General features: G+C 40.4%; 103 protein-coding genes, 1 other RNA gene and 1 pseudogene (1 of these 105 running past the window's edge). 30 read left to right on the forward strand and 75 right to left on the reverse strand.

Annotated features, from left to right (window positions below):
- The 4 genes from RM553_RS10130 to RM553_RS10145 form a co-directional block, all read right to left on the reverse strand.
- On the reverse strand, nt 1-779 hold a 779-nt coding region (locus tag RM553_RS10130; RefSeq protein ID WP_311534808.1), incomplete at its 3' end, for an ATP-grasp domain-containing protein.
- A gap of 15 nt (nt 780-794) precedes the next feature.
- Complete coding sequence (locus RM553_RS10135) at nt 795-1,403, reverse strand: DJ-1/PfpI family protein (RefSeq protein WP_311534809.1); 609 nt, start codon at nt 1,401-1,403, stop codon at nt 795-797.
- A 6-nt stretch (nt 1,404-1,409) separates the two neighbouring features.
- The gene (locus tag RM553_RS10140; protein ID WP_311534810.1) at nt 1,410-1,847 is read right to left on the reverse strand and encodes a DinB family protein; all 438 of its coding nucleotides are present in this window, start codon (nt 1,845-1,847) and stop codon (nt 1,410-1,412) included.
- Nucleotides 1,848-1,921: 74 nt separating this feature from the next.
- Nucleotides 1,922-2,680: an HD domain-containing protein gene (locus RM553_RS10145; protein WP_311534811.1), complete on the reverse strand. Its 759-nt coding sequence runs from the start codon at nt 2,678-2,680 to the stop codon at nt 1,922-1,924.
- 213 nt (nt 2,681-2,893) lie between these two features.
- Here RM553_RS10145 and RM553_RS10150 point away from each other — a divergent pair.
- Nucleotides 2,894-3,267 (forward strand): annotated as a pseudogene (locus RM553_RS10150) (TRAP transporter large permease subunit); the annotation flags it as partial.
- 291 nt (nt 3,268-3,558) lie between these two features.
- On the opposite strand, the gene RM553_RS10155 reads toward RM553_RS10150, so the two are convergent.
- The 8 genes from RM553_RS10155 to RM553_RS10190 all read right to left on the reverse strand — a co-directional run bounded on the left by RM553_RS10155 (nt 3,559) and on the right by RM553_RS10190 (nt 11,241).
- Nucleotides 3,559-4,017, reverse strand: a complete 459-nt coding sequence (locus RM553_RS10155) for a GyrI-like domain-containing protein (RefSeq protein ID WP_311534812.1) — start codon at nt 4,015-4,017, stop codon at nt 3,559-3,561.
- Nucleotides 4,018-4,080: 63 nt separating this feature from the next.
- The gene (locus tag RM553_RS10160) at nt 4,081-7,200 is read right to left on the reverse strand and encodes a PAS domain S-box protein (RefSeq protein ID WP_311534813.1); all 3,120 of its coding nucleotides are present in this window, start codon (nt 7,198-7,200) and stop codon (nt 4,081-4,083) included.
- Nucleotides 7,201-7,655: 455 nt separating this feature from the next.
- Nucleotides 7,656-8,102: a hypothetical protein gene (locus RM553_RS10165; RefSeq protein ID WP_311534814.1), complete on the reverse strand. Its 447-nt coding sequence runs from the start codon at nt 8,100-8,102 to the stop codon at nt 7,656-7,658.
- A 22-nt stretch (nt 8,103-8,124) separates the two neighbouring features.
- Nucleotides 8,125-8,439: a nucleotidyltransferase domain-containing protein gene (locus RM553_RS10170; RefSeq protein ID WP_311534815.1), complete on the reverse strand. Its 315-nt coding sequence runs from the start codon at nt 8,437-8,439 to the stop codon at nt 8,125-8,127.
- 10 nt (nt 8,440-8,449) lie between these two features.
- Nucleotides 8,450-8,872, reverse strand: coding sequence for a nucleotidyltransferase substrate binding protein (locus RM553_RS10175; protein ID WP_311534816.1), 423 nt, complete (start codon nt 8,870-8,872; stop codon nt 8,450-8,452).
- A 310-nt stretch (nt 8,873-9,182) separates the two neighbouring features.
- On the reverse strand, nt 9,183-10,430 hold the full coding sequence (locus tag RM553_RS10180) for a site-specific integrase (RefSeq protein WP_311534817.1): 1,248 nt from the start codon (nt 10,428-10,430) through the stop codon (nt 9,183-9,185).
- A 257-nt stretch (nt 10,431-10,687) separates the two neighbouring features.
- Nucleotides 10,688-11,087: a transfer-messenger RNA gene (gene ssrA, locus RM553_RS10185) on the reverse strand.
- A gap of 1 nt (nt 11,088) precedes the next feature.
- On the reverse strand, nt 11,089-11,241 hold the full coding sequence (locus RM553_RS10190) for a hypothetical protein (RefSeq protein ID WP_311534818.1): 153 nt from the start codon (nt 11,239-11,241) through the stop codon (nt 11,089-11,091).
- Nucleotides 11,242-11,481: 240 nt separating this feature from the next.
- On the opposite strand from RM553_RS10190, the gene RM553_RS10195 reads away from it, so the two are divergent.
- Entirely contained in the window at nt 11,482-12,690 is a 1,209-nt protein-coding gene (locus tag RM553_RS10195; protein ID WP_311534819.1) for an NAD(P)-dependent oxidoreductase, read from the forward strand.
- A gap of 57 nt (nt 12,691-12,747) precedes the next feature.
- Here the strand turns inward: RM553_RS10195 and RM553_RS10200 are convergent, their stop codons facing one another.
- From RM553_RS10200 to RM553_RS10240, 9 genes are all read right to left on the reverse strand, one after another.
- Nucleotides 12,748-13,140: a ribosomal maturation YjgA family protein gene (locus RM553_RS10200; RefSeq protein ID WP_311534820.1), complete on the reverse strand. Its 393-nt coding sequence runs from the start codon at nt 13,138-13,140 to the stop codon at nt 12,748-12,750.
- A 12-nt stretch (nt 13,141-13,152) separates the two neighbouring features.
- Nucleotides 13,153-13,767 (reverse strand): DUF1361 domain-containing protein, encoded by a 615-nt coding sequence (locus RM553_RS10205; protein ID WP_311534821.1) that lies wholly within the window; start codon nt 13,765-13,767, stop codon nt 13,153-13,155.
- A 127-nt stretch (nt 13,768-13,894) separates the two neighbouring features.
- Nucleotides 13,895-14,617 carry a DoxX family protein gene (locus RM553_RS10210; protein WP_311534822.1) on the reverse strand — a complete coding sequence of 241 codons (723 nt, stop codon included), beginning with the start codon at nt 14,615-14,617 and terminating at the stop codon, nt 13,895-13,897.
- Nucleotides 14,618-14,623: 6 nt separating this feature from the next.
- Nucleotides 14,624-16,003, reverse strand: coding sequence for a cell envelope integrity protein CreD (gene creD / locus RM553_RS10215; protein WP_311534823.1), 1,380 nt, complete (start codon nt 16,001-16,003; stop codon nt 14,624-14,626).
- A gap of 30 nt (nt 16,004-16,033) precedes the next feature.
- A complete protein-coding gene (locus tag RM553_RS10220; RefSeq protein ID WP_311534824.1) occupies nt 16,034-16,798 on the reverse strand; it encodes an oxygenase MpaB family protein in 765 nt (254 codons plus the stop codon).
- 20 nt (nt 16,799-16,818) lie between these two features.
- A complete protein-coding gene (locus RM553_RS10225; RefSeq protein WP_311534825.1) occupies nt 16,819-17,103 on the reverse strand; it encodes a hypothetical protein in 285 nt (94 codons plus the stop codon).
- Nucleotides 17,104-17,125: 22 nt separating this feature from the next.
- Entirely contained in the window at nt 17,126-17,449 is a 324-nt protein-coding gene (locus RM553_RS10230; protein WP_311534826.1) for a hypothetical protein, read from the reverse strand.
- Between the two features lie 77 nt (nt 17,450-17,526).
- Entirely contained in the window at nt 17,527-17,853 is a 327-nt protein-coding gene (locus tag RM553_RS10235; protein WP_311534827.1) for a winged helix-turn-helix domain-containing protein, read from the reverse strand.
- Nucleotides 17,854-18,495, reverse strand: coding sequence for a hypothetical protein (locus RM553_RS10240; protein ID WP_311534828.1), 642 nt, complete (start codon nt 18,493-18,495; stop codon nt 17,854-17,856). It abuts the gene before it with no gap.
- 167 nt (nt 18,496-18,662) lie between these two features.
- On the opposite strand from RM553_RS10240, the gene RM553_RS10245 reads away from it, so the two are divergent.
- Nucleotides 18,663-19,436 carry an endonuclease/exonuclease/phosphatase family protein gene (locus RM553_RS10245; RefSeq protein ID WP_311534829.1) on the forward strand — a complete coding sequence of 258 codons (774 nt, stop codon included), beginning with the start codon at nt 18,663-18,665 and terminating at the stop codon, nt 19,434-19,436.
- 36 nt (nt 19,437-19,472) lie between these two features.
- A complete protein-coding gene (locus RM553_RS10250; protein ID WP_311534830.1) occupies nt 19,473-20,303 on the forward strand; it encodes an endonuclease/exonuclease/phosphatase family protein in 831 nt (276 codons plus the stop codon).
- A 73-nt stretch (nt 20,304-20,376) separates the two neighbouring features.
- On the opposite strand, the gene kdsA is transcribed toward RM553_RS10250, so the two are convergent.
- The gene (kdsA, locus tag RM553_RS10255) at nt 20,377-21,195 is read right to left on the reverse strand and encodes a 3-deoxy-8-phosphooctulonate synthase (RefSeq protein ID WP_311534831.1); all 819 of its coding nucleotides are present in this window, start codon (nt 21,193-21,195) and stop codon (nt 20,377-20,379) included.
- Between the two features lie 211 nt (nt 21,196-21,406).
- On the opposite strand from kdsA, the gene RM553_RS10260 reads away from it, so the two are divergent.
- From RM553_RS10260 to RM553_RS10285, 5 genes are all read left to right on the forward strand, one after another.
- Nucleotides 21,407-21,892 (forward strand): DinB family protein, encoded by a 486-nt coding sequence (locus RM553_RS10260; protein ID WP_311534832.1) that lies wholly within the window; start codon nt 21,407-21,409, stop codon nt 21,890-21,892.
- Nucleotides 21,893-21,925: 33 nt separating this feature from the next.
- On the forward strand, nt 21,926-22,123 hold the full coding sequence (locus RM553_RS10265) for a hypothetical protein (protein WP_311534833.1): 198 nt from the start codon (nt 21,926-21,928) through the stop codon (nt 22,121-22,123).
- Nucleotides 22,124-22,248: 125 nt separating this feature from the next.
- Complete coding sequence (gene typA / locus RM553_RS10270) at nt 22,249-24,051, forward strand: translational GTPase TypA (RefSeq protein WP_311534834.1); 1,803 nt, start codon at nt 22,249-22,251, stop codon at nt 24,049-24,051.
- A gap of 861 nt (nt 24,052-24,912) precedes the next feature.
- On the forward strand, nt 24,913-25,713 hold the full coding sequence (locus RM553_RS10280) for a TIGR00266 family protein (RefSeq protein ID WP_311534835.1): 801 nt from the start codon (nt 24,913-24,915) through the stop codon (nt 25,711-25,713).
- Nucleotides 25,714-25,844: 131 nt separating this feature from the next.
- Nucleotides 25,845-26,042, forward strand: coding sequence for a hypothetical protein (locus RM553_RS10285; RefSeq protein ID WP_311534836.1), 198 nt, complete (start codon nt 25,845-25,847; stop codon nt 26,040-26,042).
- Between the two features lie 38 nt (nt 26,043-26,080).
- On the opposite strand, the gene RM553_RS10290 is transcribed toward RM553_RS10285, so the two are convergent.
- The 8 genes from RM553_RS10290 to RM553_RS10325 form a co-directional block, all read right to left on the reverse strand.
- Nucleotides 26,081-27,022 carry a LysR family transcriptional regulator gene (locus tag RM553_RS10290; RefSeq protein WP_311534837.1) on the reverse strand — a complete coding sequence of 314 codons (942 nt, stop codon included), beginning with the start codon at nt 27,020-27,022 and terminating at the stop codon, nt 26,081-26,083.
- Between the two features lie 206 nt (nt 27,023-27,228).
- Nucleotides 27,229-27,651, reverse strand: coding sequence for a DUF2141 domain-containing protein (locus RM553_RS10295; protein WP_311534838.1), 423 nt, complete (start codon nt 27,649-27,651; stop codon nt 27,229-27,231).
- Nucleotides 27,652-27,751: 100 nt separating this feature from the next.
- Nucleotides 27,752-29,080, reverse strand: coding sequence for a DUF58 domain-containing protein (locus tag RM553_RS10300; protein WP_432271458.1), 1,329 nt, complete (start codon nt 29,078-29,080; stop codon nt 27,752-27,754).
- A gap of 3 nt (nt 29,081-29,083) precedes the next feature.
- Nucleotides 29,084-30,100 carry an AAA family ATPase gene (locus RM553_RS10305; protein ID WP_311534840.1) on the reverse strand — a complete coding sequence of 339 codons (1,017 nt, stop codon included), beginning with the start codon at nt 30,098-30,100 and terminating at the stop codon, nt 29,084-29,086.
- Nucleotides 30,075-31,304, reverse strand: coding sequence for a DUF4350 domain-containing protein (locus RM553_RS10310; RefSeq protein ID WP_311534841.1), 1,230 nt, complete (start codon nt 31,302-31,304; stop codon nt 30,075-30,077). The genes RM553_RS10305 and RM553_RS10310 overlap by 26 nt, the downstream gene beginning before the upstream one ends.
- A complete protein-coding gene (locus tag RM553_RS10315) occupies nt 31,297-32,061 on the reverse strand; it encodes a DUF4129 domain-containing protein (protein WP_311534842.1) in 765 nt (254 codons plus the stop codon). Before RM553_RS10315 ends, RM553_RS10310 begins: the two co-directional genes overlap by 8 nt.
- A complete protein-coding gene (locus RM553_RS10320) occupies nt 32,061-32,921 on the reverse strand; it encodes a YciC family protein (RefSeq protein ID WP_311534843.1) in 861 nt (286 codons plus the stop codon). Before RM553_RS10320 ends, RM553_RS10315 begins: the two co-directional genes overlap by 1 nt.
- Complete coding sequence (locus tag RM553_RS10325) at nt 32,896-33,879, reverse strand: stage II sporulation protein M (RefSeq protein ID WP_311534844.1); 984 nt, start codon at nt 33,877-33,879, stop codon at nt 32,896-32,898. Before RM553_RS10325 ends, RM553_RS10320 begins: the two co-directional genes overlap by 26 nt.
- 34 nt (nt 33,880-33,913) lie before the next feature.
- On the opposite strand from RM553_RS10325, the gene RM553_RS10330 reads away from it, so the two are divergent.
- Nucleotides 33,914-34,627: an RDD family protein gene (locus tag RM553_RS10330; protein ID WP_311534845.1), complete on the forward strand. Its 714-nt coding sequence runs from the start codon at nt 33,914-33,916 to the stop codon at nt 34,625-34,627.
- Nucleotides 34,628-34,713: 86 nt separating this feature from the next.
- Here the strand turns inward: RM553_RS10330 and RM553_RS10335 are convergent, their stop codons facing one another.
- Nucleotides 34,714-35,457 (reverse strand): peptidylprolyl isomerase, encoded by a 744-nt coding sequence (locus tag RM553_RS10335; RefSeq protein WP_311534846.1) that lies wholly within the window; start codon nt 35,455-35,457, stop codon nt 34,714-34,716.
- Here RM553_RS10335 and RM553_RS10340 point away from each other — a divergent pair.
- Together RM553_RS10340 and RM553_RS10345 are read left to right on the forward strand one after the other, a co-directional pair.
- Nucleotides 35,456-36,097, forward strand: a complete 642-nt coding sequence (locus RM553_RS10340; protein ID WP_311534847.1) for an NUDIX hydrolase — start codon at nt 35,456-35,458, stop codon at nt 36,095-36,097. The two genes, RM553_RS10335 and RM553_RS10340, sit on opposite strands and share 2 nt — an antisense overlap.
- A 50-nt stretch (nt 36,098-36,147) precedes the next feature.
- Complete coding sequence (locus RM553_RS10345) at nt 36,148-36,951, forward strand: lysophospholipid acyltransferase family protein (RefSeq protein ID WP_311534848.1); 804 nt, start codon at nt 36,148-36,150, stop codon at nt 36,949-36,951.
- An 815-nt stretch (nt 36,952-37,766) separates the two neighbouring features.
- On the opposite strand, the gene RM553_RS10350 is transcribed toward RM553_RS10345, so the two are convergent.
- A complete protein-coding gene (locus RM553_RS10350) occupies nt 37,767-38,405 on the reverse strand; it encodes a DUF8845 family protein (RefSeq protein WP_311534849.1) in 639 nt (212 codons plus the stop codon).
- Between the two features lie 7 nt (nt 38,406-38,412).
- Complete coding sequence (locus RM553_RS10355; RefSeq protein WP_311534850.1) at nt 38,413-38,907, reverse strand: RNA polymerase sigma factor; 495 nt, start codon at nt 38,905-38,907, stop codon at nt 38,413-38,415.
- Between the two features lie 132 nt (nt 38,908-39,039).
- Here RM553_RS10355 and RM553_RS10360 point away from each other — a divergent pair, with 132 nt between their 5' ends.
- From RM553_RS10360 to RM553_RS10375, 4 genes are all read left to right on the forward strand, one after another.
- Entirely contained in the window at nt 39,040-40,344 is a 1,305-nt protein-coding gene (locus tag RM553_RS10360; protein ID WP_311534851.1) for an NAD(P)/FAD-dependent oxidoreductase, read from the forward strand.
- Between the two features lie 459 nt (nt 40,345-40,803).
- Nucleotides 40,804-42,123, forward strand: coding sequence for a 2TM domain-containing protein (locus RM553_RS10365; protein ID WP_311534852.1), 1,320 nt, complete (start codon nt 40,804-40,806; stop codon nt 42,121-42,123).
- Nucleotides 42,120-42,434 (forward strand): 2TM domain-containing protein, encoded by a 315-nt coding sequence (locus RM553_RS10370; protein WP_311534853.1) that lies wholly within the window; start codon nt 42,120-42,122, stop codon nt 42,432-42,434. Before RM553_RS10365 ends, RM553_RS10370 begins: the two co-directional genes overlap by 4 nt.
- Before the next feature lie 22 nt (nt 42,435-42,456).
- A complete protein-coding gene (locus RM553_RS10375; protein WP_311534933.1) occupies nt 42,457-43,206 on the forward strand; it encodes a LytR/AlgR family response regulator transcription factor in 750 nt (249 codons plus the stop codon).
- Between the two features lie 185 nt (nt 43,207-43,391).
- On the opposite strand, the gene RM553_RS10380 is transcribed toward RM553_RS10375, so the two are convergent.
- From RM553_RS10380 to RM553_RS10420, 9 genes are all read right to left on the reverse strand, one after another.
- Nucleotides 43,392-44,192 carry an anti-sigma factor gene (locus RM553_RS10380; RefSeq protein ID WP_311534854.1) on the reverse strand — a complete coding sequence of 267 codons (801 nt, stop codon included), beginning with the start codon at nt 44,190-44,192 and terminating at the stop codon, nt 43,392-43,394.
- A gap of 1 nt (nt 44,193) precedes the next feature.
- Nucleotides 44,194-44,724 (reverse strand): RNA polymerase sigma factor, encoded by a 531-nt coding sequence (locus tag RM553_RS10385; RefSeq protein ID WP_311534855.1) that lies wholly within the window; start codon nt 44,722-44,724, stop codon nt 44,194-44,196.
- Between the two features lie 106 nt (nt 44,725-44,830).
- Complete coding sequence (locus RM553_RS10390) at nt 44,831-45,430, reverse strand: superoxide dismutase family protein (RefSeq protein WP_311534856.1); 600 nt, start codon at nt 45,428-45,430, stop codon at nt 44,831-44,833.
- Nucleotides 45,431-45,563: 133 nt separating this feature from the next.
- On the reverse strand, nt 45,564-46,778 hold the full coding sequence (locus tag RM553_RS10395; protein WP_311534857.1) for a bifunctional alpha/beta hydrolase/OsmC family protein: 1,215 nt from the start codon (nt 46,776-46,778) through the stop codon (nt 45,564-45,566).
- Nucleotides 46,779-46,894: 116 nt separating this feature from the next.
- A complete protein-coding gene (locus RM553_RS10400) occupies nt 46,895-47,650 on the reverse strand; it encodes a DUF1080 domain-containing protein (RefSeq protein WP_311534858.1) in 756 nt (251 codons plus the stop codon).
- A gap of 10 nt (nt 47,651-47,660) precedes the next feature.
- Nucleotides 47,661-48,716 (reverse strand): sugar phosphate isomerase/epimerase family protein, encoded by a 1,056-nt coding sequence (locus RM553_RS10405; RefSeq protein WP_311534859.1) that lies wholly within the window; start codon nt 48,714-48,716, stop codon nt 47,661-47,663.
- Nucleotides 48,717-48,718: 2 nt separating this feature from the next.
- On the reverse strand, nt 48,719-49,858 hold the full coding sequence (locus RM553_RS10410) for a Gfo/Idh/MocA family protein (RefSeq protein ID WP_311534860.1): 1,140 nt from the start codon (nt 49,856-49,858) through the stop codon (nt 48,719-48,721).
- A gap of 3 nt (nt 49,859-49,861) precedes the next feature.
- Entirely contained in the window at nt 49,862-51,100 is a 1,239-nt protein-coding gene (locus tag RM553_RS10415; RefSeq protein WP_311534861.1) for a nucleoside permease, read from the reverse strand.
- A 13-nt stretch (nt 51,101-51,113) separates the two neighbouring features.
- The gene (locus tag RM553_RS10420) at nt 51,114-52,115 is read right to left on the reverse strand and encodes a sugar phosphate isomerase/epimerase family protein (protein ID WP_311534862.1); all 1,002 of its coding nucleotides are present in this window, start codon (nt 52,113-52,115) and stop codon (nt 51,114-51,116) included.
- 142 nt (nt 52,116-52,257) lie between these two features.
- Between RM553_RS10420 and RM553_RS10425 the strand changes: the two genes are divergently transcribed.
- Nucleotides 52,258-53,958: a GMC oxidoreductase gene (locus RM553_RS10425; protein WP_311534863.1), complete on the forward strand. Its 1,701-nt coding sequence runs from the start codon at nt 52,258-52,260 to the stop codon at nt 53,956-53,958.
- A gap of 12 nt (nt 53,959-53,970) precedes the next feature.
- The gene (locus RM553_RS10430; protein ID WP_311534864.1) at nt 53,971-54,645 is read left to right on the forward strand and encodes a gluconate 2-dehydrogenase subunit 3 family protein; all 675 of its coding nucleotides are present in this window, start codon (nt 53,971-53,973) and stop codon (nt 54,643-54,645) included.
- A 131-nt stretch (nt 54,646-54,776) separates the two neighbouring features.
- On the opposite strand, the gene RM553_RS10435 is transcribed toward RM553_RS10430, so the two are convergent.
- From RM553_RS10435 to RM553_RS10465, 7 genes are all read right to left on the reverse strand, one after another.
- Nucleotides 54,777-55,640, reverse strand: a complete 864-nt coding sequence (locus tag RM553_RS10435) for a GyrI-like domain-containing protein (RefSeq protein WP_311534865.1) — start codon at nt 55,638-55,640, stop codon at nt 54,777-54,779.
- Between the two features lie 10 nt (nt 55,641-55,650).
- Nucleotides 55,651-56,976, reverse strand: coding sequence for a vanadium-dependent haloperoxidase (locus RM553_RS10440; protein WP_311534866.1), 1,326 nt, complete (start codon nt 56,974-56,976; stop codon nt 55,651-55,653).
- Nucleotide 56,977: 1 nt separating this feature from the next.
- Complete coding sequence (locus RM553_RS10445) at nt 56,978-60,247, reverse strand: VCBS repeat-containing protein (protein ID WP_311534867.1); 3,270 nt, start codon at nt 60,245-60,247, stop codon at nt 56,978-56,980.
- The gene (locus RM553_RS10450; protein ID WP_311534868.1) at nt 60,244-63,609 is read right to left on the reverse strand and encodes a VCBS repeat-containing protein; all 3,366 of its coding nucleotides are present in this window, start codon (nt 63,607-63,609) and stop codon (nt 60,244-60,246) included. Before RM553_RS10450 ends, RM553_RS10445 begins: the two co-directional genes overlap by 4 nt.
- A 121-nt stretch (nt 63,610-63,730) precedes the next feature.
- On the reverse strand, nt 63,731-65,332 hold the full coding sequence (locus tag RM553_RS10455; protein ID WP_311534869.1) for a RagB/SusD family nutrient uptake outer membrane protein: 1,602 nt from the start codon (nt 65,330-65,332) through the stop codon (nt 63,731-63,733).
- Nucleotides 65,333-65,341: 9 nt separating this feature from the next.
- On the reverse strand, nt 65,342-68,422 hold the full coding sequence (locus RM553_RS10460; RefSeq protein WP_311534870.1) for a SusC/RagA family TonB-linked outer membrane protein: 3,081 nt from the start codon (nt 68,420-68,422) through the stop codon (nt 65,342-65,344).
- A gap of 270 nt (nt 68,423-68,692) precedes the next feature.
- On the reverse strand, nt 68,693-69,571 hold the full coding sequence (locus RM553_RS10465; RefSeq protein ID WP_311534871.1) for a diacylglycerol/lipid kinase family protein: 879 nt from the start codon (nt 69,569-69,571) through the stop codon (nt 68,693-68,695).
- 68 nt (nt 69,572-69,639) lie between these two features.
- On the opposite strand from RM553_RS10465, the gene RM553_RS10470 reads away from it, so the two are divergent.
- Nucleotides 69,640-70,605, forward strand: a complete 966-nt coding sequence (locus RM553_RS10470) for an App1 family protein phosphatidate phosphatase (RefSeq protein WP_311534872.1) — start codon at nt 69,640-69,642, stop codon at nt 70,603-70,605.
- Nucleotides 70,606-70,700: 95 nt separating this feature from the next.
- Complete coding sequence (locus RM553_RS10475) at nt 70,701-72,827, forward strand: Tex family protein (protein ID WP_311534873.1); 2,127 nt, start codon at nt 70,701-70,703, stop codon at nt 72,825-72,827.
- Nucleotides 72,828-73,033: 206 nt separating this feature from the next.
- Here the strand turns inward: RM553_RS10475 and RM553_RS10480 are convergent, their stop codons facing one another.
- From RM553_RS10480 to RM553_RS10500, 5 genes are all read right to left on the reverse strand, one after another.
- Nucleotides 73,034-74,041, reverse strand: coding sequence for a YlmC/YmxH family sporulation protein (locus tag RM553_RS10480; protein WP_311534874.1), 1,008 nt, complete (start codon nt 74,039-74,041; stop codon nt 73,034-73,036).
- Between the two features lie 47 nt (nt 74,042-74,088).
- Nucleotides 74,089-74,325 (reverse strand): hypothetical protein, encoded by a 237-nt coding sequence (locus RM553_RS10485; protein ID WP_311534875.1) that lies wholly within the window; start codon nt 74,323-74,325, stop codon nt 74,089-74,091.
- 184 nt (nt 74,326-74,509) lie between these two features.
- Complete coding sequence (locus RM553_RS10490; protein ID WP_311534876.1) at nt 74,510-75,868, reverse strand: M28 family metallopeptidase; 1,359 nt, start codon at nt 75,866-75,868, stop codon at nt 74,510-74,512.
- A 125-nt stretch (nt 75,869-75,993) separates the two neighbouring features.
- A complete protein-coding gene (locus RM553_RS10495; protein ID WP_311534877.1) occupies nt 75,994-76,281 on the reverse strand; it encodes a YtxH domain-containing protein in 288 nt (95 codons plus the stop codon).
- Nucleotides 76,282-76,420: 139 nt separating this feature from the next.
- A complete protein-coding gene (locus tag RM553_RS10500) occupies nt 76,421-78,634 on the reverse strand; it encodes a bifunctional alpha,alpha-trehalose-phosphate synthase (UDP-forming)/trehalose-phosphatase (RefSeq protein WP_311534878.1) in 2,214 nt (737 codons plus the stop codon).
- A 95-nt stretch (nt 78,635-78,729) separates the two neighbouring features.
- Between RM553_RS10500 and RM553_RS10505 the strand changes: the two genes are divergently transcribed.
- On the forward strand, nt 78,730-80,529 hold the full coding sequence (locus tag RM553_RS10505) for a glycoside hydrolase family 15 protein (protein ID WP_311534879.1): 1,800 nt from the start codon (nt 78,730-78,732) through the stop codon (nt 80,527-80,529).
- Here the strand turns inward: RM553_RS10505 and RM553_RS10510 are convergent.
- Nucleotides 80,515-81,582 carry a mechanosensitive ion channel family protein gene (locus RM553_RS10510; RefSeq protein ID WP_311534880.1) on the reverse strand — a complete coding sequence of 356 codons (1,068 nt, stop codon included), beginning with the start codon at nt 81,580-81,582 and terminating at the stop codon, nt 80,515-80,517. The genes RM553_RS10505 and RM553_RS10510 overlap by 15 nt on opposite strands.
- 132 nt (nt 81,583-81,714) lie before the next feature.
- Here RM553_RS10510 and RM553_RS10515 point away from each other — a divergent pair, with 132 nt between their 5' ends.
- Entirely contained in the window at nt 81,715-82,617 is a 903-nt protein-coding gene (locus tag RM553_RS10515) for an SMP-30/gluconolactonase/LRE family protein (protein ID WP_311534881.1), read from the forward strand.
- Between the two features lie 64 nt (nt 82,618-82,681).
- On the opposite strand, the gene RM553_RS10520 is transcribed toward RM553_RS10515, so the two are convergent.
- From RM553_RS10520 to RM553_RS10550, 7 genes are all read right to left on the reverse strand, one after another.
- Entirely contained in the window at nt 82,682-84,487 is a 1,806-nt protein-coding gene (locus RM553_RS10520) for an acyl-CoA dehydrogenase FadE (RefSeq protein ID WP_311534882.1), read from the reverse strand.
- 56 nt (nt 84,488-84,543) lie between these two features.
- On the reverse strand, nt 84,544-84,903 hold the full coding sequence (locus RM553_RS10525; RefSeq protein ID WP_311534883.1) for a four helix bundle protein: 360 nt from the start codon (nt 84,901-84,903) through the stop codon (nt 84,544-84,546).
- 52 nt (nt 84,904-84,955) lie between these two features.
- Complete coding sequence (locus RM553_RS10530) at nt 84,956-86,149, reverse strand: acetyl-CoA C-acyltransferase (protein ID WP_311534884.1); 1,194 nt, start codon at nt 86,147-86,149, stop codon at nt 84,956-84,958.
- 30 nt (nt 86,150-86,179) lie between these two features.
- Nucleotides 86,180-86,527 carry a four helix bundle protein gene (locus RM553_RS10535; RefSeq protein ID WP_311534885.1) on the reverse strand — a complete coding sequence of 116 codons (348 nt, stop codon included), beginning with the start codon at nt 86,525-86,527 and terminating at the stop codon, nt 86,180-86,182.
- 37 nt (nt 86,528-86,564) lie between these two features.
- Nucleotides 86,565-88,970: a 3-hydroxyacyl-CoA dehydrogenase/enoyl-CoA hydratase family protein gene (locus tag RM553_RS10540; RefSeq protein WP_311534886.1), complete on the reverse strand. Its 2,406-nt coding sequence runs from the start codon at nt 88,968-88,970 to the stop codon at nt 86,565-86,567.
- Nucleotides 88,971-89,004: 34 nt separating this feature from the next.
- Nucleotides 89,005-89,475, reverse strand: coding sequence for a MarR family winged helix-turn-helix transcriptional regulator (locus RM553_RS10545; RefSeq protein ID WP_311534887.1), 471 nt, complete (start codon nt 89,473-89,475; stop codon nt 89,005-89,007).
- A 268-nt stretch (nt 89,476-89,743) separates the two neighbouring features.
- A complete protein-coding gene (locus tag RM553_RS10550) occupies nt 89,744-91,525 on the reverse strand; it encodes an AMP-dependent synthetase/ligase (RefSeq protein WP_311534934.1) in 1,782 nt (593 codons plus the stop codon).
- Nucleotides 91,526-91,877: 352 nt separating this feature from the next.
- On the opposite strand from RM553_RS10550, the gene RM553_RS10555 reads away from it, so the two are divergent.
- Nucleotides 91,878-92,474: a DUF4136 domain-containing protein gene (locus RM553_RS10555; protein WP_311534888.1), complete on the forward strand. Its 597-nt coding sequence runs from the start codon at nt 91,878-91,880 to the stop codon at nt 92,472-92,474.
- Nucleotides 92,475-92,554: 80 nt separating this feature from the next.
- Nucleotides 92,555-93,310 (forward strand): OBAP family protein, encoded by a 756-nt coding sequence (locus tag RM553_RS10560; protein WP_311534889.1) that lies wholly within the window; start codon nt 92,555-92,557, stop codon nt 93,308-93,310.
- Between the two features lie 190 nt (nt 93,311-93,500).
- Here the strand turns inward: RM553_RS10560 and purL are convergent, their stop codons facing one another.
- The 3 genes from purL to RM553_RS10575 all read right to left on the reverse strand — a co-directional run bounded on the left by purL (nt 93,501) and on the right by RM553_RS10575 (nt 99,967).
- Entirely contained in the window at nt 93,501-97,181 is a 3,681-nt protein-coding gene (gene purL, locus RM553_RS10565) for a phosphoribosylformylglycinamidine synthase (protein ID WP_311534890.1), read from the reverse strand.
- Between the two features lie 119 nt (nt 97,182-97,300).
- Nucleotides 97,301-98,722: an endonuclease gene (locus tag RM553_RS10570; protein ID WP_311534891.1), complete on the reverse strand. Its 1,422-nt coding sequence runs from the start codon at nt 98,720-98,722 to the stop codon at nt 97,301-97,303.
- Nucleotides 98,723-98,752: 30 nt separating this feature from the next.
- Nucleotides 98,753-99,967, reverse strand: a complete 1,215-nt coding sequence (locus RM553_RS10575; RefSeq protein WP_311534892.1) for an RsmB/NOP family class I SAM-dependent RNA methyltransferase — start codon at nt 99,965-99,967, stop codon at nt 98,753-98,755.
- 101 nt (nt 99,968-100,068) lie between these two features.
- Here RM553_RS10575 and RM553_RS10580 point away from each other — a divergent pair, with 101 nt between their 5' ends.
- A complete protein-coding gene (locus RM553_RS10580; protein WP_311534893.1) occupies nt 100,069-101,130 on the forward strand; it encodes a WD40/YVTN/BNR-like repeat-containing protein in 1,062 nt (353 codons plus the stop codon).
- 92 nt (nt 101,131-101,222) lie between these two features.
- Here the strand turns inward: RM553_RS10580 and RM553_RS10585 are convergent, their stop codons facing one another.
- The 7 genes from RM553_RS10585 to RM553_RS10615 all read right to left on the reverse strand — a co-directional run bounded on the left by RM553_RS10585 (nt 101,223) and on the right by RM553_RS10615 (nt 108,236).
- Nucleotides 101,223-101,663, reverse strand: a complete 441-nt coding sequence (locus RM553_RS10585) for a hypothetical protein (protein ID WP_311534894.1) — start codon at nt 101,661-101,663, stop codon at nt 101,223-101,225.
- On the reverse strand, nt 101,663-102,181 hold the full coding sequence (locus RM553_RS10590) for a hypothetical protein (protein WP_311534895.1): 519 nt from the start codon (nt 102,179-102,181) through the stop codon (nt 101,663-101,665). Before RM553_RS10590 ends, RM553_RS10585 begins: the two co-directional genes overlap by 1 nt.
- Before the next feature lie 32 nt (nt 102,182-102,213).
- Nucleotides 102,214-102,759 carry an RNA polymerase sigma factor gene (locus RM553_RS10595; RefSeq protein WP_311534935.1) on the reverse strand — a complete coding sequence of 182 codons (546 nt, stop codon included), beginning with the start codon at nt 102,757-102,759 and terminating at the stop codon, nt 102,214-102,216.
- A 375-nt stretch (nt 102,760-103,134) separates the two neighbouring features.
- A complete protein-coding gene (locus RM553_RS10600; RefSeq protein WP_311534896.1) occupies nt 103,135-104,964 on the reverse strand; it encodes an ABC transporter ATP-binding protein in 1,830 nt (609 codons plus the stop codon).
- 13 nt (nt 104,965-104,977) lie between these two features.
- A complete protein-coding gene (locus RM553_RS10605; RefSeq protein WP_311534897.1) occupies nt 104,978-106,708 on the reverse strand; it encodes a phospho-sugar mutase in 1,731 nt (576 codons plus the stop codon).
- Between the two features lie 36 nt (nt 106,709-106,744).
- Nucleotides 106,745-107,704, reverse strand: coding sequence for a glycosyltransferase family 2 protein (locus tag RM553_RS10610; RefSeq protein ID WP_311534898.1), 960 nt, complete (start codon nt 107,702-107,704; stop codon nt 106,745-106,747).
- A 4-nt stretch (nt 107,705-107,708) separates the two neighbouring features.
- Nucleotides 107,709-108,236, reverse strand: coding sequence for a DUF4199 domain-containing protein (locus RM553_RS10615; RefSeq protein ID WP_311534899.1), 528 nt, complete (start codon nt 108,234-108,236; stop codon nt 107,709-107,711).
- Nucleotides 108,237-108,386: 150 nt separating this feature from the next.
- On the opposite strand from RM553_RS10615, the gene RM553_RS10620 reads away from it, so the two are divergent.
- The 3 genes from RM553_RS10620 (at nt 108,387) to mtaB (ending at nt 111,719) form a co-directional block, all read left to right on the forward strand.
- Nucleotides 108,387-108,641, forward strand: a complete 255-nt coding sequence (locus tag RM553_RS10620; protein WP_311534900.1) for a type B 50S ribosomal protein L31 — start codon at nt 108,387-108,389, stop codon at nt 108,639-108,641.
- Between the two features lie 105 nt (nt 108,642-108,746).
- A complete protein-coding gene (locus RM553_RS10625; RefSeq protein WP_311534901.1) occupies nt 108,747-109,919 on the forward strand; it encodes a GlmU family protein in 1,173 nt (390 codons plus the stop codon).
- Between the two features lie 462 nt (nt 109,920-110,381).
- A complete protein-coding gene (gene mtaB / locus RM553_RS10630) occupies nt 110,382-111,719 on the forward strand; it encodes a tRNA (N(6)-L-threonylcarbamoyladenosine(37)-C(2))-methylthiotransferase MtaB (RefSeq protein WP_311534902.1) in 1,338 nt (445 codons plus the stop codon).
- Here mtaB and RM553_RS10635 read toward each other — a convergent pair whose 3' ends face one another.
- Nucleotides 111,720-112,019 carry an N-acetyltransferase gene (locus tag RM553_RS10635; protein ID WP_311534903.1) on the reverse strand — a complete coding sequence of 100 codons (300 nt, stop codon included), beginning with the start codon at nt 112,017-112,019 and terminating at the stop codon, nt 111,720-111,722.
- A gap of 384 nt (nt 112,020-112,403) precedes the next feature.
- On the opposite strand from RM553_RS10635, the gene RM553_RS10640 reads away from it, so the two are divergent.
- Nucleotides 112,404-113,096 (forward strand): alpha/beta hydrolase, encoded by a 693-nt coding sequence (locus tag RM553_RS10640; protein ID WP_311534904.1) that lies wholly within the window; start codon nt 112,404-112,406, stop codon nt 113,094-113,096.
- Between the two features lie 13 nt (nt 113,097-113,109).
- Complete coding sequence (locus RM553_RS10645; RefSeq protein WP_311534905.1) at nt 113,110-114,063, forward strand: lytic transglycosylase domain-containing protein; 954 nt, start codon at nt 113,110-113,112, stop codon at nt 114,061-114,063.
- A 3-nt stretch (nt 114,064-114,066) separates the two neighbouring features.
- On the opposite strand, the gene RM553_RS10650 is transcribed toward RM553_RS10645, so the two are convergent.
- Nucleotides 114,067-114,777: a TlpA family protein disulfide reductase gene (locus tag RM553_RS10650; RefSeq protein WP_311534906.1), complete on the reverse strand. Its 711-nt coding sequence runs from the start codon at nt 114,775-114,777 to the stop codon at nt 114,067-114,069.
- 127 nt (nt 114,778-114,904) lie between these two features.
- Nucleotides 114,905-115,343, reverse strand: partial view of a DUF2892 domain-containing protein gene (locus RM553_RS10655; protein ID WP_311534907.1) — the 3' portion only. 77 nt of this gene lie beyond the right edge of the window; 439 of the gene's 516 nt are visible here — the last part of the coding sequence; its start codon lies beyond the right edge, outside the window; the stop codon is at nt 114,905-114,907.

The following is a 115,343-nucleotide window of genomic DNA, read 5'->3' on the forward strand; positions in this document are numbered from 1 at the left end:
AGTTCAATAAGGACAAATGTATTTTCCACAATAAACCCGTCCACCCGTGCATAAAGAAGAGGTCCGGTTACTTCTTCCAAATAAATTTCAGCCTGTCGCTTAACGCTTGTTGAAGGATCGAAAGGCTGGACTTTTCCGCCATATTCGGACTGGACTCTAAAGTCCCCGGGTGCCGGTTTTTTGACTACGGCATGTGAGAACTGGCGATTAATAAATATCATGGATATTTCTCCTTTTGATTCTACTTCTTTAATAAAAGGCTGGATGATCAAATCCTGCCGGGCGACCAGATTATCAAAAGTCTTCTGAAAATCTTTAGCTTCATTTCTACTGATTTTGTAGGTATGATGTGAGTTCAGTGAAATAGCCGGTTTAATAACTATTTCACTTTGATAGTTGTTGCCCGACCAGAGGCCACTGAGATTATGGAACTGGTTTTTTCTTATTAATTTGGTGGGGATGACCGGAAGATCCATGTCCTGATAGTCTAGTAAGTACTCCTTGTGCAGGTTACCGCGCATGGTTTTTACTGGATTAAGTACTTTAATGTTATTACTCACCAGTACTTCAAGCCATTCCATGAATCTTTCCGGATTCAAATGATAATCCCATACGGACCTAATGACCAGTATATTGAAATCATCCCATTTGATCAGATGATCATCCCAAACCACCGGTTCCACTTTATTACCTTTATTTTCTAAAAACCGCACTACCGGGATATCATCCGGGAATAGGCCCGGATATTTTTTGCAGGTAACAAATCCTATTTCTGACATGCTCAAATACGATTCCTAATAAACATTTTCTTCAAGACAATATTCCATATAATCGGCGGTCGTTTGTTTGATCTTATTACCGAGTAATTTTTCTATTATAAAAAACGAGAGATCGATACCTGCGGAGATTCCTCCTGAAGTTAAAATTTTCCCATTGTCCAGATATCTTTTGTCCGGTCTTGGCCTTGCAAGTGGTGCTACTTCTTTCATATGATCGTATACGCCGTGATGGGTGGTGAATTCCTGGTTATCCAGGTACCCGAGTTTTCCCAATATTCTTGCTCCTGAACATATACTCAGGGCAAATTCTGATTTCTGGATTAATTCGTTCAATTTTGTCATTACTTCTGTATCTTCGATCAGTGTTCTGGTTCCTGCTCCTCCGGCAATAATTAAAATATCTATTTTGGGGCCACTATCTAATGAATATTTTGGATTTACGGAAAGACCGTTAACGGTATCAACGGGTTGAAGATCTCTGGCAAGCGTAAACACATTAAAAAATTCTTCATTATGTAGTTCCGAACACACAGAGAATACTTCAAAAGGTCCGGCAAAGTCGAGTACCTCGACCTGGTTGAAAATAAAAATTCCGACATTTCTTTTTTTAAAATGATCTTTCATGATAGTTTATTTTGGTGTTCTTTTAAAACCTATGTAGTCAGTATATGGCGGTTCCTTTTCCAAAGCTCTAATAAGGAGAGCCAGTTGACCGCGATGATAAGCGGAATGATTCAAAATATGGAACAGGATTTCCTCCACGGTGTTTTCAAACATTTCACCTTTTGAATTCGAATAGTTTATCCTGGTCTGCATATCCTTACCGTTGATTATTTCGAGGGATATCTGGAAATTTTTTTCGTTGATTACTTCCCAGTCTCCCGGTTCAATATTTTTCCAGGGATCTATTTTTTTTGGAAAAATACCGTTGATCCTTTCATTCCATATCTGGTGGGCCTGTAATACATGACCAAAAATAGAATTAGTCTTACTACTATTCAGGCGGGATAGGGTAGAAATATAAATCTCGTTGGCTTTATAATTTTGTTCAAAGAAATCCTTGTTCATATATAATGATTTATGATACCAGGGCCATATGGAATATTTGGGGAAATTATCCATTGATAGGCCATGGCATCTATTTATAAAAGTTCCAGAGTCATTTGTTTACGGTCGAGTTTATTATTAAGAGCTTTTTTTACGAAACCCATTTTTAAAAGGATATGAGCTCTTGATGATTCCACATGGTCGAAGTGTTCCATGGTATGGGTGATTTCTTCTTTAAAACCCTCCCGTGGATAAGTTCTGTGAATATCGATTATGAAAGGATGTGGAAGTTTATGATAGCCGTGTCCGGCCACATCAAGGACAGCCCCTTTGGCAAGCAAATAAGCTTCGGGACCTATTTTTTCTTTATCTACACTAGGGTTGAGATGATGGAGGACAGCATTTTTAAGTATTTCAGCTTCCTGTCCTGATAGCTTATTTTTAATTGCAAAAGAGTGAATATAATCTGCTCCGTGTAGTGCAAAACATTTTTGGCTGCATATATGATTATGGTTTTCAGAAAGTGCGATATCATGAAGGATGGAGGAGATAAAAAGTAACTCGGGATCGAATTTTAAATTTTCAACAAGGCCCAGCCCGGAACTCCAGTAAAATGTACGATAGCAATGTTTAAGAAGTCTTTCCGAATAATTGGATTCCGCTTCTTCCAACGCCTGAAACACTATTCGGGAATCTGGTATTGATATATTCTGAACTCTAAAATGTTTCTTCTCTTTTAATCCTGACCCGTAAAGAATTCTGGAAAAAGAATTCTGTATTTCAGCTTGGATTAAACCCAGGATATATTTCTTTTTTTCCCTCCGGTTCAGGCTTCCATTTTCTAAATAATTCATAACGATATGATTATATTCATGATTTAACCCAAATTTGAGTAGAAATTAGATGTTTTTGCTTGATTTCGATCAAGAAAGAGTTTCTACTTATTGAAATTAAAAACTGTTTATATATTATTTCAATATACCGGAAAGATATCCTTAAAAATGAAAAACCCCATAAATCCTGGGATTTCGGGTTTTTTGTTTGCTACTCAAAAAGTGGAGTCGGTAAGCGCGGCGCTGCTTGGCCTTAGTGAAACAAGTACGTGATTTTGCTCATTATCAACCTGCTGTTGCTGTTTGTAGGGACCTTTATGGATATGACGCCCGCGGTACTCATCTTCACCCCGATTTTCTTACCGGTAATGGTAAATCTGGGGGTAGACCCTGTGCACTTTGGGATTATCATGGTAATGAATTTATGTGTGGGATTATGTACCCCGCCTGTGGGCGCGGTGCTCTTTATTGGTGTGGGGGTAGCCAAAACTACCATACAAAAGGTGATGAAACCCCTGTTGCCGCTGTACGTGGTCATGGCAATCGTACTGCTGCTGGTCACTTTTATCCCCGCCATCAGCCTATGGCTGCCAAGTTTATTTGAATAAAAATGTAACATATTTCCGCTAAGGGCTCTTATCAAACTTTGAAAAATGCTTGAAGCGGGATTAAGGATTTATGTTCAACCTAAAACGGACCTGGGAACTGTAATAAATGTAGCAGATAAAAGATCAAAGTTTTTATAGGGGATTATTAATTTGTATCGATTACCCTTTTTAAGCCTTCCGCAACAAGGTAGTGGAATATAGCTTAACCTTGACAGATTATGACGAGATTCATAATTTACCTGAGGAAAGACCCAAGGTTGTTTTAGAATGGGTAAAAATAATGTAAGCGAATCAATCAGTAACTGAGATATATACATCTACTTCAGCATCACTCCAGTCTTGACTTCTTTCATCATACACCTCATAATCAAATCCATATGTGCGATTCAAATCGGAATTCCATATTTCCTTCCATGTTTCAGTTATACAACCAGTCATTACACCTTTGGCAGTATACTTACTATACTTCTGCTCTGGGATAATGAGCTCTTGAAGATTTTGAGGTGTTTTTGAGGTTATATCTACCTTGCATCCTATAAAATAAGAAAAAGAATATTTTTCTTTTTCGTAGTTAAAATAGACTGCATAAATCTCATTCGAAATTTTTTCAGGAATTCGGTCGAAAATTTTATGAACCTCAAATTTCTGCCATAAGTAACCACAATCTTTCTGAGATTGTTGGTGTTCATTTGTGGTTTTACCTTGTAGTTGCAATCCCACTAATTTGAATTTTTTTTTCTTTTCTCTCATTAGCTATACATTTTTCTTGAGTTTATAAAACTGAAGTTATCATCATCCATCAATAAAATCTCGCTATTCTTGATTTTTAATCATTTTAGTGCTGTCATTAATTTCACGAATTACATCATCCAATTCATTAGCCGACTCAGTTATCATTTCCATAATTTCTTTCGTAGGTTCGCCCTCTCTATTAATTTCATTGGCCAAATATACCAATCCCATAATTCTTGTTAATGGTTCGCGTACCACATGGGATTGAAGCCAGGCAATATCCCGAAGTTTTTCATTTTGCTTTTTGATGCGTTCCAAATGCTGCCGGGAAGTTGTTACATCTAGAGCAGATCCTACTGAACGAAGAGGATTTCCCTTTACATCTCTAAGAATATGGCACCGGTCAATAAAATAGCTGATAAACCCATCTTTAGATTGGATTCTGTACTCACTTCTCCAGAAAGTTTCCTCCTTATTGTTTAAAGTGTTGTTTAAAGTTGTCCATACCTCATCTCGATCTTCAGGGTGAATTCTTTCAAACCAGTAATTATTTTTAGAAAAAACCTCTTTTTTTTCATAGTGGAAATTTAGCTCATAATTCTTTCCTCTGAAAATTATTTGATTAAGGTGATCAATTTCCCATATTAGTTCATTACTGGCTTGCATGGCTAACCTGAACCTTTCATTGCTTAGGTATAATTGCTCTTCATATTCCTTTCTTTGCGTGATATCCTGTACCGTTCCTTCTATGCGGAATGGGACACCATGATCATCTGTTAAAAGCCTTATTTCCTGGTGCACCCATTTTGTCTTCCCCTTTCCTGTTAAAATCCGATGTTCAAAACTTTGTACTTTACCGGCTTCCAAATGCTCTCCGGGATCACTTTCTATTAAATAGCGATCATCTGGATGAAATGTTTTAGTAACATTTTCCATCGTTGGGATGAAATTCTGAGGGGAGTATTCATAGATGCTATAAGTCTCATCATTCCACACCGAAACATCCGAACCGAAATCTCTAACCCAATATCCTAGCTTAGCAATTTTTTGAGCCGTTTCTAAGCGCTCATATGCAACTTGTAATTCTTCTTTAGCTAATCGTTGGTCCGTAATATCTTTGGCAACTGCGACAATTATTTTAGATTCTGAAACCAGTGTCCCATTCCATATGAGCCATTTTATAGCACCTTTGCAAGTTATAAATCGGGCTTCAAATGGTTCGGTGGAATTACTCTGGATCGATAACTTAAGCCGATTTTGTGATTCTTGCTTATCTTGACTATGAATAAATTGAAATATAGGTGTAGTGAGTAAAACAGTTTCGTCATAACCCAACAAACTTTGAAAAGCGTGATTAAACTTTTTAATGTATCCATCAAAGCCAATTATACAGTGGGGGTCTGGTGAAATGTTGAAGAAATTTCGGTATTCGTTTTCAGTAATCTTTTGTTTTATAACTGGACCGAGTTGTTGGGTGACCTCAGTCAATAGGTGTAATTCCTCTGAAAGTTCATCTCCATGATATGTTGAAAAACATATTATACAGCCTATGAACTTATTATTATATATAATAGGAAAGCCTATACCTGTATTAAGATTAGAGACCTTTGCACCTTCTGATCGATAAAAAAGTTTGTTATTGGAAATATCCTTCCACATTAACGGACTATTCTCATTCCAAATATGGCCAGGAAGGCCTATGCCCTTAGAAAAGGAAGTAAACTCTTTAGATCTTTGATTAAATGCATTAAATTGTTTATTGTGTGAGGAAAATGCAATCAAATCTAATCGGATGTTGTCTTCAGAAATTAACCAAATTTCACTAACATTAATTTTATCTAATTTACCAATTTTATTGAGTCCCTCCTTTAAGCTGGAAATTAACGTCCCTGGTTGCCCAATAGACAAGATTAATGCAGCTGAGAGTTCATCAATCTGCTTTTTTTTAACTTCTGTGGTAACATCATGGCTGTTAGCCACTATGCCATTTATATTTGGAGTATTAAGATGATTTGATAATTCAGTTCTAACCCATCGCCAGTTCCCATCTGCATGTTTAAAGCGATAGGGCTCGATTGAAATCTGCATTGATTCCAGTATCTCCTCAAATTTTATCTTTAAGCGGGAAATATCTAATTCGTGGATATAATCAAAGGCATTTTTACCTATAAATTTCTCAGGAGAACTTCCCAGAATTGAACTACTTGTAGGAGCAACATACTTATATATCCCTTCTTTGTCAACAATGGCAATTAGATCCTTGCCATTTTTTATCAAGGACTTAAAGCGTGCTTCACTATAGGTAAGTTTCAGATATACTTCCTGTTGTTTTATTACATGGCCTAAATTCGCGGTTAGAGTATTTAAGAATTGAACTTCATCTTCTGAGAATTTTCTTGTTTTACTGCAGTCACCAAAACCAATAAAGCCCCAAAAAATGTCATGAACCCATAATGGCATTGCGATAAAAGATTTTATCTTATGTTGCAATAAGAAGTCCTTGATTTTCGAAATTGGAAGCTCAGCAACTATAGCTTCAGAAAATCTTTTTTGTTTAAGAGGTTCCATTAAGGATTGAAACTGGGAAAATGCGATATTTTGAATTTTGGGGTATTCTATTGGTGAGTTAATACGGCTCCATTCTAACCTTTGGGAGGACGTTTTATCATTTAAATTATTTTGGAATAAATAAATACGGTCAATATCAACTGTTTCACCTACAATTTTAAAGCATGCTTTAAGAGACTGGATCCATTCATCAGATTTAAGTAATAATTGATTTATAGAGCTAAGTCCTATAAGATAATTCTTTTGAGTTTTAATTTTTTGCTCCTTTTCATAACGATCGGTTAAATCAATAGAAGTTACTATTTCGCACTTTTTTCCCTGGAAATCTATTAACTTACTTTTTATTTGAACATGCATAAGTTGTCCATTTCGCTTCTGATGCCTAAAAATACTTTCTTTATAAAGATTGGTTCGTGTTTTAGCTTCTTTTACTGCTTTTTCAAGTTTTGAGATTTCTTCCTTAGGACGGATATCTTTGATAGTCATATTAAGAAATTCCTTTTCACTATAGCCATAGTGATTAATTGCTTCTTTATTTACAGCTAAAAAACGGAAATCTTCGAAGTTATAGATCCACATGGGAAAAGGTGCGAGATCAAAAATCGATTGGTAATCTGATTTATATTTTAACATTGTAGGTTAAACATTAATTTGTTTAGGATGTGGTGCATTATTATAAACTTCAAATTTAACAAAAATTTAAATCCTTGATCCTTCTAATTTAATGGTGCCTCTTTTTAAAAGAGTTTAGTTTTATCTAAGGAGGCCGGGTGAAAATAAAGGAGATGGATTTTTGGGAATTCAAAAGCATTCAACTTTAGTAGTTGAGCTGGACGTTGATTGGAAAATAATGGTTTTAAAAAATATAAGAATGACAAAAAAGGCAGTTTGTTTTGGAGAAGTTCTGGTCCCTTACCAATTTGGAACTGGTATTATACTAGTCCAGTTTTTGGATTAGTGTCTAAAGTTTAGTGTTGAATTTTTAAATTCCCACTTTTCAGCTATTTTGGAATTTTGTGACGCCCATGGATACTTGCTTCGGTAGATATTTTTCCACCTTGCTTTAAAAAGGACAAGAATGTTAGGCATCATCCTTTTCTTAATAATTCCTTTGCCCTGTCTATAGCCATACAGCATATATTCCCGTAAGAATCTTCTCCCTGCTCCACAAGCTGATAGGAATTTACAAATTGATAATAAGCAATAATGGCACGGGGATGCTTTTTTGCTTCCAGCAAGGTACGATATGAAGAATTTCGAAGATCTTCTCTTATGATATCATCAACATACCTTTTAAGCTCCTCATCAGAAATGAGTATTTCTTTATTGATTTTTCGCCTAAATGCTAATTGCCGCTGCCTTGAACCATGCTTATCAATGAGATTTCTCAACACTCCTTTTTTATAGGCTTTAAAATCATTAATATCACGAGAAGGTGATGCAGAGAGAGAACCTCCATTTTCATCGGGAGGATAAAACCAAAATCCTTTTTTTAGTTCTTTTTTTAATTTTCTGGGTATTTTAAATTTTTTCATTTTTAAAATGATGAGCTCTCAGCTATTTTGCTATGGGTTCCTTTACATACAATTGCTTTCCAAATGTATCAATGTGTGTGACCAACTCTGGATTAGAGAGTTTTTGATATATGGATAAGTCCATCGTATAGGGCAACATTAGGTCATCGAGTTTTCTCTCAACCTCAATTAATTCATTAAAATTGAAATCTGCTTTTAAGGTAATATCAATGTCAGATCCTTCCCGGTAAGTTCCCAAAGCCCTGGAGCCATAAATAACTGCCTCTTCAATTCCTGGAAAAGAATTGAATACCTTTATTAGTTTCAGAAGTACATGATCTTTTAATCCAAATTCCATAATAAACTTACTATTCAGCAGACTTTTGGATGTTCAGCATCTTTTCTTTAAAGTTATTAAAGAGAGCTACATATTCCTTTAAAATGGCATTTACTATTTCTATCGCAGTTTTTTCATCATAGGTGTGAGTAGTCATGTTGCGACTAATGATCATATTCATCCAGGCTTCTCCGTTATTGATTAACCCAAATTTAAAAGCCTCACGGGTGGCATCCCTGCTCCCTCTAATTTCAGGATTGCCTTGATAAGCAAAATAATCTTTCATTACATTCCAGGCCAGCTCGTGGGTAAATTCAAAGGACTGAATTAGACCTTGTCTTTCAAGTTCTGAGAGATCTCGTTCTTTGCTTAATTCTGTTGCCTTATTTAATTGGATTAAGGCTTTTTCATAATTCCTAAGGCGTTGATGCCACCTGATATCTTCTCGGGCCATTCTGGAAGGTTTCTTTTACAAATGTAATTATTAAGAACACATTCTGAAAGTTCTGGTGCTGAAAGCAAAATTCTAAATTAGAAAAAATTTCCCTTAAATCAGTATTCAGAAATGAAGACCAAAGAGCACACAACCCGCCAAATTTATTGTAGTGTTCCAGAGCTGGTTCACTACTGATCTGCTACCAATTAATGAAGTTGTATGTTCTAATATCTCATTGGATTTATACTTATCGAAATTTTCAACCATTTATAATTTATTTTTAATATTCCTGTATCGTAAATAATAAGTTGGGCTATTTCGATAATACTCATTTGATTTCTTTAGAAGGATTTTTCTCTTTAGCATCCAATTTTTCTCTTAGTGCTTTCATATCATCACTAATTTTCCGATCCACAATCTTCGCATAATGCTGGGTAGTTCTTAAATCCTGGTGCCCCAACATTTTACTTACGGATTCTATGGGCACGCCATTGGTTAAGGTAATAGTAGTAGCAAAAGTATGACGGGCCAGGTGAGTGGTGAGTGGTTTGGTAATTCCGCACAAGGCCGCAATCTCTTTTAGAAATGCGTTGGACTTCTGGTTACTTAACACAGGTAGAACATACTTGCTATTTTTTACTTCAGGGTGATCTTTATAACGGTCTAAAATTTCTTCGGCAACGGGTAGCAGAGGGATGCTGCTCAAAGATTTTGTCTTGGTTCTCTTAATGCGAATCCACTTCCCTCCATCAATCCCTTTAGTGATATCGGTACTGCTCAGTTTTTTCACGTCAGAATATGCCAGACCGGTATAACAGCTAAACACAAACATATCCCTCACCAGTTTTAGTCGATCCAGGTGAAGATCTTTTTCGATCAGCTTCTGCACTTCCTCTTCATTTAAAAATTCTCGTTCCACTGTTTCAAACTGGACTTTGTAATTATAGAACGGGTCACGGTCCATCCACTGGTTGGCCAAAGCGATTCGAATGATCTTTTTAAAATTGTTTACGTACTTCAAAGCGGAGTTATGATTACACTCCCGCTTAGTCTTCAAAAAGTACTCGAATTTAATGATGAACTGGTGGTTGATATCATTCATCGGGTAATCATCAGTCTTATATTCTTCTTTGAGAAACTGCTCAACATGATTATAACATGTCCAGTAACGCTTTGCGGTGCTTTTAGAGATGCTTTTGCCTGAAAGGCGATCCATTTGCTCATTATGTTCTTTAAATACCTCCAGGGTCATTTTAGGCTGTGGTTTGTTGTCGCCTTTTAATTCTGCGATCATTATTTCAGCCGTAATAGGTTGATCGTTATCTGATAATATCTGGTGAATCTTATTAAGCTTATGGCGAAGGTTATTGATATGAGTGTTGATTTCTTTCTCGTTTGGATTATTCCCCATTACCTTTTGTAGTTTGGTACTCCAGTATTCCGGTTGTATCCTACGGGATATACTGTATTCCGTTCTTTTCCTGTCAACCGTAAGTCTCAAGTAAATAGGTGCAAGCCCTCGTTTATTTTTCTTTTTTGCGAGGAGGTGAAAATGGACGTGGAAATCAGTTCTCATAAGCTTTAAAATTTTAGGTCTCGATTGGTCTCCCAAAGTACCTAAAAAGGGCTTACGATTTTAAACTTTAACTTTACGTAAAGAATTGAAAAACAGTATTTTGATGGCTTAGCGAGACCCCTTTTTTGGTTTCTCAATAGGTCACCGTATTGGTCTCGTTTCAGGTGCAATTATTTGCCATCAAATGACTTCATTAAAAATGAAAAACCCTGTAAATCATACATTTACAGGGTTTTTGTTGTTAGCTGGTAGCCAAAAAGTGGAGTCGGAGGGGTTCGAACCCTCGTCCAAACAAGCAATTCAGCTGCTTTCTACACGCTTAGTCTTCGTTTGGTTGTCGATGCAAAGCCGGCCGAAAACCACCAACTTTACACGTATCCTCGCTTAAATTTCGGAATCTCATCAAGGCCCTGAAATTCCTATATTTACTTTACCGGTGCCCCTAATGCGAATGCCGTAAATCAAGGCCTTCGCGGGACATCTTGGCTCCCTGCCTTGCAGGGACTAAGAGTAACCTACTATCATTCGGTTACGCAGCCAAGGCGTAGTTATTCTCGCCGTTTAAAAAAGTCTGAAATATGAGATTTACGAGCTATATCCCAGCGCTCGACGTGCTTACAACTCAATTAGACTCGCTGTCAAAACCAAGTCGACCCCATTATGTAAAGAACATCTCGAAGTACGAATTAAGAAGTGTGAAGTTAGAACTTTCAACAATTCGTACTTCGTCCATCATACTTCTAATTTCAATCATGGCGTTTCCCCGCTCAGGCGGGGCCGGGCTTTCCGCTTCAATCTTTTTGCGCGTCATGCTGAGCATGTCGAAGCGCGCAAAAAGGATTTCCGCTTCAATCCCTAACGCATGTGAGTTTCAATTCAATAATCCGTCATTCTTGAGTTATTTCAGAATCTCATCCAATGCTGAAAAATCAAATTTCAACTCTCTTATTTCAAAGAAACCCCCACCATAGTTTCCGGTGGAGCCTGCAAAGATACAGAATTTAATTAATATCTTTGAGACACTTCAAAATTGTGCAAAACCCATACCAAAATGATAAAATTCGGAATCATCAAAGAAAGCAAGACCCCGCCAGACCGCCGCGTGGTTTTTTCACCTTCAAAATTAAAAGAAGCGGCAGAGAAATTTCCGGAGGCAGGTTTCAAAGTTGAATCCTCTGATATTCGTATTTTCAGCGATCAGCAGTACCGGGATGTCGGATTTGAAGTTTCCGAAGATATTGCAGATTGCGATGTGATGCTGGGCGTAAAAGAAGTTCCCATCCCGGCGCTAATTCCGAATAAAAAATATTTTTTCTTTTCTCATACCATAAAAAAACAACCCTATAATCGCGATCTTTTACGGGAAATTCTAAATAAAAATATCGAGCTTTACGATCATGAAGTAATCATAAATGAAACAGGAGCAAGACTCATTGGTTTCGGCAGGTATGCCGGTTTGGTGGGTACGTACAATATTTTTCGCGCAATCGGATTAAAAGAAAACAACTTTAGCATTCCCAAGGCTGAAACTTTGCCCGACCTTAATGCCATGCTGTCAGAACTTGAGAAGATCAGAATCCCGGTGTATAAATTTGTGCTTACCGGCAGCGGGAAAGTGGCCTATGGGGCAAAGGAAATCCTGGATCATCTTCAGATTAAAGAAGTAGGGGCAGGGGAATACCTGGGGCAGGATTTTAATGAGCCGGTTTACTGCCATATCGATGTGCTGGATTACAATAAAAGAAAAGATGGTTCTACAGGAACTATTGAAGAATTCTTTCAGCATCCCGAAAAGTATGAATCCGATTTCTGGAGGTTTGCCGTAGCCAGTGATGTTTTTATTGCCGGGCATTTCTATGGCCAGGGGGCTCCCGTATTTTTTACAAAAGAAGAGGCGAAAATGGCCGATTTCCGTATCAAATATATTGCCGATATTTCCTGCGATATAGCCGGACCAATTGCCAGCACCCTCCGCCCATCAACCATCGCCGAACCTCTTTACGGCTACAATCCCGAAACCGAAGCTGAAGTTGATTTCCGCGAAAAGAATTCCATCTGCGTAATGGCGGTAGATAATCTGCCCTGCGAATTGCCCAAAGACGCCAGCGAAGGCTTTGGCGAAATGTTCCTTCAGCATGTAATCCCGGCTTTTTTTAATGGTGATAAAGACGGAATTCTGGAGCGCGCCCGAATGACGAAAAACGGCAAATTGACAGAACGCTTTAAATATCTTCAGGATTATGTGAAAGATGAAAAGTAGTAACATTCCCGCGGCATTGCGAGGCGATAGCCAAAGTAGTCTTTTGTCAAGAACGAATTATGTTTTACTCGTTGCTGAGCTTCGATAAATTTCAATTCCTGCCGTAAATAGAATCCCCAAAGTATAAGCCAGCAGATCCAAAACCGAAAAGCTGCTTCCCAGGACGATCATCACCACTTTTGGCGGCTGGTACTGCAATACTTTTACAATATTGATTAGCTGAAAAAACTCCACCGCAAAAGAAAAAAGAAGTACTGCAATTAAAGCTTTATGAACAGAAAGATTACTTACTGTCATCAGGAAGCAATAAATCAGGATCACCACCAGGAAATCGCCGAGATAAGGCCTGATAAAATCATCTTTTATCCAGGTCGCGATAGATATTTCAATTAACAGCAGGATTAAAAAAGAGATGAAATAGGCATTTTTTGCACTTCTGTTAATATTCATCTTTTTGAAATTTCAGTTTTTGGAAAATAAAATAAAAGCCATCAGCAAGATCCCAAAACCAAAGGTGAAGAACCACACATGAAAATGCTCTACCGGGAAGCGTACAAAATTAAAGCAATCTTGAGCAAGATTAAATGGATTCTTCAGGATGTCCCAGGAATTATAACGGAGAAACCTTCCCAGGTAAATTCCGAAGGAGCAGAGGAATAAGATCAAAATGTCCAGGAATAGTTTGCTGATATTTTGAAATTTTAAAGATAAAACTCTGCCTGTTTTCTGCATGGAAGAAAATCCGAGGTATAAACACAGCAGCGCAAAAAGAGAAATCATTATAGCATCGTAAACAGGTAATTGCGAAGTTTTTACATGAATAAGATCTGTAATCACATAGAAGGAATTCGGTAAAAACAGAAGCCAGAGCCCGAAAAAAGTATAGAAAAATCTATTATTCCTGGTTTCCAGATACTGAGATATCAAAAATGGAACGCCCGCCAAAAATAAATTCCAGATGAGGAAAAAATAATAGTAGTCTAACGTAAGGCACCACCGCAAGACCACCAGCGAGCAGCAAAAGCCACCGGCGCCAACTAATTCCTTATTGTTTATTATATGTTGGGATATTTTCATTTAAAAATTTTAATACGAACAAGAGCCAGGAATCAGGAACCCACGAAATCCTGAATCCTGAACCTTGGATTTTAAATCTTGAACCAGGAGCAAAAAACTGCGAACCTGGAACTACAAACTTTAACTTCTATTTACTAAAATCCTCACCATATCTTTTTAAACAATCGTCCAGCGAATTCCCCTCGTTATGAATGCACTCACAAAAAGCGATACAGGCTTCCGGATTACTACTATCCGGGCACTGGTCTTCACAATCTGAGATCATATTCCGGGGCATGATAGCTTTAAAATTCATGGTAACAACCATGGCTACCACAATTGCCATGACTATAAACACACCAGTTAAGAATCTAAAAGGAAATTTGTTGCTGCGGGTGCTGAAATCTGGCAAAACTCCCTTAAAGGCCGATTTTTTAAATGGTAAAATGAACTTTATCCGATGCCAGTCCCAGCAAATTAAATAGAGGTTGGCCAGCACCATTAAAGGGGAAGTTAAGATCGAACCATCAAAACGCACCGCAAATGAAAGTACCGCAATATTTAGAATAACTGGAAAATAAATTAAGGCTCCCAACAAAGCGGTGCGGGGAATAAGCAATAAAACCCCGGCAAGCATCTGCAAAACTCCAATAAAAGTATAATAATAACCGGTATGGAAAAGCGCTTCCAGGTAATGCCCCATGGGATGGTTGTTGGATAGGGAGGTAAAACGTTCGCCGTTTACCTTTATAAATCCGGCGAAAATAAAAGCGTAGGCAAGTGCGATCCTGACCAAAATGGTGAAATGACCAAGCCATTTGTTGCTGCGGACTTCAGCATGAAAACGGTCAAATTTTGAAATTGGTTTCATATCGGATTAATTTTCCCAGTCAATTTTTCTTGAGGTATACATCACTCCGGCAAGGATCAGAAACAGGCCTATGCTGCCTACCAGAAGCGCATAACTTTCCAGTTGAATAATGATATAAATAAAAGCGTATAGGGAGGAAAGGGACGTTCCTGTAAAAATGGGAAATTTCCAGCCTTTTAAAATACTTTTGGAGTACAACGTGATCATCAGGATTACGGCAGTTCCGGCAATCAGGTAAGCTTTAAGAAAACTGCTGTGTTCAGAAATGGAAATCAGCAAAGTATAAAACATCACAAGACCAAGTCCTATCATTACATACTGAAAGGGATGAATGGGAATTTTGCTGAGTGTCTGGATCAGGAAAAACAGCAGGAAAGTTAATCCAATAACAAGAAATCCATATTTAGCGGCACGTTCACTTTTTTGATATTCATCCACCGGGATCATAAAATTAACTCCAAAGGCATATTCTGTAAGGTTTGGCAGCGAGTTCATAAAAACCTGCGAAAAAGGCCTGTTGATGTCAAGAATTTTCCACTTCGCCTTAAAACCTTTCCCCGTGAGCTTGTCTTCATTATACGGAAGAAAATTACCGGTGAAATTATTGGTTTTCCAGTTGGAACTAATCTTAGCTTCGGTTATTTTTCCTACCGGAACAAAATTGATTTGAGAACTGCCGTTAACTGAAAGTTTCATATTGAAGGAAACCGGCTTCGTTCTTGGCAACGCCTCTTGCTTCAACAATTCACTTTCCATAGAAAACAATTGTCTTTCAGGTCCCGGAAGGGGATTTTGTTCCCGGTATTTAGAAGTAAAATTGTAATTGGCATCTGCAATATTGATATTTACCTGTTCACTCACTCCCTTTAGATTGGAGATCTGAAAGATAATCCTGGATTTTTCCCAGAGAATATTTTCTTCTGCCACATTTTCTTCATTAAAATCTGGAACCGGAAAAATGCCTGTTAAGACTGTTTGACTTTTATAAACTGCGGTTTTATAGATCCCGCGTTTCTTGATTTTGGGATCTACAAGCGCTTCTATATTTAAATTCTTCGGAAGGAAATAAGCGTATTTTACTTCTTCGATGCTTTCCGTAGTCACTTCTTTGGTCTGGGAATTGGAAATAGATTTTTCGCGGAAGCTGCGGTACGGGATTTTTAGTATTGGTCCCGAAAACAGGACTTCGCCACCCCACTTATCATTAATTTCTGATATAACATTTTCCTGCCTTACAGCCCTTTCCCTTATAAGATCCTGGACAAAAAGCAGCGGGATAAGCAGGATAAGGATAAGGGCGCCCACCATAAACATTCTCGCGGTAATGGAGTTTTTGAGCCAGTCGATTATTTTGTTGCCGGTGTTCTGTGAAGATTGATCGTTCATTTTTTGATTGATTTTAAGTGATGAATTATTTTATGCCGGTAAATTGTCCAGCGCCCGGATTTCTTTTTTATAGGCAGATGGAAGGATGAGTTCTTTAAGAAGCCAGTCCAGTTTGATGTTCCTGCTGAATTTGTAAATAAAGATTACCGGCTTTAATAAAGAGATTCGCCAAAAGCCCAGAAAATGCCGAACTTTTTTTGGGCAAATCAGGTTTTGTGTTTCCAGGAGCAGCCTGTAGCGTACAAAGCCCAGATGTTTCCGATATTGTTTAAAGAGATCCCGGGAAAAATCGCCCCTGTAAAGATGCTGTTGCAGGTGAGTATTTCGCATTTTTTCGTATGCTTCAAATGATTGCGGCAAATCCTTCAATTTCATGTTTTTGCCAACCCGGTAAAAAACATCAAAAACTTCCTGCTTTTCGGCTAGTGTGAGTTGGCGTTCCAGCAATTCAAAAGACCTTATAGAATAATCTATAAGCATAAAAAGTACATCGCGATAAGCCCAATCCGGTATTTTTGCCCCACGGTTTTTTTCTACGGCAGCATGAGCAGAATTTATTCTTCCAATCGCTTCCAGGGCGGAATTTTTTTCAGAAAAAACGATGTCCCGTGCATAAGAAACCGTGGAAAATAGCCTTCCCAATGGATCCTGCGGAAGCCTGCCTGTATAATACAGCCAGTCCACCGCTTTGTTCAGCGCAAATTCGGCAGAGGCGCCGGCGAAAATGAAAAGAATAGTATCTCCATTTCCCCAAATCTTACGAACTATTGAATCTTTATCTACAAAATATTCCATTATTGTTGAATTTATTGAAATTAACTTCCGGCAAAGGGAGTCCCAAAAATACCCACGGCCAGTTCTGCCCAGGTTAAGAATAAGGCTGCCAGAATCATTCCACAGGCAATTATCCTGTTTTTTGTAGTAGAAAATTTTCGTAAAGCGAATTCAATAGCCACCCCCGAACCAAAAAGCAGAATCCCAATGATCACAAAATCCCGTAAATCCCAATCTACTCCGCTGTCGAACTGCATGGCGATGAGGGGAAGAAGTAAAATTCCCGCTGCAATCCCTAAAATGATAAAAAGTCTTGTGTTTTTCATGATATAAAGTTTTAGTTAAGATTTAATCCCAAAGCCCAACCTGGGCAAGCGCAAAAACAAGGCTTAGCCAGAAAGAAACGAGGAACAAAACAGCACTGAATATTTTCGGAATAATCCGTTGAGTTCCCTGTGGTTCTAACAAATCGCAGCACAAATAATAAGCGGCACCTGCACCGGCGCCGCCAATGGAAATGGAGCTTGCGGCAATCCAAAAAAAGTATTCCACTTTACCAAACATCATCAGGAAAACTGCCAGTAATAATAGAGCCAAGCCGGCGCCGGTCAATGCCCGTTTCAGAAAAATTTTAAGATCCAGGCGGTACTTTAATTGATTTTGTAGTGTCATATTAAGGTTTTTAGAGGTTTGATTAATTTTATTTAAGTACTTTGAATTTCAAAGTAAATTGATAAATTTTTTTGTGATCATTCTATCCCTTTATTTTTGTTGATCTCCTTGCCTGAAGTCAGCAGTTTTTCCAGGGCATCCAGGTGTTCCTGGAAAGCCTTCCGACCCTTGTCTGTAGCCAGGTAGCGGGTATTTGGTTTACGATTTATGAATGATTTCTCCACTTTTATATAATTTTGTTTTTCCAGTGCCTTTGTATGGCTGGCGATATTCCCGTCTGTCGCGCCTAATAGTTCTTTAAGTGTCGTAAAATCAGCAAACTCATTCACCATGAGAACACTCATAATCCCCAGCCTGATACGATGATCGAAGGCTTTATTTATGTTGCCGATTATATTCTTCATCTAAGCTTGTTTTCGCTCGTATTTGTTGTACATCACGACCCCGTAGATGATGTGAAAAACTCCAAATCCAAGTGCCCAGAAATACAGTCCGTAGCCAATAAACTGCGTGGCAATAAGCCCTATAATTACATTTGCATATCCCAGGGACCGCAAATCGTTAAAGGTATACTTGCTAGCATTTACAAGCGCCATTCCGTAAAAGAGCAGCATGGCCGGGGCGATGAGTCCTACAAGTTCGTACTGCAACAAAACCAGGCAAAAAAGCCCGCCGGCACTCAATGGGCCAAAAAAATTAGTAACCAGCCTTTTACTGGTGCTGTCCCATATCTTTTGATTGTTCTTTTTCGCTTTGCGGGTGGTGAGGAAAATGGCAGTGCTTATTGCCAGCACAAGAACCACAATGGCAATAAGGATGAGGTTAGTCCTTAGTTCAGTATCTTCTGTAGTAATATCAAACGAATTATAGACATTTTCATAATTACTGCCATAATCCGATAGAAGCATCTTTGCGATTACAGCACCTATAATTGCATAGATACCCGCAAAAACCCCGGCCAGTCCACTAAGGGAAATAAATCGCGAAGAGCGGCTCATCATTTCCCTGATCTCACTAAGATCATTCAGATACTTTTTATTCTCCATTATAAAGTACTTTTAAATACAAAGTAAGTAAGAATATTTTAAACTTTCCCACTTTTTCTGGATTTTTTATTCCTGCCAGGGCGATTAGTATCTTTATGAAAATTTAATATGCCGAATAAAATATTCCTCTTAATTTTCAAATCTGTTTCAAACTTTAAACCGGACACATGAAAGTAATGACCTATAATATTAAGTATGCCAATGAAGATGATGGCGAAAACAGCTGGTCTTTCAGAAAAGAGGCACTTACAGGGCTTCTAAAGTTTTTTGAGCCCGATATTATAGGTTTACAGGAGGCTCTGCAGGAGCAACTGGCATATTTTCAGGATAACTTAAAGCGGTACGAATATGTAGGTGTGGCTAGAAAGGACGGCAAAACTGAAGGGGAATTTAGTCCGGTTTTGTATCGTTCAGATAAATTTGAAGTGTTGCATAGCGATACCTTCTGGCTTTCTGAAACCCCTGAAAAGCCTTCAAAAGGGTGGGATGCCGCCTATCCGCGAATATGTACTTATGCCATTTTTAAACATAAGGAAACAGGGAAAAAGTTCTGTTTCTTTAATACGCATTTTGACCACAGGGGAGATGAAGCCAGAAAGAAAAGCGCCAGATTGATCTATAAGAAAACTGAGGAATTAAATAAAGAGAACCTGCCTGTTATCCTCACAGGGGATTTAAACCTGGAACCACAGGCGGAAGGAGTCCAGTATCTTGCTGAAAAGTTCCTGGATAGCAGGGAAGCTTGTAAAACCGAAAGCTTTGGGCCGGAAAAAACTTTTAATGCCTATCATTTAGATGATGCGCCTATCAGTCGCATAGATTACATTTTTATCAGCAGGGAAGGAGTTGAAATTGAAAAATATGGCGTTCTTAATAATTCTTACGATCAAAAATATCCTTCAGATCATTTTCCGGTAATGGTAGAACTTCAGCTAAAATAATTTTCCTAAGCCTTGTATATTTAAATTTTGAAACAAATGAAAAAATCTAAACTCTTCGCTCTAATTGCCATTTTATTTGCTTTATCCTCCTCTGCGCAGGTGAGGTTAATGACCTATAATATTAAGTATGCCAACGAAAATGATGGGGAAAACAGCTGGTCCAACCGGAAAGAATTTATTACTAATCAACTTAAGTTTTATGAGCCCGATATTTTAGGAGTCCAGGAGGCTTTGCTTTCCCAGTTGCAACATTTTACCAGTGAACTGGACGGTTATTCTTTTGTTGGAGTAGGCAGGGAAGATGGAGAGGAAAAAGGAGAATTCAGCGCAATTCTATATAAAGATGAAAAATATGAGGTACTGGAAAATAATACTTTCTGGCTTTCAGAAACACCAGGAAAAGTTTCTACCGGCTGGGATGCGGCGTTGCCAAGGGTTTGTACCTACGTCTTATTTCAGGATAAGGAAACAGGAAAAAAATTCTGGTCTTTTAATACCCATTTCGACCATATAGGGGAAAAGGCAAGACAGGAAAGTGCAAAACTTATTTTTTCCAGAATAGAAGAAATTAATACTGAAAACCTGCCGGTAATTTTGACAGGGGATTTTAATCTTGAACCGGGTACGGAGGGCATTCAATATCTTTCTGAAGAGTTGAACGACAGTAAAAAGATTGCAGAAAATGTTTTTGGCTCTGAAGGAACTTTCAATGGCTACAAATTTGAAGAGCCGGTTACCCGCCGCATAGATTATGTTTTTGTAAATGACCAGGTGGAAGTGGAAAAATATGCCGTGCTTACAGATTCTAAAGAGATGAGGTATCCATCAGACCATTTTCCGGTTTTTGTTATTCTAAATCTAAAATAGATTTTCCATATTGAAGAAAAAACCCCAGAGGTTTCGAAAACCTATGGAGTGTAGTTTTTTATCTTGAAAGAAGCTAAAAACTATTAACCGCCTTCCTGATGGCGACGAGGTTGGTCAGCAATTTTTCAAGATGATCCAGGTGCAGCATATTTGCGCCGTCACTTTTGGCATTTGCAGGATCAAAATGAGTTTCCATAAAAAGCCCGTCCACACCTGCGGCAATTCCTGCGCGGGCAATAGTCCCAATCATTTCTGGCCTGCCGCCGGTAACACCGCTGCTCTGGTTGGGCTGTTGGAGGGAGTGGGTTACATCTAAAACCGTAGTAGCAAATTCTTTCATGGTGGGAATGCCTCGAAAATCCACAATCATATCACTGTAACCAAACATGGTTCCACGGTCAGTCGCCATCACATTAGGATTACCTGTTTCTTCCACTTTTGTTACTGCATGTTTCATACTTTCCGGGCTCATAAACTGTCCTTTTTTAAGGTTTACTGTTTTACCTGTATCAGCAGCAGCCACTACAAGATCTGTCTGTCTCACCAGGAAAGCGGGAATCTGTAAAATGTCTACATATTCCGCAGCCATGGCGGCATCGCTATTTTCGTGGATATCGGTAATTGTAGGCACGTCAAAAGTTTCTGAAACTTTTCTCAGAATTTTCAGTGCTTTTTCATTACCAATTCCGGTAAAACTATCGATCCTGCTGCGGTTTGCTTTTTTAAAGGAGCCTTTAAAAACATACGGAATCTCAAGTTTATCGGTGATTTTTACCACCTTTTCAGCAATTCTTAAGGCCATTTCTTCACCTTCAATAGCACAGGGGCCGCAAAGCAGGAAGAAATTATTGGATTCGGTATTCTTTATTCTTGGGATATTCTTCAGGTTCATCTTTAAAATATTATCGTATTAATTCCTCCACTTTTAGTCGTGCAATTTACCTGGCCTTCCTTAACAGGGAGAATTCTGTTACAAAGATAAGGGAAATAAGAAAGCCTGATAGTTTTCTAAACCGGAAGCACTTTAAAATTATTTACGCGGAAAAAAGGGACACGAGCTTTTTTGTTGTAAATTTCATTGTTATCTTTTAATCTGTTCAATAATGAAAATTCAGGAATTTTTGATCCCGGAACTTCAGTATGAAGTTACAATAACCGAGAAGTTCATAAAGCGCCTTCCGGAAGATAAAATGGATTGGAGGCCCCACCAGAAATCTATGACTTTAGGAGAACTCGCCAATCATCTGGCTGAAATTCCCAGCTGGATTACTGCTACCATGGAAATGGATGAAATGGACCTGGAAGGATTTAAATCTTCCAGCTTTAAGAAGGTGCCAAAAATTATTGAAGCGCTTAAACTGAATACTACCCAGGCTGAAATTGCCCTGCGAAAACCAGATACTGAGTATGAAAAGACATGGAAAATAATAAAAGGAGGTAAAGTTGTGCTTGAAATGCCTAAATTTAATGTGTTGCGTACCGTGGTCATGAATCAACTTCCTCATCATAGGGCGCAACTGGGGGTGTATTTTCGGTTGCTGGATATACCAGTGCCTTCCACTTATGGACCTTCTGCAGATGAAGTTTAATAAAAGCCTTATCTTACGGGAAAATTTTTCCGTATGAAAGTTAAAAAACTGATCGCAGAATATTTTACAAGAAAAAGACTCCTTACCAACGCTATCTTTTTGTTGCTGCTTTCCACCGCGCTTTTTGTTTTTAAGTCTGAAAAAGAGATTTTAGGAGCTTCTTTTATGGTGGCCAGTTTCATCTATTTTGCGCTATACCTGTATTTTTGGCTCAAAGCGAAAAAATCGTAAAGGTTTGAAATACAAAATGTTATTAAATTTCCTTCCTGATGTTAAGTTGCTGTAATTATCTGATATAATTATAGTTATTTCCTGAAAAATAACTGTACATTTGCAGCCTTTTAAAACAGGCTTGTATGACAGCTATCAGAAATATCGCGATTATCGCACACGTTGACCACGGGAAAACCACCCTGGTTGATAAAATTATGTATCATTGCCGCCTTTTTCGCGACAATGAAAATACCGGAGACCTTATCCTGGATAATAATGATCTTGAGCGGGAGCGCGGGATTACTATTACTTCCAAGAACGTTTCGGTAACCTACAAAGACACAAAAATCAATATTATAGATACTCCCGGTCACGCCGACTTTGGGGGAGAAGTAGAACGGGTGCTGAATATGGCAGACGGAGTATTGCTATTGGTAGATGCTTTTGAAGGGCCAATGCCACAAACACGTTTTGTACTTCAAAAAGCTATTGACCTTGGATTAAAACCATGCGTGGTGATCAATAAGGTTGATAAGGAAAACTGTACTCCGGATGAGGTTCATGAAAAGGTTTTTGACCTTATGTTTGAACTGGGTGCAGAAGAATGGCAGTTAGATTTTCCTACCGTTTATGGTTCAGCCAAGAACAACTGGATGAGCGAGGACTGGAAAAATGAAACCGATAATATCGAGCCGCTTCTGGATATGGTAATTGAGCATATTCCCGAGCCTAAAGTAGATCTTGAAGGTTCTCCTCAAATGTTGATCACTTCCCTGGATTTTTCTTCATTTACCGGAAGAATAGCTATTGGTCGCCTTCAGAGAGGAACTTTAAAAGAAAATCAGCAGGTTTCTTTAGTAAAGAGGGACGGCAGCATTAAAAAGACAAAAATTAAGGAACTTCACACTTTTGAAGGTCTGGGCCGAAGGAAAATTGAAGAAGTTCAGGCAGGAGATATTTGTGCGATTGTTGGGCTGGAAGGTTTTGAGATAGGCGATACCGTTGCCGATGCTGAAAATCCTGAAGGATTAAAAACCATCGCTATAGATGAGCCTACCATGAGTATGCTTTTCACTATTAATGATTCTCCTTTCTTCGGAAAAGATGGGAAATTTGTTACTTCAAGACACATCAAGGAGCGCCTTACCAAGGAGCTGGAGAAAAACCTGGCTTTGCGTGTTGAAGAAACAGACAGTGCAGATAAGTTTATGGTTTACGGCCGTGGTGTACTTCACTTATCGGTGCTTATTGAAACCATGCGCCGTGAAGGTTACGAACTTCAAATTGGTCAGCCACAGGTAATCGTTAAGGAAATTGATGGTGTTAAGTGTGAACCGGTAGAAGAATTGACTATTGATTTACCTGAAAATGTTTCAGGTAAAGCCGTGGAAATGGTAACGCTTCGAAAAGGTGAAATGTTAAGCATGGAAGGAAAAGGAGACCGTATGGTAATCCAGTTTATTATCCCTTCCCGTGGTATTATTGGCCTTAGAAACCAATTGCTTACCGCAACTGCTGGTGAAGCCATTATGGCCCACCGTTTTAAAGAATACCAGCCGCTAAAAGGTGGCATTCCTGAAAGACAAAACGGTTCTCTGGTTTCTATGGAAAAAGGAAAGTCTATTCCTTATTCTATCGATAAACTTCAGGATCGTGGAAAATTCTTTGTAGACCCGGGAGAAGATATTTATGAAGGACAGGTAATTGGTGAGAATTCACGCCAGGACGATATGGTGGTGAACATCACTAAAACCAAGAAACTTTCTAACGTTCGTTCTTCAGGAGCCGATGATAAGGCCAAAATTGTTCCGGCAATCAAATTTTCCCTGGAGGAAGCACTGGAATATATTCAGAAAGACGAGTACGTTGAGGTAACCCCAAATCATCTTCGGCTAAGAAAGATCTATCTTACTGAAAATGATCGCAAGCGTAACAAAATAATATAATTCTTTACATTGCAACCAGGCTGTAAGGAGGTTCAAAACCTTCTCACAGCCTTTTTTATGCTTTTCTCTGAAATGGAAATTTTTGGAATATCGCTAACAGAATGGAGCGGATATCTGGCTTCTTTTTTTGTTCTTCTCGCCTTTTTTATGAAAAATATTAAGACGCTCCGTTACGTTAATTCTATCGGATGTATCTTTTTTGTGGTTTATGGGGTTCTTCTACATTCATGGCCTCTGGTGATTACCAATGGAGCAATTATTTGTGTAAACATTTACTATCTTTTTATTAATAAGAAAAAGCCGGTAAAAGCTGATGAGGTAAGGAGCTAGAAGCTAACCGGGATGATTTTTTTGGATATTACCGAATTATTTACGCCATTCCCGGTGGACTTGTAATTGGATTTCTCAAATTATCAGTACTATGAGAATCGCTACATTGCAATCGACTTTGCATCAGTTATAGCAGGAGGAATATTAGGAACTATTTACGGTGCGACTTTATTCCCGAGCTATCTTAAACCAAATGAAGAGAAACTTCAGGATGGCCCACCTTTTCCAGTCCACAAAGAGTAGCCAAAAAGTCAGTTTATTGGCATCTTTAATTTTGTACTTTTAAGGAAAAGCTAAAGAAAATTCTGTTTCGGCTGTTTTGAACAGTAAAAAACCTGAAACACGATCAATAAAGGAGCCCGAATCTACTTTAGTGTTTCCATAGTATATGCCGGATAGGAAAGTGGATATTCTCTTCAACTACAATTAATTTCCGATCTTACAGTTCAAATTTGTAATTTAACTTGCCAAAGCTGATTTAATTTTATTCAGTCAACAGTTTTATCTCAGAATACTTTAAACCTTTAGATTATGAATGCACATGAAATAGATTACCAGATTTTTGGAGAAGAAATGCAATATGTAGAACTGGAACTGGACCCACAGGAAGCTGTAATAGCCGAAGCCGGGAATTTTATGATGATGGATAATGGGATTAGAATGAATACCATTTTTGGGGATGGCTCGGCGAAAGATGAAGGTTTTTTGGGTAAAGTACTGGGTGCCGGGAAACGCCTGCTCACCGGGGAAAGCCTTTTTATGACCATTTTCAGCAACGAGATACAGGGTAAAAAGAAAATTAGTTTTGCTTCTCCCTATCCAGGAAAAATTTTGCCTATAGACCTTACCCGGTTTAATGGAAAATTTATCTGTCAGAAAGATGCTTTTTTATGTGCTGCGAAAGGGGTTTCTATCGGAATAGAATTTAGCCGGAAACTTGGCCGGGGTTTATTTGGAGGTGAAGGTTTTATTATGCAAAAAGTTGAAGGAGATGGGATGGCCTTTGTTCATGCGGGGGGAACAATGGCCACCAAAGAGCTGCAACCCGGAGAGAAATTAAAGGTGGATACCGGCTGTATAATCGGTTTTACCCAGGATGTGGATTATGATATTGAGTTTGTGGGTGGGATCAAAAACACATTTTTTGGAGGCGAAGGTTTATTTTTCGCTACTTTAACCGGCCCTGGAACTGTTTACATCCAGTCACTGCCATTCAGCAGGCTCGCCAACAGAATTCTTCAGGCAGCTCCGCAGGGTGGTGGTAAAGATAAAGGAGAAGGTAGTATTTTGGGAGGTTTAGGGGACATTATGAGCGGCGATAACCGCTTTTGATTCTGTTAAAAAGTTGTTGAAGTAGAAGGTAAACGTATTTATTTCTTATATTTATTACAAATCTACTAATCTATAGAGCACAACTACCCGTTTTTTATCAACCTAATTTCTAACTAAACCAGTATCAAATTATGGCGAGAGCGATGTTTGATTACACCAAAACGGTACTTGATAAAGTAAGTTTTGATGCTAATTTGTTCTGTAAAGAGGTGAAGAAGGCTATCCAGAGATTGTTGCCTCACGAAATTGAGGAATTGAGGATTTGGATTATTTCCCTCATCAAGCAGAACCCCGAACTAAATGATTGTTTAATTTATTTAAATACCTAATAAAAGAGCGGCCCTAAAGCCGCTCTTTTACCTTGAGCCTATTTCTTATTGACCGGACTGATGATTTGAACATTCTGAAAGGTGATTGCTCCTTTTACCACCCCGGCTATGGTACTGCGCAAAGCTTCAATAATCTGCATTTTTAATTCGCTGCGGTTATAGATAAGGCTTACCTCCCGCGCCGGGACAGGGTCTTCAAACATCTTCAAATTCTCCTTTTCAGATTCTTTTGTTTCCAGGGTGTGCAGGTACGGTAGTAAAGTCATTCCCAGGCCTTCGTTGGCCAGTTTTATAAGGGTTTCAAAACTTCCGCTCTCCAGTTGAAAGTGGTCGTCACTAAATCCGCGGGAAACCTGGCAAAGGTTTATAATCCCGTCTTTAAAGCAATGCCCGTCCTGTAGTAGCAAAATATCATCCAGGTCCAGGTCGCTTACTGCAATTTTCTTCTTCTTGTGCAGCCGGTGTGAGGCCGGAATATATCCTACAAAAGGCTCATAATAAAGTACATTTTCTTTTATTCCTTCCTGTTCAAGAGGTGTGGCAGCAATAGCGGCATCCAAATGCCCTTCTTTCAGTTTTTCAATTATTGCCTGAGTGTTTAGCTCCTCTATCTTGAGTTTTACTTTTGGATACTTTTTTATAAAGTTATTGATGAATAGAGGCAGTAAAGTGGGCATAACTGTGGGAATCACCCCAAGCCTGAAAATCCCTCCCACATATCCTTTTTGCTGGTCTACAATATCCTGGATCCTGTCACTCTCATTAACAATATTACGTGCCTGATGAACAATTTTCTGCCCGGTTTCAGTAAGCTGGATTGGCTTTTTGGTCCTGTCAAAAATCTGGACATCCAGTTCTTCTTCCAACTTTTGTATCTGCATACTTAACGTAGGCTGGGTTACAAAAACCTTTTGGGCGGCTTTGGTAAAATTTTTATGTTCGGCAACGGCCAGTACATAATGGAGCTGAGTAATCGTCATAGAAGGTTAGATTTTTCAGGTACAAAGGTATTGGTTTTTTCTATAGTATCATTAAAAAATTTATGGAAGGAGATGTATAAGAAAGCTGCCGGTCCTTTTGGGCCGGCAGATTCTGCATTTTACTCAATAATGGAAATTTAGGACTTGCTTCCAGTTCTTTAAACTGTATAATGCTCTTGGGGCCTGCCCCGGGAGCTAACCAGATTCTAGAACCTGATTTCTATGTCCTGGTATTCTTCATTAAACCGGAATTTTGATTCCTGCCATTGTGGTGGTCCGTAAGACATGGAATTTCCGGATGTTCCATAACTTTCCATCGGCATTCCGCTGCTGTCAAAATCCATACGCCTGTTCCCGTTTTTGTCATGAAGGGCGATAATTGCATAAGTACCTTCAGGTATACCTTCAAAATTTGCTGTGGCTACCCCATCTTTAATTTCACTTAAAGCTCTAAAGTTTGGCTCTCCCTTCATAAAGGTGTCTTCGGTGTAGATCCCGAATAAAACTTCTCCCTCATCACTGGTTACATTGTTGATGGTGACGGTGATTTTTCCCTTTTCTTCCAGTTTTTCCTGGGCGGTTACAAAATTGAAGAATAAAACTGCTGCTAATACTGCTAATGTTTTCATAGTTGTTGGTTTTGATTAATACTTCAAAGCTATGCTGAAGTTTAAACCCAACAGAAAACTTCTTGCCGAACTGTGGAAATAAACTGCTGAATTGTTATACCTAAAGCAATCCCCTTGCTTTTATTTCCAGGTATTTATTAATGGTGTTGATACTAAGCTCTTCGGGTTTGGTTAAAACCGTCTGAATCCCGTTACGCTGAAGTTCTTTGGCCATTTTAATTTTGTCATAAGAAAATTGCTCCGCAATAGTTTGATGGGCATTGGCCGGGATAGATTCGGCTTCAGTATCAATGAGTTTTTGCACTTCTGTATTTTCAAAAAAGATTACCACCAAAACATGCTTTTTTGCCAATGCTTTTAAAAACGGCAGTTGCCTTTTTAGTCCCGAAATATGTTCAAAATTGGTGTACAACATCAGCAAACTCCTGTGGTTGATATGCTTTTTGACATTTGCGTACAACAGGCTGTAATCTGAATCCCTAAAACCGGTTTTAATGTTATAGAGACTTTTCAGGACCCGGTTTAGCTGGCTAAATTTTGAACTTGCTGCCAGGAGGTATTCAATTTTGCTGGAAAAACTTAGCAGTCCCACCTTGTCTTTTTTCTTTAGGGCAACATTGGAAAAAGCAAGGGCGCTGTTAATGGCGTAATCCAAAAGGCTTAAACCTTCAAAAGGCATTTTCATTACCCTGCCGGTATCAATAATGGAATACACAGGCTGGGCTTTTTCATCCTGAAACTGGTTCACCATCAGGTTTCCCTGTTTGGCGGTGGCTTTCCAGTTAATGGTGCGCACATCATCGCCGGCCACGTACTCTTTTATCTGCTCAAACTCCAAGGTATGCCCAATTCTTCGGATTTTCTTTATTCCGGGTTGGGAAATTTTATTGTCTATAGCCAGGAAATCCAGTTTTTTCATCTGGATGAAAGAAGGGTAAACCTTCACCATCTGGTCTTCATCAAAGACCTTTCGTTTTTTTACCAGTTTAAGCTGAGTGGAAGCGTAAATATTTAATTTTCCGAAGATGTATTCCCCACGATGCAATGGCCTTACCAGGTATTCAAAAGTATGGTTTCCTCTTGCGGGAATCTGAAACGTCTTTAAAAAATCCCTTTTTTGAAACTGAACGGGCAGCTCGTCTATCACCTCGCAGTAAACATTAAATTTATAGTTATTCTGAAGTTTTAGAACCACCGGATTTTCATCTGAATTTGAAAATTTTTCCGGCAGTATCCTCTCTGCTGTGATGCCTTTATTTTTGAATAAAGTAACCATGTCCAACAGGAGAAAAATGATAAGCAGGACGGCCAGGATCCAGCCTGTAACGTATAAGAATTCAAACCAATACGAAAAAAGAAAAATTGCGGCAATGCTGAAAAGCGCCACAAAAACCCTTTGGGTAAAGTATAAGGATTTGAAAAATTTAATCACTTATCGAGGAATTTCAACAGATTGGGTAATCATTTCAATAACATTTCTGGTGGTCATGCCTTCCATTTCCCTGTCGGGGGAAAGAATAATCCTGTGGCCTAATACGGGATTAAGAGCACGTTTAATATCTTCAGGAATCACAAAATCCCTTCCGTTTATGGCTGCAAAAGCTTTGGAGGCATTCATCACCGCGATGGAAGCCCTTGGGGAAGCGCCAAGGTACAAATGCGGGTGCTGCCTTGTTTTTCCCACCAGCTGGGCGATATAATTCAGCAGTTTCTCTTCGATAATGATCTCGTGGATCTGCGTTTTTAATTCGTTCAGTTTCTCCGGATTTAAAACCGCCTCAATATTGGCTTCAGGAAGTTTTCCTTTACGTTCGTGATGGGATTGTAAAATCTTTACTTCATCTTCCATAGAAGGATAACCCACCTCTATTTTAAATAAGAACCGGTCCAGCTGGGCTTCCGGCAGGGCATAAGTACCTTCCTGCTCTATGGGGTTTTGCGTGGCAAGCACCATAAAAGGGGCTTCCATGGTATGTTTTTTCCCGTCTATGGTTATTTGCCGTTCTTCCATAACTTCAAAAAGGGCGGCCTGTGTTTTGGCAGGGGCGCGGTTTATTTCGTCAATTAAAATCAGGTTGGAAAAAACCGGCCCGGCTTTAAATTCAAATTCTGAAGTTTTCATATTAAGCACCGAGGTTCCCAGAACATCGCTCGGCATAAGATCTGGCGTAAACTGAATTCTGCTAAAGCCCGTTTCCAAACTTTTAGCAAAAAGCTTCGCGGTTACCGTCTTGGCTACTCCAGGAACGCCTTCAATAAGTACATGGCCATTGGAAAGTAGTCCCACAATCAGCAATTCTACAAATTCATCCTGGCCCACGATTACCTTTGCCAGCTGTTCTTTCAGTTTTTCCACTGAAAGTTTAAGCTCCTCCAATGGTACTCGATTACTAAAATTAAGCTCTTCATTTTGTATTTCGCCTTCAGGCTGTATCTCTTCGTTGTCCATTTTTTAAGTCTTTAAAATTGTTGATCGAGCGGCTAAGCTGAAGAAATTCTTCCTTGCTTACCTTCTTATTATTTTTTAGGCGATCTATTTCTTTAAATAATATTTTGGCATCTTCCGGCTCTTTTTCTGCCCGGGAAGCAAGATCCTGGTAAAATTTTCCGTTTATTTCCTGTGTGCGGAGGCGATAATTTAACCGGATATATTCTAAAAATAATTCAATTTTCTTATCTGCGAGTTCTTTATACCGCTTTTGCTCAAGATACAGGTCTGCCACCGTTTGCGTGTATTCATAAGTTTGGTTTTTGGCAGGTTTTACCACCGGAATTGGGCGCTGTTTCCTTTTACCTTCAAAAATGATGAAAAGCACTCCCGCAATAATCACAAAATAGTAAGCCCATTTTAAAGAACGGCTGCTAAGCAGGATATAAAGTGGCGAAGAATAAAAGGCTTTGCCAGATTTGTAATAGGCATCCCACAGAATTTTCCCGCCGGGGTGGAGGTAAGACAAAACTTTTTCAGCATACTCATAATTATTGTCAGACAGCAGGAAGTAATTACTAAATGCCTGTGGATTGGTATGCAAAAGGATCTCTCCATCTCCGTAAGGCACTTTAATAAAATTGACCTTTTCTTCTTCGGAATCTGGATCGTCTTCAAGGCTCGCCACGCCTAAAACAACGTGATTCGCCGTGTCTATTTTGCTGAAGAAAATAGCATCTATATTATGATCTAATTTATAGGCTTTTTCGCTTTTAAGCTCAGAATTGACAAAATTAAAACCTGGCGCTGAAGTAAAATCTTTTTCACTCATAAATTCACTGGTTTCTATCTCCAGGGTGTCCAGTAAATTAAGGCTGAGGTAATTGGCCGAAAGAAAGGCCGAATTTCCTTTTTTTACCCATTCCAGCAAATCGTCCAGCTCGGCATCGTCTAAAGCGATGTAATGGTTGAGAAAAAAGTAGGTGCCATCCGGAATGCTGTCCTGCTGAAAAAATTCATAAGGCGGAATGTTGATTTTCTCAATTTCGGCGGACTTGCTGTTCTTCCAGCTTTCAAAGAAAACAAAACTTCCCAGTGGGATTTTATCTTTGGCGGTATAACTTGGCGTCCAGTTTACCGGTTCCGGCTCGGTGGCTTCCATATAGGTTAGCGCCAGAATGAGCAGCAAAAATGCAGCAAAGGTTATTTTGAAGGTTTTATTCATTCGCCTTTTTTTTCAGGAGGTTATCCATTTGAACAAATCCTTTTTCAGCAAGGCGAAATTCCGTTTCCGAAACTTTAAAATCTCCGTACCAGATAAAATCATAAAGCCGGGTTATTTTTCGAAATTGCTGTTTTACTGTTTCCGCATAAATTTCCCCGGAATAATCTTCATTGGTCTTTTGAAACTGGTAAGAAATAAACCCCATAGCGTCCAGTTTTTTTAAATTGTAGAGATAGTAATAGCGCACCGCCAGGCGATACTGGTGGTTTTCTATGGCTTCCTCTATAAGCTTGCTGATGTCTTTTGACTGGATAATTTCTTCTTCTTCAGATAAAAACACCTGGGATTCTGCAGGACTTTCCAGTAAAGAACTTCCCGGGTCCAGTTTGGTGATCAACCAGAAAATAAATCCCAAAACGGCAGCCAGGACCAGGTACGGAAGAACCGTGATTAAAAATTGCAGAATCCCGCCGGGAGTATAATCCCCAAAAAGCCATTCCAGCAACTGGTTATATTTTAGGTTAAGCCATTTTTTAAAACGGGTCCACCAGGAGTCTTCTTCGGTTTGGTTAAGATATTCAAACTCCGGCTGTTCCTTGTAATCTTCAATTTGTTCCTCATCAAAAGAGGTTTTTTGAAGCCCCGGGGTATGGTCATATTTGATTTCAGCGATAGAATCACCGGCAGATTCCTGCTGGGGAAGAGCTTTTCCGAAGCAAAAAAAGCTAAGTAAAATTGCTAAAATCAGTCGCTGCATTAGTCGTGTTTCCCCAGGTTTTCTATAGATTCAAAAGTGCCGGTAAAATTCTGCCTTTCATTTAGATTGAAATAAACAAAGGAAAGCCCCAGTGGGAGAATGGAATAAAGAATATACTGGAAGATGGAGGGGATTATAGAAAGCAGCATATACACCCAGTCAAATACTCCAGACATGTCCCCGGCGGAATTTTCCTGGAAAACCGTAAACATTTTAATGATGGTATAGATGAGCAGGGGAAGCTGAAATATAAAACTGATCACGTAGATAAGCAAAACTATCACGAAAATGGTAAAGAAGGTGATCCACCAGTTATTTTTTATCAGTTGAAAAGCTTCCGAAATACTGTCGGTAATGTTGGTCCTTCTGAATACCAACACCGCGGCGCTAAGGCTTAGTGGCACACTTACGTAAATTCCTGGAATAAGAAAGAGCATAAGGCCGGCAACGGTTAAAACCCAAACAATTACCTGCAGGCCAATGAGTTTTCCAAGATCCTGCTTTACTCCCTGGCCAACCTCTGCCTGTACTACATCTCCGTTATTGGCAATGTAAGATCTAACGTAATGCAAGACCGTTCCGTTTAATACCGCCGAATACAGCAGTACCGATACCGCTAAAACCATCACCGATACTATTACCTCTCCTTCGCTAAGGGCTCCTGTACTAAATACAGGGCTCCCAACTGTGGAATAAGTGTAGTAGCTTATGGCGGCAATAAGAAGAATAAAAGCCGGAGTAACAAACTTAAAGAAGCTGGTAAAAAAAGTTTTATAGTTTTCTCTTAGAAATTTAAAGAGTACGCTAAGGATATCCCCAAGTTCCCGCTGTTGTTTAAACCTGATGTAGTTGCTGTTCATCGTTGGATTTTTTGTTATGTAGATAGATTGGATAGAAAACGTAATAAAACAGGATCAGGCACAAAGAAAGCAATATAATGCATATTGCCAACCAGTCGGGCATTTGTGTGAGCCTGGTTACAAAGCCTTCCAGAAATCCTGCAATTATAAAAAACGGAATGGTGCTGATCACTATTTTCAAACCATTTTTTATCCCGAAAGTAAAAGACCTTAACCTGGAATAGGTGCCGGGAAACAGCAGGCTTTTTCCCACCACAAGGCCGGCACATCCCGCCACAATAATTACTGAAATTTCTATGGTACCGTGTATCCAGATGGTCCTGGCCGATTCCCAAAGCAGGACTTTGTCATAAAAGAAGTATTGAAAAGATCCCAGCATCACTGCATTCTGCATCAGGATAAAAGCTGTGCCAAGGCCGGCAAGGATGCCCAGCGTAAAGGCAAATAAACCTACCCTTATATTATTAATGGTGATCCCCAGGAACATATCGGTTTCTGCAGCCTGTTTATAAACCGCCATGGGATCGTTATTGGCAATATTTTCCAGGGTCATGTTTACATAAGCATCGCCAAGGATTCCACGTACAAAAGCGCCGTCACTTGCTGCGGAAAAAGCTCCGACTACGGCAAAAAGCGCGAAAATCAAAAAGGCGAGCAGTAACTGCTTTTGATGATGATAAAAGAAAAGCGGGAATTCTTCAGTGAAAAATCCGATAAACCTGTTTCTGGATTCTTTCTTGTTTTTGTACATTTTCTGGTGTGCGGCCGAAGCCATTTCATTTAGAAAAAGTACCGTATTGCTTTGTGGATAAAAAGTTTGGGCATAGCTCAAATCGTCGCTAACTTCTATATAAACGGCAGAAAGTTGCTCCGGGGGAATGGGATTTTTATTTTTAAGGAGGCTTTCAAACTTCAACCATTTATCCTTATTTTGCTTCACAAAGGCGGCCTCGCGCATGTTTTTTCAATTAGGACTCAAAGTAACATATTAAATGGATAATTTTCAAATAGAAACTGCTCAAAATATAAGTATAAAACAAAAAGTGGCAGGAGTGGGGGAGCGCATAGTGGCCTTTATAATAGATAGTTTTATACTGGTGCTTTACGGGATTTTTATGGGGCTGGTCATTGCAGGAACAGATCTTAACCGTGGTGGCGATATGATGTACTACCTGGTGCTGGGCCTGCCGGTTTTTCTCTATTATTTACTTTGGGAAACCTTCTGGAACGGGCAAACTCCGGGGAAGGCAGCTATGCAAATAAGAGTGGTTATGGAGGATGGTTCCCGCCCTTCTTTTGCCAATTACCTTATACGGTGGCTTTTAAGATTTGTGGATATTAGCCTTACCAGTGGCGCAGTGGCGGTGGTGGTGATTTTGCTGAATGGCAAGGGCCAGCGCCTGGGCGATATTGCAGCGAAAACAACGGTGATAACTGAAAAACGCAAGGTGGGGATTGCCAATACGCTGGCAGTAGACCTGCCGCAAAATTATACTCCAAAATACCCGCAGGTAACGGTTTTAAGGGACGCGGATGTGCAGGAAATAAAAGGCATTTACCGAAAGGCCAAAATCAACGGGAACCATAATATAATTTTGACACTGGCCAAAAAAGTGTCTGATTTACTTGATGTGGAATATGAAGAAAACCCTATGGATTTTCTGAACAGGGTTATCTCAGACTATAATTATTACACCCAACAGTAATTTTATATGTCCCTGCGAGGCGTTAGTCTGGTTGCCATTAAGATGCAATAGCCTAAGCAATCTGCAGCAATCATTGGCAGGTCGTTTCACTCAATTATCTCCACGTCCATATAAACATTATCGATAGGCCATTCTGATTGCCCGGTTTCCACCTGCGATATTTTTTCTGCAACGTCCATTCCGCTAATCACTTCCCCAAAAACAGTGTGTTCATTGTTAAGGTGTGGTGTCCCGCCTTTGTCCATCACTATAAAAAATTCATATGGGGAAGAAGCTTTGCTCACATTCTGTTCGCTGTATTTTGCTGCGGAAAAAGCGCCGTAAGTATGTTTATGGCCGGCATCAAATTCACTCGGGATGAGATAGCTCCCAATATTATGCCTCATTTTGTTCGTACTTATGTTATCTGAATTTCCTCCCTGTATCACAAATCCCGGCGCGACACGGTGAAAATAAGTATCGTCAAAATAGCCATTTTTTACCAGCATAATAAAGTTAGCGCGGTGCAGCGGAGTGTCCCGGAAAAGCCTGACCTCAATATCCCCATAGCTGGTTTTTATCCTCACCTTGTTTTCAGGGTTTTTCTTGCCGTATTCCGTTAAAAAAGGAATTAATTTCTCCTGCGGAATGGGATAAGCATCGCCTAATTCTTTACTGGTTTCTTCCTTTTCTTCGGAATTGTTCTGCGCAACGGCTGTTTCAGTAGAATCTGGTTCTTCCAGTTTATCGGCTACCGTTTCTGCTGCGCTTTTCTGGGAAGATTTCTTATCTTCACAACTTGCAAAAAAAAGAACGAGGAAAACTGCAATAATTGTAAGGCTGGGTCTCATGGAATTCGAAATCTTTAAATCTGAAATCTCAAAATTAAAAAAAATAGGACTACCGGGCGAAGCCTCACATCATAAATTGGCGCCTCAAATGAGAATTGAGGAATTGGCGAGTATAGATATTGCCAGCATGAAACCGAATGAGGCCGGGGTAATGGCCCTTTTTTATCCTGATGTTGAAGGCGAGGTTCATCTCGCGCTCATTTTGAGAAAAACTTACAAAGGAGTTCATTCCAACCAGATCGGTTTTCCAGGGGGCAGGGTGGAAGAAACCGACAAAGACCTGGAGGAAACAGCCCTAAGGGAAACCCAGGAAGAAATTGGGGTGCCGCAGCAGGATATTGTGGTAATAAAAAAACTGACAGAACTTTATATTCCGCCGAGTAATTTTTGGGTGCACCCTTTTGTTGGAATTCTTGAAAAAACACCGGTACTCATTCCGCAGGAGTCAGAAGTAGAAGCTATTGTAGAGGTAAGGCTGGAGGATTTTATGGATAAAAGAAATATGGTAAAACACCGGCTAAGCACGTCTTATGCTAAGAATATTGAAGTTCCCGCCTTTAGGTTAAATGGGCATATTGTATGGGGCGCTACCGGAATGATGCTGAGTGAACTGAAGGAGATGCTAGAACAAGTGCTGTAATGCAGGAATTACTATATTTGCTCCCGCTCAATAATATTACGGAATAATAAATGGGGCTTTTTAAGAAAAATCCTTTTGGACATATATTATTTCTGAAGAAGTGGCTTATCCGCATCTTTGGGGTGATGACCCATAGGAGGTACCGTGGGTTCAATGAATTAAAGATAGAAGGTTCTGAAATTATCAAAAACCTTCCCGATACCAATGTTCTGTTTGTTTCCAATCACCAAACTTATTTTGCAGATGTGGTGGCGATGTTCCATGTTTTTAATGCCAGCCTGAGCGGCAGGGTAGATTCCATTAAGAATATTGGGTATATCTGGCAGCCTAAGCTAAACATTTATTATGTGGCGGCTAAGGAAACCATGCGGGCGGGGCTTCTAACCCGTATTATGGCTTATGCCGGTGCCATAACTGTAGAACGCACCTGGCGTGAAAAAGGCAAAGAGATAAAACGCGAGGTAAACCCGCAGGATTCTGAAAATATAGGGGAGGCACTGCAGGACGGCTGGGTAATCACTTTTCCGCAGGGCACAACCAAGCCTTTTAAACCTATAAGAAAAGGAACTGCCCATATTATCAAAAATCATAAACCCATTGTAATTCCAATTGTTATTGATGGTTTCCGCAGGTCTTTTGACAAAAAAGGTTTGCGTATTAAAAAGCGCGGAATTTTGCAGTCTTTCCAGATCAAAGAACCCCTGGAGATAGATTATGAGAATGAATCTATTGAAGATATTGTGAAAAAACTGGAGTATGCTATAGAACAACATCCGTCTTTTTTAAAGGTTATTCCGGCTGAAGAAATTAAAGCCATGGAAGAGCTTAATAAAAGCCGTAAATGGGAGTATTAAGCTGAGAGTGCTTTCAAATGTTGAATGTTTAGTTTAATGCTGAATTTTGAATTGAAGCTGATAATTCTGTGCAAACTCCGAAATTTAAACTCTGAAACAACCATCGCGGCCTGCGGGCATCCTGTTCGGCGGGTCATTCAGGCTTTTCTTGGAAAGTAGGGGAGCGGTTTGAAGTTGTTTTAAATGTTGAATGTTTAATGCTGAATTATGAATTGAAGCTGTTAATTCTGCTAATTGTTCTTTGTCCTTTGTCAGTTTTCAACATTTTGTCCCTTTACTCCTCCAAACTCTGAACTCTGAAACAACCATCGCGGCCTGCGGGCACCCTGTTCGGCGGGTCATTCAGGCTTTCTTGGAAAGTAGGGGAGCGGTTTGAAGTTGTTTTAAATGTTGAATGTTTAATGCTGAATTTTGAATTGAAGCTGATAATTCTGCTAATTGTTCTTTGTCCTTTGCCAGTTTTCACCATTTTGTCCCTTTACTCCTTCAAACTTTGAACTCTGAAACAACCATCCCGGCCTGCGGGCACCCTGTTCGGCGGGTCATTCAGGCTTTCTTTAGAAAGTAGGGGAGCGGTTTGAAGTTGTTTTAAATGTTGAATGTTTAATGCTGAATTATGAATTGAAGCTGTTAATTCTGCTAATTGCTAATTGTTCATTGTCCATTGTGTATGTCCATTGTTCTTTGTCAGTTTCCACCCTTTTTTCCCTTAACTCCAAACTCCAAACCACGAACTCCGAGCCGCAAACGCCAATGTCAAACTCTGAACTCCTCCATCAAATCCAACGTCTAACCACTAAAGACTACCGTCTCTTTTACACATCCAGTTTCTTTAATTCCTGGTAATTACGATTTAACCTTTTTAATAAAATGCCGTAAATAAGCCGGTAAAAGAGCCAGATCAATCCCATTAAAACGGCAAGCCCAATTAAAACGATAAGGGAAAGTTTGATCCAGGCCAGCGTGTTGAAATCGTAATTTGCAGCAGTGGTAGCCTCTGCCGTAAGGCTGTGGTGTTCGATAATAAAGTACAACGAAACCAGGCCGGTAAACGCAGAGCCTATCAGTACAAAAGCGATGTAATATTTTACAGTTTTTCGGGTTTTTAGTATGTTTTTCATTAATCCGGCCGCACTGTCGGTGGCATTGATCCTTTTATAATTCCTGTAAAATTTAAATATAAAAAACAGCGTGATCAGGTAACCTACCACATTAGAGATAATGGTAAATTCAGTCAGGTCAAATTCTTCAATTTCTTTCCAGTAATTTTTATCAATAATAGCAATATCCAGCACGGCCCAGAATAAAAATTCCAGCACACTTATAATAAATATCCATTTAACGATAGAAGAAGATTTCTTCCATATCATTTTATAGATTTCATCATAAGAAAGGTGGGGCAGGCTTGCTTCCCTGCTTTTCCAGTCCTTTTTTAATAAATCCAATCCATCCATTCTACTTCTACGGATTTAGTATTGTTCTCAATTTTGTTTTCACCCTGTTCATCTTCACTCTTGCATTTACTTCTGAAATCCCCAGGGTCTCTGAAATTTCCTTGTAATTTTTATCTTCCAGGTATAAAAAAACCAGGGCTTTTTCAATGTCATTCAACTCCTTAATAGCATCATACATTAGTTTTATTTGCTGTTCCTCTTCATCGTCATACTCTTCAGCTTTAATTTTAAAATGAACACTTTCGTAGTCCTGAGTCTGTATTCCCCTCTTTTTCTTACGATAAAGGGTTATTGCCGTGTTAAGCGCCACCCTGTACATCCAGGTACTAAACTTTGCTTCGCCCCTAAATTTGGGATAAGCCTTCCACAGCTGGATAGTAATTTCCTGAAATAAATCGTTATGTGAAGCCTGATCGTTTGTGTAGATGCGGCATATTTTATGCGCAATATTCTGGTGCTTTTCCAGGTTTGTTACAAACTGATGTTCTAATTCCTTGTTCACAATATTCGGTTGGCACTTATTGGTAGCCGGAAGAGCAGCAATGTTACAAAAAAGTATAAAGTATAGTTAATGCCATATCATTTTTTCTTTCGGAGCCCCAGAAAAGTTAAATTTGGGTAAAACCAACCATATATGAATATTCCCCAGTCGGATTTACCCAGAGTAGTGATTATAGGAGGAGGTTTTGCCGGAATGGCGCTTGCCCGAAAACTGCTTAAGGAGGATGTACAAATGGTGCTGCTGGACAGGCATAATTACCATACCTTTCAGCCTTTGCTGTACCAGGTATCTACGGCAAGCCTGGAACCCGATTCTATTGCCTATCCTCTCAGGAAAATAACCCGGGACAGTAAAAAATGCTTTTTCCGCCTCACTGAAGTTTCTTCTATTTCTCCCGAAACAAATACAGTGCATACCAATATTGGCGATATAGTATATGATTACCTGGTGATCGCAACAGGTTCCAAAACCAATTTCTTCGGAAATAAAAGTATTGAAAAGAATGGGATGTGGATGAAAACTGTGCCGCAGGCGCTGAATATCCGGAGCCTTATTCTTGAAAATCTGGAACAGGCTGTAATAACTGATGATGTCGAAAAAAGAAAGGCATTGCTCAACTTTGTAATTGTTGGGGCAGGTCCTACTGGCGTGGAACTTAGTGGTGCCATAGCCGAGCTTCGGAATAATATCGTTCCAAAAGATTATCCTGATATTGATCCTAATGAGATGAATATTCACCTGCTGGAAGGTTTAAGCCGCGTATTGCCTCCTATGAGCGAGGAAGCCTCAAAAAAAGCCGATAAGTTTTTAAAAGAACTCGGCGTTCATATTCATCTGAATACGATGGTGGAGAATTATGATGGACACCTGGTAAAGACAAATACCGACCTTGCCCTGAAAACTGAAACCTTTATCTGGTCTGCAGGGGTTACCGGCGCGCCGGTAAAGGGATTAAACGCTTCGGCAATTGTAGAAAAGGCCAATCGCTACGAGGTGAATGCTTTTAACCAAATTAAAGGCTATGAGAATATTTTTGCAATTGGGGATATCGCCCTTATGCAAAGCGAAGATTTTCCCAAAGGGCATCCTATGGTAGCCCAGCCGGCTCTTCAGCAAGGAAAACACCTGGCGAAAAATTTAAAAAGGCTTATTAAAGGAGAAAAATTAGAACCCTTCGATTATTATGATAAAGGGACTATGGCCACGGTGGGTAGAAACCGTGCAGTCGTAGATTTGGGTAAATTTAAATTTGGTGGTTTCCTGGCATGGTTCGTCTGGATGTTTGTTCACCTCTGGTTCCTCATTGGCTTTAGAAACAGGCTGGTCACATTTTTTAACTGGGTGTACAATTATATCAATTTTGATAAAGCTGCAAGGCTTATTGTGAGGCCTTTTAAGGCAAATAAAGAAATAATGGAAGTAGATGAAGATGTATAGTCGCTTTCCATAAATATAAGTTCAATATTTTTATTTCTTAAACCATGATCTTCCAGATATAATATATTGCTGGAAGGCCATGGTTTTTCCTATTATTTCTACTGAATTTGCCAGATATTATCAGGAACTTCATTTTTAAGAGCTAGCGGCCTTCCTGAATAGTTTTCCTTATCCCTTCTGCTGAAAATCCCTAATTTAGGAGCTGAAACTTTAATTTTTTTAAAGAGTGCTGCTGAAAAACTTTCAGGTTTTGCTTTTAACATCAATTGCGCTGAAGGCATTCGTTTAAACGCTAATTTTCATCAAAGAATTTTTGGTACCTGCTGAAGGTAGCCTGGGTAGCCGATTTTTAAAATAATGTGGGTAACCTACAGTTCAGCATTAAAATTTGACATTTCAGGAAATCAATTTTTAAATACAGGTACAATAAGCAGAAATTAGCATCAGATAAAAAGAGAAATGAAAATCATCTTCAAAATATTACGGATTGCAGTCATCATCTCGGTAGCAGTGATGCTTCTGGATTCTGTTTTTAATGCCCGTGCCGAAAAACTGCTGGATTGGGAAATATGGGGCGTGATTTTTTTCTATTCGGTGGTCCTTACGGCCATCAACGCTACTTATTTTTCCTTTTTCAATCGCAAAATCGGCTGGGCCGGGGCAGGATTAAAAAGGGTATTTCTAGCCTCTGCCGGTTCAATTATACTTACGCTTATAGGTTTCTTTTTCTGCCGGATGATAGACCAAACCCTTTTCAGGGGAATGGAACTTACCCTCTTTCTCAAAAACGAAGAACTAAGGTATTATTATGCGCCCTTGTTGTTTACCATTATTGTCTCGCTGCTTTTTCACCTGATCTATTTTTACAAAGCCCTTCAGGAGCGAAAAGTGACCGAACAAAAGATCATTGCCGGTACGGCTTCAGCTAAATTCGAAAGTCTCAAGAACCAGATAGATCCGCATTTTTTATTTAACAGTCTGAACGTTCTTACCTCACTGATTGATGAAAATCCGGAACAGGCACAAAAATTTACTACTTCGCTATCTAAAATTTACCGCTATGTGCTGGAGCAAAAAGATAAGGAACTGGTAAGCCTGGAAGAGGAACTATCCTTTGCCGTTACTTATATGAAGCTGTTAACGATGCGGTTTGAAAACAGTATTTTTTATGAAGTGCAGGAAGATCTAAATATCCCCGATGCCAAAGTAGTGCCGCTGTCCCTTCAGCTTTTGCTGGAAAATACAATAAAACATAATGTGGTGAGCGAAAACAGGCCGTTGAAGATAAAAATTTATGCTGAAGAAGGGAATTTGATCATTCAGAATAACCTTCAGAAAAAAGAAGTAATGCAGCAGAGAAGAGGAGTGGGGCTGCAGAATATTGTAGATCGTTACGCATTGGTAACCCGGCGAAAAGTAATGATAGAAGAAAATCCAGAATTTTTTAAAGTAAAAATACCAATACTAACTAAACAAATTTTAAATATGGAAACTGTAAACACCAACGAAACTGATGCCTATTTCAGGGCAAAACAACGGGTAAAGGAAATTAAGGAGTTCTATGGAAACCTGCTCGCGTACTGCGTGGTTATCCCGTTCCTTATTTTTATTAACTATTACACCTTCTGGGGATTCCAGTGGTTCTGGTTTCCTTTATTTGGATGGGGGATAGGAGTGACCATTCATGGCTTTTCGGTTTTTGGATACGGCTCGGAATGGGAAGAACGTAAGATCAGGGAAATTATGGAAAAAGAAAACCAAACAACAACATGGAAATGATGAAAAAGACAACTGATAATATCCGTTACCATGCCGTCAGGAAAAGGGTGAGGGACATAAGAGGATTTTATCTTCATCTTATGGTATACCTGGCGGTGAATATTATGCTTTTTATCCTGGTGAATACGAGGGAAGGATTTTGGGGCAGCCTGGGTAATCTTACCAATTACAGCACCGCTTTTTTCTGGGGAATAGGATTATTTGCACATTGGTTTGGCGTGTTTGGTTCTGGCCTTGTTTTTGGCAAAAACTGGGAAGAGAAGAAGATACGGGAATTGATGCGCAAAGAAGAGAGAAAAACCTGGGAATAACTTTTTACCAAAATTAAAAATGATTAAAGCATTAATTATAGAAGATGAAAAGCCCTCGGCACGAAGGCTGCAGCGAATGCTGGAAAAAATAAATGTGGAAGTGATTTCCACCTTACACTCGGTAGAAGAAGCGACCTCTTGGTTTTTACAAAATGAGCAACCGGAGCTGATCTTCCTGGACATTCAGTTAAGCGATGGCCTCTCTTTTGAGATTTTTGATAATGTTGAGGTGAGCAGCGCCATTATTTTTACAACTGCTTATGATGAATACGCTCTAAAGGCTTTTAAACTGAACAGTATAGATTACCTGCTAAAACCTATTGATGATGAGGAGCTGGAAGCGGCGGTAAAAAAGTACGAATCCAACCAAAATTCCTCCAGTGGGAAGCTGGATATTAAAAACCTGAAATCCCTGCTTAACATTCCTGTTTCAGAATATAAGAAGCGTTTTACGGTCCAGGTGGGCCAGCACCTAAAGCTTATTAATGTGGAAGATATATGCTGTTTTTTCTCTGAAAATAAAACCACCTACATTAATACCTCAGATGGCAGAAACTATCCAATTGATAATTCCCTTGAAAATTTAGAACAACAGCTGAATCCTGAAAAGTTTTTCAGAATCAGCCGGCAGGCCCTTGTTAACGTTAAAGCAATTGATGATATTATTTCCTATACCAATTCCCGATTAAAGCTCAAAGTGCAGTCTTTCCAGGAGTTTCCGTTAATTGTTAGCAGGGAGAAGGTAAAAGATTTTAAAAACTGGCTTTCCTGAAAATGTTAAAGTTGATTTTTTGAAAACCGCCGGTTTAAATTATCCGTACATATAAGTGAAGCTCAAATAGATACTGGATTTAATTATGATTCTTTTTTGGCGAATTCAATAATTTGAGTTTTAATTTTTTTGGTTGGTTATAGGAAGGCTTGTTCGTTGGGGACAGGCCTTTCTTCTTTAGGAAATTATGGTGTACTAACGGTTCCCATCACATAAAGCTGATCCATAGTTGGTGTTTCACTACCTCCTTCGGGTTCCAGAGTAATACCAAAAGCTTCAGAATTGTTGGTATTACGCATCTGGAAAACCTTATTTTCGTCTGCGGTAAAATTACTTAGAAGCCCAATGCTGGTTGGTTTTAAAGGCTGCATGGTAAGCGACCATACCTGGTAAACCTTGCCTCGTGGTGGTTCAGGTAATCCCTGAGCATCTATAAAAGCCTGGTTTTCTTCTGTATTCCAATATACGGTAGCGTAAGAATCTGGTGCAACAGCTTGTCCTGCCAGGGGAATTCTTCTTGTATTTCTGTCCCTTATCATTGCCAGCAGCTCCCTGGCACTTTCTGCATTTGCGCGGGCATCTGCTATTTGTTGTTCCATTTGCGCATTTCTGGCCTGCTGGGTTCTTAAGGACTCCCGCAGGTCGTTATTCCGGTTAAACAAAAAGAATAAACCTATAAGGAGCAAAAAGCTTGCCGCCCATCCTAAATACGCAAATACCGTAGAAGTTTTACGGCGTACAGGGATAGTGGTTTCGCCATTCCTGTCTTCAATTTTGGATTTAAGGGAAGCCAACAAATGTTCAGGATTATATGGAGCCACACCAATAGCCAGCTGAGATAGTGCTTTTTCAATTTCTTCCACTTCCTCCCTTATTTCAGGATGCTGCTTTAATTCATGGGAAACTTCGCGACTTTCTTCTTCACTTAATGCCCCGCAAACGTAGAGTTCTAAAATTCCTGACGATATGTATTCCTGTAAATCCATATTATTCCAGTACAAGCTTTCTTAAACTTTTAATACAAGCCCTGTTTTTTGTTTTTACAGAACCCAATGGCATTTTTAATTCTTCAGCGGTTTCTTTTTGGGTGAAACCTTTAAAGAAAAGTAAATCAATAAGCTTTTTACAAATTGGCTCTAGAGCCCCGATAAACTTTTTAATACCAATAGCGTCTGTAGCGGCAGCATAATTGGTCCTGGTTTCTAAAATATCTACGAAATTATCTGATGGCAGGTTTTGTCTCTTATTTTTGAAATCCTTTGAGCGTAATTTGTCAATGGAGGCATTTCGGGCGATATTCAAAATCCAGGTAAAAAATCGGCCTTTATCAGAATCGTATGTTGAGGCGTTATCCCAAATTTTCATAAAAACATCCTGTAGTATTTCTTCAGCCACTTTTTCATCATTTACTATACTGAAGATTATGCCATAAGTACTCTCTGAGTATAATTCGTAAATGCGTTCAAAAGCACGTTGATTACCGTTTTGTAGCTCAAGGATAAGACCGTCTTGTTGCATGAGGAATGGTTAATGTACAGTAAATGTATAAAATATAAATATATATAAATAATAAAAGCAGCCGGTGGGCTGCTTTTGAATACTATTAAATTAAGTGAAGTAAAAGCTACATGGTTATTTCTCCACATCCAACTCTTGTTCCGGCATCTCCCGATGGCTGGGAAGTATAGTCATCTACACCGTCATGAACAACAACTGCTTTTCCAACGATGTTCTTCTGGGGATCGTCGCATCCTATACACCATTGATCTGTGGAAAAGGTTACAGTACCTTCTCCATCACTGTCTACTTCAAAATTTCCTATATCTCCACGATGGTATCCTTCTTCATCTCCCCATTCGCCGTGAGGCTCATTTGTTGGATTCCAGTGACCTCCGGCTGAAGTTCCATCTTCAGCAGAACAATCTGCTTTCTCATGAATATGGATAGCATGAGTACCTTCAGGTAATCCCGTAATGGTTCCTTCCATAGTGACTTCTCCGTCTTCTTCAGTAAAAGTAATAGTTCCGGAAAGGTCGCTACCACTCTTTGCATCCAGGTCCACGGTTATTTCCTGAGGCTCTTCAGATTCCATGTTATCTTGTTCCATTTCTGAAGTTTCCTCAGCATCCACTTGATTTACTGCGTCATTTTCTCCCTGGTTATTTTTACAACCAGTAATAAAAAAAGTAGCGCAAAATAATAATGATAAACTAATACGTTTCATAATTTCAGGTTTGGTTTAGTAATTAAACATAACTAAATTAAACGTATTGCAGGCATTCACCAAAGTTTTAAGTATAGCTTAACAGTGGAATGGCTTTGGTTTGGGTGGGTATTGGGATGATGCAGCGCTAAAATTAAATATGTGCCATTTCTGTTTTTACCTGGATTTTACCCATAAGGCTCCTGTGTACCGGACATTTATCTGCAATTTCAAGAAGCCTCTGTTTTTGCTTCTCATCCAGCTCCCCTTCAATTATAATTTCCCGTAGGAAGGTATCTATTTTTGAATCGTCTTTCTCACAATTTTCACAATCGCTGTTGTGTTGTCTGGTGTAATCCACATGTGTTTCCACATTTTTGAGATGCCATTTTTTACGACGCGCATACATTTGTAAAGTCATGGAAGTACAGGCGGCAAGGCCGGCAGAAAGCAGTTCGTAGGGGGTAGGGCCAAAATTATTGCCGCCAACCTTAACCGGTTCATCTGCAATGAAATTATGCCGGCCGGCTTTAATTTGAGTAGTGAATCCTTCTTCTCCCAGGTTCGCCACAACCTGATGGGCTGTTTTTAAATCAACTTCTTCTTCTGTGGTAATATAACGCTGGGCCCAGGCCGCAATAACTTTTCCTGTGTAGGAGGAATCTTCTTTTTCCCCGAGTAAATGGTCTGCCCCGTCCAGGGAAATAAAACTTTTGGGATGGCTTAGATTCCTGTATAATTCTTCGGCATTCCTTATTTCCACAATATTGTCCTGGGGAGAATGCATTATAAGAACAGCCTTGTCCAGGTTCGCAAGTTTTTGCTGAAGATCATGTTTCTGCAGGTCTTCAAGAAACTGCTTTTTGATTTTAAAGGACCTTCCTCCAATATTGACCATGGCATCGGCATCTTTCTGAAGCTTTTCCAGTTGTTCAGCCAATAATCCCTTAACATGGGAAACAGTGGAAGGCGCGGCGATGGTCGCGATTGCTTTTACAGAAGCTATTTTTTCTGAAGCCATTAATACCGCAGCTCCTCCAAGGGAGTGTCCTACCAAAACGGAGGGTGCATGATATTCCTGCTCTAGAAATTTTGCGGCGGCGATAAGATCATCAATATTCCCTGAAAAATTAGTTTCTGAAAAATCGCCTTCACTTTCCCCCAGTCCTGTAAAATCAAATCTTAGCACTCCAAAACCCTGTGCCGCCAGGTTTCTGCTTACGATCTTTGGAGCGAAGAAATTTTTATTACAGGTGAAGCAATGTGCAAAAAGCACAAAATTATGTGGTTTTTGATTTGTTGGCACTTCCAGGTAGCCCGAAAGTTTATCACCATTTTTATTTTCAAATTCAACTTTGGTCGTCCTCATAACTTCTGCTTTATTTGGATAAAGTAGAAAAATTTCTCCGGTCAAAAAAAATAAAAAAGGCATTCAGAAGAGAATTATTACCTCCGGAATGCCTCTTTCAATTCAGCTGGAAAAAATTATTCCAGTTCCTTTATTTTGATATTTCTATAGGAAACCTGGTCCCCGTGATCCTGCAGCGCGATATGCCCGCTTTCACTGTTTCCAAAGTCTTCCCATTCTGCAAACTTGGATTTACCAACCATTTCTTTCCATTCTTCCCCATGTACCGGAAATTCCGCCACTTTGGTGCCATTTAAAGTAACACTGCCTTTATTGGTTTCGTGGTTTATTATAATGGTTTCCTCATTCCATTCCCCGGCGGGTTTTGTTACATCTTCACTTGCCGGTACCATATCATATAATGCTCCTGCCTGGCGTATAGGCCCGTTCTTGGCATCCGGGTGCCTTTCGTTATCCAGTACCTGTATTTCAGGGCCCGTATAATAAGGCTCATTATATTTTTCCATTTCCTGTACCCCCCACATCACGCCACTATTGCCGCCTTCAGAAATTTTCCATTCAAAATTTAATTCAAAATTTTTGTATTGCTTTTTTGAAATCAGGTTTTCAGATCCTTCACGTTCTCCTTCAGCAGGTGTGAAAACAATCGTGTTCCCTTCTTTTTTCCATTGATCTGAAATCGAATCGGAGTTATAGGCTTTCCACTGCTCCAGGTTACTCCCGGCGGTAAGGTCTTCCCAATCGTTTTGTTCTTCATTCATAGCCTGTTCTTCATTTATGGGCTCTTCCATCTGTTCCTTTGTTTCACTGTTATTCTTGCAACCGGAAGCTATTAAAGCCAGGGCAAAAAGGCTTAACCTTAGTCTTTTCATAATGTAGAAATTAATTAGTTCCCAATAATTGTTTTAATCTTTCTTCATCTATCTCAGAACCGGCAAAGTCATCAAATTTTTTGTCGGTTGCCTGGATGATATTGCCTGCAATAAAAGGAGCACCTTCCTTAGCGCCCTGTTCGGGAGATTTAATGCAGCATTCCCATTCCATTACCGCCCAGACATCACAACCATATTCGGTTAATTTTGAAAAAATGGTTTTAAAATCTACCTGGCCGTCGCCGGGGCTTCTGTATCTACCAGCCCTGTTTACCCAATCTTCATAACCACCAAAAGTTCCTTTTTTTCCTGTAGGATTAAATTCGGCATCTTTTACATGAAACATTTTAATGTAATCGTGGTAAAAATCTATATACTGGATGTAATCCAGTTGCTGTAATACAAAATGGCTGGGATCATATAGTATATTTACCCGTTTATGATTGTTGGTGGCTTCAAGAAAACGTTCAAAAGTCACCCCGTCATGAAGGTCTTCCCCGGGATGTATCTCATAGCACACATCTACATCCTGTTCTTCAAATTCATTTAAAATAGGCAACCACCTTTCAGCCAACTCCTGGAAACCTAATTCCACAAGCCCGGGGGGACGCTGCGGCCAGGGGTGCATGGTATGCCAAAGCAGGGAGCCGCTAAATGTACCCATTACGTCCAGCCCCAGGTTACGGCTGGCTTTTGCGGCGCTTTTAAGCTGATCTATAGCCCACTCTGTACGTTCTTTTGGGTTGTTATGCAGTTCCTTAGGGGCAAAATTGTCAAACATCTTGTCGTATGCAGGATGCACCGCCACCAGCTGGCCCTGTAAATGTGTACAAAGCTCTGTAATCTCCAGCCCGTAAGATTGGATTTTGCCCTTTAGCTCATCGCAATAATCTTTGCTTTCAGCAGCCTTTTTAAGGTCAATAAGGCCTTTTTCCCAGGTAGGGATTTGTACTCCTTTATATCCCAATCCCGAAGCCCATTTGCAAAGGCCGTCCAGGGAATTAAAAGGTTCTTTTTCATCAATAAACTGTGCTAAAAATACAGCAGGTCCTTTAATTGTCTTCATACTTAATCATCAATTTTTACCCATACATTGCCCTGTTGGTGGGAATGTACGGTTTTTTCAATAAAATTCATTCCCCTAAGTCCATCTTCAAGAGTAGGGAATTCTCCATCATATATTTTTTCTCCGTTTATGGCTTTGGCAACTCCTTTGTAGATATTGCCCATAGAATCAAAGATACCTTCAGGGTGTCCTGGCGGCAATTTAGTGCCATCTAAAGAAAATGCACTGTTGTACTCATGCCCCGGCTTTAATGTCTGCATAGGTTCGCCTTCTTTTAATAGATAAAGATAATTGGGATTTTCCTGCTCCCATTTTAAGCCGCCATTTTTACCGTAAATTTTCACTGAAAAATTATTTTCTTCGCCCGTTGCAATCTGGCTGGAGCGCAAAACTCCTTTTACATATTCTGAAAATCGTAAAAGCACCGTTCCATCTATGTCCATAGCATTATCTTCATACATGTAATTAAGATCTGCCAAAATTTCTTTTACCTGAAGCCCAGAAACATATTCTATCATATCAAAAGCATGGGTTCCAATATCGCCAATACAACAGCTGATACCTGATTTTTCCGGATCAAGCCTCCAGATGCTTGAGCGCTCTTCTTTATTATGAATAATAGGGTTTATCCAGCCCTGGTAATATTGTACATCTATTTTTTGAATATCCCCAATAGCCCCGGAAGCAACCATTTCTTTCATTTGGCGTACCATGGGATAACCGGTATAAGTGTAGGTAACAGCAAATATACTTCCCGATTTTTCCTGGGTTTTCTTCAGGATTTTGGCTTCTTCATAAGTAGTGGTCATCGGTTTTTCACAAATAACATGGAAGCCGTTTTCCAGAAGCTTTTTAGCCATGGAAAAGTGCAGGAAATTAGGTGTTAAAACAGAGATCACCTGCATCCTTTCTCCTTCAGGCAAAGATTTTTCTTTGGCGATAAGAGTGTCAAGGTCTTTATAAATCCTCTCTGTTCCGATTCCTATTTCTTCAGCAAAGTCTATACTTTCCTGAAGTTCGATATTGAATGCTCCCCCTACCAGTTCATATTTGTCAAACATTGCAGAAGCCACCCGGTGAAGGATACCAATAAGGGAATCTCCGCCTCCGCCAAGAATTCCAAGTTTTATTTTTTTACCCATAATTTAAATTTCAATGTCTTTTTTCTCAATTTTTTCATTTCTAAAGAAGATAGCGAAAAGAATCATTACTACAAAGGCGAAAATTGCCGGAACGGTCCAGATTCCTGTCCAGTCCCTATTTCCGTCGCTCATAATATAAGCATCGCTAATTAATCCTGCTGCGTAAAACCCAATAAGCATACCCACGCCATAGGTAGCCAAAGTAATAAGTCCCTGGGCAGAACTTTTAAATTTCTCACCGGCTTTGGAATCGGTATAAATTTGTCCTGAGACAAAAAAGAAATCATAACATACGCCGTGCAAAGCTATTCCTATCATCAACATAAAGGAAAGTTCATCTGCATTACCGTAAGCAAAAAGCAGATAGCGTACGCCCCAGGCAATCATCCCCATTAGCAGGGTCATTTTTATTCCATACCGCTTCAGGAAAAATGGGATAAGCAACATAAACAGCACTTCAGAAGCCTGGCCTATAGCCGCCTTTGCTGTGGAATTGCCTACTTCAATATCCGTTAGAAACGGACTTAAGTGCTGATAGTAGAAAGCAAGCGGAATACTTATAAGAATAGAGGAAACAAAAAAGATTAGAAAGTTTTTACTCTTCAGAAGCTTTAAAGCATCCAGTCCCAGAATTTCAGAAATATTAGGTTTTTCCCCAGTATCTGCCTTAGGAGGAGCAGCTGGAAGGAAAAAGCTGAATATTCCCAGGAATGCAGAAGCCGCCGCAGTCATTAGAAAGGTGTTCTTAAGCATTCCGTTTTCGATTGCTTCGGCCGAGTCCCAGCTAAAAATAAGGCTTATTGCCAGTCCTGATACAATCCATCCAATGGTTCCAAATACCCTAATAAATGAAAATTCCTTGGCAGGATCTTCCATTTGATTGAAACTAACCGAATTTACAAGGGCAAGAGTGGGCATGTAGGCGATCATATACCCAAGGATATAGGGGTAGAAGGTGGTAAAATCTTCTGCATAAGCCATTTGATACATAAGAAAAGCACCAATAAGGTGCAAAACAGCAAGAATTTTTTCCGCATTAAAATACCTGTCGGCTATTAATCCAATAACAAAAGGGGCAATTATGGCCCCCCAGGACTGCGTGGAAAAGGCAGTGGAAATTTGTGCCTGGGTAGCCTGCAGGTTATTTCCCAGAAATGTACCAAGGGTTACAAACCAGCCACCCCAGATAAAGAATTCCAGAAACATCATTATGGAAAGCTGGATGCGTGTAATTTTTTTCATACTTCTGTTTATCTTAATTTAAATTAGTTCCTTTATCAATTAAAAGTTGTTTTGTGGCAAGAATTCCTTCTTCGGGAGGCAAGCCTGTGCCTTCGTATTCTATGCCAATGTAGCTGTTGTAGCCGGCTTCCTTTACAATTTCGAGCATACGCCCGTAATCGATGGTAGTTTCTTCACCTTCGTCATTAAAAGCAAAAGTTTTTGCGCTCACTGCCCTGGCGTAAGGCATCATTTCTTCCACACCTTCATATTTTGGATATTCCTTTACACACGGTGCATCCCATAGTTCACCACCTTCCCGTCTAAGGCAAAAATTGCCAAAATCTGGCAGTGTTCCACAATTTTCCATGTTTACCTCTTCCATTACTTCAACCAAAAGCTTGGCATCTGAAGATAAATATCCATGATTTTCCACCAGTACATTTATATTTTTATCAGCCGCATATTTAGAAATATCCTGAAGGCCGGCAACAGATGATTTTTTCCAAACATCCCTGTCTTCACTTCCAAAGAGATTTACCCTAATAGAATGGCAACCAAGTTTTTGTGCTGCATCCACCCATTTTTTATGGTTTTCAACAGCCTGTTTTCTTGCTTCTTCATCAGGGGAAGCCAGATCTCCCTCATTATCTACCATTATAAGGACATTCCTCACGTGATATTCTTCACTCTTCTGCTTCAATGTATCAATAAGAGCATTGAAAGCTGCTTCCGGATCGTCGGCATTTTGATATTTATCGGTATAAAGCTGGCTCACGTATTCTATGCCTTCAAATCCCAGCTCATTTGCTTTTTCAGCAAAATCCACAGCATCCATACTTCCTTCCATGATAGGTTCATGAAGAGACCATTCTGCCAGGGAAATTTTAAAGAAAGGTTCTTTGGAAGATGCTACGGCTTCTGCCTCAGGATGTTGTTCATTTTTTTTAGAGGAATCTTTGCATGCTGAAAATGCAAAAAGGAATAGCAGCATAAAGGCTGATATTCCTGTAACTCTTAGAAGAGAAAATTTCATATTTTAAGGAATGTGAAAAATTTAGTTAATTTTAATTTTGAAATTTAAATGTAGACTTTTTTTTAAAGATGTAAAATAATACACTTAATTTTTTATATTTGACACTATACCGAATAATTTACTATCAATTAACTGCTAAAGTGTGAATAATTTATATGAAAATGATAACTATGATGCCATAGTTGTCGGTACCGGAATAAGCGGTGGCTGGGCTGCAAAAGAATTATGTGAAAAGGGTTTTAAAACCCTGGTGCTGGAGAGAGGCCCAATGGTGGAGCATATTAAAGACTATCCAACCATGAACGATGATCCCTGGGACTATAAATACAAAGGACAACTTACCCGGGAAGAGAAAGAGAGACAATATAAGCAGTCCCGTACTGGTTATACCACTAATAAAGCCAGTGCGCATTGGTTTGTAGACGATGTTAAACATCCTTACAATGAGGTGAAAAGATTCGACTGGATGCGTGGTTACCACGTAGGAGGAAGGTCTATTATGTGGGGAAGGCATAGTTACCGGTTAAGCGATATAGATTTCACAGCAAATAAAAATGATGGGGTAGGAGTAGACTGGCCAATCCGTTATAAGGATATTGCTCCCTGGTACGATTATGTTGAGTCTTATATAGGTGTAAGCGGGGAGAAACTGGGATTGCCCCAGTTGCCTGACGGAAATTTTCTTCCGCCAATGGAACTTAACTGTGTGGAAGATCATTTGAGAAAAAGCATTGCCGATAATTTTGATGGCAGGGTAATGACTATGGGCCGGGTGGCGCATATCACAGGCGACAAGAAATTTGAAGGTCGTAATAAGTGCATGTTTAGGAATAGATGTATACGTGGCTGTCCTTACGGGGCATATTTTAGCAGCAATGCCTCCACACTTCCTGCGGCGGGCAGAACGGGAAATATGACGCTCAGGCCAAATTCGGTTGTGCATGAAGTAGTTTATGATCCCGATAGCGGGAAAGCTACAGGAGTTAAAATTATAGATGCGGAGACCAAAGAAAATATAGAATACAAAGCCAACGTTATTTTCCTGTGTGCATCGTCAATGGCATCCACCAGTATTTTGTTACAGTCAAAATCTGACCGCTTTCCCGACGGACTTGGAAATGACAGCGGAGAACTTGGCCATAATGTGATGGACCACCACTTTAAAGTTGGGGCATCTGCAACTTATGATGGTTTTGAAGATTCTTATTATAAAGGAAGGAAGCCCAACGGAATTTACTTACCGCGTTTCAGGAATCTTGAAGGTGGTGAAAAAATGCCATTTAAACGTGGATATGGATACCAGGGCGGAGCCAGCAGGACCAATTGGGAAGACAGTATTGCTGAAGCTTCTTATGGAAAAGAACTAAAAGAAGCCGTTTCAAAACCTGGAAAATGGACCATGGGCCTTGTAGGCTTTGGAGAAACTTTACCTTACCACGAAAACAGGATGTTCCTTAATTACGATAAGAAGGATGAATGGGGCTTGCCTACCGTAACTTTTGACGCAGAATTTAAAGAAAACGAAATGCTAATGCGTAAAGATATGCAGGAGCAGGCCGTGGCGATGCTGGAAAAAGGAGGTTTTAAGGACATACGGCCATATGATGATTTGGGAGCGCCAGGCTTGGGAATACATGAAATGGGAACCGCCCGGATGGGAAGAGACCCTGAAACTTCGGTTTTAAACGGTAATAACCAGGTACATGCCGTGCCGAACGTATATGTTACCGATGGTGCTTTTATGACTTCTTCGGGATGCCAAAATCCGTCTTTAACCTATATGGCTATGACCGCAAGGGCAGCAGAACATGCATCAAAGAACTTTAAAAAATCCAACGCTTAATTTTTTCATATTATGAACAGAAGAGAGGCATTAAGAAATATAGGGCTTGGAGCAGGAGTTATGGTAGTTGGGCCAACTACTTTAAGCCTGTTGCAGAGCTGTAAAAATGAACCTGATTACGAATGGCAGCCAGTTTTTTTAACAGCTGCCAACGGCCATGTTCTTAAAAGGGTGCTGGATGTAATACTCCCCACAACAGATACTCCCGGGGCGGCCGATTTAAATATAGCCCAGTTTCTGGATTCTTATATGGCTGAAGTAGCATCTCCCGAAAGGCAAAAGGAATTTCAGGAATCTGCAGATGCCTTTGTGCAGGCTTTTAAAGAGGAATTTGATAAAGAACCTCACGAAGCAAATCAGGAAGAGTTTGAAAAAATAGTTGAAAAATATCTTCGCGCAACTCCCGCCGAAAAAGAAAGGTATATGAAGCGAAATTCAGAAACTCAGGACCCGCAGGATAAAGATCCGGATGAAGACCCTGCAGAGGAAAAAAACAATGAAAGTTCCCTGGGGCCTGATGCCGGTGCCTATGCTTATCTCCAGGATGTGAGGGAAATGGGGATATGGGCATGGAAAACCAGTGAACAAATTGGTGAAAATGTATTGTGGTACGATCCTATCCCAGGGCAGTATATCGCATGTGCCCCTGTTGAGGATGTTGGAAATGGAAACGCTATGGCTCTGTAAAAATGAAGAAAAGTAATCAAAAAGAGGGAAGGTTGTATCACCTCGGCAGAGTCCAGGGTTTATTGAAATTCAATAATCCAAATGGTTTCAGGTATTCAATTTAACCAGATAATTTCTAAACAGCCTCTTTTTCACTTTAAAGGCATATAAATTTCTGCCTCCCATTCCATACCATTGCCACCGAGTTCAGGGTTATCTTTAAAAATTTCCAGAACCTGGTTCTTTACATCCAGGTTCTTTTTTTTGGCGTATGCCAGAAGAGAATACCAGGCTTGGTGAGAGAACATGTAATTTCCGTGGAAAATAGCCTTTATTGCTGTTTGTTCAGGAATTGTTCTAAAAAAAATAGGTCCTCTTTCCTGAATACCACTAAGATTTTTAATAGGGAAACAGAAATCGTAGTCCATATTAGCTTCTTTTATATTCCAATTTTTTACAAACACCCGGGGCCTGCCGCTCATCTCAAGATGGTTATAGAGTACGTAGTCAGAAAGAAAATTAATATTCTTCATCATATCATAAGCTTTTTGATCTACTTTATTATGTAAAGCAATACAGGCACAATTTGCAGCAGGCATTTTTTCTCTTCCGCTTATCTTAACCTTATAAAAGTTGTTATCTTCTTTAAGCTCTTCCATTATATTAAGCACAAGTTGTTTCATTTTCTCCCTGCTTTCAGATTTGCCAAAAAGAAGCGCGAACCTTTCTCCAAAGGAATTTTCTATATTCTTAAAGCTTGCCACTACCATGGTAATGGTGTCCTGAGCTGATAAAACCCATTGTATTTTTGTGCTGCCTGTTTCCTGAGTTATACTATGAAAAGGTCTTTCTTCAGAATGATCAAAGGGCATATTCTTGAGTTTTTCATAAACTGCCCCGGGCGGGGATGCTGTAGTAAAACTAATAGAATAATCATGTTCTTTGATGAAAAAATACCAGATGGAGGCAATGGCCAGGCTTATAAATGCTAAGCCAAAAAGAAAGCTTTTCTTCATAAAAATGAGGTTAATATAAAGATTTTACCTCCAGATCATCCACCACATAAGCACCAATAGCTTTTCCTTGTTCCAGGCCTTTTTCAATCGCCGACCTGAAGTGGATACCGCCGTATAGCCTGCTCATTGCAGCTTCTTCTGCCGCCTGGTTAAAGGATGCAAAGGATCTTACCGGCAGCCCGTATTTTACCTCTGTGTCATCATCAAAAGTTAAATCTCCAAAAAGCCTGGTAAGTATTGTGGCAGCCGCGCCTGAAACTACCGAATGCCCGCTGGGATATTCCGGAAAAGGAGGGGTTTGCAGCACCGGCTTCCAGTTTTCATCAATGTATTTATTAATAAGGGTTTCCGGCCTAATTAACTCGCTGCGGTACTTTTCGTCCCAAGTGCTAATAAAAGCATCTGCCATGGCAATAGAGGTGGTGGTGTAGGCATAAACTGTTTCTTCAAAATCCAGGTTGTTTTTTTGACAGGCAATTTTACAAATCCCAATCCAATGTCCCCCGGGAGTGATTTTTTTGGTAGCAAACATTAAATGTCCGCGGGTGGTGGAAACATAAGGATTGCAGTCCCAAAACCTGGCCATTTTCATTTCTTCGGATGCATCGCCCGTTTCGGCCATATTATTTTTAACATTATAGACTTCTATAAGTTCCTTATAAAAATTGGTGTCCTTCTGAAGTGAAAAATCGGGATGCGGGGCAGGTTTAAATTGAGAAGCACTATCCATTATAAAGGGTCTTATTTTTGCCCAATGTGGCTCAATACCATCCATGTATGCAGGGGGGGTGGGTTGCCAGCGGGAAGGATCTTCAGAATAAACTGAGAATTTTGGCATGGTGCGGGTTTCCTTGTAATTATCTTTATCCATCCATTCGCTTATTACAGCGGCAACCGCCTTTCCATATTCCTGGGAATCAAAAAATTCTTCCTCATTCTGCTTTTTCCACACTCCTGAAAGGCTGTCGTGAAATGTGGAAATACTTTCTTCAGAAAAGATAAGCTTTTTGCCTATTTCCATCTGGGCTACCACCGCTGCGAGCCTCAGATTTATTTGTTTAGTGGAATCTGCCTTTGGGATCTTTTTTAATTCCTCAAATTCTTCACTCAAAGATGTGAACCTTTCACTACCCTGGGCTATTACTTCGTAAGCGGCGATATTAGAATACGCGTACACGCGGCTGGCTACGGGTGGCGAGAAAATATCATGTACCATCACATCAGTAAGGCGTCCAACAGAAGAGTGATAATCTTCTGATGAGATTACTAAAGGTTTGTCTTTTGAGCAGCCTCCAGCCAAAACGGTTAAGAGTAAAATGAAAAAAATGTTCTTCATGTTATTCACTAATTGTGTAGAGCAAGGGTTTATCATTGTTCACAGTCACCATTAAATAATCTTTGCCGTTAAAGTTAATTACATCAAGGCTTCTAACCGATTTTTGCGTAAGGTCTACACCCAGATCTTTAGCTTCAATAGTATGCCCGGTTGAAGTTATGATATTGCCGGCCAAGCCATCAAACCTGCCGTGGTAAGGCGTAATTCCGAAGTAATTTCCGGCTGCAAAAATTTCTTCTTTTCCATCTCTGTTGAAATCTGCTTTCAGGAAGCACATCAACGGCGCAACCTGCAGAGGAGCCTCAAATTTTTCAAATTTAAACTTTCCCTGCTGATTTAGCAAATATCCGGAAGCCAGAGTGTTAACTGTTAATAATTCTGCCTTTTCCAGTTCTTTCCGGTCAAAAATTTCGTCAACGGTTTTACCTGCAAAATCCTTGTATGCGGGAAATTTCTTCCGAAGAAAAGATAGCTGTCCTACCAGCTCGTCCAGACCATTCAAGGTGTAATATTTGCCATTTTTGGAATAAGATAAAATTGTTTCGGTACTGCCATTGTTATCAAAATCATTGTAATATAACTTCAGCGGGAAATCGGCTGAAGCATTTAATTTGGTGTTCAAGCCCCAGTTTCCCAGGAGGTAATCCATTTTACCATCGTTGTTAATGTCGAATGGAATAATGCGCTGCCATAATCCGTTTAGCTTTTCAGAAATAAATCGTGCTGTCCTGTCTTTCAACCGCCCGTCTTCATTCCTGAAAAATTTGGGAGACATCCATTCGCCAACAAGAATTAAATCTTCCCGGCCATCGTTATCAAAATCATCCCAAATGGCATCGGTCACCATTCCTATATTTTGAAGTTCCTTATTATGAACAATAGAAAAATTTCCATCTTCATTTTTAAGAATATATGAATTCGGGATCTTACCAAAATCGCTGGAAACAGCATGTCCTCCTACAAATACATCGTTATCGCCATCCCCATCATAATCTGCAACGGCAACTACAGAACTGTTTTCAAAATAGGGGGGAAGTTCCTGTTTATTAAAATCTTTGCCTGTAGAAATGTATAGCCTATCCAGGAGAGCTTCATTTTTCCCGCTAAATTCCCCTCCTGAAGAGGCCACAAATAAATCCTGGAGCCCATCCCCGTTAAAATCGGCAACGGCAGCAGAAACATCTTCAGTAATGGAATCTTTAGCGATTGTTGGAAATACAGTTGCTTCATAGGAAGCATTCTTCTGAAGATAAACCCGGGCAGGTTGAAATTTAGAACTTCCGAAGAATATATCTTCTTTCCCATCCTGGTTAAAATCTTTTACGGCCACTGCCGGACCACGATCTGAAATTTGATAAGGAATAAGTTTCTGCCGGTCAAAATCGGTATATGGGTTCTCTTCATGAACATAATCCAAACCGGGCAGGGAATCTATCTTTTCAAACCACTTTTTTTTCCTGGGAAACAACTTTTGATAATTTATGGTATCACGATTTTCTGATGCAAATATTTCAAGTGCCTGGTTAGTTGCTACATCTTTTATTATTTGAAAAGTGTTATCTGGCCAAATGATTAGGAGGGAATCGATTTTTCTATTTTCGCCGTAACCAAAATGCAGTATTGGTTCTGAAGAAGATTGGAATCCACGTGAAGTGAATAATTGTTTTACCTGCTGCTTGCCATTATTATAAGAAATTACCTTTGTACCAATTCCATAGATGTTTGGCGCGTGAAACCTAAGTTTTAATTTTAGAAAATTTGCAAGACTGTCCGTTTTATTTTCATAAACTGAGACCGGCTCATTAATGTTGTTGGTGACAATATCCAAATCTCCGTCATTGTCCAAATCTCCATATGCTGCCCCGGTGGAAATAATAGAGTCTGTAGAAATCCAGTTTTCATATCTTTCAAAATGCAAATCTGGCGCTCCCTTGAAAATGTAATTTGGCACCGCGCCGGAAGGCATTTTATCGAGAGCTTTTTGATCTACCAGATTGGTGGCATTTATCTTCTTCTGAATTTGTTCGCTGGACACATATTTAATATAATCCAGATCGTTTGGCCGTTTAGGAATTCCGGTGGTAATAAATACGTCCTGGATGCCATCCTGATCATAATCCCCAAAAAGTGGCGACCAGCTCCAGTCTGTGGCCGCGAGTCCGCTGAACAATCCAATCTCCTGAAAATATTCCCCAGCCTGATTAAGTTGCAGCATATTTCGGCTATATTGATTGTGGTAATTAAGCCTGTTAACTTTCATCCTATCCAAATCGACAGGATCATCCCCAACTGAAGCTTTTAAAACCTTTTCATCTTCAGGAAGCATATCCAGGGTAAGAATATCCAAAAAACCATCCCGGTTTACATCGGCAACGTCATTTCCCATAGAAAACCGGCTCACGTGGCCAAATTTTCCCTTTAAGTCTTCCGTAAACGTACCGTCTCCATTGTTGATGTAATAATAATCATCTTCGTGAAAATCGTTACTCACATAAATATCTGTAAAACCGTCATTATTAAAATCTGCAGTAGCAAGGCCAAGGCCGTATCCATTTGCTCCCCCGTAAATCCCGGCTTCTTCGCTTACATCTGTAAATTTTCCGTTTTCATTTTTCAGCAATTTATCTCCGCTTTCTTCCGTGCGCTTATTACGAATATCGGCAGGGCCGTAAGTATTTATAGTATGTACGGCATGATTGAGCAAAAACATGTCCAGATCTCCATCATTATCATAATCAAAAAAAGCGGCAGAGGAGGAGTAGTTTTTGAAATCCAGGCCGTAATCTTCGGCCATTTCAATAAAAGTAGTGTTGCCGTTATTAATATATAATTCATTTTTTCCACGTAAGCCATTTACGCCAACCACGGCACAAACGTAAATGTCCAATAATCCGTCGCCATTCACATCTGCCATAACCACTCCTGTATTCCAGTCAGAATTGCCGCCAACTCCGGCATTTTCTGTGATATCTTCAAACTTCATACTTCCCTTGTTGAGAAAAAGTTTGTTTTTAACCTGGTTTCCGGTAAGGTAAATATCCGGGAGATCATCATTGTTAATATCTCCAATGGCTACGCCGCCACCATTATAGAAATAGAGATAATCCAGAATGTTCAGGGCATCGGTTTCGGTTAACTGGTTGGTGAAATTCAAGTTTGTAGCTTCAGGACCCAAGGTTGTGAAAAGTTTTTGTTGCTTTTCTTCTGGAATTTCTTCGGAACAACTGAAACAGCCCAAAATCAGTAAAAATAAGATGCTGAATTTTCTCATTTTTCTAACTTAAAAATTTTTGGTGCACTATTGTTAATCCCCAGAATAAGCATTTCCTGTCCGTTTCTATTGCGGAATTTTTCCATATTTCTTACCTGGCCGCGGGTGAAAAAACCAGTTTTATATGCGTCCATTACCGCGTAATTCCCATTATCATCCCCGGTGAGCACTAGGCCGTAATTAGCATCCAGGCGCGAAAACTGGGGTTTTAGATCATAGTCATTCCCCGCGAGAAAAATATCGGGAATTCCATCCTTATTTACATCGGCAACTTCAATGGCATGGATACTTGAAAATTGCGCTTTTGCAGGCATAGCCTTTAATTCAAAATTCCCATCACCTTTATTAATAGCAATCATGCTTTGAAAAGTTGAAATGTTCTTTACGATGGAGTTTGAGATGACTTCTTTAGGAAATAATTCATCTATAGATTTTGTGGCATATTCTGAAAATTTCAGGTTTTGCTTTTTAAGCGATGCAATCTGGCCGGAAAGTTCCCGGCGAAGATGAATAGGCACATCTTTTCCATTAATTGGCCTGGTGCAGATTTGTTCGATAGTACCATTATTGTCAAAATCGTTGATGTAAATTTTTACCGGCCCTTCATTTTCAACATTATAAAAACTGTTTGTCCCGCGATTGCCCAAAATCAGGTCTGGAATACTGTCATTATTAAGATCGGCCACTTTTACAATATTCCAGGCACCGGTGTATTTTTCAAGATTGCTTTTAAAAGGCCTAAGGCCATCGCCGGTATTTTTAAAAATTTTTGGAGCCATCCAGTCTCCGGAGATAATGAGGTCTGGTTTTTGGTCGTCATCAATATCTGCCCATTCGGCATCTGTCACCATTCCAATTTCCCTTAATTCGTATGCAAGAGCTTCGGTTACATCTTTAAAATTACCCTTTCCATCGTTTTCAAGGAGTTGGCTTTTGGCATTGATACCATAAATTCCTGGTACACTTCTTCCGCCTATAAAAAGATCGATATCCCCATCCAGATCATAATCTGTGGCTGCGATAACTGCAGAATTATGCCCTATATTTTCTATTTCTGAAGGGGAAGCTGAAAAATGACCATTCCCGCCATTTATATAAATTCTTGTTTGGTAAAGCTTTTTATCAGCATAAACATTATTCCCTCCTGAAGCGACCACAAGATCGGGTTTGCCATCGCCATTGATGTCGGCAAAAACAGCAGCGGTGTCTTCAAATGCGGAATGTTCTTCAAATATGGAATTAGCGGCCTCTCTAAAATTTCCATTATTGCCCTGAAGGTAAATTTTTCCCGGCTGATTTTTAGCACCCCCAATGTAAAGGTCATCGTTTCCATCAGCATTAATATCGGCAACAGCAATTGCAGGGCCTTCTCGGGAAAGCATTTTTGATACCAAACCTTCATAATCATAATCCACGTAATTATCTTCTTTGTGTGGCGTAATGTTTGTTTTGACTTCAGATAAAAGCATTTTCCGATTTGATTTTTCAGGATTAAATTCTCCCGAAGCATCTTGATATTCAAGAACGAGCCTCTTATTCACCTCAATATCCTTAAGAAGTTGTGTCTTTTTATCAGGCCAAAATACACGGATAGAATCAACCTTTTTGGTTTTTCCCAGGCCGATGGTGAATTCGTAATCTATAGAAGATTGAAACCCGCGCGTGGGGATTAATTCCTGGCTTACCAGCAAATCCCGGGCGTAAACCTTTACTTTGCTGCCAATCGCAAACCTGTTTTTTTCACTACCCTTCAGCTTAAGTTTTAAATAGGAATGCTCCAGCTTTTTATCTGAATTATTCCTGTAAACAAAAAGTTCCTGATTTACATTGTTCACAATTAGATCTGCATCCCCGTCATTATCTAAATCTCCATAAGCAGAACCATTGGAAAAACTTGGTTCGGAAAATCCCCAGTTTTCAGTAGCGTTACTAAAACTTAAATCGGCATTATTTTTAAAAGCATAATTGGGAATTGGAGTGCTGGGCATTTTATTGATAATGGAATCGAATTCTTTCTTTTTGCCGGTGAGCACCATCTCCTGCAGAATATCATTGGCGAAAAAATCCATAAAATCCTGGTTGGTGAGGTCTTTATAGATGCCGTTACTCACATAAATATCTTTAAAACCATCGTTGTCCATATCAAAAATCAACGCTCCCCAACTCCAGTCAGTTTGGGCCACGCCGCTAAAAAAGGCAATTTCTGAAAAGCTGTTATTTTGATTGTTCAACTGAAGGGAATTTTGCATGTACTGATGAAAAAAGTCTTTTTCCTCCTTAAGCTTATATATATCATAGCGCTCAAAATCGCTGGTATTTTTTAGCCTTTTGTCATCTTCGGGAAGCATATCGGTAACAAAAATTTCGGGATAGCCGTCGTTGTTGATATCGGCCATATCTGCCCCCATGGAGGAGAGGCTAAGGTGGGAAACCCAATTTTTAATTTCTTCGCTAAAGCTGCCGTCTCCCTGGTTGATGTATAAATAATCCCTTTCGTAAAAATCGTTGGAAACATAAATATCTGGCAATAAATCGTTGTTGACATCTCCCACTGTTACCCCCAGCCCAAAGCCAATAAGGCTGCCATAAATACCCGTTTTTTCGCTTACGTCCTGGAATTTTCCATTATTGTTTTGGAGCAGCTTATCCCCACCTCCTTTAAAAACTTCGGGTAAATCCCAGTCTTCACTCCTAAGGTTCCTTTTGTTGTTATAGCCCAGGCTGGATACAGGAATAAAACTATTATTCAATATATAAACATCCAGGTCTCCGTCCTGGTCGTAATCAAAAAAAGCAGCATGCGTGGTAAAGCCATTTTCGTCCAGGTTATATGCAGCGGCAGATTCGGTAAAGGTGAGGTTGCCATTATTGATGAAAAGCTCATTTTTCCTATCGCTACCTTCAATGTTTCCCGCGTTACAAACATAAATGTCCAGATAGCCGTCGTTATTAATATCTACGAGGCTAACTCCTGTGGACCATGCTTTCTTGCCGCCTGTTCCTGAAGAGGCCGTGATGTCTTTAAATTTGAAATCTCCTTCATTTAAATAAAGCTTATTTTCTCCCATGTTTGAGGTGAGGTAAACATCCGGAAGGCCGTCATTATTCAAATCTCCTATTCCTACTCCGGCACCGTTATAAAAATTGCGGTACCTGAAGATGTTGAATTCTTTTTCATTTTTTACGGTATTGGTAAAATCAATTCCTGTGGAATCTGGACTCATCCTGGTAAATAGAACATCCTTTTTTACTTCTTCTTTCTTGTTAGCTTCAACTATTTTTTCTTCATCTGAACAGGAGAGGCAAGTTATTAAAAGTAGGACTGAAAGCGCCAGGTACTGATTTTTGAAATTTTTGAACATCCTGTTTTTGGAATATTGGGGTTGGCAATCGGGAAAAAAATTTTCAAACAATCAATGACAAAAGAGGCTTAAAAGATAGTGAAAATTACCTTTTAAGCCTCTGGATACAGATTGATTAATGTTAGTAACCTTCGTTTTGGGTTAAATTAGGATTAGAGGTTAGCGCTGTTGTGGGAATGGGGAATAAGGTACGGAATTCGCCCGACTCCGGTTTATATGCCCACTCCTCAGTAAACTGGCCAAACCTGATGAGATCCTGCCTTCTCCACATCTCATTGTAAAGTTCTCTACCTCTTTCATCCAGCATATCCTGCTCTGCAAGGTTGGTAAGCGGTGAAGCCATTCTAAGTTCCCTAAGTTCATTTACAAGTTCCAGTGCGGTTTCGCTCGATGATCCTCCCCTCATAATGGCCTCGGCTTTCATTAGATGGGCATCTGCATACCTGAACAAGATCATATGTTCTGCGTAAGCCCCATTGGAGGGATGGTATTTAAGCACCCTTATACCACTATTTTCAGGATTTCCTACCAGGCCCGGAAGCTCTTTTGTATAAAAAAGCGGCGCACCACTTCGGGTTTCCGTCATAGAGCCGTCCAGGTTGTATTGCTGGCCAAATAGGAAACCAAGGCCAATATAAGAACCGTCAACAAATCCATCTCCATCGTCGTCTTTTCCTCCGGCAAAATAGCCATCTCCTTCACCAACACGGGTACCTTCCACTGGCACAAAGCCACGTCTTTCTTCCTGGCCAACATCAGGATGGTTGGAATCCTCTGGCCCTTCAAAAAGATCGTAGAATTCTGCAAGGGTGGCAAAGCCGTTCCAGCCACCTGCCTCCTGTCCCGGAACCCCCTGGTTATAGTGCAGGCCGTTCCAGATGCGGGATCCTACTCCTGTGTTGGTGTACCATATGGTTTCGCTATCTACCGCCGGTTTGAAGAGTTCAAAAAAACCACTTTGCAATCCAAACCCAAGTGCAGCAATCTCATCAACATGCTCTATAACCATATTCATATCTTCTGGTGCTGTCTGGGCGTTACTCAGGTAAATGTGTTTGTTTAAATAAAGCTTGGCCAGTAGGTAATGTGCTGCAGCTTTAGTAGCAAAGTTAGCTTCGGCGCCTGGGCCGGCACTTCTTAAATCTGGCAAGGCATCGGTAAGGTCGGTCATAATAAAATCGAAAGCTTCGCTTCTGGTCATCACCCCAGGGTCTACATCTGCCCCTTCATCTACTCCTCTAAAAGGAACCTGCCCAAAAAGGTCCATTACCCAAAACATGCTAAACGCGCGAAGGAATTTAGCCTCGGCGATTTGCTGTGGATTTGCATTGCTTTCGGGCGCGATAATTTCAGATAAATTAAAAACATTCCGGTTGTTATTGTTCCAGGAATTTAGGAGGAACTGGTGGTTTGGGTCCCAGGTGTGCTGGTGCAGGGACCGCCAAAGGCCATTATCCCCCCAGTCGGTACCGCGGGTGGGTACCAGCATTTCATCGGTTGTTACTTCCTGCAGGGCATAAAGGTTTTCCTGCGTGTTTAGCTGATCCCTTATGGCGTTATAATTATTGGCCAAAGCCGAGGGCACATCGCTTACACCTGAAAATCCGCCACCTGAATCTTCACGAAAAATAGAATCTGTTTCTTCCAGTTCCAGGTCTGTACAGGCGGTAAAATTCAACACTGCGCCCAATAAAAAAGCGGTTTTTATAAATTTATTTTTCATGCTGTTTTTTTAAAATGATACGTTTACTCCTAAAGTTACCGTTGTTGCCCTGGGATAAGAGGTGTACTCAATTCCTGCCGTAGGAATATTGTTCAGAGCTTTATCGGTATCTACTTCAGGATCAAGGCCACTGTAGCTGGTAATAAGGAACAGGTTTTGCCCTGTTAGGCTAATCCTTAACGAATTGAGAAAACTATCGTCTGCCACAGAAAAGTTATACCCTAAAGTGGCATTTTGCAACCTCAGAAAATCACCTTTTTCCAGGAATCGGGTAGAAACATCTGGCGCATTCCCGTAGCCTTCACCATTCCCCACTACATCCTGGATAACGTTAGAACCAGAATTTAAGGCCCCGGCAGTGAAAAATGCATTTTCGGTGTTGTTGTAAACCCAGAAGCCGAATTGCCCGTTAAGGAAAGCAGAGAGATCCCAGTTCCCATATTCTACGCGGGTTGAAATTCCCAGGTTGGTTGTAGGCAAGGCACTTTTTCCAACAAACTCCTGCACATCCCCATTAGGATAGATAGTTTGTCCGTTCTCATCAAAGCCACCAAATTCCCTCAGGTAATAAGAGAAAAGAGGCTGTCCTTCTGCAAGAAGCTGGGCGTAGGCATTGGTTAGGCCCTGGCCATTAATTCCTCCGGTTTGAATTCCCCCCTGAAAATCTTCAACCATATTGTCGTTATAGGAAAAGTTAAGCCCAAGGTTCCAGTAAAATTCTTCCTGCTGAATAATACTATAATTAATACTGAATTCCACTCCCTTATTGATCACGTTAGCATCCAGGTTTTCCCACACGAAATCCTGTGCAGCAGGTTGAGCTGAAAATGTCTGGAACAGGAGGTCTGTGGTCTTCTTATAGTAAAAATCCAGCGAGCCGTTCAGGCGGTCTGCCATAAAGCCATAATCTATCCCAATATTGGTTTGAGAGGTGGTTTCCCATTTAAGATCTTCGTTCCTGAAGGTCACCTGCCCGGTTCCCGGAATATTTACCAGGCCCGCATCGCTTATACCTATGTCCCCAAACCTGTCCCTCGGGGTGTAAAGGTTGTAAGGAATCTCCTGGTTCCCGGTAATTCCATATCCCAACCTGATTTTTAAAGTAGAAATGGCTTCAGGAATAAAATCTTCGTCGGCCATTTGCCACGCAAAAGCTCCTGAAGGGAAATACCCATACTTGTTATTGCCCCCAAATCTTGTTGAGCCGTCTGCCCTTAATGTTGCAGTTAAAATATATTTCTCAGCGAGCGTATAATTTACCCTGCCAAAAAAGGATTGTAGCTCATCAATGGTATGGAAAGTATCTCCGGAAACGGCGTTTACATTAATTCCTGAAGGAGAAGAAGGAGTATCTGTAGCTACTTCCGGAAAAAGCCGGTTTATAAAGAACCCGTTGGTATCGTAACCGTATTGCTGATAAGATCCCTGGATGCTACCTTCAATTACATCACGTGCATCCTGAAGATCATCTACCATTGCATTCATAGCCATATCAGGAAATCCCCAGCCGCTAACATTTATTCCTTCCCTGTCGAATTCCTGATAAGAATAGCCAATTAAAGCATCTATTTTGGAGTTATCGAACATTTTCTCATAGTTCAAGGTAGCTTCAAGCAAACTGTTGGTTCTCTCGATCTCATTAATCTGTGACCTTCCATTGCCCGGTACGGCACTCTGGATGCCCTGGATATCCCCAGATATAGCGAAGCCGCGATAAGATTCAGATTTGTCATAGCCCAGGTTCACTTTTGCAGACAAACCTTCAGTAATGTTATATTCTGTTGAAAAATTTATTAGAAACCTGTCGGTCTCTGTTTCATCCTGAGTGTATTTCAATAGCCCATTGGGATTAATACGGCCTTCATAAAAATCGGGATCTGCAGGTGTGGTGGGATTAATCCGGTAGGCGGCGCCGAGCAAATCCCCGGCAAAACCTGCATTATTCGAAATAGGAGCCCTTTCGTCATTCACTCGGGACAAAGTGGCCTGTAAATTCAAGTTCAGTTTATCATCAAGAAATCTATGATTAATATTTAACCTTCCGGCAAGCCTTTCCATTGAAGAATTTTCAATAATCCCCATAAGGTCTGAATATCCCACGGAGACCCTGTGGCTGCCATTGGTATAGGAATCTGAATACGACAGGTTATGTTCCTGAGTAAAGGCTGTACGCATAATCTCGTCCTGCCAGTTGGTATCTGCCCCGTAATCTACCGCGTCTACATCCTGTCCTGTTTCAGCATAAGCTTCCAGCCACTCTTCACGGTTTAAAAGATCATATTCATTGGCAGGGGTTGCAATTCCCAGGTTGGTGCTGTACTGTATCCTGGACTCGGCACCGCGGCCTGATTTTGTGGTGATTATTACCACCCCGTTTGCACCCCTCGAACCGTAAATAGCAGTGGCCGAAGCATCTTTTAGTACACTTATGCTTTCAATATCTTGTGGGTTAAGAAAGTTAAGAGGGTTTTTGGGAGAGCTGTCACCAAAGCCCGCGTTTGTACCGCCGGCAGAAACATCGTCGCCAGACAGTGGTACACCATCAACAACAAAGAGAGGATTGTTGCCCCCGCGTACAGAAGTTGTTCCCCGTATCCTTATATTCACTCCACCACCCGGTTCGCCACTAGAATTGGTTACCTGTAACCCGGCTGTTCTCCCCTGTATTAACTGTTCCGGAGAAGCAACCAGCCCGCGGTTAAATTCTTCGGCAGATACCGTTGCAACAGCGCCGGTGGCATCTCTTCTTGTGGTAGAGCCATAACCTATTACCACTACTTCACTAAGGGCGGCAGCATCTTCCTGCATGGTCACATTAATGGTTTCACGGCCATTAACAGATACCTGCTGCTGTGCAAAACCCACAAAACTAAATACAAGAACTGCATCATCGGGAACATTTTCCAGGGTATAGTTCCCGTCAAAATCGGTGGTGGTACCATTAGAAGTTCCCTGTACCAGAATATTCACCCCGGGAACAGGCATTGAGCCATCGGTAACTTTTCCAGAGACCGTTTGCTGAGCCTGAACAAAACCCACACTCATAGCAGCAATCAGGAAAAAAACCAGCCTAAGTAATTTTTTTTTCATAAAGTTAGTTTTAGTTGTTAATAAGGTCTGGAACCTGTAATAAAATTAATAAAAAATAGTACTCAGCAATAAGATATGTATGAAAAACACCCCTTATGGTTGTTAATATTATATTTATAACCGCTATAAATTAATAAAAATGGAATGTGAATGCCTGCAAATACTGGGGATGAAGGCGTATAAGGCTTTGGAAAGTAGAAGCTTAAAATTTATTAAGGACGAAATCCGGCAGTTTTTTCCGGCGAAAACGTTTGAAAATTTCAGTTTTGCCTATTCAGGAACCGCGATTTTCGCCTTTTCCGGGAGGATGTTTACGGAAACCTTTGTGGCTTCTCCACGATATTCCCCATCAATCTGAAAGGCCACGGGTTTGGGACAACTTACCACAGCATTTTTTACCGGGATAACCTTCACAAAATCCTGGCTGAGGTTGGTTTCATTGCGGAGGGTTTTTAGCATTTCAACAAAATCAAAATCCCTGAAAATAAGGATTTCCATAATACCGTCGTCCAATGCTCCGGAGGGATTTACATTGGCTCCCGTGCCATATTTTTTGGCGTTTGCAAAGGCGAGCAAAATGCCTTCTTCGGTAATCTTTTTACCTTCCGTTTCTATCGTAAAAGTGTAAGGATATTTGCTTTGTATAAGTGTAGGTATTGTTTGTAGAAGGTATCCAAATTTTCCGCGGAAAGAAGATTCTTCATAATTCCTGATCAATTCGGCATTGATTCCCAAGTCACTCATGTGCAGGCCAATTTCATCGTTCAGGAAGATAAGGTCGATGTCCAGAAAATTATTGCCTAAAGCAACTTCTATTTGTTCTTCAAGAGTTTCCGGGATATTGAGATTTAAGGCCATGGCATTTGCCGAGCCACTGGGGATTATTCCTATAGGAATATCATACTTTTTGGTAGCTTCTGCCACCATTTTAATAGTACCGTCCCCGCCTGCAGCGATAATCCTCCAGGGTTCTCTTTCCTCAACTATTTTTCTGATATTTTGGAGATCTTTTTCGCCTTTTGTATGATAGATAAACAATTCTGCGCCTGAATCCTGCAGTATCACTTTTAATTCATCTACCATGTTTTGTTTATCAATGTCTCCTGAAATAGGATTTACAATTAATAAAATTTCTTTAATGTCTCCCATAGATTTACCAATATGGCTAAAATTAAGTATTTTGTAAATGATTGTTAGTTAGAGAAAAATTAAAGCTTTTGAAACTAGATTTAAAATTGTACCGCGGATATGTTAATGACCAGGAGCTAATTGTTTTTGGTCATCTCTTTAAATCCTGGGCACCAGATAAATACCGTTTAGACCGCAAGGGAATCAGGCATGCGTTTTCAATTATCCATATGTTCAGGATAAAGCCGCTGCCTAACGTGAAAATACGACTGAAGTTCAAAAATATAGATGTTACCACAAAGACCCAGGAAGATGGCTATTTTCGGTTTTCCATTCCTTTTACTGAAGAATTGGAGAGTGGCTGGCATAAATATGAAGTGATTTGCGAACTAAATGAGTTTGGCATCATTGAAAAAGGCGAGTTGCTTAAACCTTATAAAAGTAAATTCGCCATTATTTCAGATATTGATGATACTTTTCTAATCTCCCACAGCAACAGTTTCTTTAAAAAACTTTACGTGATGCTTTCTAAGAACGTGAACAAGCGTAAGATTTTTAATGATGTGGTAAACCATTACCGGGCGCTAAGCATTGCAGGCCAGGACAGTGAAGAAGCTTCAAATTCCTTCTTTTATGTTTCCAGCAGTGAGTGGAATTTATATGAATTTATTGAAGAGTTCGCACGCATTCATAATCTTCCCAAAGCAGTTATCAAACTGAAGAAAATCAAGACCGGTATCCGGGATTTTCTTTCCAGCGGGAGGGGCAGCCATAATCACAAATATGATAAAATAAAGGATATAATTGCTTTTTATCCCAAATTGCAATATGTGTTGCTGGGGGACGATTCCCAAAAGGATCCCTACCTGTACGAAAGGATTTGTAAAACCTATCCCTTGAGCATTGGGGCAATTTATATTAGGCAAACCAGGAATTCCCAAAAAAAGGAAGTACAGGAAGTGCTAAAAAATATAGAAGATATGGGAGTTGCCACCTGTTATTTTAAAAACAGCGAAAAAGCTATCGAACATTCGCGGGAAGTGGAGATTATCTAAAACTTATATTTCCTAAGCCTTTCTGCGGAAGTGTTTCCGGTAAATCTATTTGTTTCAGATATATTTGTGACTTTCTAATTTTCAAAACTTCTCTCTTGGAACTATTAAAATTTGTTGCCTCTCAAACTGAAATCAATCAGAAGGGCCTGAAAAACACCCTGGACCTTTTGGAACAGGATGCCACTATTCCATTTATTGCCCGTTATAGAAAAGAAGCCACCGGAAATCTTTCCGAAGTTGAAATTGAAAAAATCGCTGACTTTGCCAATACCTGGAAAGAGCTTGAAAAAAGAAAAGCCAGTATCCTTAAATCTATTGAAGAACAGGGTGCTCTACCCGATGCCTTACGAAAGAAAATAGAAGATGCCTCAGCACTTATACAACTGGAGGATCTTTACCTGCCATTTAAGAAAAAAAGGAAAACAAAGGCAGATGCAGCCAGGGAACTTGGATTGGAACCCCTGGCGAAAATGATAATGGCGCAGAACAATGCTGAGGCTGAGGTAATGGCCCGGCGTTTCGTGAAAGGCAGCGTGAATACTGTTGCTGAAGCCCTTGAAGGCGCTAAAAATATTATCGCGGAATGGATCAATGAAAATAATCTTGTGCGTTCTCGTTTAAGACAACTTTATGGCAGAACGGCAGTAATTTCTTCCAAAGTTATTAAAGCGGAAGAAAAAAAGCCTGAAGCTCAAAAATATAAGCAATATTTTAACTGGTCTGAAAATTTAAGGCGGATTCCCTCTCACCGGTTCCTGGCGCTACATCGTGCACAGGCAGAAAAGTTTGTGAGAATCAAAATTGAAGTAGAACAGGAAGAGGCTCATAAAATTATTGCGCATATAATTATTAAAGGGAATTCTTCAAAATCGCCTGCAATACTTTCCGAAGCGATAGAAGATGCCTATAAGAGATTACTAAAGCCATTCTTTAGCACGGAATTTTTGAATGTAGCCAAAGAAAAAGCAGATGAAGAGGCTATTGCCGTATTCGCCTCAAACCTGGAACAATTGCTAATGGCACCCCCATTGGGCAGCAAAAGGATTCTTGCTATTGACCCCGGCTTTAAATCGGGATGCAAAGTTGTATGCCTGGATGAGAATGGCAGTTTGCTCTACAACGAAAATATTTATCCGCATCCGCCACAGAAGGAATTTTCCATGGCGATGAAGAAAATCAAGTCGCTGGTAAATGCCTATAAAATTGAAGCAATTTCTATAGGAAACGGAACGGCTTCCCGTGAAACAGAAAGGTTCATTAAAAAGATAAAGTTTGACAGGGAGGTAGCGGTTTTTATTGTGAATGAAGCCGGAGCATCGGTTTATTCCGCATCAAAACTTGCCAGGGAAGAGTTTCCAGATTATGATATTACGGTTCGCGGGGCGGTTTCCATTGGCCGGCGGCTGAGTGATCCTTTGGCCGAACTTGTAAAAATTGATCCTAAATCTATTGGAGTAGGGCAGTACCAGCATGAAGTAGACCAAGCAAAACTTAAAAATAAGCTGGATACTGTGGTGATGAGCTGCGTGAACCGGATTGGCGTAAATGTAAATACCGCCAGTAAGGAACTGCTGTCTTACGTATCTGGGATTGGAGCTGGTATCGCATCTAATATTTTAGAGTACAGAAGTGGAACTGCCGGATTTACAAAGCGTGCGGAACTGCTGAAGGTGGCCCGGCTGGGAGCCAAAGCCTATGAACAATCGGCGGGTTTTCTGCGGATAAAAAATGCTGAAAATCCCCTGGACAACACTGGTGTTCATCCTGAAAATTACTCCGTTGTAGAAAAAATAGCAGCGGATAAAAACCTGACGCTGGAACAGCTGGTTGGAAACAAGGAAGTGGTGAAAAATTTAAATTTAGCCGATTATATTTCTGCGGAAGTTGGGCTGCCTACTTTACAGGATATTGCCAAAGAATTGGAAAAACCCGGGCTGGATCCCCGCAGCAAAATCACCGAATTTGAATTTGATCCTTCCGTTAAAACTATTGAAGATTTAAAGGAGGGAATGAAGCTGCCGGGGCTGGTAAACAATATTACCAATTTTGGCTGTTTTGTGGATATTGGAATAAAAGAAAGCGGACTTGTACATATCTCCAAACTGGCAAAAAAGTTTGTTTCCGATGTAAATGAAGTCGTCAAGCTTAACCAGCAGCTGGAAGTTACCGTTACAGGGATAGATCTGGACCAAAAGAGGATCCAGTTGTCCCTTGTGGATTAAAATTTGCAGCAGATGCTGTGCTTGAAAATATCTCCCCATCATATTTAAAGACCTGGTTTTTATTGAATTCCGAGGGAAATTTTTTTGTTTCAACTTCCTAAGGCTTATTTAAAACGAATAAATGGGGGCCATTTTCCTTTTGTAAATTAAAAAGGGCTAACCAAAATGTCAGCCCCTGCGTACCACAACAAAACAGTAGGTGGTCCTTAAAGATCTCTGCGTCCCCTGTATTCCCTGTTCCGGAATTCTTCCCGGTCATAAAAAGGATCGTCTTCATCATATTTTCGCTCTCTTTCAGCTTCTTCCCGATCGGCAGCATAACTGCTCTTTTTCTTTCTTTCGTAATCGCCTTTTTCCTTGCTGAAAGACCTGTCATCTATATATTCGTCCTGAGGGCGTTCTGAAGATTGCTTACTGTTGAAATCCCTGTCGTAAGATGTGTTACCGCGCTGGTCAGATCCCGATTCCTTTTTCTTCCTGGCCTGTTCATTTACATTTTCAAAACGGGGATGTTCCTTCTCCGTTTCACTTTGGAATTCCCTGTCATAAGCAGTATCGGCGTGCCTGGTAGAATTTATGGCACCTGTACCTGGGCGATCTTCCGTACCACGATGGCGTGGGTGCTCTCTTTCTTCAATTTCCCGGCGCCTTATTTCTTCATCAGACAAAGAATTTAAGGAGGTTCCACGGTGCTTTCCGTCGTCCACCAGATCTTCTGTATCTCTGTTGCTATGCACCCTCTTCCTGTTGTCATCAATATAGCCTGAATCACGTTTGTAGGATTTTAATACATTGTCTTCATAATGCCGCTCTATATTTGTGCCGGAACGGTATCTTTTTGTTTCTGCAAATGTCTGATAGTCTATAGTATCAGTATACACATACTTCTGATCTTTATTGAAGCCCACCATTCCTATTGGAATAATAACATGGTTTTCACCTTCTTTGTTTATAAACTCATGCACATTCTCATTTGCAGGAGTTCCGTAAGGATCATGATTAGCTTCAATAATGGTAGAATCTACCTCTACATCCAGGTATACCACCCTTTCCAGGTCTTTGTTAACCAGAAGATTATCAACTTTTCCAATTACCCTGTTGTCCCTGTCTTTTACCGACCATCCACGGACATCGGGATCATGTTTGGAAATTTTGTAATCTGACAATTCGCTAAAATGGTATAAATGCTTATGCTTTTTTTCTGTTGTACTCATGATTATTGGATATTTAAAATGGTTGTTTCTGTAGTTAATTTCTGAATTTAAACCAGGGCTTCATTCTCATAATAAAATTGCACCGGTAAAGATTTTAAATACGATAAATTGGATTTTTTATGCAGGTCTCTGAAGTTCCTCGAAAGTGTGACCTCTTCCCTGACTCTTTTATTTGAAGGCTTAAACCTTACATCCTGCCATAAAAACACCAACAGGATTAATCCTAATATTTCCGATGGGAGACAGAGGAATTTTTTCCTGTGTGTGCTAATAATATTTGTCATCTTTATTTTTTTAACCTCATTTCTAAGGTAACAACATGAAATTCTAATTATAATTAAGCTTTACATAAAGTATTGTTAATTAAGGCTTAAGAATATATTGAAAATGAAAAGCATAAAAAAAGCCGGAAAAATTTTCCGGCTTAAACTGGTGAAAAAATATGCACAGCGGCACATTTAATATTTTCTAGAAGGTACCAGATGGGAAAACAACAAGGCTTTCATGGCCGTCTTTTCCAACTGCTGCCACTCCAAAGAAGTAATTGTCTATCACAATTCCCTCCAAAGTAAATTCATTTACATCCCCTACAAAACGGGAGTGGTCCCACGTGGGGGAAGTGGTATCTCTCCAGTAGATTTTATAACCTGCAATATCCTCATTCACTTTTTCCCAGCGTAGCTTTGCAGAAGGCTCTACAATTCCCCCTATTTCGACATTTTGAGGAGCTGGAGGCGCCCAGGCTAGGCTGGCCATATTAATTGCATTTACGGCGGTTAATTTTTTCGCATAGTTAAAGTTCACGCCTTCCACCACATCTCCATATTTTATTCCGTTTTCTGTTCTTAAGTCCTGGTGCTGGCGGTTGTAATTTTCATGGGCTTCCATTATCCTTACCCCGGCAAAACCCAGGTCGTTAAAAGAACGATGGTGCCCTCCACGGCCAAACCGGTCCAGCCTGTAAATCATAATGGGATTCATCTCAGGCATATAAGTTTCAGTAGTTTTATGGATATATCGGGCAAGTTGCCGGGAAATACCGTCTACTTCACCACCATAATATCTGCGCATCCTTCTTTCCTGTTCAGTTTCGGTAGGAGGTACAGGTTCAGAAAAAATCCTGAAATCACGATTGCTAATCACGCCGTCTACGCCTTCAATATTACCAATCATGTCATTATTAAGTACTCCAATAATATCCCAATTATTTTCTTTGGCATATTCTGCCAGGCCTTTACCACCAAAAAGGCCCTGTTCTTCGCCTGAGAGACCAACATAAACAATGCTGTTCTCAAATTCATATTGGGACAATACCCTTGCAGCTTCCATAGCGCCGGCCATTCCGCTCGCGTTATCATTAGCCCCGGGAGCATCGCCTTCATAGTCCATAGTGTCCGAATTCCTGGAATCAATATCCCCGCTCATAATAATATACCGGTTAGGGTATTTAGTACCTTTTTGTACAGCCACTACATTTACCACAAGTGCCTCATGCGGCACCCTCCGCCCATCTTCGGGTGTTACGAGGTTTTTCTGATAAAACACATTCAGGCAGTTATCACATTCTGCTGAAATCTGGTCAAACTGGGATTTGATCCAGCGTCTTGCCGCGCCTATTCCGCGGGTATTTGAAATTGTATCACTAAAGGTATTTCTTGTACCAAAACCTGCGAGCTTCCTTATATCGTTTTCAATTCTTTCTGCCGAAACACTTTCTATAATATCATATATTTTTGGATCGGTTTCCTGTGCAAAACCGGAGGTGGGAAACATTAGAAAAAAAAGCAACAGGTTCAGTAAAGAGAGGGGTTTTTTGAGCATTTTCATGTAAATTTTTATTTGATGGTAATTTAAGCAAACTTTCTGCTATGGTACAAATGGAAAGGATAATTAAGGACATAAAAAAATCCCGGAATGGCCGGGATTTAGAATCTTATAAATTACTTCAGGTTTTAACTGGCTTTCATTTCATGAACTTCAGCTTTGGCCTCATTTACCTTTTCTTTGGCTTTGGAATTGGTAAGATTGGCTTTGGATTTAGCTTTAAGAGCATCTACCTTGTGGCTTAAAGAATCGGTGAAATTATTGAATTTTCCTTTTGCGCCGGAAATATAATCATCTGAAGTTTGAGAGATCGCTTTACGGGTGTCTGCACCTTTCTTAGGAGCAAGTAGAAGTCCTGCGATCGCTCCTGCAGCTGCACCTGATATTAGTCCAAGCAACAATTTTCCTGATTTCATAATAGTTATATTTTAAATTTTAGTTCGTATTAGGTTAGCTGTAAATGTAAGGGAATCAAAAGTCGTTACCACAATTCTCTAGTTAACATTGCTATAAACTTTAGGCATAAGTGTCAAGAATTTTAACAATTTCGTTATCTTATTCTTTGCCTGCAAAAGCTCTTAAGAGGTTACGTACCTTTTTTGTATCTTCAACATAATACCTGGCACTGGTCTGTTTAATACCTACTTTAACAGTAATGGCTTTTTCAGGTAATTCTTTAAACATATACTCGTCTGTCCAGTCATCCCCAAGAGCGAAAATAAAGTCGAAATCCCTTCCTCCTATTTTTTTGCTTGCAGATTTACCTTTGTTGACCCCACTGCTTTTTATTTCCAGTACTTTGTTGCCTTCCAGTACACTTAACCCGCGATTGGAAATAAGTTCTTTCAAGACATTGGAGAGCTCATTGGCGCGTCTTTCCCCCAGTTGTGGATCGGCCTTTCTGAAATGCCAGGCAAGGGAATAATTTTTCTCTTCTATAAAAGTACCGGGTGTCCTGTCTACGAAATTTTCGATAACAGGCCTCACAGCTTCCATCCAGTCATTCTTTACATTTTCTGAAAGCTGCCATTCCCCATTTATCTTTCTTACCCAGGTTCCATGTTCAGATATAAGTTCCACCGGGGTTTCCTGCCACCAGTTTCCAAGGGTATCCTTATCCCTGCCACTAATCAAAACCACTTCTGTGTTTTCCTGATTTATTAATTCTGAAATGAGCACTTTCAACTCTTCGTCTGGGCTGGCATTTTCCGGTTTATCAGTAAAATTTACCAAAGTACCATCGTAGTCTAAGAAAAGAATCCTGCTTTTTGCTTTTTGATAGCTCTCTTTCAAGTCGTTTAGAACAGCAGGAGATATTCTTGAAGCTTCAAAAGCCTGCCGGTTGTCTTCGGTGTTTCGAAGCGCTTTCATAAAGTCCTGGGCCCATTTTTCCACGCTGTAGCGCTTCAGCCTTTTCTGAAGCATTTTGTTGCGTTCAATCTGCTCTTCCCTGGGCATCTCAAAAGCCTGTTTTAAGGCTTTGGCCATTTGGTCAAAATTATTGGGATTTATAAGGATTGCTTCATTCATTTCATGGGCAGCCCCGGCCATTTCACTTAATATCAATACTCCCGTATGGTCGGTCCTGGTAGCCACATATTCTTTAGCTACAAGATTCATCCCGTCCCGGATTGGCGTAAGAAGCGCAATATCACAGGAGGTATATAGGTCGATAAGGTTTTCAAAGGGCATAGAGCGATAGAAATACCAGATAGGGGTCCAGCTAACCGTAGAAAATTTCCCGTTAATCCTTCCCACCAGCTCATCAATTTCCCTTTTTAGCCGCTGATATTGTGGCACGTTAGAACGTGAAGGAACGGCGAGCATTACCAGGCGCACTTTTTCAATAAATTCCGGGTATTTGTCCAGGAAGAATTCAAAAGCCCTGAGCCTGTTGGCAATTCCTTTGGTATAGTCCAGCCTGTCCAGGCTTAATATAAGTTTCGCATCTGGTGTGGCTTTAAGATGGTGGTCCAGCCTTCTTTGTAATTCAGATTTATCTTCCGCGGTATTTTCGAAATGATTAAGCGCCGCTTTTTCGAATTTATCATAGTCAATTCCCATTGGGAAGGAATCAACTTTTACAATCCTGTCCGGCAGGGTAATTTCATTAAAATCTACCTGGTGCCTTAAAATCCTGCTCACCGAGCTTAAAAAATGCCTTTCATAATCATAGGTATGGAAGCCAATTAAATCTGCTCCCAGAACTCCCTCTAAAACTTCTTCCCGCCAGGGTAAAGTTCGGAACACTTCATAAGAAGGGAAAGGGATGTGGTTAAAAAAGCCAATTATAGCCTCCGGAGCATGCTCGCGAATCATATTAGGCACTAAAAGGAGCTGATAATCGTGTACCCAAATATGATCTCCTTCTTCATAATGTTTTAAAACTTCTTCGGCATATTTCTGGTTTACGCGTTTATAAGTTTCCCAATACCAGTCGTCAGACTCGGTATATTCCATAAAGTAGTGGAAAAGAGGCCAGACGGTCCTGTTACTAAAGCCATAGTAAAAACCATCAATTTCATCATTCGTTAAATTTACGGCCACGCAATCTTCTTCCCTGGCTTTAATTTTTACATCCTCTATAAGGTGCTCGGGAATTTCTTCCTCCGGCATTCCGCTCCATCCAATCCAAATACTGTCACCTTCTTTGTGAAAGGATTTAAGGCCAGTGGCCAATCCTCCAACACTGGGAGTAACCTCCAAATTATCGTTTTCTATGTTTATTTGTAAGGGTAATCGATTAGATATAATGATTGTTTTACTCATATTTTTGGTTGGTTCTGTTGCTGCCAAGTTGAATTTTCTTAAATTTCCGAAAATCATTTTAGAATACCATTCTTTTAAAAGAACTTTAAGAATATATGGAAAATTTAGATTACGGAATTATCGGAAACTGTAAGAGCGCCGCTTTGGTCTCCAAAACAGGATCCATGGATTGGTGTTGTCTCCCCAACTTTGATTCGGCAGGAATTTTTGCCAAACTTTTAGATGATGAAATAGGTGGTAGCTTTGAGGTTAATGTAAGCGATGACTATAAAATAACCCAGGAATATCTTTGGGAAACAAATATATTAAGCACAGTTTTTGAAAATGGAGAAGACGCTTTTCAGCTTATAGATTTTATGCCAAGATATCCGCGCGAAGATGGTTCATATTATGCCCCGCCAGATGTTATAAGGTTTTTCAGGTTATTAAAAGGCACCCCTAAACTCAGGGTGAAATACGATCCCCGGCTGGAATTTGCACGAGAGGAAACTTTTAATGAAAATAAAGGCGATTATATAAAAAGTTTTACCAGGCAGGGGAAATATGATGCTATTTTTCTTTATTCAAGTTTTGACCTGGATGATATCCTGGAATATCGGGAAATCACTTTAACAGGAAATGCTTATTGCCTTATAGGCTATCATGAAAAGCTGGTCACACAATCGCTGGACCGCTCTTATTTAAAATTCCAAAGAACCAAGACTTACTGGATGAACTGGAGTGAAAAAACCACCCGGTATTCCCACTACCAGGATGAAATAATGAGGAGCGCCCTTGTGCTGAAGGCTTTAAGTTATAAAAAATCTGGTGCTGTTTTGGCTGCAGCCACCACCTCACTGCCTGAAACTGTGGGAGAAGAGCGCAACTGGGACTATCGTTTTTGCTGGATAAGGGATGCTTCTATGGTTATTAAAGTAATGGCCGGCCTGGGGCATGTAAAATCTGCCAAGGATTTTCTTCAGTTTATAATAGATATTATCCCGAATAAAGATGAAAAAATCCAGATCATGTACGGGATTAATGGGGAAAAAGAGCTTACCGAGCATATCCTGGATCATCTAAAGGGATATAAAAATTCGTTTCCGGTTCGAACGGGCAACGCTGCCTATATCCAGAAACAGAATGATATCTACGGAATTTTAATGGAGGTAATTTACCAGCAGTTCCTTCAGTTTGAAACTTCTCTTGAGAACAGTGAGGAGTTATGGACCATTGTGCGCGGAATTGTGATGATTGTAGAAGAAAACTGGGAAAAACCAGATAAAGGTATTTGGGAACTGAGAACAGAAGACCGGCATTTTGTATTTTCAAAATTGCTGTGCTGGGTGGCAGTAGACCGTGCCATAAAAATTGGGGAAGTGCTTAGAATGGGAATTAATGACACAAAATGGAAGACACTTAGAGCCGATATTTATAATGATATTTATAAAAACGGCTGGAATGAGGAAATCCAGGCATACACCCAGTCTTATGGTTCCAAAGATCTTGACGCGTCTACTTTGCTTATGGAATCTTATGGTTTCATCGAGGCAAGGGACCCGCGTTTTATAAGTACCGTACAGGCTACAGAAAAGGAATTGTGCAGGGACGGCCTTATGTACCGGTATAAAAACAAGGATGATTTTGGGGAGCCGAGTTCTTCTTTTACTATTTGTACTTTCTGGCTAATTGACAGCCTTTACAAAATTGGGGAAAAAGAGAAGGCCAGAGATATGTTCGAGCGCCTTCTTTCTTACAGCAACCATCTTGGCTTATTTAGTGAAGATATAGATTTTGAAACCAAGCGCCTGCTGGGCAATTTCCCGCAGGCATACAGCCATCTTGCTTTAATTGAAACAGCCGCTAATTTTAGTAAAGGTTTGATTTCTGAAGAAAACTACTTAGGAGTCTTCTAAAGCCGGCTTTTCCTGAATGGGCCCCGGAATTTCAATCCTGGTGCGCGGCAGGCTTTCAGGGTAGTTCTTCTGAAGAAATACCAAAATTTTCTCCCTGAGAAGTACCCTGAGGTCCCATGCCGTAGGAGAATCTTTGGCACTTACCAGTAAACGGATCTGCACAGATTTTTCGGTGGCATCGGTTACCTGTACCACATTTACCTGTTGGTCCCATAATGGTGTACTTTCCAGAATCCGGGTTTGTTCAGCTCTCAATTCCTCAAAAGGAACATTGTAATCGGTGTAAATAAAAACCGTCCCTAAAATGTCGGCCGATTGCCGGGTCCAGTTCTGGAACGTATTTTCTATGAAATAAGTAGATGGCACTACCAGCCTGCGTTTATCCCATATTTTTACCACTACATAGGTTAAGGTGATTTCTTCAATTCGGCCCCATTCTCCTTCCACAATAACCACATCTTCAAGGCGCATGGGCTGAGTAATGGCTATTTGAATCCCTGCAAGCAAGGTTCCAATGGCTTTTTGCGCCGCAAGACCAATTATTATCCCGGCGATCCCTGCGGAAGTGAGCAGGCTGACACCAACTGAACGAATGCTTTCGAAACTCATAAGCGCAATGCCAAGCGCAAGGATAACTATTATGAAGATCACAATATTCTCCAAAATCATAAACTGTGTATAAACCTTCCTTGCTTTCAGGTTATCTTCAGAAGAAACATCGTATTTGCGCAGCATATGGGTCTTAAAAATTCTAAGCCCAATAATTAAAAACCAGGCAATACTAAGGATGAATCCTATAGTAGTGGCATGCCCAACCACTTTGTAAGTATAATCAAAATGAAAGATCCTGCTTACAATAGCCACCTTTCCCAACAGGCTTATTAAAAATATAAGAAGTGGGATTTTTATCCTGTGGGCAAGGTTTACCGGTAAAACATTGCGCGGATCCTTGCCTATTTTCTTTAGAATATAAAAAGTTATACCAAAAAGGGCAACGAGTACCACAATACCAATAATTCCGTACCTGACCCATTCCTGATCCATATTATCCATATAAAATTCTTTGGGGATTTTCCTAAATCTATTGAAAAATGACATATTTTTAAACTCAACATCCTAAAAATTATAGAGTTTTTAACCTAAAACATTTTCGCAGGCTTAAATTAAGTTCAAAAGACACCAAAAATGAAGAAATTTTATATCCTGAGTTTTTCATTTCTTGCCTGCTGCTTTTACGCAAAGGCACAGCAAAAATTAATTATCTCTGAAAATGCAAATTTGCAACTTGTATCCGATGAATTTGAATTTACCGAAGGACCTGCTGCAGACAGCCTTGGGAATGTCTTTTTTACGGATCAGCCAAACAACCGGATTTTAAAATGGGACGCCGAAACAGGAGAAATTTCGCTTTTTCTTGAGGATGCGCGAAGGGCCAATGGTCTTTTTGTTGATGACGAGGGAAATCTTCTCGCCTGTGCCGATGAAAATTTCCAGTTGATAAAGATCAGCCCCAAAAAACAAATAGAAGTCCTGGTGGGAAGCTTTAAAGGAAAGAATCTAAACGGTCCCAACGACCTGTGGCTGGATAAAAAAGGAGGCATTTATTTTACAGATCCCTATTACCAGAGGGAATACTGGGAAAGAGAGCAGCCGGATCTTCAAGGCCAGAATGTCTATTATTTAGCTCGCGGTGAAAAAGATCCCGTAATTGTGGCTAAAGACCTTAAAAAACCAAACGGTATTATTGGCACGGCAGATGGGAAAAAATTATATATCGCTGATATTGGCGATAATAAGACCTATTCTTATACCGTTTCTGCGGAAGGGAAACTTACTGATAAAACCCTTTTTGTTGAACAGGGTTCCGATGGAATGACCATAGACGAAAATGGAAATGTTTACCTAACCGGAGACGGAGTAACAGTATACAATAAGAATGGTGAAAAAATTGAGCATATTAAGGTGGGTGAAGAGTGGACCGCCAATGTCACTTTTGGCGGAAAAGATCAGCAAACGCTTTTTATAACCGCTATGGATGCCGTATATACCCTGAAGATGAAGCTAAGGGGAACCCGGTGGCAACCGTAACCACCAAAATACAAAAGCCACTCCCTAAAGAATGGCTTTTGCGCTCAATGTAACAAAACAATTTTTAGAAGCAATACTTGTTTTCTGCGGTCAATTTCTCTGCAATTATATTTCGAAGTTCCACCACATTAGGCTGATTTTGATATTTTGTAAACCTTTTTAAGCCCATTAGCATCATGCGCTGTTCGTCACCTTCAGCAAATGAAACTATACCTTCCTTGGCCTTTTGGCTTATGGTATCCACGGCATGGTAAAGATAGAGTTTGGCCATGGCAATCTGTTCTTTTTGCTCATTTTCGCCAAAACGTTTTGCGTTTTTTTCAGCTCTTAAAATGGTAGATTCAGCCATGTAAATTTCAATCAGGATATCTGCTGAAGCCAGTAAAAGCTGCTGATGTTCTTCCAGTTGCGGCCCAAATTTCTGCACAGCGCTTCCTGCAGTCATAAGAAAGACCTTTTTCAGCTTGGCGATCATTTCCTTTTCTTCAGCAAAAAGCTCAGCATAATCCGGTTTCTCCATAGATGGGATTCCCGTTAGCTCGTCTGCCACTGCCGTAGCCGGCCCTAAAAGGTCTACATGCCCTTTCATGGCTTTTTTTACAAGCATGCCAACTGTAAGCATCCTGTTAATCTCGTTGGTACCTTCATAAATCCTGGCAATACGGGCATCCCTCCACGCAGATTCCATAGGCGTATCTGCCGAAAATCCCATTCCACCGAAAATCTGAATTCCCTCATCGCTGCAATTCTGTATATCTTCTGAACAGGCCACCTTCAGGATAGAACATTCAATGGCATACTCTTCAACACCTTTTAATTCTGCTTCAGCATGGGAATTGCCATTTTCCAGCCTGATGTTAATTCGGTCCTCGATATTTTTGGCGGCACGATAAGAAGCCGATTCCCCTGCGTAGGCTGAAGTTGCCATTTCCGCAAGTTTGGATTTTATAGCTCCGAATTTGGCGATTGGGGTGTCAAACTGTACGCGCTCATTGGCGTATTTTACCGCAAGATCTGTTACCCTGCGCTGGGCATCAAGGGAAGCGGCGGCAAGTTTTATTCTTCCCACATTAAGGGCGTTCATAGCGATTTTAAACCCATTTCCTCTTTCCGAAAGCATATTTTCCACGGGCACCCTTGTTTCATTAAAGAATACCTGGCGGGTAGAGGAGGAGTGGATGCCCAGTTTCTTTTCTTCTTCGCCAAAACTGATGCCGTTATCTGGATCGTTCTCAACAATAAAACCGGTAATATTCTTATCGTTTTCAATACGCGCGAAAACAATAAAAACATTGGCGAAGCCAGCGTTGGAGATCCACATTTTTTGCCCGCTGATGCTGTAATACTTCCCGTCTTCCGAAAGTACCGCTTTGGTTTTTCCCGAATTAGCGTCACTACCTGCGCCTGGTTCAGTCAAACAATAAGCTCCAAACCACTCGCCGGTGGCAAGTTTTGGAACATACTTTTTCTTTTGCTCTTCGGTTCCGTAAAGGGTAATGGGCATTGTGCCAATTCCCGTATGCGCCCCAAAAGCAGTGGCGATAGATCCCGTTGCTCCCGAAATATAATCGCACACCAGCATGGTAGAGACAAAACCCATACCCAGGCCGTCATACTCCTCTGGCACGGCCACTCCAAGAAAACCGAGTTCCCCGGCCTTTTGCATTATTTCCTCGGTTAAGGCATAATTCTTTTTTTCGAATTCTTCCTTGTTGGGCCAGATTTCGCGCTCTACAAACTCCTTTACAGAATCGCGCATCATTTTTTGTTCGTCGTTAAAATCTTCAGGCGTGAAAATTTCTTCACAGCTGGTTTCCTTTACCAGGAATTGCCCGCCTCTTAATAAATGTTTATCTGTTTTAGTTTCCATCTATGTTATTTTGAATTTTTTTAGAAGAAAAGAGATAAAAGAGAAGAGAAAAAAGATTACAATTTGTTCTGAAAACCCATTGTCATCTTTTGAAATTCTACAATTTTAATTTCTAGTTTTTCTAATTGTTGTTGGCTTATATACTTTCTATGTTTGGCTATTAAAAGTTGGGTGCCCAGTTCAAAAGAAGAACCTAATGAGATGTCCAGGTAATAATTGAAGCTTTTTTCTGTTTTAGCAGAACCTTCGGCTATATTACTGGGCATTGAAATAGAACATCTGCTCATTTGAGAACTTAAATCATATTTTTCATGTTTGGGAAAAGTTATAATCAGGTCTGAAATTTCATTGGCTATTTCGAGACCTAACTTCCAAATCTTTAAATTTTTATAATTATGCCTCTTTCGGTTGTCCACTTTTTCTCTTTTCTCTCTATTCTATTTTCTTTCCTCTATTCTACAGTTTTACCTAGTTTAAGAACTCATAGACTCCCGCGGCTCCCTGGCCTGTTCCAACGCACATGGTTACCATGGCATATTTATTTTGAAGCTGGCGCTTGCGCATTTCGTCGAATATCTGAACGGAAAGCTTGGCCCCGGTACAACCCAAAGGATGCCCCATGGAAATCGCACCACCGTTTACATTTAGCCTTTCTTTATCCAGGCCAAGCTCCCTTATTACCGCCAAAGACTGGGAAGCAAAAGCCTCATTAAGCTCAATTAGTTCGATGTTGTCCTGTTTAAGGCCGGCCTGTTTCAGGGCTTTTGGAATAGCATGAACGGGCCCAATGCCCATTATTCTTGGTTCCACGCCCACAGCGGTATAACTTACCAGCCTGGCAATGGGTTCAATTTGGAGTTCTTTCACCATTTCTTCGCTCATTACCATGGTAAAAGCGGCACCATCGCTCATTTGAGATGAATTCCCCGCGGTTACGCTGCCGCCTTCGGCAAAAACCGGGCGCAGTTTGTTTAGAACTTCAATGGAAGTATCGGCACGCGGACCTTCATCCTTATTTACAGTATAAGACCTGGTTTGTTTTTTACCATTTTCATCCACATACGTCTGGTCGATTTCAATAGGCACAATCTGGTCCTGAAAACGATCTTCAGCCTGGGCTTTTAAGGCTTTTTGATGGGAATTAAATGCAAATTCATCCTGGTCTTCGCGGCTAACATTATATTTTTTTGCTACCGCTTCTGCAGTGAGCCCCATTCCCCAGTAATAATCTTCATGGCCTTCTTTTGCCAGTTTGTAATCTGGAACGGGTTTGTAACCACCCATGGGGATATAGCTCATGCTTTCAGCCCCGCCGGCAATAATGCAATCTGCCATGCCGCTCTGGATCTTGGCGGTAGCCATGGCTATGGTTTCAAGCCCCGAAGCGCAATAACGGTTTACCGTTACACCCGGAACATCTTCAATTTTAAGGCCCATCAGCGAAATTAAACGTCCCACATTCAATCCCTGTTCTGCTTCTGGCATGGCATTTCCAACAATCACATCATCAATGCGCTTTTTGTCGAATTCCGGCAGCTGTTCCATCATGTACTGAATTGTTTCCGCTGCCACTTCATCCGGCCGTTTGAACCTGAAAACGCCCCGGGGTGCTTTCCCCACGGCTGTTCGATAAGCTTTTACTATATATGCTGTTTTCTTCATTGTATATTGTATTTTGAATATTGTATAATGCTAAAGGGTTGAGTGTAACTTGATAATCATATTTTGAATATGCCGAATCTCTTTTTCAAATCCATCAAAGTCTTCTTTTTCTATGAAATTTTGATCCAAGGCAATAATTAATTGAGTCTCTAATTCAAAAGCAGACCCTAAAGCTATTCCAAGAAAATTTTTAAATTCTTTCTTTGATTCTCTGCCACAACCTTCAGCTATATTTGAGGGAATTGAAACAGCAGACCTTCTTATTTGAGATGTTAATCCATAAACTTCTTCTTTTGGAAATTTTTTTGTTGCAGCATAAATCAGTTTATTTAATTGAATAGATTTTTGCCATACTTTTAAATCTCTGAAGTAATTCATAGAGGCTTCAGTATACAGTTTACAGTTTTACAATCTACTAATTACGTAACGGTTTTCCTTTTTGTAACATATGCTGCAACCTTTCAAGAGTTTTTCGTTCCCCCGTAAGGGAAAGGAAAGCTTCCCGCTCAAGATCCAGCAGGTACTGCTCGCTTACATAAGAGGCTTCCGAAAGATCTCCCCCGGCCATAACATAGGCCAGTTTGTTGGCGATTTTTTTATCGTGTTCACTTATGTATTTTCCCGCGAACATTTGATCTGTTCCCACATAAAATGCCCCAAGGGCCTGTTTCCCTAAAACCTTGATGTCTTTCTTCGGAATGGGTTTAGTATAGCCGTTTTCAGCCATCAATAGCGCGTGCTTTTTCGCAATGGCCAGTTGCCTGTCTGGGTTCACCACTACAATGTCTTTACCCTTCTGAAGGATATTGGTATCGTAAGCTTCGTAAGCCGAAGTGGAAACCTTTGCCATTCCTATGGTGAGAAAATGTTCCCGAAGCCTGTTAAGTTCCACATCGTCTTTCTGAAAAGTCTCTGCCGCCCTTAGCGTCATTTCCTTGGAACCTCCGCCGCCGGGAATTACCCCAACCCCAAATTCCACCAGGCCAATGTAAGTTTCGGCTGCGGCAACCACTTTATCGGCATGGAGGGAAAGTTCGCATCCTCCACCAAGCGTCATCGCATGAGGTGCGGCAACAGTTGGAATAGCCGAGTAGCGCATGCGCATCATGGTATCCTGGAAGTATTTGATAGCCATATTCAGCTCGTCGTATTCCTGTTCCACAGCCATCATAAAGATCATCCCGATATTGGCACCTACAGAAAAGTTCTTGCCGTTATTGGCCACTACAAGTCCCTGGTAATCTTTTTCAGCAATATCAATCGCTTTGTTAATCCCATCCAGCACATCGCCTCCAATCGCATTCATTTTGCTGCGAAACTCCACGTTCAGGATGCCGTCGCCAAGATCTTCAACAACAACTCCACTGTTGCTGAAAACTTCTTTAGATTCCCTTATGTTATCAAGAATGATAAATGCATCCTGCCCGGGCACTTTTACCTGTTCTTTCTTCTCAAGATCGTAGTAATAGGAATTGCCGTTTTTAACGGTGTAAAAGCTTTTGCTGCCGCTTTCCAGCATTTCATTTACCCATGTGGCAGGCTCTTTACCTTCGGCTTTCATCATTTCTATCCCCTTTTCGACTCCGATGGCGTCCCAAATCTGGAAGGGGCCATGTTCCCAGCCAAACCCGGCTTTCATGGCATCATCTATTTTATAAAGCTGATCGGTAATCTCAGGGATCCTGTGTGAAGCGTAAGCAAAAAGGGCAGAAAAATTCTTGCGGTAAAATTCACCCGCCTTGTCTTTTCCATTAACCAGAACAGGAAAACGTTCGGCGACTTTGTCTATGGTCTTGGTTTGTTCCAGGGTGGCGAAATTTGCTTTTTTCTGGTCGCGGTATTCCAGCGTATTCAAGTCCAGCGACTTGATTTCACTAGAACCATTATCGCTTTTGATCTTCTTATAAAACCCCTGGCCACTTTTGCTGCCAAACCACTCATTTTCAACCATGGTGTTTATGTAATCTGGCATGGCAAAAAGGTGGTGCGCCTCATCCTGTGGAACCCCTTTGTGCAGCCCATTGGCCACATGAACCAGAGTGTCTAAACCCACAACATCAACCGTTCTAAAGGTAGCCGATTTCTGGCGGCCAATTACCGGCCCGGTAAGTTTATCTACCTCTTCAATGGTCATTCCCATATCTTTTACTGTGTGGAAAAGACTCATAATGCTGAAAATACCAACCCGGTTTCCAATAAAGGCCGGGGTATCTTTGGCGACTACCGAGGTTTTTCCCAGAAATTTTTCCCCATACTCATTCAAAAATTGCAGCACTTCTTCTGAAGTTTTCGGGCCGGGGATAATTTCGAATAATCGCAGATAGCGTGGAGGGTTAAAAAAATGGGTCCCGCAAAAATGCTTCTGGAAATCTTCACTCCGGCCTTCGCTCATTTGCTGGATGGGAATACCTGAAGTATTGGAAGTTATAATCGTGCCTTCTTTCCTATGTTTTTCAAGGTTTTCAAAAACCTGCTTTTTAATGTCCAGGCGTTCCACAACCACTTCAATAATCCAGTCGGCTTCAGAAACCTTCGAGATATGGTCTTCAAGGTTCCCGGTCCTGATGCGGTTCGCAAAATCTTTATGGTAAATAGGGGAAGGTTTCGATTTAAGCGCAGACTGCAGGGAATCGTTCACGATCCTGTTGCGCACCTGCCCGTCTTCAAGGCTTAGTCCCTTTTTCTTTTCCGTGGCGTTTAGTTCCCGCGGAACAATGTCCAGCAGCAAAACTTCCACACCAATATTGGCAAAATGGCAGGCTATCCCGCTTCCCATTATTCCGGAACCTATAACGGCAACTTTATTAATTCTTCTTTTCATTCGTTGGTTAATTTTATGAGTTACAATTAAGGAATCAATCTTCCTTATGTATAGAGTTTATGGCAATCTCCTCCTGGTGAATTTTCTTTTCTGAAATCAGGTCGGTTATGGTATTGGCCACCCTGGTAAAGGTTTTTAAGTCTTCTTCGGAAACATTTTCCTTTACCGCCTCGTCAAAACGCAATACCACCTTTTTTGAAAAATCGCGCATTTCTTTGCCAAAATTGGTTAGATGAAGCAGTACACTACGGCCGTCCTGTGGGTTGCGCCTGCGTACGATAAGTCCCTTTTCTTCCATAGATTTTAGGATTCTTGACAAACTGGTGGCTTCCATGCCCATTTTTGGCCCCAGGGAAGTTGAAGGTGTTCCTTTTTCGGGGTCTATACTAAGCAGGGCGAAACCTGTGGCCATGGTGCTTCCCGCTTTTCCAGCTTCTTCATTGTACATTTTTGACACAGCCATCCACGTGGCGCGCAATACATAATCTATGGTCTTTTCCTTCATTTTTTAAATGGCTGAATCCCAAAGTTAATAAAAACTTATTATGCATGCATAATAAATAGGAAAAATTTCAGGAGGATCTTTACGGGCAGGAGGTATCCCTTGTATAGAGGAAAAGCTTTAAAAATTAAAGGGTTCAGCTTTACCGGAATTTAACCACTCCAGAACATTTGTTATTTTCCGCTTGACTTTAATTGTTTCAACCTGGAGTGCCTAAAAGTGGCAGGATCAGTTCTCCAAATTTCAGCAGAAATCAATTCCAAACTAGTCTTTACTGATTGTTCCGGTATATTTTGCTGTACAGGTCTTTGTAGCGGTCTTTAATAACCCTTCTTTTAAGCTTCATGGTAGGGGTGAGCTGGTTATTCTCAACGCTCCACACTTCTGGGGTGAGTTCAAAGCGTTTTACCTGTTCCCAATGGCCAAATTTGGCATTGTAAAAATGCACCTCTTCCTGGATGCGTTTAATAACTTCATCGTTTGCCACCAGGTCTTCGTTGGTTTCCCCAAGGTCTATTTTCTTTAATTTTGCCCAATCCCTTATAAATTCAAAATTAGGCTGGATAAAAGCGGCCGGCATTTTCTCGCCTTCGCCCACCACCATAATCTGCTCGATAAACCGCGACTGCTTCATCGTGTTTTCGATAAGCTGGGGCGCCACATATTTTCCGCCGGAAGTCTTGAACATCTCCTTCTTCCTGTCGGTAATTTTCAGGAAGCCGTCCTTATCAATTTCGCCAATATCGCCGGTATGGAAAAATCCTTCAGAATTAATGGCTTCTTTGGTTTTTTCTTCATCCTTAAAATAGCCTATCATAAGGTTTGGGCCTTTGGTAAGGATTTCGCCGTCTTCGGCTATTTTTACTTCAACTTCTTCTATTACTTTCCCTACCGTACCTATTTTAAAACCTTTGTTGCGCTCGTCGTTAACCGCTATAACAGGAGAAGTTTCGGTTAGGCCGTAACCTTCCATTACAGGAATTTCTGCAGCGGCAAAAATTCGGGCCAGCCTGGGCTGTAAGGCAGCGCTTCCGGAAACGATTAGATCCAGATTGCCGCCAAGGCCTTCTTTCCACTTGGAGAAAATGAGTTTTCGTGCCAGGCGCAGTTTGGTTTCATACCACCAGCCATTTGCCCCGTAGGGTTCATATTCTAGTCCCAGCTCCACTGCCCAATAAAAAAGCTTTCGTTTAATGCCATCAAGCGAATTTCCTTTGGCAATAATTTTATCGTAAACCTTCTCCAGCAACCGGGGAACGGCGGTAATTACATGCGGCTGCACTTCTTTAAGGTTATCACTTATCTTTTCTATAGATTCAGCAAAGTAAATCGACACGCTGTAGTACTGGTAGAGGTACAGGATCATGCGTTCAAAAATATGGCACACCGGCAAAAAGCTTAACGCGGTGTACGTGCCAAATTCAAACGGTACCCGCAGGGAACTGTCCAGCACATCCCTAACGATATTGCGGTGGGAAAGCATTACGCCTTTTGGACGGCCTGTGGTACCCGAGGTATAGATTAGCGTTGCCAGGTCTTCTTCCTTAACCGATTTTTTTAGCTGCTCCACTTCAGCCTGGTTCCCCTTATCTTCACCACTCTCAAGAATTTCCTTCCAGTTTTTGCACCCGGGGATATCATCAAAGCTGTACACTTCTTTTATACCCGTTTTCTTTCTTATGGCATTAAGCTTTGCCAGGATCTCCTTATCAGAAACAAAACAATAGGTTGCTTCGCTATGGTTTAGCACATACTCATATTCATCTTCGGAAATTGTAGGGTAAACAGGAACATTTTGAGCGCCTATTTGCAGAATACCAATATCCAGCACATTCCATTCGGTGCGGTTTGAAGAAGAAATTACCGCAATTTTATCATTGGGTTTAATGCCCAGCCGCAACAGCCCCCTGCTCACGGTGTTAGCTTTATCTATATATTCCCGGGTAGAAAGAGATTGCCAGGAATTATTGAATTTTGTGCTTAAAGCGACCTCCAGGGGATGATTTTCCAGCTGATAATAGGGAAAATCGAAAAGTCTTTTTATCTCTGTCATGGGCTCTTGGGTGTGATATTCCATGCAAAATAGGAATTTTGGGAGCTATTTCAAATCATATTTTTAAAAAAAGATGGCACATTTTATAAACCTTTTAAAGACTTAAGATCTTCAAAACGCAATTACAGGAAGGAATTGAACCCTCTGTTAAGGGAAAATTTTACTGGAACCGGCAGCCTTTAATCCTTCCGAAATTTTTGTGAAAAGAGCTTCAGCTGTGAAAGTCCTATTGTGCTAAGGTTCTATTAAATTGGAGGTTAAGGCGTTAAACTGGTTCTAAAATTAAATTTCCGGGCAAGGAATAGCGTGGATAGCTGTAAATTAAATAGACAACTAAAAAATTGAAGAGATTATGAAAAATGTAAAATTTATTCTTTTATGTTCGCTGCTTGTGTTGGTATTCGCCTGTGGGCCGCGGGTGCAAACCGTTAACCCGCCCAGCGATGCCTTGAGCAGTTACGAAACTTTCGCTTATTTGCCGAACACAAATGCTGAAGTTCCCGGGAAGCAATACAACGATGAAGATGTTAACAGGATGATAGTGGAGACTGTAAATCAAAATATGAGGCAGGCAGGATATACATTGGATCGTGATAACCCAGATCTATTGGTATTAATAAGTACAAGAACGGAAATTGAAAGGGAAACAACCACAGACCCTGTTTATGCCACATATCCTTATACTGCCGGAGTAGGTTCTGTAAGTCCGTATTATGGTTCCTATTATTACCGCGGATATAACACTTTTGGTGGTGGAATAATGGGTTATGATACCGATACCTACGCTTATGAAGAAGGTACGGTAATAATTAACCTTGTAGACCGTGAAACAAAGGAAACCGTATGGAAGGGAATTACCTCAGACGCGCTTTATGACCAGGCGAATACAACAGCAATGCGGGATTTGGTAAATCAGATCTTTGATGAATATCCCCTGAGCAATAACTAATAGATTTAGATTACTTAGAAATAAAAAAACACCTTTTTCGGAATTCGAAAAGGGTGTTTTTAGTTAAAAACAATAGAGGTATGAAAAGAAGAGCAAGATTTTACCTGCTAATGCTGATAGTTTGTGCGGCATGCGGGGGAGAAAATTCAGAATCGAACATTACCGCCCCTGGGGATAAAAAGACAACCGAATCTAAAATACTGGGGGTAGGGGCAGATGTGCTTCAGGACAAGACGCCTTTAAGAAAGATGGATGTTTATCTTGATGGGTTTCATTTTTACAATGGTTATATGGAAGGGCAAATGGAAGCGCACCATTATGTAACCCAAATTAATGAAGATCTCTACCAAGCCATTATTTTTGACGGGAATAACGATGATGCCAAGATTATGGGAATTGAATACATCGTTACCGAAAACCTCTTTAAGACCTTACCTGCTGAAGAGAAGAAGCTTTGGCATTCCCACGATTACGAGGTGAAGTCGGGAACATTAATAGCTCCCGGTATTCCTGAAGATGTAGAGCATATCCTGATGGAGAACCTCGTTTCCACCTACGGGAAAACCATACATACCTGGCATACCGACAGGGATAAGAAACTCCCTTACGGCCCCCCGCTTATAATGATGGGCTTTACTGAAGATGGGCAGCTGCGCCGGGAACTTATTGATAAAAGGGATGAAAACTTTGGCATTTCCACGGCTGAGAGGAGGGAAGGACGACAGGATATTCCATGGCCAGAGGTGGATTCGCTTGCCAATGCCTGGGAAAGAGGAGAAATACGGCAGGTGCAAATCACCGATTCCATTCCTGGTTCTTTCATACATGAAAAATGAAGCTGCGCAGACCCAGTAGCTGGGCATGAAAATGGTAAAAATGAAGTACTGCCGTAAAGAGCATTATTCTAATATTATATCGATAAAGGTCCAACAGGTTCCGGAAGAACCTTCATCCAGCTAAAAACCCAAAAAGCCTCCCGTTTTAAAGTGGGAGGCTTTTTCTACTCTAAATTTTTACTTTTAGAGGCTATGCTTTTTCTTCCAGCCATTGCCTGGCATTTACAAAAGCTTCCAGCCATGGGGAAACTTCATCTTTCCTTCCCTTAGGATAATTCGCCCAGTTCCACTGAAAAGTGGAGCGCTCCAGGTGGGGCATCATTACCAGGTGTCTTCCGGTATCATCGGTAAGAATAGCCGTGTTATGGTTGGAGCCATTGGGATTGGAAGGATATTTATTGTAGCCATATTCCCCAATAATGTTATACTTCTCTTTTGGGTAAGGAAAACTGAATTTTCCCTCCCCGTGCGCTGCCCAGATTCCCAGGGTACTGCCCGAAAGGCTGGAAAGCATTACCGAATTGTTTTCTTTTATTTCTACTGAAGTAAATACGCACTCAAACTTTCCTGAAGCATTGTGCAGCATTTTTGGTTTTTGCTCATGATCTGGGTTTATCAAACCGAGTTCTATAAAAAGCTGGCAGCCGTTACAAACCCCAATAGACAAGGTGTCTTCCCTGCTGAAGAAATTTTCTAAAGCGGCTTTGGCCTTTTCGTTATATAGAAAAGCCCCGGCCCAGCCTTTCGCGCTGCCCAGAACGTCTGAATTTGAGAAGCCACCTACCGCTGCGATAAACCTGATGTCTTCCAACGTTTCCCGCCCGCTTATGAGGTCGGTCATGTGCACGTCTTTCACATCAAATCCCGCAAGATGCATGGCCCGCGCCATTTCCCTTTCAGAATTTGATCCTTTTTCACGGATTATCGCTGCTTTTATGCCTCCCCCTCTAAACTTCTCGACTGGGCTCGAAGTGACAGGAAGCTTGCCTGTAAAATGTGCCGGAAATTTAAATTCCAGCGGCTGGTTTTTATAATTGTTAAAGCGTTCTGTTGCTTTATCTTTTCCGCTTTGTTTCTGGTCGAGGAGGAACGAAGTTTCAAACCATTTATCCCTTAATGCTGAAATATTAAAACTGAAGTTTTCAGTGCCGTTCTTAATTTTCAGTTCGTTTGCTTCGGTTGCCCGGCCAATTTTGAAGAATTCGATATTATTATCAGTCAGCACCTGTTCAGCGGCATCATCTTTGGCCTGGAAAACAATTCCGCAGTTTTCATTAAACAATAGTTTAACTGAATCTTTTTCATTTAAAGCTGAAAGGTCAATTTCTGCTCCCAAATTCACATCGGCAAAGCACATTTCCAGCAAAGTGGTAATTAATCCGCCGGAAGCAACATCGTGCCCTGCCAAAATCAATTCAGTTTTAATAAGCCCCTGGATATTGTAAAAAATATCAGCGAATTTTTCATCATTTTTAATATTAGGAACTTCAGCGCCCACTTTGTTCAGGATTTGGGCGAAGGAAGAACCGCCAAGTTTAAACGCATCCTGGGACATGTTGATATAATAGATATCGCCACCATCTTTTTGCAGTACCGGCTCTACCACTTTGGTAATATCGTCACAATGCCCGGCAGCCGAAATAATAACGGTGCCCGGGGCAATCACCTCCTCGGTGTGGTATTTCTGCTTCATCGAAAGGGAATCTTTTCCGGTGGGAACATTTATTCCCAGAGCAATAGCAAAGTCTGATACACCCTGAACAGCTTCATAAAGCCGTGCATCTTCGCCTTCGTTATTGCACGGCCACATCCAGTTAGCCGACAGGGAAACCGATTTTAGCCCTTTTTCAAGCGGCGCCCAGATAATGTTGGAAAGGGCCTCGCCAATAGAATTTTTAGAACCGGCCACAGGATCTACAAGGGCCGAAACAGGGGAGTGCCCAATAGAAGTGGCCACACCTTCTTTGCCGTTGTAATCCAGCGCCATGACCCCGCAATTATTCAGCGGAAGCTGCAAAGGGCCGGCGGTTTGCTGTTTCGCCACCCGGCCGCTCACGCAGCGGTCCACCTTATTGATAAGCCAGTCTTTACAGGCCACAGCCTCCAGTTGCAGTACCTGCTCTACATATTCCTGTATTTTTTCTGAAGAATAATCAAGGTCGCTGTATTTTCTATCTAAAGTCTTATCGGTCATTACCGTTTTGGGAGAACTGCCAAACATATCGGCCATTTCAAGGTCCATGGGTTTTTCACCGGAAGTTTTTCTTTCAAAGGTAAAGCGATGGTCACCGGTAACATCTCCCACCTCGTACATGGGCGAACGCTCCCGGTCTGCAACTCTTCTTAAAATATCAAGTTTGCTTTCTCCAATTACCAGCCCCATACGTTCCTGGGACTCATTTCCTATAATTTCTTTTGCCGAGAGGGTAGGATCTCCAACAGGTAGTTTTTCCAGGTCTATTTTTCCGCCGGTTTCTTCAACCAATTCGCTAAGGCAGTTCAAATGGCCGCCGGCACCATGGTCGTGAATGGAAACGATAGGATTTTCATCGCTTTCCACCATTCCGCGTACGGCATTGGCCGCACGTTTTTGCATCTCGGGATTGGCACGTTGAATGGCGTTAAGCTCTATGCCGCTGCCAAATTCTCCCGTATCTGCGGAAGATACCGCCGCACCGCCCATTCCAATTCGATAATTTTCACCTCCCAGAACTACGATTTTATCTCCTTTCTTCGGAATATCTTTTTTCGCCTGGTTTGCTTTGCCGTAACCAATGCCCCCGGCCAGCATAATCACTTTGTCATAACCCAGTTTTCGCTGATGTTCTTCATGTTCAAAAGTGAGCACAGATCCTGAAATTAAGGGCTGCCCGAATTTATTCCCAAAATCTGACGCCCCGTTGGAAGCTTTTATCAAAATATCCATCGGCGTCTGGTACAGCCATTTTCTCTCCTGCATTGCGCTTTCCCATGCACGATCTTTTTCCAGCCTGGAATAAGAAGTCATGTAAACCGCGGTGCCCGCCAAAGGCAAAGAACCTTTCCCGCCGGCCAGGCGATCGCGTATTTCCCCACCACTTCCCGTAGCCGCTCCGTTAAAAGGCTCTACGGTAGTAGGAAAATTATGGGTTTCAGCCTTTAAAGAAATTACCGATTCAAAATCCTTATTTTCGTAATACTCAGGTACGTCTGGGGCCTTTGGCGCAAACTGCTGCACTTTGGGGCCTTTTATAAAAGCTACATTGTCTTTATATGCTGAAACAATTTCGTTGGGGTTTTCTTCGGAAGTTTTTCTTATCAGTTTAAATAATGAGGAAGGCTTTTCTTCTCCATCAATCACAAAAGTACCGTTGAAGATTTTGTGCCGGCAATGTTCAGAATTTACCTGAGAGAAACCAAATACTTCAGAATCGGTCAGCTTTCGGCCTAACTTGTCTGCTAAGCCCTGGAGGTAAGCCACTTCTTCAATATTTAGGGCCAAACCTTCTTTCTGGTTATAAGCTTCAATATCGTCAACTTCAATTATCGGCTCCGGATTTATATGAATATCGAAAATATCCTGGTCCAGCCCATTGTATTTTTGGGAAAGCATGGGATCGAAATCGTAAAAATGCTCATCTATCCTCAAAAATTCTTCAATCCTGATAATGCCATTGACTCCCATATTTTGGGTAATTTCAACAGCATTGGTACTCCAGGGGGTAATCATGGCGGCACGTGGGCCAACAAAAAAATCTGCCAAAGCAGATTTATGAATTTGAGTGGTGTCGCCAAAAAGCCAGTTTAATTTAGAAATATCTTGAGCTGAAAGGTTAGCGTGTGTTTCCACAGCAAAAACCTTAGTGGTTTGGTTTCCGAAGAAAAGGATCATTCCGGGTTATTTTTTGTTGTTGACAAATTTAGCTTTTTTGATGTGAATAAAGGGAAGGTAAAATAAAAAAACCGATGCTGGGCCGGCACCGGTTTTTTAATAATTTCGGGAATTAGGATTTAATAAGTTCCAATCCCATCCACCGTGTTCCTTTCAAAAGTTTCCCACTGTTCAGCATCGTAGGTAGTGACGGGTACGGTGATTTCTGCCTTGCGTCGAAGGGTGGTGTCTTTGGCATAATCGGCATCATCGTTAAAAACCCCGATAATATCTGTAAGCTCGTCGTTTTTGAATAAGCCCACGGCATCATTTCCATTAAAGTCTACCGGAGCACCATTCTGCCGGATATCGGCTTCATCTAATAATTTCTGCAACTCAGATTGGGAATTGATAATCACCAGTACATCTCCTGCTTCCAGGGTACCTGTTAAAGAAAGTTTATTGCCCCAGTCTCCGGAGCCGTTGGATTGTTTCATGATGCTGTAACCAGCCGCTTCCAGGTCTATGGCTTCTTCAGAAAGGTTAACAATTTCCAGGGCTTTGTTATTTCCGCTGCCCTCAACATATTCTGAAAAAAGGAGCACAGTGTCTTGGTTATCACCGCCTGTTTCTTCGCCATCTTCATCACCATCACCTTCCTCCGGGTTTTCGTTTTCGTCTTCATCATCATTGTCCTCACCGGTGGTATCTTCAGTATAATCTTCGCTAACCGGGCCGGCATAATCTTCGGTCCAGGTATTTACGGCATCTTCGCCGCCCCAAATTAAAGTAGCCAGGTAAGGATTGTCAATAAAAGGATTACGGTTGCCCTGTGCGCTTTCTATTGCATTGTTGCGCTGTACTTCTAAAACCGAAACAGGGTCCTGCCTGTTCCATTTTAGGAAAAGGTCCATGCTGCCCACATCACTAAAACTTTCGCCATAAGTAAGGTTCATGTACATGATGATGCGCGCAATATCACCTGTCCAGTTTTCCCCGGGATACCAGGCTGAATTGTTAACCAGGTGGTAACTTCCCTCCCCATCGGCAAACGGGTAGTTTTCACGGGAAGAATTTACATTCTGGTCCCCTGGCTCCAGGTTGTGCAGGTCGGCCTTTACATCATCACTGTTCAAATAGGACTGCGGGTAAATATGCTCGGTATTAAAAGTTTGTGGAGAGTAGGGATTGGCACTGGAGATGTATTCCCTTTTATCCCGACTTTCACTGCTGTATACCAGCACTACATTTGCGCTATTCTCAGGATCTTCATTGGCATTGTATAAATAGTCATGCCTATCGGTATAACTTAAAGTTATGGTATGCCTGGCATTGCTGAGTTCTGTAAGTTCCTGTTCCAGGTCTTCTGCGGCCAAACTGAAATCAACATCAGCATAGTATGCGGCAATGTCCTCCGGGATCAGAAATCCGGGATCTTCTCCCGGCCCTTCCTCTACAGGATCTGGATCGGTGGTATCTACTATATTATTGTCGTCATCAGAACTGCAGGCTGCAAAAACACACAGGCTGAAGAATATTAAAAATTTTGTCTTTGAAATCATTGAAATGTGGATTTATAAATTAAGATTAAGTTACTTTTTTAATTCCAGCAGGGCCATATAAAACCCGTCATAGCCGGTATCAGAAGAAAGAATTTTCTGATCTTTAACGAGCTTGAAATCTTTTCCTTCCTCACGATTCAGGAAATTTTCTACCTGCTCCTGGTTTTCAGAAGGCAAAACTGAACAGGTGGCGTAAACCATTTTTCCTCCCGGCTTAAGAATTTTAGAATACTGATTCAAAATATCGGCCTGCGTGTTTTTTATTTTGGCTATAAATTCTGGTTCCAGTTTCCATTTGGCATCAGGATTCCTGCTGAGCACTCCGAGGCCACTACAGGGAGCATCAATTAAAACCCGGTCGGCACTGTTATGGAGCTTTTTAATAACTTTGGTGGTATCAATTTCCCTGGTCTCAATATTATGCGCTCCGGCACGTTTTGCGCGGCGTTTAAGCTCTTTTAGTTTATTTCCGAAAATATCCAGCGCGATAATTTGTCCCTTATTTTCCATTAAAGCTGCCAGATGCAGCGTTTTACCGCCGGCTCCCGCACAGGTATCCACCACGCGCATCCCGGGTTCAACTTCAAGAAAATGAGCGACCAGTTGTGAAGAAGCGTCCTGCACTTCAAAGAATCCATCTTTAAAAGCCTTGGTTCTAAATACATTAGCTCTTTCTTTAAGTTCAAGCGCTTCAGGATAATTTTTTACCGGAAAGGCTTCAATTTCCTCCTTTAGAAGTTCCTGTTTCAGGTTTTCCTTATTGGTTCTAAGCGTATTTGTTCTTACAATTACCGGCGCCAGATTATTTAAAGCATGTATTTCTTTGGTCCAGGTGTCTTCACCCAGCTCTACGACTCCCAGTTCGTCCAGCCAGTCTGGAATGGATTCCCTGAACTTTCTGATTTTGCTCAACGCGTCAAACCTTCCTTTAATTCTACGGGTTGGAGTATCTTCAATTTGTTTCCAATCCGGCAGTTCAATTCCTCTCAAAGTCGCCCACACGGCGAAAAGGCGAAACAGGTTTTCCCTGGAAAAAGGCTCTTTAACTTCGGCAATTTCAGCATAAAGCCTTTTCCAGCGTACGATATCGTAAGTGGTTTCAGCAATAAAACTTCTGTCGCGGGAACCCCAGCGTTTATCCCTTTTCAGGGTGCCCTGTATCACCTTATCGGCATATTTTCCCTCGTTAAAAATTTCAGATAAAGAATCTATGGTCGCGAAAACCAGGTTTCTGTGTAAGCGCATAAAATAATTTTAAGGCTGCAAAGGTACGGTTTTTTGCTTCGGAAAAATTTATCTTTGGTTTATTGCCGAAAAAACTGGCGCCGGAATTAGAAGATCATTTTATGAAAAAATTGCTGTACCTCATTATTCTTGTTATTGTTTCCTGTAAGTCTGATCCAAAATCTGAAGATAAATCTGAAAATCCTTCAGAGACATTTTTTTCTGAAGTTGAAATCAAAAATATTCTTCAGGATGATTCTTTGAGCATTAGAGCTATAGAAGTTATTGGGAATAACCTTGTTTTTGCTGCCAATAACGGCACTTATGGCCTGTATAATTCCGCAAAAGGAACATGGAAAACAAATGTGCAGAAATATGATACGCTTACTCCGGAATTTCGGGCTGTGGCAAGCACTGCCAATGATTTTTTTATGCTTGGTGTGGGAAATCCCGCATTGCTCTATAAAACCGGTGAAAATGGTAAAATGGAGCTGGTGTATAAGGAAGAGGATGAAAATGTATTTTATGATGCCATGGCTTTTTGGAACGACGAGGAAGGCATAGCGATGGGCGATCCAACCGAAAATTGCCTTTCTATTATAATAACCCGCGATGGAGGCAATACCTGGAATAAAATTTCCTGTGAAAATTTACCTGAAGCTGCGCAGGGGGAAGCCGCGTTTGCCGCCAGCAATTCGAATATAACCATAGAAGGAGGAAAAACATGGATTCTTTCCGGCGGAATGAAATCAAGAATCTTCTTTTCTCCGGATAAAGGGAAAAACTGGGAAGTTTTTGAAACTCCGCTGCTCCAGGGAGAACCGACCAAAGGAGGATACAGCATGGATTTTTATGATGCTGAAAATGGAATAATTATAGGCGGAGATTATACCGCGCCGGGAGGGAATAATGGCAATAAAGCCGTTACCCGCGATGGAGGCAAAACATGGAAATTAATTGCAGAAGGGGAGGAGCCGGGTTATAAAAGCGGTGTGCGGTATGTGCCAAATTCTGGGGGGAAAGAGATTGTGACGGTAGGATTTACTGGTATTTCCTATAGTAAAAATAGCGGGGAAAGCTGGAGTGAAATTTCAGGGGAAGGTTTTTACACTTTAAGGTTTGTAAATGACTCTACGGCATACGCGGCAGGCCAGGGGAAGGTAGCCAGGCTTATCTTCAGATAATTCGTTAAGGGCCTAAAAAAGTATTCCGGACAACAAAAGCTATCCGGAATACAATTACTAACTAACTAACCAAAAAACTAAATCTAAAGTTTTTATTTTTTACTATTTTCCTGTTCGCGCTTTTTCCTTTCGCGATACTCTCTAATTAATTTTCGGTGGAATTCATCTTCCAGCCGGTGCAATTTTATAATTTCTTTTGTGGATAAAATTTCCTTAAGATCCTTAAAAAGTTGTTTTTTAATTACATATTCCTGCCTTTCAATATCCAGGTACTCGTCCAGTATTTTTTCTGCCTGCTCGTCATTTATACACTCCGTATCCAGCAGTTTGGTGTCCTCCTCTTCATGCAGCTGCCTTCTTTTATTCTCGTATTCTTCGTAAATAGGCCAGAATTTTTGAGCAACTTTATTGCTCATATTCAATTCCTGGGTAATAAAAGCCGTTTTCAGGGCTTTAATGCGTTCTCTCTCCTCCTGCGCATTAGAATGCCAAAAACAGATAAACATTAGAAAAACAAGTAAAGATTTTTTCATTATTGTTCAAATATATAAGTAGGGTCTTCCACATGCTCGTCAAGATAATCTACAACAGCATTTGAATCAACATTTTTGAAATCTGCATCTTCAACCACATAGCCATCTTCATATAGATAACTGGTTATTTCAGACTCCGGCATGTCCAGATATCCTTCTTGTATATAACTTTCTATCGCAGAAAGTTCTAAGCTGTCCCAGGAAGCCTTAGCGGTATTTTCAACAAACAGGCCACTAAACACGGCAATTAAAACAGCTGCGATCCCGGCAACATAATAAAGTGTTCTTCTGCTGAAAATAGAAACTACTCTGGAATCTTCCTGCGCAGGCAACTCTACATTAAAATTTTCAAAATAATTTTCTGGCGTTTTAAAGCCGCTGGAAATTTCCTGTTCAGGAACAGGTTCTTCTGATGCAGGGAATAAGCCATCCATAAGGCTCTCCTCGAGATCCTCAAAATACTTATCGGGAACTTTGAATCCCGATTTAGATTTGTGTGGTAGCTTGTTCGTTTTCATTTGTTTATTTGACTTCCGTTTTTACAGAAGGTTTAATTTGTTTTCAAAAATTCTTCAATTTTTTTAGCGGCAATATGATAACTGGCCTTAAGTGCCCCTTCGCTGGTCTCCAGAATTTCTGCCATTTCCCTGTATTTTAATTCCTCAAAATATTTCATATTAAAAACCTGTTGCTGTTTGGCGGGCAGGCTATTAATGGCTTTTTGCAGTTTCAGTTCAATCTCACCTCCGTCAAAATAGACATCGCTTTCCAGGTTGGAGATAATTTGTTCCTGTAAATCTTCTGAAGTGATCTGTAGCTTCCTTGCTTTTTTGTTCAAAAATGTGATCGCCTCGTTGGTTGCTATCCTGTACATCCAGGAAAAAAGCCTGCTTTCTCCTTTAAAGTTACGGATATTTTTAAAAATTTTAATGAAGGTATTCTGAAGAATGTCATCAGTGTCATCATGGTTTTTTACCATATTCCTGATGTGCCAGTAAAGTCTTTCCTTATGTATTGAAACAAGTTCCCGGAAAGCATCCTGCGCAGTAGCTTTGGTTTTCAGGCGTTCTATTAATTCATTTTCAGACTTATCCAACTGCTTTTCAATTTGCTGAACAATACTTGTTTTGCTTCCGGGCTTAAAGATATTTAAAAATTTGTAGTCACTCCAGCCTTTACAGATGGAAAATTGTAGGAAAATTAATTCAAAAATGGATGTATAACCAGATAAAGTGCTTTTTTTTCTGTTGAAATACACTTTTTTCTTGGCAAAATGGAATTTAGTTGTATATTTACAGCATCAGAAATGATTTAATCTTTTTTTGCCCCAAAGTTAAATCGAATCAAAGATGTTGTTTTCATTAGCCCCAATATGGAAATGACTTTTATAAAAATGGATGAAACCTACTTTCATCCATTTTTTATTTGTTCAAAGTTTAAATAAATTATCTTGTAAGAATTTACATCCAGATCAATCAAAAGATTGCATTTCGACTAATTTGCGATAATTGCCTTTTTGAGCCAGAAGTTCTTCATGCCGTCCGGCTTCCACAACTTCTCCTTTTTGCATCACCACAATTTTATCTGCATTTTGAATAGTGGAAAGACGGTGCGCAATAACAATAGAAGTACGGTTCTTCATCATGTTTTCCAGGGCTTTCTGAACCAATTTTTCACTCTCGGTATCCAAAGCCGAGGTCGCCTCATCCAAAATCATGATTGGAGAATTCTTAAGTACGGCCCGCGCGATAGAAAGCCTTTGTTTTTGTCCGCCACTAAGTTTATTTCCGCTGTCCCCAATATTGGTATCTAAAGCCTGCGGCAGGTCTTTTACGAATTCCCAGGCATTGGCAACTTTAAGAGCGTCTATAATCTCGGCTTCCGTGGCATCTTCTTTCCCCAGCCCCACATTGTTCCTGATGGTATCATTAAACAAAATGGAGTCCTGGGTAACAAGGCCCATAAGATTCCTTAAAGAAGCTTTGGAAATATCCCGAATATCGACACCATCCAATTTTATTCCGCCCTCATTCACATCGTAAAACCGGGTAATAAGGTTGGCAATGGTTGACTTTCCACTCCCGGACTGGCCTACCAGGGCCACAGTTTCCCCCACCTTTACCTGCAGGGAAAAGTTCTTCAGTACTTTCTCCTTTTCATACCTAAAGGAAATATTATCAATTTGTATATCTGAATCAAAAGAATGTTTCTCAATCGCATTTTCCCTGTCCTTAATATTGCTCTGTGTCTCAATAATTTCCAGGATCCTTTCGGCACTGGCATTACCTTTTTGAATGCTATAGGTGGCTTTTGAAATTGCTTTGGCAGGAGTCAGGATATTGTAAGTTAGTACGAGAAAACCAATAAAAGTAGAGGCATCCATAGTTTGGTCTATTAAAACCATATTGCCACCAAACCAAAGAATTACTGTTATCACCACAACTCCAAGAAATTCGCTCATAGGAGAAGCCAAATCCTGCCGGTGCAGGAGGGAATTCAGAATTCTGTTAAGCCTGCCGGTGCTGCTTCTGAATTTATGCCTGAACCTGTCTTCAGCATTAAAACCTTTAATAATCTTGAGGCTGGAAAGAGTTTCCTCTACCAGAGAGAGAAAAGTGGCATTTTCCTGCTGCGCACTGGTGGATTTTGCTTTCAGTTTTTTTCCTATTGAAGAAATAAGAAGGCCGGCAAGTGGTAAAAATATAAAGACAAATAAAGTTAATTTAGGGCTTATGGCGATCATCGCAATGAGCGTGAAAATAAGCGTAAGCGGCTCTTTGATGAACATTTCTAACATGCTTAGAAATGATGATTGGATTTCCTGTACATCACTGGTAATCCTGGAAATAAAATCCCCTTTTCGTTTTTCAGAAAAAAAAGAAACAGGTAATTCAATAATTTTATCGTAAATCTTGTTCCTGATATCCCTCAACATCCCATTCCTGAGATTTGCAATAAAATACATCGCAAGATAGTTAAACAGGTTTTTTAAAAGGAATAGGATAATTACCAGTACACAAATAGTGATTAAGGCTGAAATTTGCCCGTATTCCTCCACCCGCTGGTTAAGGAAATAATTAGCATAATCACTGGCATAATCCTTAAAGGTTCCAAAACTGCCGTTCCATTGCGGTTCTGCCAGGATGGGTTCCTCTTCCTGAAAAAGCACCTGGAGCATAGGGATAAAAGCCAGAAAAGCGAGGGTGCTAAAAATGGCGTAAAAAATATTGGAAATAATATTCAGTATCGCGAAACGCTTGTAAGGCTTCGCGAACTGAAGTACTTTTCTAAAATATGACATAGGCGTATAGGGATTAGCCCAATTGAAGTTCTTGTTTTATTCTTGAAACTTTGTCGGCTAATTCCTGGTTTACTTTCTTATGATTTTCAACTCTATCAAGGTCTGCATTTACACTAATGTAGAACTTGATCTTAGGTTCGGTCCCACTGGGGCGGGCAGCGATTTTTGTACCACTTTCAGTATAATAAATAAGTACATTGGATTTTGGAATATCTATTTTTTCTTCGGAATGATCCTGAAGGTTTCTTTTGGTGGAAGCCTGATAATCTTCAATTAAAACCACTTTTTCACCATCTATCTCTTCCCAGGGGTTTTCCCGCAGGTCAACCAGCATTTGCCTGATTTCCTTTTCGCCTTCAATTCCTTTTTTAACCAGGGAAATGAGTTCTTCGCGATAAAGGCCATATTCGGTATAAAGTTCTATGAGTTTCTGATAAAAAGAACTGCCTTCTTCCTTCATTTTGGCCGCGATCTCGCAGGCGAGGAGGGTAGAGGTAACGGCATCCTTGTCCCGTACAAAATCAGAAACCATGTAACCAAAACTTTCCTCACCACCACCAACAAAATCAAGCTCGGGATGGTCTTTAATAAGTTTGGCTATCCATTTAAAGCCGGTAAGTACTTCGTGATATGCCACATTGTAAGATTCCACAATATTTTTGAGCATTGGGGTAGAAACAATTGTGGAGGCTACAAATTCATTACCGTCCAGCTTACTTTCTTTTTTCCATTGCTCCAGTAGAAACCATGTCATCACCAACATGGTTTGATTACCATTAAGCAGCGTCATTTTTCCTTCAAGGTTTCGAACCGCCACTCCAAGGCGGTCGCAATCGGGATCTGTTCCAATCACGATATCGGCATTCTTTTTATGTGCAAGTTCCAGTGCCATCTTAAGTGCTTCGGGCTCTTCCGGGTTTGGAGATTTTACCGTGGGAAAATTGCCGTCAGGTTCTTTTTGCTCCTGGACGATATTTACATTTTTAAAACCTGCTTTTTCCAGTACATCGGGAACAAGTGTGATGGAAGTCCCATGAAGGGAAGTAAAAACGATGCTGAGGTTTTCCCTGGCGGAAGCTGAAGTATCAAAACTGCCATTTTTAACCGAAGCTTCGGTAAAAACCTTGTCAACTTCTGTATCTATAGTATGGATAAGCTCTTTTTTTGCTTCAAAATTTATGTCTCCATATTCCGTGGCATTGATCACTTCCACTAAATCCTTATCCTGTGGTGGCACCAGCTGGCCGCCATCCTGCCAGTAAACTTTGTAGCCATTGTATTCCGGCGGGTTGTGACTGGCAGTAAGTACAATTCCGCAGTGACAATTAAGATGTTTTACTGCAAAAGACAATTCTGGCGTAGGCCTTAAGTTTGAAAAAAGGTATACTTCTATTCCGTTAGCCGAAAAAACATCGGCCACCACCTGTGCCAGTTCTTTACTGTTGTTCCTGCAATCGTAAGCTACTGCAGCTTTGGGTTTTTCCCCGGAAAATTCTTTTTTCAAAAAATCAGATAATCCCTGGGTGTTTTTTCCGAGTGTATATTTATTGATACGGTTTGTGCCCACACCCATAATTCCGCGCATTCCACCAGTACCAAATTCCAGGTTTTTATAAAAACTCTCTTCCAGTTCCTGCGGATTGCTTTCCAGCAGGTTGTTAATTTTTTTCTTGGTTTCCTTATCAAATATATCGGTAAGCCATGCTTCGGCTTTGGTGCGTATTTCGGGTTTTATCTGTGCCATACTTTATATTATTTACGAACAAAAATAATGATGAAGTTAAAAATTTCCGGTGGTTTTATTAATTAAATAACGTTCTTTTTCTCTTTTAGACCTTAATATAAGTTCGCCGAGAAATCCCGCCAGGAATAACTGGCTCCCAATAACCATCACTGTAAGGGCAATGTAAAACCATGGATTGGAGGTAACCAGTACATTGGGGAGCCCGTGGTAAAGCTTATAGAGTTTCGAAATTCCTATCCAGCCGGCAGAGATAAATCCAAATATAAACATTAAAACTCCCAGCGCTCCAAACAGGTGCATGGGGCGTCTTCCAAATTTTGACAAGAACCAGATGGTGATGAGGTCCAGGAAACCATTGATAAAACGTTCCACACCAAATTTGGTTTTTCCATACTTCCGGGCCTGGTGCTGTACTTCTTTTTCGGTTATTTTTGTAAAACCGGAATTTTTCGCCAGCACGGGAATATAACGGTGCATCTCTCCATAAACATCAATATTTTTTACAACTGCTTTACGGTAAGCTTTAAGGCCGCAGTTAAAATCGTGCAGTTTTACCCCTGAAGTTTTTCTTGCCGCGGCATTGAATACCTTGGAGGGAATATTTTTGGAGAGCACATTATCGTAGCGTTTCTTTTTCCAGCCCGAAACCAGATCGTAATTTTCTTCCCGAATCATGCGGTAAAGTTCCGGGATTTCTTCAGGATTGTCCTGAAGGTCTGCATCCATGGTAATGATTACTTCTCCCTGTGCTTGTAGAAACCCCGCGTGCAGCGCCTGGGATTTTCCATAGTTGCGGTTAAATTTTATGCCTTTTACAGATTTATCGTTTCGGGAAAGGGCTTCTATCGCATTCCAGGAATCATCTGTACTACCATCATCAATAAAAATAATCTCATAAGAAAAGGTATTGGACCGTAATACCTTTACGATCCAATTATATAATTCCACTATGGATTGCTCTTCATTTAGAAGAGGAATGACGATGGATATTTGCATAAACTTATGCTTCGTACGGGTTCTTATTTTTCATAATAGCTCCACCAATTAAGGAATAAATTAACCCCATTAGAGCGCTCAAACCTATCCAAATAGCTCCACCTATAAAAGGATTAGTGCCATATTCTACCCATTCCAGTGTCATTTCTATCTGTTCGTCGGTCATGTTGCCAGTTTCAGCTAGTTTGTCCCTGGTAGCATCAATTACCTGTTCGCTATATCCGGGCTCGATAACATATACCAACAGGATGCTGTATACCAAAAATATAAGGCCGCTTATAACTGCTGCAGCCACTCCGGTTTTTAAAGCTTGAGACATACTTAAATAGCCATTATTACTCTTCTTGAAAGCATTAATTGCTGCAAAGATAAGCGCTGCAAAGATTACATAATAAATGTAAATAGGCCATTGTACTCCTTCAAGGGCCATTCCCGTAACATACATGATTACCTGTATTACAACGATAATCAGTCCCAGGATAATTCCATAGTTTAAGCCAACTTTGCCGGGAGATGTGTTTTCAGTTTCCATATGTTTTAAAGATTGATTAGTTTTATGGAGTATTAGTAAACAAATATAGTAAAACGTTACACACACATATTTTAAAAAACTTTGAAGATGTGCTTGTTTTTATGTATGAAATAATTAAATTTGCAGCTCGAAAAACAAAAGTTAAAAGCGATGAAGCAGGGAATCCATCCGGAAAATTATAGATTAGTAGCGTTTAAAGATATGTCTAACGAAGATGTATTTTTAACTAAATCTACAGCGAAAACAAGAGAAACAATTGATATTGACGGAACTGAGTATCCTTTGGTGAAGTTAGAGATCTCAAGAACTTCTCATCCATACTACACTGGTAAATCCAAACTTGTGGATAGTGCAGGTAGAATTGACAAATTCAAGAACAAATACGCGAAGTTCAAGAAAAAATAATTTTTTCCTGAAATTTAACAATATATAAGGCTGTCTCTAAGGCGGCCTTTTTTATTTTCCAGTTGTACAGATATATCTGTATAACTTCAAAAAATTTTGCTGAAAATGAACTATATTTTATTTGACGGCTCCTATAGAAATCAACTGCTGCCGTTTACCTTTACCCGCCCGGTTGCCGATTTACGTATTGGAATTCTCACTATTCGTGAAAAATGGGAAAACTGGCTGGGCAATACCACTTCTACTGTTACTGAAGATTACCTGGCAGAAAAATGGCCAATGGTGGAAATGGAAGAGAATGTAATGATTAATGCTGCTTTTCTGCCAACACCTGCACTTGTGGAACAGGTTAAAGATCTTAAAGAACAGCAGGCGATATTTTATGAAGAAGAAATTGTGGCGTTTTTTGTAAAGGAAAACCAGGAGGTTAATTTTGATGATTTTGAACATGTAGAACTAGCAGAAGAGCCCTTTTTTATCGCGCATACCTGGGATATTTTTTCTAAAAACGGGGAGGCAATTAAAGCCGATTTCGATTTGCTTACCGAAGGCAGAAGCTCCCGGGATATTCCGGAATCCAATCATGTAATAAATGCCGCTGATATTTTTATTGAAGAAGGTGCTTCCGTAGAGTTTTGTTCTTTAAACGCATCCGGCGGGCCAATTTACATTGGCAAAGATGCCCAGGTATTGGAAGGAAGCCTTATACGCGGCCCTTTTGCAATTGGCGAAGCCGCTGTTTTAAAAATGGGAGCGAAAATTTATGGTCCTACTACTATTGGGCCGGGTTGTAAAGCTGGTGGAGAGATCAACAATTCGGTGGTTATGCAAAATTCGAATAAGGGGCATGATGGTTTTCTGGGAAATTCGGTGCTGGGGGAATGGTGTAATATTGGGGCAGATTCTAATAACTCCAATCTCAAAAATAATTATGCTGAAGTGCGCCTTTGGGATTATGAGAGTGAAAGGTTTGCTTCTACAGGACTTCAGTTTTGCGGACTCATGATGGGAGATCATAGCAAATGCGGGATCAACACGATGTTTAATACCGGCACAGTGGTAGGGGTGAGCGCAAATATTTTCGGGGCGGGATTTCCGCGGAATTTTGTACCAAGCTTTAGCTGGGGTGGAAGTGCCGGAACCACTACCTATAAAACCCAAAAAGCATTTGAGGTGGCAGAACTGGTGATGAAAAGAAGAAACGTGGAGTTTACTGAAGAAGATAAAGCCATTCTGGAACATGTTTTTGAGGAAACCAAAAAATGGCGAAGGGATTAGGTTAAATTTGAGAATTTGAAAATGTGTTAATTTGAAAATTATAAAATCTCGTAGTTTTTAAAACATGAAATAGTAAAAAACAAATCCTAACAGGAGGGTAAAAACAGCAGTTAATGCAAGTATTTTACGTTGGCGTAAACGATTTTCTGAAGAGATCTTATTCCTGAGGTTTTGTAGCTCTTCTGGAGGCAACTTTGTATACGAGTGAATACCATCTACATTAGCGCCAGTCATTTTACTCCATTTTTTTATTTTCGACTTTCTTTCTCTCCGGTTATTTTTTTGGCTTACAATGGCTCCTCTTGTGCTTCCATAACTTATGTGGTCTATTTTTAGTTAATTTACGATTTTTTTAGATTTTATCTTCCTCCTTTCAGGTGCTTGTTTTATTAAGAGAATTATAGTTGGTATATTTGCAAACTCTTTGGCAGAATGAGATTTGGAATAAAAAACGGCTGATTTATGAATGGAAAAAAAGTAGCTTTTTATACCCTGGGCTGTAAGCTCAATTTTTCGGAAACATCAACTATCGCAAGGTCTTTCAAAGATGAAGGCTTTGCGCGGGTGGATTTTTCTGAAGAAGCCGATATTTACGTGATCAATACCTGTTCGGTGACCGATAATGCCGATAAACGCTTTAAGACCATTGTAAAACAGGCGCAAAAGGTGAACGAAAATGCGTTTGTAATAGGTGTGGGTTGTTATGCGCAGCTTAAACCGGAAGAACTTGCCGCTGTAGATGGTGTTGACCTGGTTTTGGGCGCTACTGAAAAATTTAAAATCACCGATTATCTTAACGATTTATCCAAAAATGATTTCGGGGAAATCCATTCCTGCGAAATTCAGGAAGCCGATTTTTACGTAGGTTCCTATTCTTTTGGTGACCGTACCCGGGCTTTTTTAAAAGTGCAGGATGGCTGTGATTATAAATGCACTTATTGCACCATTCCACTGGCCAGGGGGATTTCCCGAAGCGATAAGCTTGAGAATGTGCTGAACAATGCGGCTGAAATTTCAGCAAAAGGAATTAAAGAAATAGTGCTTACCGGCGTGAATATCGGCGATTACGGTAAAGGGGAATTTGGCAATAAAAAGCATCAGCATACTTTTTTAGACCTGGTAAAATCGCTGGACGAAGTAGAAGGAATTGAGCGCCTGCGCATTTCTTCTATTGAACCTAATCTTCTGAAAAATGAAACCATAGATTTTGTTGCAGAGAGTAATTCTTTCGTGCCGCATTTTCATATTCCTTTGCAAAGCGGAAGTAATGATATCCTTAAAGCCATGCGGCGCAGGTATATGCGTGAACTTTATGTAAACAGGGTAGAGCAGATAAAAGCTGTTATGCCTGATGCCTGTATTGGTGTGGATGTAATTGTTGGTTTCCCGGGTGAGACAGATGAGCATTTCCTGGAAACCTATAATTTCCTGAATGAGCTGGATATTTCCTATTTGCATGTATTCACCTATTCTGAAAGAGACAATACCCCGGCCGCCGAAATGGATCAGGTGGTACCGGTAAAAGTCAGGAAAAAAAGAAGTAAAATGCTGCGTGGCCTTTCAGCTAAAAAAAGAAGAGCTTTTTATGAAAGCCAGATAGGGAATAAAGCAAGCGTTCTTTTTGAAGGTGAAAACAAAAAGGGCTACATCCATGGTTTTACTGAAAATTACGTAAAAGTAAAAGCGCCATGGAATCCTGCCCTTGTCAATACTTTACACGAAGTTGAATTAAAGGAAATTGATGAAGACGGCCTTGTGCGGTTTGATTTTGTGCATAAACCGCAGGCAGTTGCGGTTTAACTAGATGTTAATTCCTACCGGGAGAAGGTCTTTATATTTTCTTCGGTTTCTGCGCATAAATTTGGCTATTTCAGGACTTGTAGGCATAACGCGTGTGTTCCTTTCCTTTATTTCCTTTAGAACTGTTTCAATAAACGGTTCCAAATAGCCGTCATTTCTTAAATTTTCAGACATAAGTACTTTGGTGAGAAATATTTTTCTTTCCTGTTGGGAGTATTCTATAGTAGCCAATTCCTCATCAATGGTGGTCTCAAATTGTCTCAGGAATTCATTATCGGTTATCTTTATTTCATCACTCATCTTATATAGGTTTTAATTAAAAATGGAATTAGAAGAACTGCTTTTAAAAAAATCTGCAATTCCTGCACAAATTTCAAAAAAGGGGCTTCGGTAATTAAAATTGTCCTGAAACCGCTTTGTTAGCTTCAAATTATATACCAAAGTTTAAAAAATGTTAAAACGTGAAGAAGTAGCGTTGAGTGTTTTGATGATCCTCAAATTTAAGGATTTAAAATTAGAACCTGCAGCTTAATGGCAAACTTTTAGCTCTCTGTTTCCAGGTGTAGGACCAAAAATCCTGATTTACATAAATTTCTCAAAGATAAATTCCCCGGCTCTTGTAATAGAACATAAAATTGCTTTAATTTTGAGGTCAGCTTCAGTGGATACCTGGAAAGTAATTGAATGGCAGAGAAAAAAGAAGTTTTGCATGTATATTTTATGCCTGGAATGGCAGCGAACCCTTCTATTTTTGAGCATATCCAACTTCCGCAGGAGCAATTTAAAGTTCATTATTTAAAGTGGATTATTCCGGAAAAAGGAGAATCTTTAAAAGAATATGCCATCCGGATGAATGGGTTTATTAAGCATAAGAATCCTGTTTTAATTGGTGTTAGTTTTGGCGGAATTCTTGTTCAGGAGATGAGTAAATATATAGATGTTTACCGGCTCATAATAATTTCAAGTGTAAAGTGCAAAGCAGAATTGCCTGGGACAATGAAATTCGCAGCAAAAACAGGAGCTTTTAAACTTCTTCCCACAGGCCTTTTGAATTTTGTAGATCATTTTGAAAAGGTGGCCTTTGGTACTTACCTTAAAAAAAGGGCAAAACTGTACCGGCAGTATTTATCCGTCCGGGATAAACGTTATATAAACTGGGCAATTAAAAACACGGTGCTTTGGGATTGTGAGGAAGTAGATAAAAAATTGATACATATTCATGGGGATAAAGATGAAATCTTCCCTGCGAAAAATATTCAGGATTACATAAAGGTGGAGGGCGGTACCCATGTTATGGTAATAAACCGTTTTCGCTGGTTTAACGAACACCTTCCGCAGATCATTCTGAAAGGAAAAATGGAAGAAATAAATCATTAAGTGTAGAAAGATTATGGAGTATTTAAAGAAGGGGCTTATTATTGTTGGAATTTTAACAGTATGTGCTGTAAGTATAAACGCGGTGCAGGATTTTCCGGTTGATGCCATAGATGGTGTAAAAATGGATTCTGTACCAGATAAAAGTGTGGCGCAAAACTATCGGATTAAAGCCCTGGAAGTTCCGCGGGATATAGATTTTGCAGGAGAAACGGTGCCTTTGGAAGATCCGGATGTTTATGAAAGGCTGGACAGGGAATTACTGGTGAACACCTACTGGCAGTCTAATGCGCTGCTGCTTATGAAAAGGGCGAACAAATATTTTCCTATTATTGAACCTATTTTAAAAGAAGAGGGAGTGCCAGAGGACTTTAAATATCTTGCTGTTATTGAAAGTGGCCTTACACAGGCGGTTTCCCCGGCAAGAGCGATTGGTTTTTGGCAAATTATGGAAGGCACCGGTAAAGATTATGGCCTGGAAATCAATAATAATGTAGACGAGCGTTATAATATTGAAAAATCCACCCGTGTTGCTGCGGAATATCTGAAAAAAGCGAAGGAGAAATTTGGATCCTGGACCCTGGCTGCTTCAGCTTACAATGCCGGTAATGCGGGAATATCCAGGCAGCTGGAAAGGCAAAAAGTTACAGATTATTATGATTTGCTTCTTGGGGAAGAAACCGGAAGATACGTTTTTCGTTTACTGGCGTTAAAGGAGATTATGTCTTCTCCGGAGAAGTATGGATTCGATTTAGAAGAAGATGATCTGTATGCTTATATTCCTACTTTTAAGGTTGAAGTAGATACCGTGGTGCATGATTTCCCTGATTTCGCAAAGCAATTCGGCATTAATTATAAAATACTGAAGATTCATAATCCGTGGTTAAGGGACGATCACCTGAATAATGCTTCAAGAAAAAAGTATGAAATAGATATTCCCGAAGAAGGATATTATCCAGAAATAAAATAACCGTTACTGTTCTAAAGGAAGAAGATTGGCCATTTCATTCTCACGGGAGCTGCCGGTGAGATGGCTGGAAATCCCCTCTTCCATAGATTTGTAGTTGCGCTCGTAAGATTCCTCCCGGGGAGTATTGTAAGGGAGAAAAACACTCCTTCTTATGTCCATAATCTGATTGTTTTCTGAAATAAGAAAACAGGTTGGCAGGCCAAGGGAGTGTTTGAGGTTTTTAATAGTAAAGGGATCATTGTTTTGAGCTTCATCTATATATACCACAGAAACTTTTTTATTGAATTCTTCAGATAACTTTTTAGCGGTTTCTGCTTTGTCCCAGAAGAGCACAACAAATTTTACTTTGTCTTCGTATTTTTTAGCAAGTTCATTAATTGCCGGAATTTCACCTTTTTCCGGGATACACCAGGAAGCATAAGTAATCAGGTACACGGGTTTTTTAAAATCGTATATATGAACGGGCTTCTTATTTAAGCGGTAAAATTTAAAGTTATCGATATAAGTATATCGAAGGCAATTATTTACAAGGGAATCGAATAAAAACCGGCCTCTTTCATAATCATTAAACCTATAGGCTTTTTTTGCGCGGGCTTCATATTTTGGTAAATGGTAATAAAGCGCCTGGGAGAAATAGATTTTTGTGCTATTCTCCTCCTGGGAATGGGCGTTTAACCCGGTGATGAAAAGAAGTAAGAGTAAAAATTTCTTCATGCATTCCTGGCTGGCCTGTTGAATTGCAAAGGTATGCCAGGGATAGGCCGTGCAGAAATATTTTCGTTAAAGGACAGGAATATCGGGTAAATGAAGGGAGTGTAGCTTTATCCTGGAAGAAAAGCGCTTAAATTTTCTTCATTTGCTGCTTCATCATTTTAATCTGATCTTTTAACATGCCATGCTTATCAAGCTTCTTCGCTTCGGCAAGTAAATTAGTAGCTTCCCTTTTTCTTCGCTTGGTCATAGCGATGCCTGCAAGGTTTAGTTTGGCCATAGCCAAATCCTGGTCCATGGAAAGGCCAAGTCGAATGGCTTTTTTGAAGTATTTTTCAGCCTGGGTAATATTGGTTTGCGAAAGCATCAATCCGTGCAGGTACCAGTAATAACCTTGTTGTTTTTTAGTAAAAGCGCTTTCAGGGTTTTTTATTTTGTCCAGCCATTTCTTTGCGCCGTCAAAATCCTGCTTCCGCAGCCTGAGAAAAGCCAGAAGAATCATTTCATTTTTAAAATAAAGGAAAACAAAAATTCCCGCCAGCAGAATAAGGGCTATTCCGTTTCCAATA

This window comes from Autumnicola tepida (assembly GCF_031846485.1).
GTDB classification, from domain to species: domain Bacteria; phylum Bacteroidota; class Bacteroidia; order Flavobacteriales; family Flavobacteriaceae; genus Autumnicola; species Autumnicola tepida.

Coding starts and splice junctions, on each gene's coding strand:
- RM553_RS10135 (WP_311534809.1), bottom strand. CDS start 1,403: ATGAAAGATCATTTTAAAAAAAGAAATGTCGGAATTTTTATTTTCAAC.
- RM553_RS10140 (WP_311534810.1), bottom strand. CDS start 1,847: ATGAACAAGGATTTCTTTGAACAAAATTATAAAGCCAACGAGATTTAT.
- RM553_RS10145 (WP_311534811.1), bottom strand. CDS start 2,680: ATGAATTATTTAGAAAATGGAAGCCTGAACCGGAGGGAAAAAAAGAAA.
- RM553_RS10155 (WP_311534812.1), bottom strand. CDS start 4,017: ATGAGAGAAAAGAAAAAAAAATTCAAATTAGTGGGATTGCAACTACAA.
- RM553_RS10160 (WP_311534813.1), bottom strand. CDS start 7,200: ATGTTAAAATATAAATCAGATTACCAATCGATTTTTGATCTCGCACCT.
- RM553_RS10165 (WP_311534814.1), bottom strand. CDS start 8,102: ATGAAAAAATTTAAAATACCCAGAAAATTAAAAAAAGAACTAAAAAAA.
- RM553_RS10170 (WP_311534815.1), bottom strand. CDS start 8,439: ATGGAATTTGGATTAAAAGATCATGTACTTCTGAAACTAATAAAGGTA.
- RM553_RS10175 (WP_311534816.1), bottom strand. CDS start 8,872: ATGGCCCGAGAAGATATCAGGTGGCATCAACGCCTTAGGAATTATGAA.
- RM553_RS10180 (WP_311534817.1), bottom strand. CDS start 10,430: ATGAGAACTGATTTCCACGTCCATTTTCACCTCCTCGCAAAAAAGAAA.
- RM553_RS10190 (WP_311534818.1), bottom strand. CDS start 11,241: ATGACGCGCAAAAAGATTGAAGCGGAAAGCCCGGCCCCGCCTGAGCGG.
- RM553_RS10195 (WP_311534819.1), top strand. CDS start 11,482: ATGATAAAATTCGGAATCATCAAAGAAAGCAAGACCCCGCCAGACCGC.
- RM553_RS10200 (WP_311534820.1), bottom strand. CDS start 13,140: ATGAATATTAACAGAAGTGCAAAAAATGCCTATTTCATCTCTTTTTTA.
- RM553_RS10205 (WP_311534821.1), bottom strand. CDS start 13,767: ATGAAAATATCCCAACATATAATAAACAATAAGGAATTAGTTGGCGCC.
- RM553_RS10210 (WP_311534822.1), bottom strand. CDS start 14,617: ATGAAACCAATTTCAAAATTTGACCGTTTTCATGCTGAAGTCCGCAGC.
- creD (WP_311534823.1), bottom strand. CDS start 16,003: ATGAACGATCAATCTTCACAGAACACCGGCAACAAAATAATCGACTGG.
- RM553_RS10220 (WP_311534824.1), bottom strand. CDS start 16,798: ATGGAATATTTTGTAGATAAAGATTCAATAGTTCGTAAGATTTGGGGA.
- RM553_RS10225 (WP_311534825.1), bottom strand. CDS start 17,103: ATGAAAAACACAAGACTTTTTATCATTTTAGGGATTGCAGCGGGAATT.
- RM553_RS10230 (WP_311534826.1), bottom strand. CDS start 17,449: ATGACACTACAAAATCAATTAAAGTACCGCCTGGATCTTAAAATTTTT.
- RM553_RS10235 (WP_311534827.1), bottom strand. CDS start 17,853: ATGAAGAATATAATCGGCAACATAAATAAAGCCTTCGATCATCGTATC.
- RM553_RS10240 (WP_311534828.1), bottom strand. CDS start 18,495: ATGGAGAATAAAAAGTATCTGAATGATCTTAGTGAGATCAGGGAAATG.
- RM553_RS10245 (WP_311534829.1), top strand. CDS start 18,663: ATGAAAGTAATGACCTATAATATTAAGTATGCCAATGAAGATGATGGC.
- RM553_RS10250 (WP_311534830.1), top strand. CDS start 19,473: ATGAAAAAATCTAAACTCTTCGCTCTAATTGCCATTTTATTTGCTTTA.
- kdsA (WP_311534831.1), bottom strand. CDS start 21,195: ATGAACCTGAAGAATATCCCAAGAATAAAGAATACCGAATCCAATAAT.
- RM553_RS10260 (WP_311534832.1), top strand. CDS start 21,407: ATGAAAATTCAGGAATTTTTGATCCCGGAACTTCAGTATGAAGTTACA.
- RM553_RS10265 (WP_311534833.1), top strand. CDS start 21,926: ATGAAAGTTAAAAAACTGATCGCAGAATATTTTACAAGAAAAAGACTC.
- typA (WP_311534834.1), top strand. CDS start 22,249: ATGACAGCTATCAGAAATATCGCGATTATCGCACACGTTGACCACGGG.
- RM553_RS10280 (WP_311534835.1), top strand. CDS start 24,913: ATGAATGCACATGAAATAGATTACCAGATTTTTGGAGAAGAAATGCAA.
- RM553_RS10285 (WP_311534836.1), top strand. CDS start 25,845: ATGGCGAGAGCGATGTTTGATTACACCAAAACGGTACTTGATAAAGTA.
- RM553_RS10290 (WP_311534837.1), bottom strand. CDS start 27,022: ATGACGATTACTCAGCTCCATTATGTACTGGCCGTTGCCGAACATAAA.
- RM553_RS10295 (WP_311534838.1), bottom strand. CDS start 27,651: ATGAAAACATTAGCAGTATTAGCAGCAGTTTTATTCTTCAATTTTGTA.
- RM553_RS10305 (WP_311534840.1), bottom strand. CDS start 30,100: ATGGACAACGAAGAGATACAGCCTGAAGGCGAAATACAAAATGAAGAG.
- RM553_RS10310 (WP_311534841.1), bottom strand. CDS start 31,304: ATGAATAAAACCTTCAAAATAACCTTTGCTGCATTTTTGCTGCTCATT.
- RM553_RS10315 (WP_311534842.1), bottom strand. CDS start 32,061: ATGCAGCGACTGATTTTAGCAATTTTACTTAGCTTTTTTTGCTTCGGA.
- RM553_RS10320 (WP_311534843.1), bottom strand. CDS start 32,921: ATGAACAGCAACTACATCAGGTTTAAACAACAGCGGGAACTTGGGGAT.
- RM553_RS10325 (WP_311534844.1), bottom strand. CDS start 33,879: ATGCGCGAGGCCGCCTTTGTGAAGCAAAATAAGGATAAATGGTTGAAG.
- RM553_RS10330 (WP_311534845.1), top strand. CDS start 33,914: ATGGATAATTTTCAAATAGAAACTGCTCAAAATATAAGTATAAAACAA.
- RM553_RS10340 (WP_311534847.1), top strand. CDS start 35,456: ATGGAATTCGAAATCTTTAAATCTGAAATCTCAAAATTAAAAAAAATA.
- RM553_RS10335 (WP_311534846.1), bottom strand. CDS start 35,457: ATGAGACCCAGCCTTACAATTATTGCAGTTTTCCTCGTTCTTTTTTTT.
- RM553_RS10345 (WP_311534848.1), top strand. CDS start 36,148: ATGGGGCTTTTTAAGAAAAATCCTTTTGGACATATATTATTTCTGAAG.
- RM553_RS10350 (WP_311534849.1), bottom strand. CDS start 38,405: ATGGATGGATTGGATTTATTAAAAAAGGACTGGAAAAGCAGGGAAGCA.
- RM553_RS10360 (WP_311534851.1), top strand. CDS start 39,040: ATGAATATTCCCCAGTCGGATTTACCCAGAGTAGTGATTATAGGAGGA.
- RM553_RS10365 (WP_311534852.1), top strand. CDS start 40,804: ATGAAAATCATCTTCAAAATATTACGGATTGCAGTCATCATCTCGGTA.
- RM553_RS10370 (WP_311534853.1), top strand. CDS start 42,120: ATGATGAAAAAGACAACTGATAATATCCGTTACCATGCCGTCAGGAAA.
- RM553_RS10380 (WP_311534854.1), bottom strand. CDS start 44,192: ATGGATTTACAGGAATACATATCGTCAGGAATTTTAGAACTCTACGTT.
- RM553_RS10385 (WP_311534855.1), bottom strand. CDS start 44,724: ATGCAACAAGACGGTCTTATCCTTGAGCTACAAAACGGTAATCAACGT.
- RM553_RS10390 (WP_311534856.1), bottom strand. CDS start 45,430: ATGAAACGTATTAGTTTATCATTATTATTTTGCGCTACTTTTTTTATT.
- RM553_RS10395 (WP_311534857.1), bottom strand. CDS start 46,778: ATGAGGACGACCAAAGTTGAATTTGAAAATAAAAATGGTGATAAACTT.
- RM553_RS10400 (WP_311534858.1), bottom strand. CDS start 47,650: ATGAAAAGACTAAGGTTAAGCCTTTTTGCCCTGGCTTTAATAGCTTCC.
- RM553_RS10405 (WP_311534859.1), bottom strand. CDS start 48,716: ATGAAGACAATTAAAGGACCTGCTGTATTTTTAGCACAGTTTATTGAT.
- RM553_RS10410 (WP_311534860.1), bottom strand. CDS start 49,858: ATGGGTAAAAAAATAAAACTTGGAATTCTTGGCGGAGGCGGAGATTCC.
- RM553_RS10415 (WP_311534861.1), bottom strand. CDS start 51,100: ATGAAAAAAATTACACGCATCCAGCTTTCCATAATGATGTTTCTGGAA.
- RM553_RS10420 (WP_311534862.1), bottom strand. CDS start 52,115: ATGAAATTTTCTCTTCTAAGAGTTACAGGAATATCAGCCTTTATGCTG.
- RM553_RS10430 (WP_311534864.1), top strand. CDS start 53,971: ATGAACAGAAGAGAGGCATTAAGAAATATAGGGCTTGGAGCAGGAGTT.
- RM553_RS10435 (WP_311534865.1), bottom strand. CDS start 55,640: ATGAAGAAAAGCTTTCTTTTTGGCTTAGCATTTATAAGCCTGGCCATT.
- RM553_RS10440 (WP_311534866.1), bottom strand. CDS start 56,976: ATGAAGAACATTTTTTTCATTTTACTCTTAACCGTTTTGGCTGGAGGC.
- RM553_RS10445 (WP_311534867.1), bottom strand. CDS start 60,247: ATGAGAAAATTCAGCATCTTATTTTTACTGATTTTGGGCTGTTTCAGT.
- RM553_RS10450 (WP_311534868.1), bottom strand. CDS start 63,609: ATGTTCAAAAATTTCAAAAATCAGTACCTGGCGCTTTCAGTCCTACTT.
- RM553_RS10455 (WP_311534869.1), bottom strand. CDS start 65,332: ATGAAAAATAAATTTATAAAAACCGCTTTTTTATTGGGCGCAGTGTTG.
- RM553_RS10460 (WP_311534870.1), bottom strand. CDS start 68,422: ATGAAAAAAAAATTACTTAGGCTGGTTTTTTTCCTGATTGCTGCTATG.
- RM553_RS10465 (WP_311534871.1), bottom strand. CDS start 69,571: ATGGGAGACATTAAAGAAATTTTATTAATTGTAAATCCTATTTCAGGA.
- RM553_RS10480 (WP_311534874.1), bottom strand. CDS start 74,041: ATGAGTACAACAGAAAAAAAGCATAAGCATTTATACCATTTTAGCGAA.
- RM553_RS10485 (WP_311534875.1), bottom strand. CDS start 74,325: ATGACAAATATTATTAGCACACACAGGAAAAAATTCCTCTGTCTCCCA.
- RM553_RS10490 (WP_311534876.1), bottom strand. CDS start 75,868: ATGAAAATGCTCAAAAAACCCCTCTCTTTACTGAACCTGTTGCTTTTT.
- RM553_RS10495 (WP_311534877.1), bottom strand. CDS start 76,281: ATGAAATCAGGAAAATTGTTGCTTGGACTAATATCAGGTGCAGCTGCA.
- RM553_RS10500 (WP_311534878.1), bottom strand. CDS start 78,634: ATGAGTAAAACAATCATTATATCTAATCGATTACCCTTACAAATAAAC.
- RM553_RS10505 (WP_311534879.1), top strand. CDS start 78,730: ATGGAAAATTTAGATTACGGAATTATCGGAAACTGTAAGAGCGCCGCT.
- RM553_RS10510 (WP_311534880.1), bottom strand. CDS start 81,582: ATGGATAATATGGATCAGGAATGGGTCAGGTACGGAATTATTGGTATT.
- RM553_RS10515 (WP_311534881.1), top strand. CDS start 81,715: ATGAAGAAATTTTATATCCTGAGTTTTTCATTTCTTGCCTGCTGCTTT.
- RM553_RS10520 (WP_311534882.1), bottom strand. CDS start 84,487: ATGGAAACTAAAACAGATAAACATTTATTAAGAGGCGGGCAATTCCTG.
- RM553_RS10530 (WP_311534884.1), bottom strand. CDS start 86,149: ATGAAGAAAACAGCATATATAGTAAAAGCTTATCGAACAGCCGTGGGG.
- RM553_RS10535 (WP_311534885.1), bottom strand. CDS start 86,527: ATGAATTACTTCAGAGATTTAAAAGTATGGCAAAAATCTATTCAATTA.
- RM553_RS10540 (WP_311534886.1), bottom strand. CDS start 88,970: ATGAAAAGAAGAATTAATAAAGTTGCCGTTATAGGTTCCGGAATAATG.
- RM553_RS10545 (WP_311534887.1), bottom strand. CDS start 89,475: ATGAAGGAAAAGACCATAGATTATGTATTGCGCGCCACGTGGATGGCT.
- RM553_RS10550 (WP_311534934.1), bottom strand. CDS start 91,525: ATGACAGAGATAAAAAGACTTTTCGATTTTCCCTATTATCAGCTGGAA.
- RM553_RS10555 (WP_311534888.1), top strand. CDS start 91,878: ATGAAAAATGTAAAATTTATTCTTTTATGTTCGCTGCTTGTGTTGGTA.
- RM553_RS10560 (WP_311534889.1), top strand. CDS start 92,555: ATGAAAAGAAGAGCAAGATTTTACCTGCTAATGCTGATAGTTTGTGCG.
- purL (WP_311534890.1), bottom strand. CDS start 97,181: ATGATCCTTTTCTTCGGAAACCAAACCACTAAGGTTTTTGCTGTGGAA.
- RM553_RS10570 (WP_311534891.1), bottom strand. CDS start 98,722: ATGATTTCAAAGACAAAATTTTTAATATTCTTCAGCCTGTGTGTTTTT.
- RM553_RS10575 (WP_311534892.1), bottom strand. CDS start 99,967: ATGCGCTTACACAGAAACCTGGTTTTCGCGACCATAGATTCTTTATCT.
- RM553_RS10580 (WP_311534893.1), top strand. CDS start 100,069: ATGAAAAAATTGCTGTACCTCATTATTCTTGTTATTGTTTCCTGTAAG.
- RM553_RS10585 (WP_311534894.1), bottom strand. CDS start 101,663: ATGAAAAAATCTTTACTTGTTTTTCTAATGTTTATCTGTTTTTGGCAT.
- RM553_RS10590 (WP_311534895.1), bottom strand. CDS start 102,181: ATGAAAACGAACAAGCTACCACACAAATCTAAATCGGGATTCAAAGTT.
- RM553_RS10600 (WP_311534896.1), bottom strand. CDS start 104,964: ATGTCATATTTTAGAAAAGTACTTCAGTTCGCGAAGCCTTACAAGCGT.
- RM553_RS10605 (WP_311534897.1), bottom strand. CDS start 106,708: ATGGCACAGATAAAACCCGAAATACGCACCAAAGCCGAAGCATGGCTT.
- RM553_RS10610 (WP_311534898.1), bottom strand. CDS start 107,704: ATGCAAATATCCATCGTCATTCCTCTTCTAAATGAAGAGCAATCCATA.
- RM553_RS10615 (WP_311534899.1), bottom strand. CDS start 108,236: ATGGAAACTGAAAACACATCTCCCGGCAAAGTTGGCTTAAACTATGGA.
- RM553_RS10620 (WP_311534900.1), top strand. CDS start 108,387: ATGAAGCAGGGAATCCATCCGGAAAATTATAGATTAGTAGCGTTTAAA.
- RM553_RS10625 (WP_311534901.1), top strand. CDS start 108,747: ATGAACTATATTTTATTTGACGGCTCCTATAGAAATCAACTGCTGCCG.
- mtaB (WP_311534902.1), top strand. CDS start 110,382: ATGAATGGAAAAAAAGTAGCTTTTTATACCCTGGGCTGTAAGCTCAAT.
- RM553_RS10635 (WP_311534903.1), bottom strand. CDS start 112,019: ATGAGTGATGAAATAAAGATAACCGATAATGAATTCCTGAGACAATTT.
- RM553_RS10640 (WP_311534904.1), top strand. CDS start 112,404: ATGGCAGAGAAAAAAGAAGTTTTGCATGTATATTTTATGCCTGGAATG.
- RM553_RS10645 (WP_311534905.1), top strand. CDS start 113,110: ATGGAGTATTTAAAGAAGGGGCTTATTATTGTTGGAATTTTAACAGTA.
- RM553_RS10650 (WP_311534906.1), bottom strand. CDS start 114,777: ATGAAGAAATTTTTACTCTTACTTCTTTTCATCACCGGGTTAAACGCC.